Raw genomic sequence first — 115,343 nt, forward strand, 5'->3', positions numbered from 1 at the left:
CCCCACACCCGCCCCCTCCCCCCCACCACCCCCGGCCTCCCCGCCAACTGGTGATCCACGAGCGGCCGTACGACTGTCGCCCGCCCCGCAACCGCCTCTCCTCATCACCGCCGCGAAACTTGCATCCCCCTGCCATCACCACCACGAACCGCGCCTCCTCATCAAGGGGGCGCGGTTCTTCCACGCCTAGAACCGGACGAGGAGCCCGGACCGGCCAGTGACCGCACGAGCCGAACCAGCCAATGACCGCACCAGTCGGGCCGGCCAATGACCGCACCAGTCGGGCCGGCCAATGACCGCACGAGCCGGACCGGTCACTGACCGCACGAGCCGGACCGGTCACTGACCGCACGAGCCGGACCGGTCACTGACCGCACGAGCCGGACCGGTCACTGACCGCACGAGCCGGACCGGTCACTGACCGCACCAGTCGGGCCGCCACGTCTCCACCGAGTCGGGCCGGCCGCTCTCCGACGACTCCGACGACCGTGGCTCAGCGACGCGGGTACATCGGCGCGGCCGCCTCGGCGCCATCGCCTCGCTCATCGTGGCCCACCATGCCCTGGCCCGCGCCCACCTGACTGTCATCGACTGGACGTGCGTCGACCTGACCCGTAGGACCTGCGCAGCCGCCTCTGGAGACGACCGCGGAGGCGAGCAGCGTCCAGGAACCGGCGGTTCGCGCGTACACCTCGACGGTGCCCACGTCCTCGCGGACGGCCCCCTCCCGCGCTCCGGCCATGGCTCCCGGTGCCCCGACGGTCAGCGAGATGGTGATGGTCGTGTGCTCGCCGATCGGAAGAACGCCGTCCACCCGCAGCCCGGAGACGGTCACATCCGGCCCGAACACCTCGGCGCCGGCGGCCAGCACGATCTCGGCGTACGCGACGGCGGGCAACACGGACCCCCCGTCCGGCCGATCCCCCCACGGGAACATCGCAGGACCCACATCAACACTCCAGGCATGCCGATCCTCCCCGGGCAACTCAACATGCGGCCCCAGCAACGGATGCCGACCCGCCACCCCACCATCCGGACCCAACAGGGACCGACGCCCGACGTACGACTCCTCTAGCGGACGATGACCGGCCGAGCCGGATGGCACCTCCCTGACCCAGTGCCAGCGGTGCTCCCACGGTGGCATGGGCACGTCGGCGACCCGGCCAGGGACGGTGGGCGCGGGCAGAAGGCCGTGCACCGTCAGCGTCGCGAGCGCCTCGTGGAAGGTCACGGTGTCGTCGGTCTCGGGCGGCTCGCTCCCGTCCGCACCCCGTGGGGCCCGGCGCAGCAACGGCACCACCAACGCGCCCTCCACCGTCTCACCGATCGCCTGCGCGACCAGCGGGTGCGCGTTGACCTCGACGAACGCCGTGAACCCGTCATCGGCGGCGGCCGCGATCGCGTCCGCGAGCCGTACGGCCCGCCGGGTGTTGGCCGCCCAGTAGTCGCCGTCGAAGTCCGGGACCTGGCGCGGGTCGTTCAGCACCGTGGAGTAGAAGGGCACATCGGCCGCGCCGGTGCGAAGACCCGCCAGCTCCGCGCGCAGCGGGTCGAGGATCGGATCGACGGCCGGCGAGTGCCCGGCACCTTCCACCTGGACGAGCCGGGCCGGCAGTCCTTGCTCCTCGGCCCGGACGGCCACCCTGGCGAGTTGCTCCGCATCCCCGGCCAGCACGGTCTGCCGGGCGGACGACCGGACGGCCACGTGAACGTCGGCACAGCCGAGGGCGAACCCGAGCGCGGCCACGGCGTCGCAGCCCAGCACCAGCATCGCCCCGCCACCCGCCTCCGCGACACCGTCCAGCAGGCGCGACCTGCGCGTGATCACCTTGACCCCGTCGGCGAGAGACAGCGCCCCCGCCGTGACGGCAGCGGCGACCTCACCCATCGAATGGCCGACCACCGCGCCGGGCTCGGCACCGTACGACCTCAGCAGAGTCGCGAGCCCCATCTGGAGCCCGAAAAGCGTGGTCATCGTGCGGAAGACACCGGTCACCCGCTCGCCGCTCTCCAGCACCTCCGCCAGCGAAAACCCGGCCTCCGCCGCGACCAACCCATCGATCTCCTCGATGGCCCCCGCGAACACCGGTTCCTCGACCAGCAACCGCCGCCCCATCCCAGCCCGCTGCGCCCCATACCCAGAGAACACCCACACCGGCCCCCTACCCTGCCCGGCCGTCACACCAGCAACACGCGGCGCCCTCACACCGACACCACCAAAACGCGCCGTACTGACACCTGCGTCCGCAATGTGAGCTGGGGTCACGTCAGTACCCGCGATGTGAGCAGGGGCCCCGTTGACGTCGGCAATGCGCGGAGTGGTCACGCCGGCAATGCGCGGTGCTCGTAGTGCGCTGGCGAGCGACGCGCGGTCGCGGCCGACGACGGCGACCGCCGCGTGGCCCCGGCCAAAACGCCGGCTCAACGTGCGGGCGACGTCGGACAGCGGCGTGTCCGTGGTCTCCAGCCAGTGCGCGAGCCCGGCGGCGTACGGCCCGATCCGCCCGCCCTCGACGTCGGAGAGCAGAAACGTATGCACGACCGGCCCGCGAGCACGACCCGGCCCACCCGCGCCCTGAACCTCGGCAGGCGCCTCCCCCAGGACGAGGTGCACGCCCCCACCACCGCCCCCGAACCCGGAAACCCCGGCGACCGCCGGCCCTCCACTCTCCGGCCAAGGCACATCCTCATGCACGCCCGGCGCAGTGTGGGGTGGGTTCGGCGCAATGTGGTGTGCACCCGGCGCAGTGTGGTGTGCATCCAGCGGAATCCGCCTTTCGCTCAGCGCGAGAACCACCCTGATCAGCCCCGCGACCCCCGCCGCAGGCTCAAGCCGCCCCAGATTGAACTCAATCGAGCCGACGACTACGGGCCGGTCCTCACCGGAGTACACCGCCGTACCGTGGATGAGCGCCAGCACGCGATCGCCATCACGCCGCGCGTCGAACAATCGCTTGAGAACAAGCGCCCCGCAACCTTCAGCGCGCACCGTGCCTTCAGCGGACACCGTGCCATCGGCGGGCACCGTGCCATCGGCGGACACGTCCACCGCCTCGCACCGCCCATCGGCGACCGTCGTACCGCCTGGGTGCAACGTCCCAGTGGCCATCGGCGACAGCAGAACATTGACACCCCCGACCACCGCGAGGTCGCTCTCACCGTCCCGCAGGGACCGCACGGCCAGACGTGCCCCCTCCAGCGACGACAAACAGCCCGTATCCACGCCCACCGACGGACCACGCAGCCCAAGCACATAGGAAAGTCGCTCCGCGACAACACTCAGCGACGCCCCACTCGCCGCCTCGGGAGCGGAGACTCCGACGAAGACGCCGGTTCGGCTGCCGCGCAGGCTTGCCGGGGCTACTCCGGCGTGCTCCAGCGCCTCCCACGCGACCTCCAGCATCAGCCGTTGTCGTGGGTCCATGACGTCGGCCTCCTCCGGCGTGATGCCGAAGAACCGCGAGTCGAAGCCGGCGATGTCATCGAGGAATCCCCCAAGGCGGGCGACCTCGTCGAGCGAACCGTCATCGAACGCGTCCCAGCGACCGTCCGGAACCTCCCGGATGGCCGCCGGCACACCTTCAAGCAGAAACCGCCAATACTCCCCCGGCCCGGACACACCGCCAGGCAGACGGCAACCAACACCGACCACCGCAACCGGCTCGGAAGCCCCCGCGACCTGCCCGCCCACCACAACCGGCCCAACGGATCCCGCCACACCCAGCTCACCCACCACAGCCGGCCCGTCGGATCCCGTCACACCCAGCTCATCCACCACAGCCGGCCCGTCGGATCCCAGCACACCCTGCCTGCCCACAACGACCGACTCGGCAGAACCCCCTGGAAACAGCCGACTCACCGCAGTCGGCTCGGCAGCATCCCCCGAAACCTGCCCTGCCCGCCCGTGTCCGGCTCCCCCAAGCTCACTTGCCACCATGTGTGCCCCCCGTTACAAGCGGTGACGCCGGAACGAACACTGAAGCCGAAGATGACCGCGATCCCCCACGGAACGCCAGGTTTCGGGGCGACCCTATCGAACATACCTAACGTGCATCCATAGCCGACATGCATAACATGTATGTAAGAAGCACGATATTTTCCGGAAACCAACCGACCACCCAGCGAACGCCAGCAGAAGCCCAGGTCAGACCCACCCTCCCGATCCACCTACCGGGGCAAAACCACACGCCACCACCCAGCCCTGCGAGCCCGACCCTTCACAGCCACCACCGAAGGAGTCATGAAGGTGTTACGGACCGGCGCTATCACGGTCTCGAGGCGTGTCACTGCCGCGGGCATGGGTAACGCCATCAGGAGAACGATCGAGCCCACGTGACGACGTGGAGGTCCACCTCGGTGAGGCTTTGCTCGTTACCGCGTGCGGCCAGGACCTGAACCCACGAATATCGGTGGTAGCCGGTGCGAACGCAGAACTGAACTTTCTCGTTCAATGCCCTTTGACTGACACCACCATAGTAGGCGGTGGCGGCTTCGCATATGTCGCGAGATGGCGCCCCGGGCCCTACTAATGCCAGGTCGATGCCAGGCAATCCAGCCAATCGATCTGCACGCAGCCGAAGGTCTCCGCCACCACAAGAACTCGACACATTCCAGTTCCTCGCCGTGGAGTCAAGATCCGTGCAATAACCTTCCACGAGGGTGAACCTGCCCTGGTTGAGGATTTCCTCGTCCCCTTCCACCGGCGGTATCGCCGCCACACTGGCGGTGGGCTCCCCGCTTGCCGGCGTACCCGAGCCCGCGCCCCCCACCGTCGGCGTAGGGGTTTCACTCGGCGTGGGGGACGGTGACGGAGACGGCTCGGGAGTCGGCTCTACAGGAGGCGCTGATGCCGCCACAGTCGCTTGAGGAGTCGTCGACGACCCATTCCGGGTGATGACCAGCGCGGCGACAGCGCCCGTCAGCACCAGGACGAGGCCGAACAATACGACCATGGTGATGATCACCGTCTTGTGCACACGTGGGGGTGGCGGCGAGTGGACTCCCGTCGGCCGCGTCGACTGAGTCGGTTGCGCGGGCAGGTAGATGGTCTGCCGGGGTTCAACCGGTGAATCTTCGCGGGGACTCAGCGGCCTGCCGGGGAGTGGGAATTCTTCGTGTCCGTTGTCCCGGCCCTGCTTTTCCGGGTCGCGCTCCGACATTATGCCCTCGCCTTCCGGGTGACGGCGTTACACGTCACCTATGTGGACGTGTCCAAGCCCACGGCGGTTTACGGCCCATAGCAGTCCGACATCAATTCCGGAATCTCAAGTGGACTTGCCGCATTTGTCTACAAACCGGCGAATACCCACAACACGCCGAATCGCCCATAAATCAAGATAAATCGGCCCATAGACAACCGATAGATTGGATCACCGAGACGATCTCGGCCGCTGTGCTCTACTGGTCGTCCTTGACGTGTGCGGCGATGCGCAGGGAGAGCAGTTCGTCATCAAGGTGGCGAACGTGTTTGTTCGCCTCCCAGGGGCGGAGGTGAGCGCGGGCTTGGCGGATGGCGTGCGGGAGGCGTCCAGAGGTGTGGGTCCTGGTCAGACGGGCCGCGTCGCGGATCCTTGCTACGGCTGAGGGGATTTCGCGTTTGGCCGTGAGCGCGTTCGCGTAGTACAGCAGGGCTTGACCGCGTACCAGCGCGGGGGTGGTCGAACCGGCCAGTGTTCGCTCCGCGGATCTGATGGTGTCCTCGAAACGTCGCAACGTCAGCAGGCACTCTGCCGCGTGGTTCTGCATCCAGTCGGGCGTGCACCAGTACAGATAGACGGGATCAGCCTCGTCAGGCGGACGTTGGACCAGCTTGAGCGACTGGTCGAGCGCGCGCTCGCTGTCGATGAAGCGCCCATCGTGCGCCAGTACGCGGGCAAGGTTCATCATGTGCACGGACCGGGCGAGAACACTGCGACAGTGCCGGATCCATCCCTCCGCCGCGTAAGCGTGATCGAGCGCCAGCCCGACCTTGCCCTGGTCGATGGCCATCCAGCTCATGCAGGTGTGCAGGTAGATGATCAGAGCGGGCTCGCGGACCTCGTGAGCCGCTTCCAGGGCTTCCTCATATCGCCGACGCGCTCCCGCGTAGTCCATCAGGTCGTAGTGGAGGTAACCGGCGAGCTGGCTGAGCTGGGCGTAGGTGTGGGTGAGGCGGACTCGCAGGCTGGGGAGCAGAACCTCCTTGTCGAGCAGGCCGGTGACCAGGATGCGCTGGGAGTCCACGATGGGGAGCACGGTCTCGGGGCCGAACTCGTCGTCCAGGCGGCGGCAGTGAGCCGTCAGCTTCTCGACCACCTCGACCGTACCGGCGTCCACCCGGCCAGGAGTGCGCACCGCCGCGACCAGCCGATCCTTCTCCGGCGGGGACAGATGACGCAACAACACCACGGCCGGCGCGCCACCCAACGCCAGAGCGAGCTCGAACAGCAGATCGCGTCGCTTCACATCGGCCTCCTCGACTCCGAGGGCGCGCAGCAGCGCGGCGCACTCCGACGACGCCGAACCCGGGCCCAGCGCCGGGACCAAGGCTGAACCTGGGACCAGACCCGGGACCGAGACCGGAGACGTCATGCCGCGCGTGTACACCGCTTCCGCTTCCATGCTGGCACGCACCGGCTCCGGGCCTGGGACGTGGCGATGCTGGTGGGAGTCGAGGTGGCGGTGGTCCGCGCGGTCGATGAGGTCGCGGTCGCGCACGGTGTAGGAGGCGTACACCTCGTCGGTGACCAGCCGCCGGGCCGTGGTGCGATAGACGCGCGCGAGGATCGCCAGCGCTCTGGCGCCCGGACGCCGTTCCGAGCCCGGCCACGCCTCGAAGACGTACAGCCGGGCCTCGCGCAGCGCGGCCGTCCCGGCCGGGTCGAGGTCGTTGTACGCGGCGACGGCCTCGGCGCCGGTGAGGCCCCGAGCGTAGCGGTGCAGCTTCAGCGGCCCGACGTCGTGGTAGAGCGCGAAGATGTCGGCGATCTGGTCGAAACCAAGGCCCTGCGCGCGAAGGATCTCGCTGCGCCTCCGGCAGTCGAGGAGAACGCGGTAGCCGTCCACGGACATCTCGAGGTGCCTCCTTTCACGGCATCCCCTACATGCGAAGGTAATTCACTGGTCACGTATCGTACACGACCAATTACGGCGAGGTGGGGCTGGCGGGGAAGCCTGTGGACGCCTCCTCGGGGAGACCTGACGGCGCGCGCCGTGCCGTTCGGGCAGGTCAGTAAGGGGATGATCGGGTAGTCGCGTACGGCCCGCTCGGGGGTCCGCCATGGGTGGTGCGCCCGGCCAGAGTTCGGGGTTATGCAGAATTCCTCCGCTCCCTCGGCCGGCCTGGTCTGGAGCCGGGCCTTTCCCGGGAGACTCGACCAGGCGGCACACGCTCGTAGGTTCGTCCGGTTCCTCCTAGAGGACACCCCGTGTGCCGACGACGCCGAACTGATCGTCTCCGAGCTCGCCGGCAACGCCCTCCGCCATACCCGCAGCGGCACCGAGGGTGGGTCCTTCCTGGTCGAGGTCACTCTGGCGCGCCCGCCGGGTACGCCGGGGGTACGGGAACGCGGCGGGTACGTCGGCGTCCTGATCTCCGTCCACGACGACGGAGGTGGCGGCGTCCCCCGCCTCCTGGACCACGGCACGCCTCCGGGCGCCGAAAACGGCCGCGGCCTCGCGATCGTCACCGCCCTCGCCACCCGCGTCGGCTTCCAGGGCGCCCCCACCCTGGGCCACACAGTGTGGGTCTACGTCAGGACGACGAGCGCATAAGGCGCTGCCAGCCGGCTGGCGTATCCGAATGCCTAGTCAGGCGCTTCCCATACTGTCAGGTTCCAGCTTCTTCGGATTTTGGAGATCGATCGCCAGGCTAGTTGTGCATCGATGGTGAATGCGTGCCGGGCGCCTGCCAAATCGTCGAAGATTCGGCTGCCGCGGACGCGATCGACGGTCAGGTGGCTGGTGAATATCTCTTCCAACGTCGCACAGAAGTAGATGTAGGTGGCGAACTCCAGCGATGGCCCGTCGAGGGGGTGGTCCAGCAGCGACTTCAGCACCTGTCGTGTCGCGGGAACCCTGTCGCGACGGGCGAGCCCGTGCATCAGGTCCAGGACGTCCAGAGGCATGGTGTGGTCACGTGCCGACTCCACAATGGCACGCGCCTTGTTGCACAGCTCTTCCCGGATCACCGCGGCGCAGATCGGCTCCAGCTTCGCACCGTCCGACAGGCCGCGCCCTATGCTGATCACGCTTCGCGCGGCTCGGATGAGGTCACGCGACAAGCCACCGGACAGGCAGTGGCAGAACGCGATGTACGGCTCCGCCAGACCTACGACGCGACGGTTCAGTAACCGCAGGGATTCGTCGTAGACGAGGAGGCCGACCCGAATGATCTCGTCGAAGGAACTGTCGAACGCGTCGCGGAAGGGGAGTCCTCGACGTTCGAAGGCGTTCATCGCGTCGTCGGACACCGAGATCATGAAATAGGTGTTCGGGAGCCCGAAGATGCCCTTGATCTCGTTGAGGAAACGCTGTGCGTCCTCACCCGACCCGATCTTGTCCAGCTCGTCGACGCCGATGTAGACGCTGTGCGCCGGCCGGAGGAACACCGCCACGTCCCGGGCATAGGCGCGGAAGGCCGAGACGATCTCCGGATAGCTGAGCGGCTGCTCCGCCCGGGAGCGGTTGTAGGACACCTGGCCTTCCACCCAAGCAGGTGCTTTCACCCCGCCTGACCAGCCGGAAGTGAATGTCTGCAGGTACCGGATCTGTGCCAGGTGCCCGCGCGCACGCACGACCAGGCGGGCGGGCCGGCCGGCCCGCCGTGCGCTTCTGTGGCGGTAGGCCGCGATAAGCAAATGGGCCGTACCCGCGCCGACGGTCACGAGGGAGATCAGCTGGGCGGTCTTTTCAGATGAGGTGAAGAGTGCGTTAGCGACCTCTGCCGGGATCAGCGATGCGGCTGTTTCGTAGAATCGCTCAAGGATCGGCGTCAGAAGGTCCGCCAGAGTCGCCAGGGTCGACACGGCCTCCTCCGGCCACTCGACCACGGCCCACGCCACCAGCCAGTATGCGAGAACAATACGAGTAAGACGAAACGCGAAGCGTGGTCTGCCGACAGTGGCGAAGTAGCGCAACGAGCGATGACAGAAGGTCGCGAAAAGATGCAGGACAAAGTCGCGTGGGGCGTATTCCACCGGAGCGGACACCAGGCACCGCAGATCGGCCTGATCCGTCATCTCCGGGGGCTCCTGGCAGTATCGCCGGATGAGTGTGGACTTACCTGAGCCCCGTGGCCCCGCAAGGCCGATGCTGGCACTGGACAGGCGGTTCAGCAGGTCGTCGAGTTCGCGGGTGACGACCGTGGGCACGTGGTACACGCTGTCGAAGGCCTCGCTGAGTTCCGGATGCCCTGTCACGCTGAAGTCGTGGTCGAACCGGTCCTGCCGTCGTGCGTTGACGCGCTGACGCAACTGGGCCGTTAGTTCGTTCTCTTCCAGCGCCCTGACGAGGGCGCCGCGAGCCATCCACGCCGTTCCAGGGACAAAAGCCAGTGGTCGCACCAGCCTGTACACGCGGTCGAGAAGGACAGGCGCCACGGGTCTGGTGCTCACCCAGGAGCCGAGCAGAGCCAGCCCGCCAATGAACAGTGTGGGCACCTCGACGAGCCAGGGAATCGTCCAGCCAACGAGCAGGCTGAACAACAGCACGCTGACCCCGAGAACCGTCACCGTGTATCCGATTGCGGCCAGTCGCCCTTTGAGATGGCCCCTTGCGATGTCGAGGCCAATCAGGTCGACCCATTCGTCCAACCTGCGTCTGCCACCGTCACGTGCGAGCAGGTAGGCGTTGTACTCGTAGGGTACGGCGGCGAAGATCTCCTCGGCCTCCCGCATCATCTCTATTCTGATAGGCAGTGGCCGCACCCCGACATAGTCGAACCCGTCACGGATCTCCGGGTCCTTCAAAGCCTTGTTCAGCGCCCTCGTGTACAACTCGCGAAGGGCCAGGTCCTGGCAGAGAAGGTCGGCGGGGAAAACAGACTCATTCACCACATGAGCACGATAAGACGGTTCAGGCCGGGGGTGGGGATTGGAGGCCGGGGGTGGTTACGGCGTCGGTGAGGATTCGGCGGGCTTGGCGGACCACGGCCTCGTCTACGAAGCGGCCGTCGGAGAGGGCCACGGCGCCTACGCCGGCGGCGGCCACGATGTCGTTGGCGGCCGAGATCTCCTGTTCGGTGGGGCGGTAGGCGGCCTCGATGACCGGGAGCTGGGAGGGGTGGATGGCGGCGCGGCCGCGGAAGCCCATGTCCCGGCCGGCGCGGCAGGACTCGGCCAGGCCCTCCAGGTCGTGGAAGTCGGTGTAGACCGACTGGACGGGGGCGGGCAGGCCGGCGGCGCGGGCGGCCACCACGATGCGCGAGCGCGCCCAGGACAGGCCCGCCTCGTCGCTGACCCCGAGGTCGGCGCGCAGGTCGGCCTCGCCGATGCCGACGCTCGCCACCGACGGGTCGGCCGAGGCGATCTCGTAGGCCCGTTCGAGGCCGATGGCCGACTCGATCAGGGGGTGCAGGTCGATGCCCGGCACGGCCTGGGCGACCTCACGCACCTCTTCGGCCGACTCGACCTTCGGCAGGCGGATCCCGGCCGTGCCGGAGGTCAGGGTTCCGATCGCGTGCAGGTCGACCTGGCCCTGGGCCGTGCGCGCATCGTTGATCCTGACCTGGACGCGCGGCTGCGGCACCGAGAGGAGCCGGACGACCTCGGCCCGTGCCAGTGCCTTGTTCTCCGGTGCGACGGCGTCCTCCAGGTCGACGATCACCACGTCGGCGGGGCCGGCGAGCGCCTTGGCGACGAGCGCGGGACGGTCGGCGGGCGCGTAGAGCCAGGTCAGCAAGTCGTCATCTCCTTGAAGGGCTTCATTGGTATGGGCGCGTCCGGATCGCTGTTGGCGAGACCGGGCGGGGTGGCGGGAGGCATCAGATCGCTCCCTTGTCGCGTAGGGCGGTTATGTCCGAAGGGGAGAGGCCCAGGTCGGTGAGGATGGTGTCGGTGTCGGTGCCGTGGGGGCGGCCGGGCCAGGTGATTTCGCCGGGGGTGTCCGACAGGCGGAACATGACGTTCTGCATCCGGAGGGGCCCGAGGTCGGGGTCCTCGACGGTGGTGATGGCGTCCAGGGCGGTGAGCTGGGGGTCGGTCATCACGTCCCGGACGTCGTAGATCGGCGCCACCGCCGCCTGGGCCTCGTCGAACGCGGCGAGGACCTCCTCGCGAGTGCGCGCGCCTATCCAGGTGGCGACGGCCTCGTCCAGTTCGTCGGCGTGCTCGACGCGGCCCGCGCCGGTGGCGAACCATGGTTCGGTGATGTGGTCGGGCCTGCCGACCAGGCGCATGACGCGTTCGGCGATGTTCTGCGCCGAGGTCGAGACGGCCACCCACGTGCCGTCCGCGCACTGGTAGGTGTTGCGCGGCGCGTTGTTCACGGAGCGGTTGCCGGTGCGCGGCGGCACGATCCCGAGCCGGTCGTAAATCGTCGGTTGCGCCCCGAGGACGGTCAGGAGCGGTTCGATGATCGACATGTCGACCACCTGCCCGGCTCCGGTCGATTCACGCGCGCGGAGCGCGGCCATCACCGCGTACGCGGTCGCGAGGGCGCAGATGCCGTCGGCGAGGCCGAACGGGGGCAGGGTGGGCGGGCCGCCCGGTTCGCCGGTCATCGCGGCGAACCCGCTCATCGCCTCGGCCAGCGTGCCGAACCCGGGCCGTTTCGCGTACGGGCCGAACTGGCCGAAGCCGGTGACCCGGGCGAGGACGAGGCGGGGGTTGGCCTCGCGGAGCCGGTCGTAGGAGAGGTTCCAGCGCTCCAGCGTGCCTGGCCTGAAGTTCTCGATGATGACGTCGGTGTCCCGCGCGAGGGCGAGGAGCAGGTCCTGGCCCTCGGTGGCGGACAGGTCGAGGGTCATCGTCCGCTTGTTGCGGCCGAGCATCTTCCACCACAGGCCGCCGGGGCCGTGCCCGCGCGAGGGGTCCGGCCGGGTCGGGTGTTCCACCTTGACGACCTCGGCGCCGTAGTCGCCGAGCAGCATCGCCGCCATCGGGCCGGCGAACAGGGTCGCGAGGTCGAGTACCCGGATGCCCTCAAGGGCCTTCATCACGTTCCTCCATGCGTCGTTATGGCCGCTCTCACGCCGGTGGTCGTCGCAGGGCGGCGTCTATTTCGGGGCGGGTGGGCATGGAGGTGCTGGCGCCCTCGCGCTGGACCGACAGGGCCGCCGCCGTGGTGGCGAAGCGCAGGGCCTCGCCGATGGGGCGGCCTTCGGCACGGGCCACGGCGAGGGCGCCGACGAAGGTGTCCCCCGCCGCCGTGGTGTCGACGGCCTTGACCGGTACGGCGGGCACGCGCAGGCGCTCGCCCCGCCGGACGCCGGAGCGTCCGCCCGAGGGGGTGCCGGGTCGTCCGGGCGAGCGGGAGCCGTACAGGGCACCGCGTTCGCCGAGGGTGATCACCACCTCGGGGACGAGTTCCAGCAGGGCTTCCAAAGCCTCTTCCGGGTCGGCGAGGCCGGTGATCGCCGCGGCCTCGTGCTCGTTGGGGACGATCAGGTCGACGGCGTCGAGCAGCTCGCGGGGCAGATCCTGGACGGGCGCCGGGGTGAGGATCACCGGGACGCCGGCCGCGCGGGCGGCGGCCACGACGGCGTCCATGGGCAGTTCTAGCTGGAGCAGTAGGGCGTCGGAGCGGGAGATGACCGCCAGGTCCGCCTCGGAGACGCCCGTCACGGTGCCGTTGGCGCCGGGCACGACGATGATCGAGTTACCGCCCTGGTCGTCGACGACGATGTGGGCGATGCCCGAGGGGCCTGGCACGGTGCGGAGGCGGCTGACGTCGACGCCCGCCGACTCCAGTGCCTGGCGCATCACGGGCCCGAAGGCGTCGTCCCCGACGGCACCGATGAACGCCACCCCGGGAGCGCGTGGGGTCAATGTCCCGGGTCCTGCGGCGATCCCGGGCGCGGATGTCCCGGGTTGCGCGTCGGGCCCGGGTGTGGATGTCCCGGGGCGCGCGTCGGCCGCGGGGGTGGGTGGAGGTGGGGTGGAGGTGGCGCGGGCGGCGGCGGTGGCCTGGTTGGCGCCCTTGCCGCCGGGGATGGTGGCGAATGCCCGGCCGGTCACCGTCTCGCCGCGCTTGGGGGCCTTGGTCACGTACGCGACCAGGTCCATGTTGGCGCTGCCGAACACCGAGATCATCGTTGGTCCTTCCGCGTGCCCGTCACCCGGAGGACCCTGCGGGGATGAGCGCCAGGGTACGGCGGGTGAGCTCGTCGAAGCCGATGCCGTCGAAGCCGCGCAGGCTGCTGGCCAGCCGGTTCTTCATCGACCATCCGGAGGGTATCCCGGAAGCGCCGAGCAGCCCGCCAGCTATCGATCCGGCGGTCGCGCCCGCCGAGTCGGTGTCCCAGCCTCCGGCGACCGCACCGGCGATCGACGCGGTGAAGTCGCCCCGCGCATGGGTCAGGGCCGCCGCGACGAGGGCCGTGTTGTTGATCGTGTGGACCCAGTGGAGGTCGCCGTGGCGCGCGTACAGCCGGTCCACGACCCGCTCGAAGTCCGGCTCGGCGCGGGCGTCGGCGACGGCGTCTCGTACGGCCTGGGCCAGCCGTGACCCGGCGGGTACGACCGACAGGCCGGCGGTGATGACCTCGTCGACCGAGGAGGCCACCAGGGACCGCGCGCACATGGCGGCGACCATCATGGCGCCGTAGACGCCGTTGGCGGTGTGGCTGAGGCGGGCGTCGCGCCAGGCGTACGCGGCGGCCGTGCGGGCGTCGCCGGGGTTGACCCAGCCGTACACGTCGGCCCTGATGAGGGCGCCGATCCACTCCCGGAACGGGTTGCGCCACGTCGCCGTGCGCGGGGGTTCGATCCCGTCGAGCAGGTTGCGGTACGCCACCCGCTCGGCGGTGAAGACGCGGCCGGCGGGCAGCTCGTCCAGCCATATCGTGGCCACGTCGGCGGTGGTGAAGTCGCGGCCGAAGCGTTCGAGCAGGGACAGGGCGAGGAGCGGGAAGTTGAGGTCGTCGTCCTCGGGGACGCCGTCGATGTTCTCGGCCAGGGAGTTGACGGCGCTACGCCGGTTCCACGGCCAGCGGGCCGCCACCTCGTCCGGCAGGCCGGCGGCGGTGAACCAGCCTCGGATCGGCCAGTTGCCGGTGGCCTCCGCGATCTCCCTGATGCCCTCGCGGGGGATCTTCTCGACCGGCTTGCCGAGCACGCACCCGGCCGCCCGCCCGAGCCACGCGCCGAGCACCCGTTCGCGCAGGTCCTCCCACCCCCTGCCTGCTGTTCGCATGCTTCCCGGAGCGCTCGCCTGGATCGCGGGGAGGTCGGAGGGTTCGGGGAGCGGGGACGGGATGGCGGCCAGTTCGCCGAGCAGTTCGACCGCCAGTGCGCGCGTCTCCGGCGTGGCGGGCTCGGGCGAGGCCCCCGCGCGGGGCGGCGCGTCGTGGCCTCCTGCGGCGTGCCACCGTGCCGCTATGGAGACCACCTCGGCGGCCCGGCCGTCCTCGACGGCCTGACGCAACTCGTGACCGACCAGATCCTCCGCCTGCACCCAGGTCAGCCGCAACAGACGGTCACTCATGCCGGGTTGTCCGTGGGGGTGGGGTGGGTTAGGGAGGTGAAGGCGGATTCGTGGGTGCGGCGGGTGGTGAGGTCGGTGGCGTGGATGCGGCGGGTGAGGTCGGCGATGGTGACGCCGGGGGAGATGAGGTCCATTTTGCTGGCGTGGGCCACCGGGTCCAGCCATTCGGACGGGACGGCCTCGGCGCCCGCGAGGGCGCCGGCGATGGCGCCGCCCATGCTGGCGATGGAGTCGGCGTCGCGGCCGTAGTTCACTCCCCCGAGGACGGTGTCGCGGTAGCCGCCCCCGGCGATCAGCAGGAAGGCGAGCGCCAGCGGTAGTTCCTCGATGCTGTGCAGGCGGCTCGGCCGGCGGGCGCCGAGCCCCTGGTCGCGGTAGGTGTCGGCGACCGTGTCGAACGGGGCGACGGCCTCGCGCAGCGCGGCGAAGGACCCCTGCCAGTGGCCGAGGTCGCGGGCCCGTTCGCAGACGGCCTCGATGGCGGCACGCGTGCCGTCCCTGGCCAGGCGCAGGCAGGTCGCCACCACCGAGTCGGGGGTGGCGCCCGGGCGCATGGCTTCGGCGACGGCGGCGGCCAGCACCCCGGCCGCCTCCCGCCCGTAGCTGGACTGATGGGCGCCCGCCAGGTCGACGGCCTCGGCGTACGCGCCGTCGGGGTTGGCGGCGTTCACGATGCCGACCGGGGCCATGTACATCGCGGCGCCGCAGTTGACGATGTTGCCGACGCCCGCCTCGCGCGGGTCGACGTGGCCGTAGTGCAGGCGCAGGACCAGCCACTTCTCGGCGAGGAAGACGCGGTGCAGCGGCAGCGCCTCGGCCTCCAGCTCCGGGATCCAGCGCTTCTCGCCCATCATCTCGGGTACCAGGTGCTCGGCCGCCGCGTACGCGTCGAGGTGGCCGCCGACCTTCTCGTACACGCGGATGAGCGCGTGCGTCATGAGGGTGTCGTCGGTCACGTGGCCGTCGCCCTTGTGGTACGGCGCGATGGGGCGGGCGTTGCGCCAGTCCTCGAAGTACGGGGGGACGATGCCGGTCACGTACCCGCCGTAGCGGTCGTGGATCTGCTCGGGGGTCCAGCCTTCGGTGGCGCCGCCGAGCGCGTCGCCGACCGCCGCGCCCGCGACGCATCCGACGGCCTTGTCGGTGAGCGGGTCCTCGAAGTGCGTCATGTCAGTCCTTCGGCGATGTCGATGAGGTCGGTGCCGGCCAGGTCGGGGAGGGCGCAGCCGGGCAGGGTGCGGGCGGCGGACCGCCAGGGGGCGGGGAGCGCGGCGGCGCCGGTGAAGGCGCCGGTGAGCGCGCCGGTCAGGGCGGGGGCGGAGTCGGCGAGCGAGGGCAGGCACGCGGCGGCGGGCACGGCGGCGGTGAGCGCGCCGCCGGACACCTCGGCCAGGGCGAGCGCGACCGGCACCGTCTGGGCCGCGGCGACCCCGTAGCTGTACACGTGGTCGACCAGGGCGGCGTCCAGGCCGGGGACCGCCGAGAAGGGGTCGCCCGCGGCCCGGGCCACCGCGAGCGCGGTCCTGGCGGCGTGGCCGATCGCGGTGTCCCCGGGCAGTTCGGCGAGGGCCGCCTGGACGGCCGAGGCCATGGACCCGCCCGCGACGAGCTCGGCGACCGCGGCGGCCATGGCCATCGCCGCGAGGACGCCGTCCCCGGCGTTGGTGACCGTGGCGTCGGCGCGCGGGTCGGCCCCGATCGCGCCGAACGCGACGGCCCGCACGGCCGCGGCGTCGTCGAAGTGGTGCGGGTTGTCGTGCCCGCTGGCGGGGGGCCGTTTGCCGGCCGCCAGGTTGTCCAGCGCGGCGCGCACCGAAATGCGCACCCGCAGGTCGGTGCGCCCGGCGAGCCGGCCGAAGGCCTCGGCCCGGTCGTCCCGGATCGTCAGCGCGGTCCAGGCGAGCCATTCGGCGTCGTCGGATGGGCCGGTGGCCAGCGGTCCTGTGGGCTGGTTCAGGGTGAACGGCACGGGCAGGGTGGTGACCCGGTGCTCTTCGGCGAACCCGTCCAGTTCTCGTTCGAGCCGTCTGCTCCAGGGCGCGAGCAGCGCGGATCGGTGCCGCGCCGACGGCCAGCCCGCGGCGTCGCCGATGGCGAGGCCGACGAAGGCCCCGCGGATCCTGTCCCCCGATGACATCTCCCTCTCCTGTTCCCTCTTATCCCTCTATCCCGCGCATCGGACCCATGAACCCACGCATCAGACCCATGGACCCACGCATCAGGCCCGTGAACCCACGCATCAGGCCCGTGGACTTACGCGTCAGACCCGCGAACCCACGCATGGGACCCGTAAGCCCAGGCGTCGGACCCGTGAACGCCCCGCCGTCACGTCGTGGTCCCGGTGGCGGCCACCAGGTCGGTGGCGACGTCGAGGACGTGACGGCCCGCGACGGCGGGGAGGCAGCGGCCGGTGACCGGGCCGATCTCCCTGACCCACCGCTCCGGTACGGCGGCCTCGCCGTGCCCTGCCCCTGCGAGGGCACCGGCGATGGCCGCGGTCGTGTCGGCGTCCCTGCCGAGGTTGGCGGCCGACACCACCGACTCCTCCACCCGCCCGCCGCCCATCAGGTAGCCCGCGAAGGCCAGGGCGACCGCCTCGGGGGCGAGGTCCGTCCACGGGTAGTGGCGCACGACCACGGCCCGGTACAGCTCGTCGACCGAGTCCGCCGCCACGGCCGCCCGCAGGTTGCGTGCGGTCCAGGAGTCCACGGGGATCGCGGCGATGCCGGCCTCGGCGACCTCGCCGGGCGCGGCGCCGGTCATGGCCACGGCGACGGCGGCCGCGACGGCCTGCCCGCCGTACACCCCTTCGCCGCTGTTGCTCACCGCGCCGTCGACGGCCACCAGCCGGGCCGCCTCGCCGGGGTCGCCGGCGGCGAAGATCCCGTACGGCGCGGCGCGCATGGCCAGGCCGTCGGACCAGCCGTGCTGGTGCCACATCCCCGACAGCGGCGGCTCCAGGCCCCGGCGCAGGGCCTGGACGGCGCCGAGCTCGGAGAACCCGGCGCCGCGCATCGGGCCGTCGATGCGCGGGATGATCTGCTCGCGGTACGCGCGGGCGACGTCCGCCGAGGTCATGGCGGCGCCGTGGGCGCACAGCAGGGACGCGGCGAAGATGGTGTACTCGGTGTCGTCGGTGCCGCCCTGGCCGGGTTCGATCTCAGTGAGCCGTCCCCAGCGCCGGGCGATCTCCTCGGGGGCGAGGTTCTCGGCGGGCCGCCCGAGGGCGTCGCCGGCCGCCAGGCCGAGCAGGCACCCCCGGGCGCGGGTCAGCCTCACTTGCTGTACCGCTCCAGCACCTTGTCGCCCTCGCCGACGAGCGTCGCGGCCACCTGGTCCAGAGTGATCTTGTTCGCGAAGTACTGCTGCAGGGCGGGGGTGGCGACCTTGGTCTTCCACTCGTCGAACCCGTTCACCCGCAGGTAGGGCGCGACCACCAGGTTCTTGGCCGAGGCGGTCGCCACGTCCCAGCCGTTCTCCTTGGTCGTCATGGACGGGTCGCTGGCGGCCTTGGTGCTGGTCGGCAGCAGCCAGTCGCCCCTGGCGAGCTTGGCCTGGTTGGCGCTGCCGAGAAAGTAGGAGATGAACGCCGCCGACTGGTCGGGGTACTTGCTGTCGGCGGCCACCGACAGCGTCTGGGAGGTGGCGCCCTGGTCGGAGCTGGTGCCCTTCAGCGGCGGGATGGTGATCCACTCGAAGCCGGGCGGGGCCTGCTCCACGACCTGCTGGCGCAGGTAGACCCCGGCGGGCAGCAGGGCGTACTTGCCGGCGTAGAAGCCGGGGAGCGGGTCGGCGGTGCCCATGCCGAGCGCGGACGGGTCGGCGGACTTGTCCTTGTAGAGCTGGTCGTGGATCCGCTGGAGGACCTCGCGCTCCTCGGGGCCGACCTTGACCGTCGCCTTGGTGCCGTCGACGGTGAAGAACGTGCCGCCGAAGTTCAGGCCGAGGTTGAGCACCTTGTTGACGGGCGACTTCAGCGGCCACGCCGTCCCGAAGGCGCCGCCCTTGGTGAGCTTCTTGCTGATCTGGGCGAACTCGTCCCAGGTCCACGGGGTCTCGGGGGTCGGGATGCGCACCTTCGCCGCGTCGAGGAGCTTCTTGTTGCCGATGATGACCTGCGACTCCTGCAGGAACGGCACGCCGTACACGCCTTGGCCGCCCTTGCCGTCGCCGAAGGTGACGGTGTCCCAGGCGGGCTGCGGGATGTCGCTCTTCAGCTCAGCGGGCAGCTTCCCGGTGAGGTCCATGAGGTAGCCGCGCGACGCGAAGCCGGCCAGCGCCGGGGAGTCGTCGTGGATGACGTCCGGCGGGTCGCCCCCCTCGAACGAGGTGACGAGCTGGTCGTTGACGTTGTCCCAGCTCCCCTGCACGTATTCGACCTGGGTGCGGGGGTTGGCCTTGTTCCACTCGGCGACGATCTCCTTGTTGGCGGCGATGGACTCCTTCTGCCAGGCCAGGCTCAGGAACTTCAGGGTCACGGGCTCGGCCGGGGTGCCGCCGCCGGTGGCGCCGCCCGACGAGCAGCCGGCCGTCAGCACGGCGACCGCGGCCGCCGCCACCGCGAGTGCGGTTCTGGTACGCAAGTGGATCTCCTTACGGGTGCTACCGCCGTGGCGTCGCCTGGCTCGGCCCGCCGCGTCCGGTCGAAGGGGCATTGCGGGGGTCATCCCTTGACCGCGCCGGCCATGAGGCCCGACCTGAGCCGTCTCTGGATGATCGCGAAGAACACCAGGCTGGGGATCGTGGCGAGGAGCGCCGCCGCCGCCAGCGGTCCGAGGCGCACGACGCCCTCCGCGCCGGTGAACTTCACGAGGGTCAGCGGCAGGGTCGCCATTCCCGGGTCTTTCAGGACGACCAGCGCGAACAGGAACTCGTTCCACGAGGAGACGAAGGCGAACAGCAGGGTGGCGACGACGCCGGGCGCGAGCAGCGGCGCGACGACCTTCACCAGCGAGCGGATCCGGCCCGCGCCGTCCACCGCCGCCGCCTCCTCCAGCTCGCGCGGCACCGAGCGCACGTACCCCTGGAGCATCCACAGCGCGAACGGCAGCGTGAAGGTGACGTGGACGATGGTGAGGCCCGGCAGGGTGTTCACCAGGTCCAGCCGCCGCAGAACCATGAACAGCGGGATGATGATCAGGATGAACGGGAAGACCTGGCTGACCAGCACCCATCCGATCGCGAACCGGTTGACCAGCGAGCGGTGCCTGGCCATGGCGTACGCGGCGGGCAGGGCGAGCACGACGGTCAGCACCGCGCTCGCGACCGCGACCGCCAGGCTGCGCAGCGCGCTGCCGACGATGTCCTGCTCGCCGAACGCGTCGGCGAAGTTGGACAGGACGGGGTGGCGCGGGATCCACGTGGGGGTGAGGCCCGCCATCTCCTGGGAGGTCTTCAGCGCCGTGGACAGCAGCCACACCAGCGGGAATGCCAGGAACACCACGTAGCCCAGCAAAGCGAGGTACTGCAGCGGCCTGCGCATCAGCCCACCTCCCTCATCTGCCGCCACAGGTAGACGCCCAGCACGGCCAGCACGACGATCACGATGGCGACGCCGAGGGTGGCGGCGTACCCGAAGAAGCCGTAGCGGAAGGCCTCCTCGTAGGCGAAGAGCATCGGCAGGCGGGTCTGCCCGCCGGGGCCGCCCTGGGTCAGGACGTAGACCAGGCCGAACTGGTTGATGTTCCAGACGAAGTCCAGGGAGGTGATCGTCACGATGACCGGGCGGAGCTGCGGCAGCGTGATGTTCCAGAAGCGGCGCCAGGTCGAGGCGCCGTCCATGTGGCCGGCCTCGTACAGTTCCTTCGGCACGCCCTGGAGGCCGGCGAGCAGCACGACGGTGGTCTGCGGCATGCCCGTCCAGACGCCGACGACGATCACGGCGGGCAGCGCGACGGAGAAGTCGTTGAGCCAGTCGACGTCGTGGCTCAGCAGGCCGAGGTCGGTCAGGACGCTGTTGAGTATCCCGGCGTTCGGGTGGTAGACCAGCCGCCACATCAGGCCGATGACGACCGGCGGCATGGCCCACGGCACCAGGACCAGCACCCGGGCGAACGCGCGGAACCGCAGGTTCTCGTTGAGCAGCAGCGCCAGCCCGAGCGAGGCGGCGAACTGCAGGACGGTCACCGAGACCGCCCAGATCATGCCGATGCGGAACGACGCCCAGAAGTCCCCGTCGGTCAGCAGGTCGCCGAAGTTGGCCAGGCCCACGAACGAGGTCTCGGCGTTGCGGCCGGACCTGGCGTCGGTGAAGGCGAGGAAGACGCCGTACAGCAGCGGACCGACGCTGAAGACCAGGACCGGCACCAGCGCGGGCAGCATCAGGATGAGCGTCTCGCGCCCCTGGCGGCCGGTCCGAGGTGTGCGGCGGGCGGGGGGCGTCCGGGTCCGTTCGGCGGTGAGGGTCATGGGGTCTCCTCTCCGGTGGTTGAGGCGCGTACCACGAGCCGGGGTTCCACGGTGACCACGCGGGGCGCGCGGCGGCCGTTGTCCAGCCGGTCGAGCAGCAGCTCGGCGGCGGCGCGCCCGCGCTCGGCCGAGCCCATCGAGACGCTGGTCAGCGCGGGCCAGGCGATCGTGGCGAGGTCGGTGTCGTCCATGCCGGCGACCGCGACGTCCTGCGGCACCCGCCGGCCGGCCCGCCGCAGGACGTCGAGCGCCCCGAGCGCGATCAGGTCGTTGGCGCACAGCAGCGCGTCCAGGTCCGGCTCCCGTTCGAGCAGCCGGGCCACCGCGCGGGCGCCGTCGGTGCGGTAGAAGTCGCCGACCTCGACGAGGGAGGGGTCGTACGGCAGGCCGAGCGCGGGCAGCGCCTCGGCGTAGGCGGCCGAGCGTGCGGCGCCGGGGACGGTGTCCACCGGGCCGTTGACGAAGCCGATCCGCCGGCGGCCCAGGGCGTGCAGGTGGCCGACGGCCAGGCGCACGCCCTTTCGGGAGTCGGTGCGCACGTTGTCCACCGGGGTGCCCTCGGGCACCGAGCCGATGATCACGATCGGCGCGCGGGCCGCGGCGAACATGTTCAGGTGCTCGGCGGTCACCCGTAGCGGCACCATGATCAGCCCGTCGATGTACCGCTCCCCCAGGCCGCGCAGCACGTCGATCTCGTCGGCCTCGTCCACGTTGGTGGAGTGCAGGACGAGCCGGTAGCCGGCCGCCTTGAACAGCGGCTGGATCTCGCGGATCATCGCCAGGTACACCGGGTTGCCGATGTCGGCCATCGCGAAGCCGAGCTGGTTGCTGCGCCGCGACTTCAGCGACCTGGCGGCCGAGTTCGGGACGTAGCCGAGCTCGCGGGCGGCGCTCATCACGCGGCGCTCGGTGTCGGCCTTGGTGGGCAGGCCGTTGAGCACGCGGGACACCGAGGCGATGGACACTCCGGCGCGCTGGGCGATCGTCGTGATCGTCGGCCCGTCGCTCATGTGTCACCTCGGTACTCGGGGGCGTACGGTAAACGTTTACAGTTGGGGATGGCGGGTTTCTGTAAACGTTTACTGGATGAGGGAATGTAACACGCACGACACATCCAGCGTCAAGTCACGATGCGGTAAAACACCCCAAAAACGGGACCGGTCAGGGTCGTGTCGGGCGTTCCTGACGGGCGTGCTCGCGCCTGAGGTCGTCCGCGTCAGTGCGAGTGGGGGGCGACCAGCGGCGGGTGATCCCTGAGCCAGGCCAGGCGCTCGCGGCTCTCGTCGTCCATGGGCGTGTAGACGACCATGCGGGTCTCCGGCGGCGAGGAGAGCGCCATGCTCGTGGAGGTGACGCGTATCGGGCCCAGCGTCGAGGGCTGGAAGATCTTCATTCGCGTGCCGGGCCTGGCGACCTCGTGGTCGGCCCACATCTTCGCGAAGCTCGGGCTCGCCGCCGACAGCCTGCGGACGAAGTCCACCCAGGACGGCTCGCCGAGGTGGCGGACGAACGCGGCGCGCAGCGTGGCCACCATCAGGGGCTTCTCGATGTCCTGGTTCCGCACGGGATTGCAGCACTCCGGGCACGTGAAGCACTGCCAGATGGCGTTGCGCTCCGGCGGGGGCCCCGACACCAGGACCGAGAAGAGCGAGGCGTACGCGTCGTTCCACGCGAGCAGGTCGTACCGGCTGTTGTAGACGCAGGCGGGCAACGGGTCGAGGTTGTTCAGGATCGTGCGCACCTCGGGCTCCAGCGCGCCGCAGGACCCGTCCTGCGGCGCCTCGGGCACGTCGGCCAGCCGGTACAGGTGCTCGCGCTCGGCCGCGTCGAGCTTGAGCGTGCGCGCGATGGAGTTCAGCACCTGCACGCTCGCGTTGATCCGCCGGCCCTGCTCCAGCCAGGTGTACCAGGTGACGCCGACCCCCGCGAGCTGGGCCACCTCCTCCCGCCGCAACCCCGGCGTGCGGCGGCGAAGGCCCGGCGGCAGCCCCACCTGGGCGGGCGTCAGGCGCTCCCGGCGGCTACGGAGGAAGGCCGCGAGCTCGTCCCGTCTGGGCGCCGTCGTGGTCACCCGTCCATACTGACGGAGGCCGGGCGGCCGTGCCAGGTGGTGCTGGTACCAGGATCAGCAGGCTCTCGTTACCCGTATCCGATGGCCGCCACCCTTGGTGGCATGACCTCCGCAGCAACACTCTCCCCCGCCGGCCGGCGGGCCCGGCCGGACCGGCGGAGCCCTGGATGGGTGCTCGCCGTCATCCTCGCCGGCCAGTTCATGGCGATCCTGGACGTGTCGATCGTCAACGTCGCCGCCCCCACGATACGCACCGACCTCGGCACGTCAGGCTCGGGCCTGCAGCTGATCATCTCGGGTTACACGATCGCGTACGCCATGCTGCTCATCACCGGCGCCCGGCTGGGCGGGCTGTCCGGCCCGCGCCGGCTGTTCCTGCTCGGGCTGGCCCTGTTCACCGCCGCGTCGCTGGCCTGCGGGCTCGCCGGGTCGGAGGGCCTGCTCATCGCGTTCCGCCTGGTCCAGGGCGCCGGCGCCGCGCTCATGGTGCCCCAGGTGCTCAGCATCATCCAGCTCCAGTTCGAGGGCGTCTCCCGGGCCAAGGCGCTCGGCGCCTACTCGGCCGTCCTCGCGGGCGCGATCGTCGTGGGCCAGGTGCTCGGCGGCGTGCTGGTCTCCGCCGACCTGTTCGGCACCGGCTGGCGCCCGGTCTTCCTGGTCAACGTGCCCATCGGCCTGGCCCTGCTGGTCGTCGGCTCGCGGCTGCTGCCCGCCGACCACGTCCGCCGCGAGCAGGGGGTCGACCTGCCGGGACTGGTCATCCTGTCGGTGGCGGTGTCCCTGCTGGTGGTCCCGCTGGTCCTCGGGCACGAGCAGGGCTGGCCGGCGTGGGGCTGGTGGTCGATGGCGGCCAGCGTCGTGCTCATCGGCGCCTTCGTCCTCGTGGAGCGCCGCGCCCGCCACCCCCTGATCCCCGGACGCCTGCTGCGCGCCCCCGGCCTGGTCCCCGCCGCTCTCGCGATCTTCGGGGCGATGACCACCTGGGGCGGGTTCCTGTTCACCCTCGGCCTGTACCTGCAGGGCGGGCTCGGGGACGGGCCGCTGCGCGCCGGCCTGACCTTCGTCCCCGGCGCGGCGGGCTTCGCGATCGCCAGCCTGAACTGGCGGCGCCTGCCCGCGCGGCTGCACCGCAAGATGATCCTCGCCGGGTACGTCCTGGCGGCCCTCGGCTACCTCGGCATCTCGATCGCCCTCGGGAGCGGCGGTCGGGGCGAGCCGATGCTGGAGATCCTCCTCCTGCTGACCGGGCTCGGCCTCGGGGCGGCGTACAGCCCGCTGTTCACCGTCGCGCTCGCGGGCGTGGCCCCCGAGGACGCGCCGGACGCCAGCGGGCTGATGAGCATGACGCTCCAGCTCGGGCAGGTGGTCGGGGTGGCGACGTTCGGCTCTCTGTTCCTGAGCCTGCTGCCCTCGTCCGACGCGATCGGGGTCACCGACCTCGGGCTCGCGGCCCTCGCCCTGGCGGCGGGCGCGTGCACCCTGCCGCTGCTCCGCAAGGGCGGCCGGGGCTAGACCGTGCGGCGCCAGACGTCCATGGCGAGCACCGGGCGCATCCCGACGGACAGGTACAGATCCAGCGCGGGCGAGGTGTTGTTGGTGTCCACGTGCAGGTAGGTGCCGGCCCGGCCCCGGCGCTCGTCGGCGGCGAAGGCGTGTCTCAGCAGCAGGCGGCCGAGGCCCCGGCCCCGGTACTCCGGCAGGACCGACAGGATGCGGACGTAACCGCAGTTCTCGTCGTCGGCGAACATGTCGCTCCCGAGCAGCATCGCCGCCGGCCGCCCGTCCACCTCGGCGAGCAGGAGCTGCGACCAGTCGTGGGTGCTCGCGGACTCGAAGTCCTCCCTCCACTGGTCGTACTCCTTCGGGACGAACCCGAAGTGCTCGGCGAAGCCCACCTGGTGGATCCGGTGGGCGGCCCGCGTCAGCTCCTCCGACCCGGCCGCCTGGCGGACCTCGACTCCCGGCAGGGAGCCGGGGTCCACCCCGGCGTGGTCGGCCCTCAGCCGGTGGAAGCCGGTTGCGGCTTTGAAGCCGTGCTCCTCGGCCAGCGCGCGCTTGGCGTCGTCCTGCCGGTAGATCGTGATGTCGGCCCGGGCGTGCGGGTGACCGGCCTCCGTGGCCAGCTCCCGTGCGCGCCGCAGCACCGTGTCCCACAGCCAGGCGCTTACGGCGGCGTCCCGGGCGTACACGTCGACGTCGACGTTGTCGCTCGTGCCGTGGCGCTGGGCCAGACCCCAGCCCACCGGGCCCGCGTTTCCGCCTCCGTCGCCCCCATCCGCGGCCTCATCCCCCGCGTCCCCCGGTCTCGCGTACACCAGCCAGCCGTCCCTGGTGAGGTCGAACCCCGGCTCGGCGAGCCAGTCGGCCACGTCGGCCTCGGTCATGTCGGGGTGGCCGAGGACCTCGGCGTCGCAGGCGGACACCAGCCCGTAGATCGCCGGGACGTCCCCGGGGACCGGCCGCCGGACGTCGTAGGGGGTCCCGAGCGCGATGTCGTCGTTATTGTGGTTCGTGGTCACCCCTCCGTTCTAGCCGCTCGCACTTGCGGCCCGCTGAGCGGGGACTTGGATCGCGTGCCGCCCGGCGCGCGACGTCCACCATGGCGCACGGCCGATCGGGAGACATCGATGGAACTGCGGGAATTCTTCGAGCACCTGTCCGGGGCCCAGCGGGTGTACGGGGAGCCGTACGAGAAGGACGGTGTCACGATCATCCCGGCGGTCTCGGTCCGCGCCGGGGGCGGGTTCGGCAGGGGCGACGACAAGGGCGAGTACCCGAGCGGCGTCGGCGGGGGCGGCGGCGCCATCGCCCGCCCGGCGGGCGCGTACGTCATCAGGGACGGCGAGGTGACCTGGAAGCCCGCCCTCGACGTCGACCGCATCGTGCTCGGCGGGCAGATCCTGGTCGGCCTGGTCCTCATCGCCTACGCGCGGTCGCTGAAGCGCGGGTAGCCGCCGCCCCCCGCACAGGTATCGCCTATCGGGCGATGCGCGTCCGGCGGATGCCGCGCAAATGCCGCACGCGGGTGCGGCGGGCGAGCCGGTTCGGGCGCCCGGGGACGGCACTAAGGTAGGCCAACATGGCCCGCACCCGCCTCTACCGCAATGGCGTCCTGGAAGCCGAAGGGTTCCCGATCGCCGATGTCTCCGAGCACATCCAGGACCCGTCGGCGACCGTGTGGTTCGACCTGCTGGCCCCCTCCCCCGAGAAGCTCGCCGTCATCAGCGAGGAGCTCGGGCTGCACCCGCTGGCCATCGAGGACGTGCTCCACCCGCACCAGCGACCCAAGCTCGACGTCTACGAGAGCCACCTGTTCCTCACCGTGTACGCGGTGCGGATGGGCAAGGGCGCCGGGCCGCTCGACCTGACCGAGGTGTCGGTCTTCGTGACCAAGAACGCCCTGGTCACCGTCAGGACGGACGACACCTGCGACATCGACGCCGTGGTGGCCCGGTGGGACGCCAGCCCCGGGCTCGCCAAGCACGGTGTGTCGTTCCTGCTGCACTCCCTGCTCGACTACGTCGTGGACGGCCACTTCGACGTGGCGCAGACGCTGGACGACCAGGTGGAGGAGCTGGAGGACCAGCTCTTCACCGAGCACCCGGGCGACGGCAGGACCATGCAGCGGCAGATGTTCGACCTGCGGCGGACCACGGTGCGGTTCCGCCGGGTGGTGGTGCCGATGCGCGAGGTCGTGAACACCCTCATCCGCCGGGACCTGGGCGTGGTCGAGCAGGACATGGGGCCCTACTACCAGGACGTCTACGACCACGTGCTGCGGGTCTCCGAATGGACCGAGTCGCTGCGCGAGCTGGTGGGCAACGTCTACGAGACCCACCTGAACCTGCAGGGCTTCCGCATGAACGACATCATGAAGCAGGTGACGAGCTGGGCGGCCATCATCGCCGTGCCCACCTTGATCACCGGCTTCTACGGGCAGAACATCCCCTTCCCCGGCTTCTCCCAGTCGTTCGGCTTCTGGACCTCCAGCCTGCTGATCCTGGTGGCCTCGTCGATCCTCTACCTCGTGTTCCGCAAGAAGGACTGGATCTGACGCCACGGCCCGGGGCGGGCCGGCCCGTGCGGGTGCTCGATCTGGCCCGGCGGCCCGGGAAGGGCCGGCCCGTGACCCCGCGGCCTGTGACCCCGCGGCCCGTGACCCCGCGGCCCGGGACAGGTCAGCCCGTGCAGGTGCTGGAGCCGCCGAGGCTCACCATGGCCGCGTAGACGTCCTCGGGGCGCATGGGCGGCTCGGACAGCGGGCGGGCGCGGCCGGCGCGGAAGGCGTCGAGCATCAGGCCGAGATGGCGGCGCCAGGCCGTCGGGCAGACGGCGGCGGTGGCCTCGCTGATGCGGGAGTGGCCCCAGATGACCAGCGCGAGGTCCTCGGCCGTGATGTCGGGCCGCACCGCACCCGCTTTCTGCGCGCGCTCGACGATCTGGCGGCTCAGCTCGTTGATGCGTCCCTGGGTGTGCTCCATGCACGCCGCGTGGGGGAAGCGCATGGAGGCCAGGTCGTTGAACCCCCGGTCGTGCGCCTGCAGCTCGCAGAGTTGTTCCAGGTAGAAGGCGAACGCCTCCCACGGGTCGTCCATGGACAGGGCGTGTTCGGCCCGCTGGAGCCAGGTGCTCAGCTTGTCGACGAAGATCGCCTCGACGAGGTCCATGCGGGTGGGGAAGTTGCGGTACAGGGTGCCGATGGCGACGCCGGCCTGCCGGGCGATCTGCTCCAGCGGGGCGTCCAGCCCGTCGGACGCGAAGATCGTCCGGGCGGCGGCGACCAGGGCGTCACGGTTGCGTTGCGCGTCGCGGCGCAGGGGCCGCTGGCTTGTGGCGATCGTGGGCTCGTCGGACGGCATACGGCCAGTGTAACTAACTTGAGGGCCGCCTCGACTTCTGTGCTACGCTCGCGGATCGAGATGCCCCTCCAGCTCCTGGCGCGTGCTCCGCACCAGGTCAGAGCCATCTTGAATCTCATCTGGTGGCGATGGCCGGGCCCGCCTGATGGGCACCCTCCTGTTGTGCCCGGCCTTCGAAGGAGACCCCGTGAACGTCGCCCTGGGGGTGCTTCAGATCGTGCTCGCCCTCGCCTTCCTGATGGCCGGCCTCCTGAAGTCCACGCAGCCCAAGGAGAAGCTGGTCACCAACATGGCCTGGGCGGAGGACTTCTCCCCCGGCACCCTGAAGACCATCGGCGTGCTGGAGATCCTCGCCGCCCTCGGCCTGGTCCTGCCCGGCCTCACCGGCATCGCCACCGTGCTGACCCCGCTGGCCGCCACCGGACTGGCCATCGTGATGGTCGGCGCGATCGTCGTCCACGCCCGCCGCCACGAGACGCAGGGCGTCATCATCAATGTGGTACTCCTCCTCCTCTCCGCCCTCATAGCCTGGGCCCGCTTCGGCCCCTACCACTACTGACCCCTCTCCCTTCAAGCCGTTGAGAGCGTATTTCTCACGAAATGGGTGAGGGAAGACACCAGCTTTAATCGGCCCACCCGTTGAACAGTGTCGCGGAAACCGAGTCCTGCCCACCCCGTCGAACAGTGGCACGGAAACCGAGTCCTGCCCACCCAGCACTCGCAACCCACCACCGCCCAACCACCAGCGGCTCTACTCCCCTACCCTCCGTGACCTGCACAAATGGCGCCGACACGGCGAGACGAGGTACGGGCGAAACCGGCGCCATGTACGGTGACTGACCGGTAATCGCTTGCTGCGAACCCTTCAACCCGCTGAGGGTATATTTCTCACGGGAAATGGATGAGGGAAGACACCGGATTTAGTTAGCCCACCCGTTGAACAGTGTCGTGGGAACCGAGTTCTGCCCACCCAGCACTCGCAAACTCATAACCGGCTACCACTGGCGTGAACCGACCCCTAGGACTAAACGGCCCCCGGCCAGGGGAGGTCACCGGCTACTGACTGCCGCCTCCCGTTCCTTCTGGACCGACGTAACAGGTGCCGACGTAACAGGTGCCGAAGTTACAGGTGCCGAGGAGCCGGGCCTTCTTACTTACCGGCTTACTTACCGGCCCCTCGGGCTACCTACCGGCCACGGGGTTGTACAGATCGGCGCCGACGCGGTGGGAAGGGGTACGGCGAAGTCGGCGCTATATGCGGTGGTCGACCGACAAACGCGTGCTCAGGGCCGAACCAGGCCGCTAGGCCCAAGAAATCGCCCGAGCCGAAGGCGAGGTCCATTGTCAGACGCCGACATCGCTCACATCAGCGACCGCCGGCAGAGGACACCGCCGCCCACGGCTGTTGGGGTCAGCCGGGGTGGCCTCGGCCGTCTTGGATGGCGTTCCATTCCTCGTCGGACACCGGTGGGGTGCCGAGGGCCTGGGCCGCTTCGTCGAGGTCCGCACGTGACAGATGCCAGCAGTGCATCAGACCCTCGGCACGCCTTCGCTGACGCTCGCTCTCCACGATGACGGCAACGGCCGCGCGCACCCGTGCCACCGTCGTGCGGTTGACCCTGCACCGGTCCGGACCGTCCTTGTGGGCGCCGTTGACGCGGATCATCGATTCTCCTTGGTGATGCTCCACGCGGGGTCCGTCGCCGCGGCGCCGCTCACGGCCACGTCCGGGCCAGGAGGTTCGTCCACGGCCACCTCCGGGCTCGGAGGTTCGTCCACGGCCATCTCGCGAGGGGTACGTGACGTTTTCGGCTTCTTGGAGGACGTTCCTCTCGGGGCGGGGACGGGTTTCGCCGGGGGGACCTGGCGGAGTTCGGCGTAGCGGTCGGCGATACGGCGGGCCGCCGTCACCGGGTCGTCGACCGGGCTGAAGCTGTAGGTCCTCCGGCGGGTGGTCTCCGAGACGCCGCCCGACCACCAGAAGCAGGCGCCGTCCGTCCAGGCCACAAGGTCGAGCCATACGCTCACCAGCGCGAGACCACGGCCTTCGTGGACCTGGGTCGGGATCCCGTGATGTTCCAGCGTCCGGCTCAACCGGTGAGCGGCCCGCGCGGCAGGATGCCGGTACACCCGCTCATCGGCGACCATGACGGCCATCCCCGCGAACAAGAGGCAAGCTCATGGCTTGAACCGTAGGAAGATCTGTAAAAAATAGGCAAGAAAGTTTCTTGCAGTTGCTCCAACTCACTTTTTTCAGGTCACACACCGACATGGCAGGAAATGACCTTCAATTTGGGTGTCTAGCCGGATAAATGCAGGTCAGGCGGCCATCACATCGGCGGCCCGTCTCCTGGTCCCGCCCGTCGCGCTCCGCGAGCGTGAGACGCCTTGGATCGACACGTGGTGGGCGGAGAGGCGAGCGGGGAGCTGAACGGGGCGTCGAGGGCTCAGGCCAGGGGCCGACTCGCGGCCGAGCTGGCCACGTACTCCGATGGGGCGGCGAATGATAATTGTTGCTTTGGCGCAGGTCATGAGGATTTCTCATGGAATTTGTGACCGCTGAGTCCGCCATCCCATGGGCGGGCGAGGCGGGCGGAACGTGGAGTCCGTGACCCAGGCGTCAGGTGGCTCAGGATCGGGCAGGTCGGGCAGGGCCGGGCTGGTGGGGCACGGTGTGCGGAACCTTTCGGCTCAGGCAGCGGTAACCGACCCGTGGAAACCGCACACGAACCCGTGACCGCGCCCGGAACCGTGACCTCGACCGAACCCGCGACCGCGAGCCGTACCCGGTTGGTGCGTCCCCGCCGACCGCGGGGACGGTCGCTCGTCCTCCTGGCCCTTGTCGTCGGCGTCTGGGTCGCCTCCTCGGGCTGTTCGCCGGACCCTGGGTCCTCCGCGAACGCGCCAAGCGGCCGACCAACCGGGGCGCGGGCGAGCGGGGGCGAACCCGAGCAGGCGGGGTGTGCGGTCACGCGGGTCTCTGATCGGGCGGCCGGTCCGCCGCGCGAGGTGCTCCGGCAGGCGCCCGGTCAGGACCAGTGGTTCGGCCGGGACGACCTGTGGGTGTCGCTTCCCGTCGCCCAGTACGAGATCACGCCCGACGGGCGCGGCTACGGTCTGAAGATCGGCTGGTGGCGGCTGGCCGAGGGCCGGCTGAAGCTGAGCGCGACAAGGATCGGCGAAAGGGGGACGGCGGTCACCGAGGTGCCGTCCGGGTACGCGCCGACGGGGTTGCAGCCCACCGGAGTGACGTTCCCCAAGCCGGGCTGCTGGCGCGTCACCGGCACGCTCAACGACACCAAGGTCGGATTCGTGCTGCGGGTCCATTAGGCGGAGCGGAAAGAAGTGCTGCGGGTCTGTTAGGCGGAGCGGAAAGAACAGGGGCAAGGCCGGGCGAAAGTGGGTTGCGCTCCCGCCGCGGCGACGCGATGATCACACCGGCCGCGGGGGAATTCGCCTATGGCGTCAGGGGGATCGTGAAGGATGACGACCTGCCGGTCGAGGCCGGGCCGGACCGGGGGCCGCTGAGCGGGAGTCCCGTTCGCGTCATGGTCGCCGTCAGCACGGTCCTCGGCGCCGTGGGGCTGCTCGTGACGTTCTGGTTCCTCGATGTGGCCGGGTTCGACGTCCTGCGCGAGCGGGCGCCGGCGCTGGACGCCATGCTCCTCGAGGGGAACCGTTACAACGCCTACGACTTCGGCAAGGCGACCTCGGACATCGGGTACATAGTGCTCTCCTACGGTTCGCCCGACCTGGCGACGTTCGCGTTCTCCAGCCTGCTCGATCAGACGCCGTTCGCCTACCCGCCGAACGTCACGTTCGTGTCGTTCGTCCTGGTCGTGATCCTGATGCTGATCACCCTCGTGGAGGGGGCGGGGCACCGGCCGGGCATCGGCAGGCTGGTGTTCCTCACCCTGTCCGGCATCGGGGTCTCCGCCTCGCTGTGCACGTTCGCGACCGAGCTGGTGACCGCGTCCGGGGACGGGCCGGAGGGGCGGCACACCGGGTACCAGTTCGCCGTGTCGATCTTCTCCCTGGCGCTGGCCCTGACGCTGGCCGGCTGCCTGGCGCGCCTGCCGGGGGTGACCGAGCAGGTCCGGAGGGTCGCGGCCGAGGTGGCCGGCCGGTCAAGGAACTCCGTGCTCCCGTACGGCGTCCCCCGCATGCTCCCGAACGCGCCCGCCGCGACGGTCGCGGTCGTGGACTCGGCGCTGCTGGCGGCGGTCGTCCTGGCCGCGCTCGCGGGCACCACGACGCTGCGGGACGCCGTCAACGGGACCGGCGCGGTGGGCCGCTACCTCTCCTCGGTCACGGAGGAATCGGTGCGTATCAGGATCGGCCGCCCCGCCGTACTCGGGAACGTCACCTGGCAGGCGGACGTGGCCCTGTTCCTGGTCTTCCTGGTGATCCTCGCCGCCTCGCTCCTGTGGCTGCTCGGGACGCTGCCCGCGCGGTCGCCGGCCCTGCCGGTGCTGGCGGCCTGTCTGTGCTGCGCGACGGTGGCGGCGCTCGCGACCGCCTGCCTGCGGTACGGGTTGTTCGAGGTCTCCGGCGTCAACCCGTGGGGGCCGCTGTACACGCGCGTGGTCCCGCAGGCGATGCGGTCGGGCGTCCTGTACGGACTGGTGATCGGTCTGGTGGCCGCACTCCGGCACCGCCGGGCCCGGGCGTGATGCGTGATTCCCTGGGCGGGCCAGGGCACCGAACCGGGATATTGAACACCTCAACGCCAGACCGGGACACCAGACGCGGACGGTGCGGATGAACGGCCGGAGCAGCAACAGGAAGCCGCGCGACGCCCATGCCGTCACGCCGCCGGCCAAGGGCCGGCTGAGGGCGCTCGCGCGCAAGCCCGCCGCCTGGGTGGGCGCGATCGTGCTGGGCGCGCTCGCCGTGCAGCTCACCGACGCCTCGTCGGGCGTCATCGAGAGCTGGCTCCCGGTGGCCGACCTGGTGGACAAGCTGTCCTCGGGAGGCCCCGTGCGGGCCGTGGCCCTGGAAGGGGCGCCGGGCCCGAGCTGGTGGGTGCTGCCGCGCTCCGGCGTCGACCCGGCGGAGATCACGTTCAAGGGGCTCGGCGACTACTCGACGTTGAACAGGCTGGGCGCGGCCGACGTCAGCAGGACGTTCTCCTCGCTGATCCTCACGGGGAACCGGCACCGGCCGGTGAGCGTCGAGAACATCCTGATCTCGGTGAAGAGGTGCGCCGCCCCGCTCGACGGCGACCTGATGGAGCACGGGTACCAGGGAGGGGCCGAGGAGAAGATCTATCTGAGCGCCGACCTTGACGCGCGGAACCCCGTCCTGGTGGACAACTCGGGGAAGCCCTACTTCACCGGCCCGAAGGCGCGCAGGCTCGTCCTTGCGAAGGACGCCTCCCAGTCGTTGCTGCTGAACGTGACGACGACGCGGAGGTACTGCGAGTGGACCATCATCGTGGAGTACTTCGCCGACGGTGAGCCGCACCGCCTGGAGGTCATGAACCGCGGGGGCCGGCCGTTCCGCACGAGCGCGGTCCTTCCCAAGGGCCGCGCGTACACGGGGACCGTGCTGGTCACCGACCCGTCGCTGTCGGCGTACATGAAGACACCGCTGAAGCGGTACTGCGCGGACCCCCTGGCCGCGACCTCCGAGATCTGCTCGCGGCGCCCCCAGCTCAAATGACCGGGCCGCACCCGGGCGTCACCGGCCGGCGGGCGTCGCGGGTCAGCGCGTGTTCCGGCTCAGCCGGTGGGCGGGGTGAACGGGGAGCCGTGGCCGGGGATGATCAGGGCGGGGCGCAGCTCCAGCAGGCGGCGGCGCGAGGTCATGAGCTCGCTGAGGTCCTCGGCGAGCGGGTCCTCGTCCGGGCCGTCCGCGGTCCACCACAGGTGCGTCGCGGCCACCAGCCCGTCGCCGGTCTCGGCCAAAGTTGTGATGTCCTGCCAGGTATGCCCGGGGGTCCGCATCAGGCGCACCGACGGCGAGAGCGCGAACCCGTCGGCGTCGCGGTCCTCCCAGACGTCGTCGTGGTAGATCGCCCAGTGGTCGTGGAAACGCGCGTGGGAGAACAGCGCGGCGTTCAGGGTGTGGTCGGGGTGGTGGTGGGAGAACACCACGTCGGTCACGTCCTCGGGCGCGAGACCGAAGCCCTTGATGGGGTCCAGGATGAGCCGCCGGTCGGCCACCATGCCGGGGTCCACGACGGCGACCAGATCGCCGTCGAGCAGCAGCGTCACCGTGCCGGCCACCCGATCCCCGATGTACCCCTCGGCCAGGACATGGACGGTCGCGGTCACGGTGTGCCCCTTCTCAGCGGTGGCTCGCGGGCGGATGTGCCGTCCGTCCCTGAGCCGGGTGACGTTCTCGTTGTAGCACCTCAGGGGCCACGAGCCGAGATGCCATGCCGTCGGCGCCCCGGCGAGCGGCCGTTTGTGTCACCGGCCGGGGAGGGGGTTACGCCAGGACCGATTTCCGCCAGCGCGGCGCCGTGGCACGACGCGAGGATGGGTCCATGACGAACTTCGTGGCGACGGCCATCGACCCCGACACCCTTGCCCAGCTGCGTGTGCGCGACGACGCCGGGCTCACGCCCAGGGTGACCGTGTACGACGAGGGAGGCGAGCCGATGCGGTGCTGCCTGCGTTACAGCAATGCGGGCGAGCGGATGGCCCTGGTCTCGTACGCGCCGCTGCGCCGGTGGGCGGCGCGCACCGGCGCCGAGCCGGGCCCGTACGAGGAGCTCGGCCCGGTGTTCGTGCACGCCGAACCGTGTGGCGGGCCTGAGGGGACGGGGTTCCCTATCGGTATGGGCGGCGAGCGGCGCGTGTTCCGCGCGTACGACAAGAGCGGCGCCATCCTCGGCGGCCGGCTGGTGGACCGGCACGCGAGCAAGGACGCCGCCGCGTCTGAGGCGGTCCTGGCCGAGCAGTTCGCCGACCCGGCCGTGGCGATGGTGCACGTGCGTTGCGTGGAGTTCGGCTGCTTCCTGTTCGAGGTCCACCACGCCTGACCTCCAAGCCTGATCGCCCCGGGTCCCCCGTCTACGGAGGGCCCGGCGGCGTGATGGGATGTGCTGCGGGAGGTATGGACATGGACTACGTCAGGCTTGGTTCAACCGGTATGAGGGTGTCCCGGATCTGCCTTGGGATGATGAGCTACGGCGACCCGTCCAAGGGGCCGGACTGGGTGCTCGACGCGGAGGGCGGCGAGCCGCTCGTGCGCCGGGCCGCCGACGCGGGCATCACCTTCTTCGACACCGCCGACACCTACTCGGTCGGCGCCAGCGAGGAGGTCACCGGACGGCTGCTCCGTGAGATCTTCCCCCGCCGCGAGGACTACGTGCTCGCCACCAAGGTCTTCTTCCCCGTCGAACAGGCGACCAACGACAGGGGGCTGTCACGTAAGCACATCCACGCGGCCATCGACGCCTCGCTCACACGCCTGGGCACCGACTACGTGGACCTCTACCAGATCCACCGCTGGGACGACCACACGCCCATCGAGGAGACGATGCAGGCACTGAACGACGTCGTGCGTTCCGGCAAGGCGCGCTACCTCGGCGCCTCCTCCATGTTCGCGTGGCAGTTCGCCAAGGCCCAGCACGTCGCCGAGGTCAACGGCTGGACGAAGTTCGTGTCGATGCAGAACCACTACAACCTGCTCTACCGGGAGGAGGAGCGGGAGATGATCCCGCTCTGCCTGGACCAGGGTGTGGGGCTGATCCCGTGGAGCCCGCTGGCGCGCGGCCTGGTGGCCAGGGCCGGCTCGCCGGACCTGGCGACGACCCGAGGGGACGCGGACGGCCGCATCGAGGAGCTGTACGGCGGGCCGAGCGACGGCGCGGTCCTCGACCGGGTCGCCGAGGTCGCCACCGGGCGCGGCGTCTCCCCGGCCCAGGTGGGCCTGGCCTGGCTGCTCGCCCAGCCCGGCGTCACCGCCCCGATCATCGGCGCCACCAAGGACCTCCACGTGGACGACGCCGTCGCCGCCGAGGCCCTCACCCTGACCGACAAGGAACTCACCTCCCTCGCCGAGCCCTACCAGGACCGCCCCATAGCCCACTGACCCCGCCCCGTGAACGCGCCCCGGCCCGCCGTGCTCCGCGGCGGGCCGTTCCTTTTCCCGATCTCGCCGGTCAGGGCCCGTTCCTCCGATCGCGTCACCCCAGACCTTCACATGACTTAGAGTTGTCGAGTGTTTACCTTGCGCGATCGCGAGGTGGGTCCGCCCGCCGGCCGCCCTCGCTCGCTCACGGAGAGGACTTAGCCTGTGACCATGACCATCGAGTTCGATCAGCACCGGACCGGTCGTCCCTGGACGCGGGAGGACACCCGGGATCTGCCGGACGGATTCCGATACGAGATCGAGGATGGAAACCTCATCGTGATGAACTCCCCCTCCCCCGGGCACCAGTTCGTGGCGAACCGGCTGATGCGCGTCCTCGATGACGCGGCGGAGGTGGCCGGGCTCGATCTGGTGGCGGTGGGGCCGGTGGACGTGGCCGTTCCGGGGGCTCGTGGCGGGTATCGCAGCCCGGACGTCGCCGTGATCGCCGGCGAGCTCACGGAGGGCGGGTACGAACTGCTCCTCGGCGGTGACATCCTCCTGGCGGTCGAGATCACCGGGAAGGACGCCATCACACGGGACCTGATCACCAAATGCCGCGTGTACGCGGACATCGGCATTCCGTTCTACTGGGTCGTGCGCATCGACGAGCCGGAGCCGAAGGTCGTCATGTTCGAGCTCGACGGCCGCGAGTACACGGAGGCGCGGACGGTGGGAGCGGGAGAGTCGGCGACGGTCACCGAACCCTTTCCCGTCACCATCGAGCCCCTTGCCCTGACGCGCCGTCCCCGGGCGTAGATCGTCTCTGTCGCGGCCCGGTTCCGTAACGGTGCGGCGGGGGGTGGGGGAGGTCCGTAAGCTTGGGGGATGGGGCGGGCTAATGATGGGGCGGCGGCGGCGCTGGAGGAGTACGCGGACCTGTTCGCCATGAACGGGGGCGACGCCTTCCGGGTGCGGAGTTACCAGAAGGCGGCCAAGGCCATCGCGGGGCATCCCGAGGACATCTCGAAGGTCGACGTCCGGCGGGTGCCCGGGGTCGGCGAGGCCATCGCGAAGAAGATGGAGGAGTGGCTCCAGCGGGGCAGCTTCCGGCAGCTCGACGAGTTGCGCGTCGTGGTCCCCGACGGGGTGCGGCGGCTGACGCGCGTCGCGACGCTCGGCCCGAAGAAGGCGGTCTACCTGTACCGGGAGCTCGGCATCGACTCCCCCGAGGCGCTGGCCGAGGCGATCCACCAGGGCAGGCTCGCGGGGTTGCGCGGGTTCGGGGCCAAGACCGAGGAGAACCTGCTCAAGGGCATCGAGCAGCTCCAGCGGGCCGGCGAGCGGGTGCACATCGGCGTGGCCATGGACCTGGCCGAGCGTGTCATCGCCTCGCTCCCGGCCGAGCGCGCCGCCTACGCCGGGTCGCTGCGCCGGATGAAGGACGTGGTCGGCGACGTCGACATCCTGGCCGTCGGGCCGGAGTCGCTCATGGAGGTCTTCAAGAAGCAGCCGTACGTCGCCGAGGTGATCGCGAGCGGGCCGCTGAAGACGTCGGTCCGCACGGTACAGGGCCTGCAGGTCGACCTGCGGGTAGTGCCGGCCGCCTCATGGGGCGCGGCGATGCAGTACTTCACCGGCTCCAAGGAGCACAACGTGCTGCTGCGCGAGATGTGCGTGAAGCGCGGCTGGAAGCTGTCGGAGTACGGCCTGTTCGAAGGTGAGACGGTCATCGCCTCGGAGACCGAGGAGGAGATCTACGAGGCGCTCGGCATGCAGTGGGTGCCACCGCCGCTGCGCGAGGACGGCGGCGAGGTCCAGGCGGCCCTGCGCCGCCGGCTGCCCGAGCTGGTGACCCTCGCCGACCTCAAAGGCGACCTGCACACCCACACCGACCTGACCGACGGCATCGCCACCCTCGAGGACATGGTCGAGGCCGCCGCCCGGCGCGGGTACGCGTACTACGCGGTCACCGACCACGCGCCGAACCTGTTCATGCAGCGCATGACGCTGGAGAAGGCGCTGGAACAACGCGCCCGGCTCCGCCGGCTCCAAGACGAATATCCGGACATGCGGTTGCTGCACGGCACCGAGCTCAACATCGACCCGGACGGCGAGGTCGACTGGCCGGCGGAGGTCCTGGAGGGCTTCGACGTGTGCGTGGCCTCGGTGCACTCGCACTTCACCCAGTCGCGCGAGGAGATGACCCGCCGGTTCATCACCGCCTGCGAGAACCCCAACGTGCACATCATCGGCCACCCCACCACCCGGAAGATCGGCAAGCGCCCGCCCGTGGACGCCGACTGGGAGGCCGTCTTCGAGGCGGCGGCGCGCACCGGCACCGCCATGGAGATCGACGCCTACCCCGACCGCGCCGACCTGCCCGCCGACCTGGTGCGGCTCGCCCGCCACCACGGGGTGAAGTTCTCCATCGACAGCGACTCGCACGCCGTGCCGCACATGGACAACCTGCGGTTCGGCGTCGGCCTCGCCCAGCGGGCCTGGCTGACCACCGACGACGTGATCAACACCTGGCCGCTCGACCGCCTGCTGTCCTTCCTCGGCCGCGCCTGAGCGTCCGCCCCCGGCTGCGTGTTTGGATGTCCACTCTGTCGATCGACCGGATTAGGGCTCACATCATGACGAACATCGGCAACACTGACCTCTCGGTCTTCCCGTTGTGCCTGGGTGGCAACGTCTTCGGCTGGACGGCGGACCGGGACACCTCGTTCGCGGTCCTGGACGCCTACGCCGAGGGCGGCGGGAACTTCGTGGACACCGCGGACGCCTACTCGGCGTGGGTGCCCGGCAACGAGGGGGGCGAGTCCGAGACGATCATCGGCGAGTGGATGGCCGAGCGCGGCAACCGCGACTCCGTCGTGATCGCCACCAAGGTCGGCAGGCAGCCCGGCGCCATGGGGCTCTCCGCGCGCAACATCCGCGTGTCGGTGGAGGGGTCGCTGCGCCGGCTCGGCACCGACAGGATCGACCTGTACTACGCCCACGCCGACGACAAGGACACCCCGCTGGAGGAGACGCTCACCGCGTTCGACGAGCTGGTCCGCGAGGGCAAGGTGCGTCACATCGGCGCGTCGAACTACGGCGCCGACCGGCTCAAGGAGGCGCTGGACGTCTCCGCGCGGCTGGGCGTCGCCCGGTACGCCGTCCTGCAGCAGCCCTACAACCTGGTGGAACGCGAGGGGTACGAGGGGCGGCTCGAAGAAGTGGCCGCCCGCGAGGGCGTGTCCAGCCTGCCGTACTACGGCCTCGCCAGGGGGTTCCTGAGCGGGAAGTACCGCCCGGGGGTCACCGTCGACTCGGCGCGGGCCGGCGGCGCCGCCCCGTACCTGAAGACCGAGCGGGGCCGCCGGGTGCTGGAGGCCCTGGACAAGGTGGCCGCGGCCCACGACGCCGAGGTGGCGGCCGTGGCGCTGGCGTGGCTGCTCAGCCGGCCCACCGTCGCGGCCCCGATCGCCAGCGCCAGGGTCCCCGAGCAGGTCCCGGCCCTGCTGGCCGCCGCCGACCTGATCCTGTCGCCGGACGAGGTCGCCCTGCTGGACCAGGCCTCCGCCTGACCGTTCCGCCTGGGGGACCAGGCCTCCGTGGACCGGGCCTGACGCAGCCGGGCCCGCCGCGCGGTGGCGGCGGGCCCGGTCGCGGGACCGTGGAGGTGAGGGGGACCCGCGGCCGGGCGGCTGAGGGGATCGCCCCCGGATCGCACCGGAGCCCCCGAGACGGGGGCCCCGATGCTCACCGGGAGGGGGCTCCGGCCGTCAGTGGTAGACCGCCTTCTCCGCGCCGGCGCCGGTGAGGGAACGGACCTCGATCTCGGCGTACTTCTGCGCGTTGAACTCCTTGCTCAGCCTCGTGCCGATGTACCCGGCGAGGAAGCCGAGCGGGATCGAGACCAGGCCCGGGTTCTCCAGCGGGAACCAGTTGAACTTGGCGTCGGGGAACAGCGATGTCGCCGTGCCCGAGACGACCGGGGAGAAGATCACGAGGAGGACGGCGGAGGTGAGGCCGCCGTAGATCGCCGAGACCGCTCCCGCGGTGTTGAACCGCTTCCAGAACAGGCTGTACAGGATGGCGGGCAGGTTGCCCGACGCCGCCACCGCGAACGCCAGCGCCACCAGGAACGCCACGTTGAGGTCCTGCGCGAAGATCGCGAGGACGATCGCGACGGCGCCGATGGCGAACGCGGCGATCCGGGCGACCCTGATCTCCTGCGCGTCGGTCGCGGTGCCCCGCTTGAACACGTGGGCGTACAGGTCGTGGGCGAAGCTCGACGACGAGGCCAGCGTCAGGCCCGCGACGACCGCGAGGATCGTGGCGAACGCGACGGCGGCGATGACCGCGAGCAGGATCGTCCCGCCGGTGTCCCCGAAGATGAGCTGGCCCACCTTCTGGGCGAGCTGTGGTGCCGCGGTGTTGCCCGCCTTGTTCTGCTCGGCGATGGCCTTGCTGCCCACCAGGGCGGCGGCACCGAAGCCGAGGACCAGGGTGAGCAGGTAGAACACGCCGATGATGCCGATGCCCCAGATGACGGACTTGCGGGCGACCTTGGCGGTCGGCACGGTGTAGAAGCGGATCAGGATGTGCGGCAGGCCGGCCGTGCCGAGCACGAGGGCGAGGCCCAGGCTGACCAGGTCGAGCTTGCTCGCCAGGCCCTTGGCCTCCACGCCGTACTTGAGCCCGGGCTCCAGGAACGCCGCGCCCTTGCCGCTCTGCTGGGCGGCGGTGCCGAGCAGGCTGGAGAGGTTGAAGCCGAAGTGGGCGAGCACGAGGATCGTCACCAGGGCGGCACCGGTCATCAGCAGCACGGCCTTGACGATCTGCACCCAGGTCGTGCCCTTCATGCCGCCGACGACCACGTAGACGATCATCAGCAGGCCGACGACCACGATCGTGCCCGCCTTGCCGGCCGGCGAGGTGATGCCGAACAGCAGGCCCACCAGGGCGCCGGCGCCGACCATCTGGGCGAGCAGGTAGAAGATGCTGACCGTGATGGTCGACACGCCGGCGGCGGTGCGTACCGGGCGCGGGCTCATGCGGAAGGCCAGCACGTCGGCCATCGTGTACTTGCCGGAGTTGCGCATCAGCTCGGCGACGAGCAGCAGCGCGACCAGCCAGGCGACCAGGAAGCCGATCGAGTACAGGAAGCCGTCGTACCCCGAGAGCGCGATGATGCCCGCGATGCCGAGGAACGAGGCGGCCGACATGTAGTCGCCGCCGATGGCCATGCCGTTCTGGAGGCCGGTGAACGAGCGGCCGCCCGCGTAGAAGTCGGTGGCGTTCTTGGTGTGGCGGCTCGCCCAGAAGGTGATGCCGAGCGTGGCCGCCACGAAGATCACGAAGAGCGTGATCGACAGTGCGTGGTTATTCACTGATCGTCCCCTCGACCTCACCGCGAAGCTTGCCTGACAGCGGGTCGAGCTTCTTGTCCGCGTGCCGGGCGTACGCCCACGCGATCAGGAATGTCGACACGAACTGCAGAATGCCGAAGATCAACGCCACGTTGACGTTGCCGAAGACCTTGGTCCCCATGAAGCCACGCGCCCACCCCGAAAGCACCACGTACAGCAGGTACCAAAGGAGGAAGCCCACGGTCACCGGAAAGGCCCAGTTGCGGTAGCGCCGGCGCAGCTCCTGGAATTCGGCACTGGCCTGCACCTGTTCATATGTGGATGACTCATCATGCTGAGTGGCCACGAGACCTCCCACGTTGTGATCTGGATCACGCTTACCGTAGGAGAGGCGCGGGGGCGTCGCGGAGAGGCCGGGAGGTGATTGTCGCCAAGCCGTCCCGACCCGTCGCTCACGGGGCGGGGTCCTGCGCCCAAAGGCGGGTTCCGCGCGACGAACGGCGGGCCCTCACGGGCCGGACGGGCGGTGCGGGTCCCTGGACGCAGGTCGGACGGGCGGCTCCGCGCGGGTCTCTGGACGCGGGCCGGTCAGGTGGAGCGGGGACGCCAGTCGCCGCGGTCGAGGTCGAGCGCCTCGGGCGCGTGCAGGCGCACCATCGTGCGCGCCACCCCGCGCGGCACCCGGCCGGGCGTGAGCAGCGACACGAGGATCATGACCGCGAAGGAGATCGGGACCGTCCACGCGGCCGGCTGGGCGAGCAGCGCCCCGGTCCAGCCGGTGTAGGGGCCGCCGGTGATGACCGCGATGACGGCGCCGCCGGCCAGCCCGCCCCCGGCGAGCAGCCCCGCCACCGCGCCGGCCGTGCTCAGCCGCCGCCACCAGATGCCGAGCACGAGCAGCGGGCAGAACGACGAGGCGGCGACCGCGAAGGCCAGGCCGACGACGTCGGCCACCGCGAGCGACCGGGCCACCGTGGCCAGCACGAGCGGCACCGTGACGGCCAGCAGCGTGGCGGCGCGGAACGACGGCACGCCGCCGCGCAGGATGTCCTGCCCGATGACGCCGGCGACCGACACCGCGAGCCCGGAGGAGGTGGACAGGAACGCGGCGAACGCCCCGGCGGTGACCAGCGCGCCGAGCAGGTCCCCCGCCGCCCCGCCGATCAGGCGGCCCGGCAGCGTCAGCACGACCGCGTCCGTGCGGCCGGTCATGAGCAGCTCGGGGGTGTAGAGCCGGCCCAGCGCCCCGTACACGGCCGGGAGCAGGTAGAACGCGCCGAGCAGGGTGAGCACGACGAGTGTCGTGCGACGCGCGGCCCGCCCGTCGGGGTTGGTGTAGAACCGGACCAGGACGTGCGGCAGGCCCATCGTGCCGAGGAAGGTGGCCAGGATCAGCGAGTACGTGGCGTAGAGCGGGTGCTCGCGGCTGTGCAGGGGCAGCGCCCACTGGTGGTCGGTGAGGACGGGCAGGTTCTCCACGTGCGGCACCGGCGTCCCGGCCGGGAAGGTGACCGTCGTGTCGTGGGCGATGGCGTGCGGGCCGGGCCGGAGCGTGACCCGTTGCCCGCTCATCCTCCTGCCGTCCAGGCGGCCGGTCACCGTCACCGCGACTGGCCGTTCGACGTTCACGGTCACGTCGGCGCTGACCGCGACGCTGACCGCGTCGGTGAAGACCGGCGGCGCGTCGCGCCCGAGCGCCGGCTTGCCGTGCGCGTACCAGGCGAACAGCAGGAACACCACGGGCAGGGCCAGCGCCGTCAGCTTCAGCCAGTACTGGAAGGCCTGGACGAAGGTGATCGAGCGCATCCCGCCGGACAGCACGTTGACCGCGACGACGACGGCCACCAGCAGGCCGCCCACCCACGGCGGCGCCCCGGTGATCGTGCGGAACACCAGGCCGGCGCTCTGGAACTGCGGCATCAGGTACAGCCAGCCGATCAGGACGACCAGCACGCTGGCCAGCCGGCGGACGGTCATCGACTCCAGGCGGGCCTCGGCGAAGTCGGGCAGCGTGTACGCGCCCGACCGGCGCAGCGGCGCCGAGACCAGGACGAGCAGCACCAGGTAGCCACCGGTCCAGCCGACCGGCAGCCACAACATGTCGGCCCCGTAGGCGAGGATCAGCCCGGCGATCCCGAGGAAGGACGCGGCCGAGAGGTACTCCCCGCCGATGGCCGAGGCGTTCCACAGGGGCGAGACCGTGCGCGAGGCGACGTAGAAGTCCGACGTCGTGCGGGACAGCCGCAGCCCGAACGCCCCGATGAGGATCGCGGCCACCACGACGACGATCACCGCCGTGAGCCCGAGCGCGGCACTCACCCCGCCGCCACGCCCTCGCGGCCCGGCGGGCGGGCGGCGCCCTCGGCCTGCGAGACCCTTGGCGCGCGGGACTGCCGGGCACCGAGCGCTCGGGCCATAGGCGTGCCGGGCGGGTTCACTGGCGTTCCACCAGGTCGGCGAAGTGACGCTCATTGCGCTCCGCCTGCCGCACGTACAGCCAGGCGCCCACGACGAACGCCGGGTAGATCAGCCCGGCGAGCACCACCCAGGGCAGCGGCAGCCCGAGGAGCCGCACCTCCCGCAGGTCCGGGACGAGCAGGAACAGCAGCGGCAGGCCGCCGATCACGCACCCGAGCACCGTGCAGACGAACAGGGCCAGCCGGAACTGGGTGCGGACCAGGGACCGCATGTAGACCTCACCGAGGCCCGTCTGCTCGTCGATCTCCATGGTGACCGGGTAGCGGGGCCTGCGGGCGGCCGTGGTACGCGGGCTGGTGACGACCTCACGCTTGGGCCGCTCCGGCGTCTTCGGCGTCACGAGTCGCGGCCCTTCCTGGCCCGGCGCACCAGCAGGTCGCGCAGCTCGCGGGTGTGCCTGCGGCTGACCGGGATCTCGGTGTCGCCGATCCGCACCGTGCAGCGGCCGGAGTCGATGTGCAGCTCGTCGATGTGCTTGACCGCCACCAGGTGGCTGCGGTGCACGCGGATGAACCCGGCGGCGGCCCAGCGCTCCTCCAGGGCGGCGAGCGGGATGCGCACCAGGTGGCTGCCGGTCGCGGTGTGCAGGCGGGCGTAGTCGCCCTGGGCCTCCACGTAGCGGACGTCGGAGCTGGCGACGAAGCGGGTGACCCCCGCGAGCTCCACCGGGATCGTCTCGGCGTCCGGCGCCGGGCGGGCGGGGTCTTCCAGGGCGCCGGGAGCGTCGGGGACGCCCGCGCAGACCCGGCGGATGGCCTCGGCGAGCCGTTCAGGCCGCACCGGTTTCAGCAGGTAGTCCTCGGCCTTGATCTCGAAGGCGTCGACCGCGTGCTCCTCGTAGGCGGTGACGAACACGACGCGGGGCGGCCGGGCGAACTGGGCCAGGAGCCGGCCGAGCACGACGCCGTCGAGGCCGCGCATCCGGATGTCGAGGAACACCGCCTCGACGGGCCTGCCCTCGGCCATGGCGCGGTCGAGCAGCTTCAGCGCCGACGCGCCGTCGCGGGCCGTGGCGACCTCGCCGATGCGCGGGTCGGCCCGGAGCAGGTACGCCAGGTCCTCCAGCGCAGGCTGCTCGTCGTCCACCGCCAGCACCCGCAGGCCGGTCACATCACGTCCATTCACCGATCGCACTCTCGAATCCACTAGAGAGTGATGAATCAGACTGTGGAAGTCAACGGCTCAGGTCAGCGGGGGCATAACAGTCTGGCGACGCCTCACCACCGCCCTCTTCGTCACCGGCCGACGGCGGTCAGGCGGAGACGCCCTGGCGGTACTTGGGGAGGCGCACGCTGATCTTGGCGCCGGCCCCCTGGGCCGTCTCGACGACCAGCCCGTACTCGTCGCCGTAGACGTGGCGGAGCCGCTCGTCCACGTTGGCCAGGCCGACCCCGCCCGCGCCCGAGCGCTCGTCGGGGTCGCCGGACAGGATCCGCCGCAGCCGCTCGGGGTCCATGCCGACGCCGTCGTCCTCGACGCTGATCAGGCACTCCGCCCCGGCGTCCTCGGCGATGATCGTGATGCGGCCGACCCCGTCCTTGCTCTCCAGGCCGTGCCGCACGGCGTTCTCCACCAGCGGCTGCAGGCACAGGAACGGCACGGCGACCGGCAGCACCTCCGGCGCGATGCGCAGCGTCACCCGGAGCTGGTCGCCGAACCGGGCGCGTTCCAGGGTGAGGTAGCGGTCGATGGAGCGCAGCTCCTCGGCCAGCGTGGTGAACTCGCCGTGCCGGCGGAAGGAGTAGCGGGTGAAGTCGGCGAAGTCCAGCAGCAGCTCACGGGCCCGCTCGGGGTCGGTGCGGACGAACGAGGCGATCGTGGTGAGCGAGTTGTAGATGAAGTGCGGGGAGATCTGCGCGCGCAGGGCCCGCACCTCCGCCTCCATGAGCAGGGTGCGCGAGCGGTCGAGCTCGGCCAGTTCGAGCTGGGAGTCGACCCAGGTGGCGACCTCCTGGGTCGCGCGGACCAGGCCCGCCGACGCGTGGTCTCCGTAGGCGGCCAGGGAGCCGACGACCCGCTCGTCGGTCGTGAGCGGCACCACCACCGCGTACCTGACCGGGCATTCGGGCAGCTCACAGGAGACAGCGTCGGGGCCGAGCACCTGGATGCGGCCGTCGCGCAGGGTCGCGGCGGCGTGGGCGAAGGCGTTCCCCGCGTGGTGGTCGCCCGCGCCGTCGTAGACGAGCAGCTCCTCGCCGCTGGTGATCGCGATGGCGGGCGAGCCGAGCAGCTCGCGCAGGTAGCGGGAGGCCTTCAGGGCCCCGGCGGCCGTCAGCCCGGCCCGCAGCGGCGGCGCGGCCAGGGACGCGGTGTGCAGGGTCTCGAACGTGGCCCGCTCCGCCGGGCTGGTGCCCAGCTCACGCCGCCCGCGCAGCACGCGCCACAGCACCACCGCCGGAACCCCGGCGAGCACAAGAAGCACGGTCACGGCCAGCAGCGGTTCCACGCCGCCGGAGCCTACCCGACCGTCCCGCCCCCAGCATCCGCCGATGATCGCCGACCGGCCCACCCGCCGCGCGAACGGCTCAGTCCACCTGCCCACCCGCCGCGCGGACGCCCCACCTGACCGCTCACCACCCAGCCCTGCCTCCCCCGGTCCACCCCGCCGTCCCGCACGAGCAAGGCCGATCACGGCCTGCGTGCGAGGTAGGCCCACACTCTGTGCCCGGTCGCCGGGGCGCCCTGGAAGCCGGTCCGTTCCGCCAAGGCGGTCACGATGGCCAGCCCACGCCCGCCTTCCGCGCACGGGACGTCCGCCTCGCCATGACCGCCGAACCGCGGGGCACCGGCCCCACCGAGGTCGGAGACGGTGACCAGGACCCTCGCGGCCGCCACGGGGCCGCCGAGCGGCTCACGGCGGGGCGAGGTGAGGATGATCTCCACAGCGAAGTGACCGCCCGGGGATCCGCTGCGAGTGTGGCGGACGGCGTTGCCCGCCAGTTCGCCGACGACCAGTTCGGCGTCGTCGGCGAACGGCGTGCCGCCGAGCAGGAGGCGGGTGAAGCGCCTGGCCTCCGCGGCCTGGTCGAGCGCGCCGGGAAAGGCGCGCCGCCAGATGAGGACCTCCGGGCCGGGTCGTACGGCCTCGTCGACCGGCACGGCGCGTGAGGAGCGGCCCGCACGCGGCGGGCCGGGCGAGATGATGAAATCGGCGGCCACGCGCGGCGCCTCGTCGCTGGGGTCGGTTCTGATGGACACGAGCCACAACGATCGACGAGCGAACGCACCTTACCGATCCCACCTTCCACCGTGGCGATCTTTCAACCGGAAACCCCGGTGACGTGCGCGAACATAGGTGCCTGGCTGATCACCACCCGTCGGGCACCTTGCTCGATGCCCCAGCTTTCGTCATTCTCGGTAGTCAGGAAACCACTTTGCGTATAAGTTCTGTGATCTGGGAACCTGTTCGAGCCGGGGAGGCATACGGCCATGTCGGGCGAGGGACTCCACATCCTGCTGGAATGCCGGCGACGCGGTGAGGCGCTGCGCGCCATGGGTTACACGTTCGACGAGGTGGCCGACATGTTCTCCGTCTGCCACGACGTCAGCCCGCTACGTCTGTACCGCTACGCCTACGGGCTCACCGCCGCCGAGGCCGCCGCGCGGTACAACGACCTCGACCCGGCGGGCACCGCCGCGCTGCGCGAGTCACGGCTGTACGAGTTCGAGCACTGGCCGCAGCGCGGCATGCGCCCGATCGCCCGCACCATCGCCCTGTTCGCACACGTCTACCGGACCACCGCCCGCCGCCTGGTCGGCGACCAGGTCTACGCCTCCTACAGCGTGCGCGACCGCGACCTCATCGACCGCACCGACCACCGCTCGTCCCATGCCACCCAGCGGTCCTCTGGCGTCCCGGCCGCCTTGCCGGGACATGCCACCATGGGTCAGGAAGTGGAAGCGGCACGCCCGGCGGCCCCGGTTCCCGGCTTCAAGGATTGCGCCGCGCTGCTGCGTGCCCTCACAGCCGAGGAGGCCGATGTGAAGCGCCGCGATCTGCTCTTCGAACTGGCCCTGGCGCTCGGCGGCGCCCCCGCCCTGGTGCTGCTGCGCCACCTGTCCCCACCCGAGAAGGACCGCCTGGCCACCGCGATCCGCTCCTCCACCCGGGTGGACGTCGCCACCGTGGAGCTGATCGAGAAACTCACCGCCCGCTGCCGCCGCCTGGACGACGAGTTCGGCCCGGCCAAGGTCCTGCCTGTCGTGGAGGGCCAGCGCAACCTCGTCGCCGACCTGCTGCACCGCGAGTCCCTGCTACCCGCCCTACGCGACCGGCTCATCCGCGCCTACGCCGAACTCAGCCAGCTCGCCGGCTGGCTCCACCACGACCTCCTCGACCACCCCGGAGCCCGCCGCCGCTACCAAGAGGGCCTCGCCGCAGCCCACCAGATCCGCGACCCCACTCTCATCGCCTATCTCCACACGTGTCTGGCCAACATGTCACGATTCCAGGGCCGCATCGGCGAGGCTCTCGACCACATCTACGCCGCGCAAGGATGGGCACGGCAGAGCCCGAGCACCCTGCTCCGATCGGTACACGCCGTGGACCTCGCACGGATCCTCGCCGCGGACGGCAGCGCCCGCGACAGCGAACACGCGCTGGTCCAGTCGCGCCACCTGGCCGAACGGCCGAGAACCGAAGCCGATCCCTCTTACCTCTACTGGTGGACGGCTGCGGGCGTCGAGAGGCACACGGCGGGCTGCATGGTCGCCTGGGGACGACCGGACGACGCCATCCGCACGGCCGAACGAGCCCTGTCAGCGGGAATGCGCAAACCCGCACGCGGCAGAACCCTCCTGGAGTATGCCGAGGCCCTCATCGACAAGCGAGAGATAGCCGCCGCAACCGACAAGATCCGCGAGGCGGTCCACATCACCGTGAGTCACAGCTCCGGACGCCTAGCCGACACCGTCCGCCAGACCCGCGCCCGCCTCCAGCCCTGGGCGGGCAACAAACACGTCCGCACCCTGGACGAGGAACTCCACTCCCTGGGGATCACCACCAGCCGGCCGGTCTAGCGCGACGCCGACATCCGGGAAACGCCCGTCCTCCTACGGCGGATGACGCACGCTTTCGGGTTCCCGGAGTCAGTTGATGGTGGCGGACCACCGGCCGCGCCGAAGGCGGATCGCGCCGTCAGGGGCGATTCGGACGTGTGCGCCGTACAGCGGCAGGTTGCCATGCTCCAGCCAGTGGTCGCGGGCCTCGTCGAGCAGGTTCCACAGACGGCGCGGGCCGCCCTGGTGCACGACCGCGATCTCCCGGCCGATCTGCTCGGCCCGCGCCCATGAGCCGTCTTCGTGGACCATGAGAGCGATCCGGGTGTCGCCGGTCTCGTGGTAGCCGTGCTCGATGCCGGGGGCCATGACCTCCAGCATGGAACGCAGCTCCCACGCGTTCTCCTCGATGTCGATGACGGGGAACCGGCCGTTCGAGACCTGCTCGCCGTCCGCCGTGCGCGCGGTCTCCATCAGCCCGGCCAGGCCCGGCGGATACTCGGCGCCGGTCCTGGTCTTCATGAACATCGCCCAGTCCCGTTCGATCTGGCCGACCGCGCCGCCGTCGTCGGTCTTCACAGCGGCCACGATGAGCGAGGTGTTGGTGATGGTCGTCACCAGACGGCCGCCGGGGTTGAGCGCGGCCAACCAGGATGCGGGGATGGGTCGTACCGCCACCATCGCCACGATCCGGTCGAACGTCCATGGAATATCTCCGATGGCGTTGATCGTCGCGATGCGTGGGTCGTAGTCGAGTTCGGCCAGTCGCGCCGCGGCCAGGGACGTCACGTAGTCGTCCACGTCGATGCTGGTCACCCGCTCATCACCGAACCGGTGACACAGCAGGGCGGCGCCGTATCCCGAGCCGGTACCGACATCGAGAATGGCCTGCTTGTCCCCGATACGGGCATGCCGGTACATCTGCAGAACCAAGCCCGGCAGCGTGGAGGAAGAGGTGGGCAGCCCGGTCGGCTCATCATGCGCCGTGGCCTGGTCAGCATGGAGGCTGCCGATCTTGGTGACGAGTGTGCGGTTCTGATAGGCGGAGTCCAGCCAGGCCTTCTCGTCGGCCGGACCGTACCGCAGTTTCCAGTGGTCGTCCGCCCACTGCCACCAAGCGGGGACGAACCGGTGGCGGGGGGTGACGCAGACCGCGTCGCGCCACCGCGATCCCGCGTGAGTGATGCGGTCGGCGAGCTCATGCGCACGAGATGGCCAGTCCATTTCAGCAGTGTCCTCTGTATCGGGCGCCGCCCGTCATCGCGGCACTTCGGCGACTTGAACCCGCCGCACGGGCAGGATGAGGGCGTCGCCCTCACAGAGGGTCTCAGCCGGCGCGCAGTCGTCTCCATCCGACCCCGGGTTGCAGTCTGTCGCGCCGCGGCGGGGTACCTGCCCTAGGAGGTCCTGCCAGATCTGCCCGGCGAGGATCTCCGCGAGCGGTGTGATCTTGACGTTGCCCGCCGGTCGCAGGAACCGGGACATGACGCACATCCACACGTTCCCATTGGAGGAGACAGCGGCGCGGCCGTTCCCACACTGTCCGCACAACTCCTTGACACCCATTTCGATGGCAGCGGCGCCTCGACCCACACCGCGCATCCGGTCGATAGGGCCGAGGCGGTTCACACCGAGGGCCTTCATCTGCGTGTGCGCCTGCTCGGCACGCTGCCCCTCCTGAAGCTTCACGATGGCGACCTTGAGGGGGATGCCGCGCTGAAGGGCTTCTTGGATGCCGGCGAGGGTCCGAGCGTGGGAGCCGCGGCGCTGCGTGATTTGGTCGTGCTCGTCGGGGTCGTCGGAGTAGTACGACGTGGCCAGCGTGATGTTGGGGTCGCCGAGCAGGTCCCAGAGCCGATCGGGCAGGTGGTAGAGGTTGGAGAACACCTGTGTCTTCAAACCCTGCGCGAGGGCGTGTCGCACCAGCCGCTCGAAGTCGGGATGCTTGGTCGGCTCGCCGCCGATGAATTGCACGGTTTCGACCCCGGCGGCGGGAACGGAGCCGAGCAGGTTCTCCCAGTCGCTGGTAGTCATGGTCCCGTGTCCGGCTCTGGGACCTGAATCGGCGTAGCAGTGGCCGCACTGGAGCTGGCAGCGGCCGGTGATCTCCAGCTCCAGGAAGTGAACCGGAGCGGGCTGCACAGGATGGGGGGCCCGCAGCACCTGGTGGTTCGCCTCCGGCAGGACGAGCCCGTCCTCGTGGTCGGGGCGGAGCGACGATTGCTGCTCCAGGAAAGGGCTAGCGATCAGCTCATGCACGGAGACCTCCAGATCAGATCACCAATCGTGTCGATAACACGACCGTCCGTGCATCATGTTGAGCGGCTTCCGAGGCGCTGCCTGGAGAATTGATTTGGACAGTCACTAAGGACAAATCAATAAATCCTGCTTTGTAGCTATCTGCGTAATTCAACAGCCATCACGTCGGCTATTTCCGCGTCGGGGAAGGGTTGCATGGTCCCCACGACGCTCCATCCCAGATGTTCATACATGGCGTGAGCAGGTGCGGCAGGTAGCGACAGGAGGATGGCCCACTTCTCAGGCCGACCGGCCAGTAGCTCGTCCAGGAGTCGCCTGCCGTAACCGTGGCCTCGATACTCTCGGCGGAGGTTGAGCTCGACAACCGCGAATTTGTCGACATTGACGAGTTCCTCGGAAGGCCCCGGTCCTCCTCCCCACCAGCGGCCTGCCGGGACACGAAACCCGAAGGCGAATCCGGCCAGAGTGCCGCCGGACCTAGCTACCACCAGGTCGAACCCTTCATTTTCCATCTGCTTGCGGCTTCGATCGAGGAACCGGTCGCGTTGGTAGAGCGGGCCGGAATTGTACGGCGGCTCTGCGCGGATGTCCAGGTAGACATCGACATACTCGTCGTCGAGTTCCTCGGTCGCGTGATGGCCGTCGTGATGGGCGTAGGTGATACTCATCAGGTCCTCCCGGCTCCCGGCAACGCGAACAGCTTGCGGTATTCGATCACAGTGGGCCGGGTCGACTCCATTGCGGGAACCGCCGTGGCGATGGCTGCGGCATTGTGCAGCATGAAACTGTTGATGTGATCGGGCGGCATCCGGTCGAGCACGGTCCGGGCATGTGTCAGGCCCGAGTCGATATGCCCGCGTTGCACCTCGGAATAGGCGCAGTGCAGCTCGACCTGCGTGCGCTGCCTGCTCGTCTCGGAAGGGTAAGCGTCCATCGCCTGCCGCTGGGCGGCGTCGACATCGGAATGCCCTGTGAGCGTGTACACCAGCGACCGCGAGTACAGGACACGGGTTTCAGGCCATCCCTCTACCAACAGCCTGTCAGATGTGATCCTTTCGGGGAGCCGCTGGAAGATGCGCGCTTGCTCATCGAGGTCAGCGTAGGCGTCGGCCGCATGCCCCATGAGCGCATACACATGAGCGCGGGCGCCCAGAGCCGAGCCGGTTGCGACGCACGCACGGCCTTGAGTGAGGTCCAATGCGCGGGTGGTTCGGGACAGTACCAGCGGGAGCGGACGTCGCTCGTGGAGTGCTTGAACCGCTTCTCGGGCGTACATCAGCGCGAGCAAGTCGTGATCGCCGGTTTGTTCAGCGGCACGCTGTGCCGATCCCCACCAATGGTGCGACTCGCGGGAATGCCCCGCGCAGCCGAGTGCATAAGCCATCAGCATCGTCACCTGCGCGTTGACACGAAGCCACCGACTGATCTCGGCCGACGGCACCGACGTCATGCTGTGCTGGATGGCGAGTATGTCGACGGAGAGATCACGTATTACGTCGGAGATGGCTGGTGAGAACACCGCATGCGCGTACTCCCATGCCGTCTCCTCCCACTCCGCGATCCCGGGGCGGCCCACGGCACGGTCGACAACTGACCGGAGGTGTTCCAGTTCTTCGATGGGCGGTAAGGCAGCCGAAGCGCCGACAGTGGCGATGCCGCCGAGAAGCCGGCGACGCAGACGATCCATACCGTCAGAATCCCACTGGAACGCGGTGTCTGCGCTCGCGGGGATTTCGCCCCCTATGCTCGCGGCATAAAGGGCCACCAGGAAGCCATCCGCCCGCAGGACCTCGTCAAGCCGCCCTACGACATCGCGGGTCGCTTTGCGTTCACCTCGCTCCATCTTGGACAGCGCGGAGGTACTCGTCAGCACCATGGGCGCGAGCGTCGGCAAGGCCAGTCCACGGTGCATCCGCCAATGCCGCAGTGCGGCACCGAGCAAATGCCCTGGAGAGAGGGAGGCGTCCACGGGATCGGGCTCGCGGGACACAGCACCTCCTGCGTTTCTCGCATTCGGATAGGCGGCGTTGTCCAAATGGAAGGCCTTGGAATCGCACCGTGATCGAGTTCAGCATGACACATGACTCCACACTCCGCGTCGGGATGATGACGCATCGTCACTCATATGAAGGAGCTGCCGAGATACGGCGCTCTAGGCCGGTCGGCGATGCGAGCGATCGTGAGTCTGATGGGCACTGGTCGCGCGGGTGGCAGCCGGTTCAGGAGCGTGGAGCCGCGCCGGGTGACAGAGGACGCCTGCCCCTTCGGGCAATCGACGGCTTTCGGGTTGGCGAGGCCTCTGCGCGCGCGACGGAAGTCGGGCGGAGCCCAGAAAAACAGTCCGAGCGAAGCGAGGCCCATTTCCCCGGGCGGTGAGCGGCATGAAAGCCGCACGGGACATTACGGGGTGGCTTCGAATTTCCGCCGGTGAAGGGCATGAAAGCCGCACGGGACGCTGTGGGGTGGCTTCGAGGGCCTCGCGGATCCTTTCGGCGTGGGAAGCGGCCTCGCGTCGCGTTCGGGCAGGCGCCGGCTTTCGGGTTGGGGAGGCCTCTGCGCGCTACGGAGGTCGGGCGGAGCCCCAGAAAAACAGCCCGAGCGGAGCGAGGCCCATTTCCCCGGGCGGTGAGGGACGTGAAAGCCCCGTGTGGGACGTTATGGGGTGGCTTTGAGGGTCTTGCGGATTTTGTCGGCGTAGGAGGTGGCTTCGGGGTCGTTGTCGTACTTGAGGCGGGGCCAGAAGAAGCCGCGCAAGCCGTCCTTGCGGTTGCGTGGGACGACGTGGGTGTGCAGGTGGGGGACGCTCTGGCTGATGCGGTTGTTCATCGCCACGAAGCTGCCCGCCGCCCCGAGCCCATCCTCCATCGCGCGTGACACCGCCTGGACCCGCGCGAAGTACGGCCCGAGCGCATCGGCGGGCAGGTCGGCGAGGGTCTCGGCGTGCTCCCTCGGGATGACGAGCACGTGGCCCTTGAAGACCGGGCGGGCGTCCAGGAAGGCCACGGCGACGTCGTCGGCGAGCACGATATGGGCGGGGAGCTCTCCGGCGGCGATGCGGCAGAACAGGCAGTCCCCGCCGGTCTTCGGGGCGCCGGTGGGCGGGGTCACCAGCCGACCTTGGCGGTGCCGGAGAGGAGGGAGCGGGCGATGACCATGCGCTGGACGTCGTTGGTGCCCTCGCCGATCGCCATGAGCGGGGCGTCCCGGTAGAGGCGCTCGACCACGTACTCCTGGGAGTACCCGTACCCGCCGTGGATGCGCATGGACTCCATCGTCGCGCGCAGCGCCACCTCGGAGGCGAAGTACTTGGCCATCGCCGCCTCGGAGGTGACCGCGCCCGCCTCCGACCGGGAGGCCGCCCAGTACGTGAGCAGCCGCGCGGCCTGGATGTCGGTGGCCATGTCGGCGAGCTTGAGCTGGATGGCCTGGAACTCGGCGATGGGCTGCCCGAAGGCGTGCCGCTCCTTGGAGTAGCCGAGGGCGGCCTCGTAGGCGCACTGGGACACCCCGACCGCGCGGGCGGCGATGTTGACCCGGCCGAGTTCCAGCGCCGACAGGACCTGCTGCATGCCGCGCCCCTCGGCCGCCCCGAGCAGGCTGGAGGCGGGCACCCGGACGCCGTCGAAGACGACCTCGCAGGTCTCGGTGCCCTTGTACCCGAGCTTGGGCAGGTCGCGGCTGACGGTGAAGCCCCGGTCGGCGTCAACGAGCAGCACCGACATGCCCTTGTGCGCGGGCTCGGCGGCGGAGGTCTTGACCAGCACCGGCAGCGGGTCGGCGTGCCGGGCGTTGGTGATCCACGTCTTGGTGCCGTGGATCACGTACTCGTCGCCCTCACGCACTGCGCGGGTCTGGATGCCCTGCAGGTCGGTGCCGGCGCCGGGTTCGGTGAGCGCGATGCCCGTGCGGCGGGCGCCGGTGGCCAGGTCGGGCAGGTACGCCGCCCGCTGCTCGTCGGTGCCGTACTTGGCGATCATCCAGGAGGCGAGGGAGTGGGAGCCGAGCACGCCGGCCACGCCCATCCAGCCCCGGGCGATCTCCTCGAAGACCAGGGCGAACGACACCCGGTCCAGGTCGAGGCCGCCGTACTCCTCGGGGATGGTGACGCCGAAGAGGCCGAGCCGCCTGAAGCCCTCGATGATCTCCTCGGGGTGGCGTCCCTCGCGCTCCCATTCGGAGGCGACCGGGACGATCTCCTGGTCGACGAACGCGCGGAGGGTACGCCGGAACAGGTCCTGGTCCTCGTTCAGCTCGAAATCCATGCGGGCGTCCGATCTATTCGCTCTGGAGGGGGCCGGTCTTGGCGACGGGGAAGTGGCCCTTGTCGTGCGGGGCGTCCCGTTTGTAGACCATGACGGACCTGCGCCACGACATGACCTCGTCGCCGTCCTGGTTGAGCCCGCGCGTGCGGCAGGTGACGATCCCCGCGTACGGCCGCGACCGGGACTCGCGGCGCTCCAGCACGATCGACTCGGCGTACAGGGTGTCGCCGACGAACACCGGGTGGGTGAGCCTGATCTCCTCCCAGCCGAGGTTCATCATCGCGTTCTGGCTGACGTCCATGACCGAGATGCCGAGCACGATGGCGACCGACAGGCCGGAGTTGACGATGATCCGGCCCACCGGCGCCGTGGCGGCGAAGTGGGCGTTGAAGTGGTTCTGGTTGGTGTTCATCGTCAGCAGGGTGAACCAGGTGTTGTCCGTCTCGCTGATCGTCCGCCCGAGCGGGTGCTGGTACACGTCGCCGACGGTGAAGTCCTCGTAGTAACGCCCGATGCGGGCCTCGTGCACGGTCACGCCGTCACCCCTCTCACGCTCGGAACATTCCAGCATGGTCCCCCGCCGGGGGCCACGCCCACCCGGGGTCGGTCGTGCCCGGGAAAAAAGTACCTGAGCGCGGGCGTCGGCCGGTGGCCCGGGCCTCCGGCGGTCTCTCATCACCTGGTTCGGGCCGGGTCGGTTCGACCACTCGTGTGCCGGAAATGATGTGCTATGACGTAATCGACGAGTGGAGCGGGCGGCGCGGGCCGACCACCCGCCGCGCCCCGGAAGCGAAGGACCGCCTTGACCCAGACCAGCGCCCACGTCCCCGATGACGGCCACGCCGGCCCCCTGTCGGCGTACAGCCTCAAGGAGCTCCAGGAGCGGCACAGCGTCAAGTGGCGGGAGTACCCGCCGGACGTGCTGCCGATGTGGGTCGCCGAGATGGACACCCCGCTCGCCGAGCCGATCGCCGCGGCGCTGGTCGAGGCCGTCGTCCGGGGCGACACCGGGTACGCCGTCGCGGGAGGGCTGCCCGAGGCCTACGCCGGGTTCGCCGAGCGGCGGTTCGGCCGGCGGCCCGACCCGGCGGGGATGCGGCTGGTGCCCGACGTGATGGGCGGCATCGTCGAGGTCCTGCGGCTGGTGACCGGCCCGGGCGACCGGGTGGTGGTCAACACCCCCGCCTACCCGCCGTACTTCTACTGGCTGCCCCGCATCGGCCGCGAGCCGGTCCACAGCCCGCTCGCGCTCACCCCCGACGGCTACCGGCTCGACCTCGATGCCCTGGAGCGGGACTTCGCCGCCGGGGCCGCCGCGTACCTGCTGTGCAACCCGCACAACCCGACGGGCCTGGTGTTCGGGGAGGACGAGCTGCTGGCCGTCGCCGAGCTGGCCGGCCGGTACGGGGTGCGGGTCGTGGCGGACGAGATCCACGCCCCGCTGGTGTTCGACGGCGCGCGGCACGTGCCGTTCGAGTCGCTGGACGCCCCTGCGGCGGCCCGCTCGATCACGCTCGCCTCGGCGTCCAAGGCGTGGAACCTCGCCGGGCTGAAAGCGGCGCTGGCGGTGCCGGGCGCCGAGGCGCACGGCGACCTCGCCGGGCTGTCGATGGAGATCAGCGAGAGCGCCGGGCTGTTCGGGGTGATCGCCTCGCAGGTGGCGTTCACCGCCGGGGAGCCCTGGCTGGCCGATCTGATGGCGGGGCTCACCGCCAACCGCGCGCTGCTGGGCGACCTGCTGGCCGAGCACCTGCCCGTGGTCGGCTACCAGCCGCCCCAGGCGACGTACCTGGCGTGGCTGGACTTCCGCGTCCTCGGGATCGGGGACGACCCCGCCGGGTGGTTCCTGCGGCGCGGCGGGGTGGCGCTGTTCCCCGGCCCGAGGTTCGGGCCGACCGGGTGCGGGTTCGCGCGGTTCAACTTCGCCACCGGCGCCGACCGGGTGACCCAGGCCGTGCGCCAGATGGCCGCGTCGCTCACCGGCCGGCCGCGCGCGAGCGGCGCGGGGGCCCTGGACGCACTCTGAGAGCCCCCGGCGCGACGACCCTGGGTCCCCCCGCGGCGATCCTGGACGGGCTCCGCGCAGCGACCCTGGACGCGCTCTGAGCGCTCCCGGCGGGGCGGTCAGGTGTCGATGAAGCCCGGGGGGACCATGACCCGCAGGCCGTTGGGGACCGAGCGGATCGTCAGCGGGGTGGTGAGGTGGACCTCGCCGTCCACGTCGGCGGCCATCGGGGGCTCGGTCTCCAGCAGCATCTCGCTGCCGGTCACGAACGGGCCGCCCGCCAGGCTGCGCCAGCGCCCGCTCGTGGCCCGCACCAGGGTCTCGCCGAGCAGCCGCAGCCGCTTGCCCGAGCCGAGCTGGTAGGCCACCAGGCGGCGGTTGTCGATGCTGATGTCGCGCGCGATCTGCCACCCGCCGTGGTAGCGGCCGTTGGCGATGTTGAGCTGGTGGGTCAGCAGTTCGTGGCGCCGCCCGTCGACCGTGATGAACGCGCGGAACGGGGTGTGCTTGGGCAGGATCGTCAGCGCGGTCAGCGGGTAGGCGGCCCGGCCGAGCGCCCGCTTGAGCCACGGCCGCACGGTGCCGGCCACCTCGACCGACACCCCGAAGCTGGCCAGGTTGGCGAACGGGCGGTCGCCGGCCATGCCGAGGTCGATGTCGGCGACCTTGCCCCGGCTGAACACCTTGACCGCGAGCGCCAGGTCGAGCGGGAGGCCGAGGCTGCGGGCGAAGTTGTTGGTGGTGCCGAGCGGCAGCACGCCGAGGGCCACGTCGCGGTGGGCCACGTGCTTGACGGCCTCGCTCAGGGTGCCGTCGCCGCCGCCGACCACCAGCAGGTCCGGCTGGAGCTCCAGCGCCTCCTTGATGATCTCGGGCAGGCGGGAGGGGTCCATGACGGCGTAGGTCCGGATGGGGCGGAAGCCGCCGGCCTGGAGCAGGCGGAGGGCCTCGAAGTAGCGGTGGCGGCCCCGCCGGGACCGGGTGTTGACCACCAGGACCACTCTGCGCAGATCGCGGATCGCCTTGGTGTGTTCCGCCTTGCTCCGCAGCTCGCTCACCGATCACCCGTCCAGTAGATGGTCCGGATCACATGCTATGCAGTGCCGGTACGCGAGCGGGACCGATACCGCCTGGCCGTAGGCGGTACGGGTACGCGAGCGGGACGGGTATCGCCTGGCCGCGGGCGGCGCGGGAACGCGAGCGGGACGGGTACGGCCTGGCCGCCACCCGTCCCGCTCTGTCAGCTACCGCCGGTCAGTTCCGGCCGTTCTGGACTGATGTCACTTCTTCGGCGGGGTCACCTGGACGATCACGCCCAGGTTGCCCGGAAGGGGTGCCAGCAGCTTGATCTGCACGCCGAGCTGCTTGCCCTCGTCACCGGGGTTGCCGGAGCCGAGGGTGAAGCCGTTCAGCGTCTCGCCGTACAGGTCGGTCGCGGGCGAGCCGTCGGGGTTGACGATCCTGGACGAGTACTGCTGGTTGCCCTTGGAGGGGACGACCACCGAGGCGTCGCGGAACCGGTAGTAGAGCCCGTCCTCGCGGTTCTCGAAGCCCGGGTACCAGGTCTTGGCGTCGGTGAAGGTCTTCACCCCGGCCTGGCCCCCGAACTGGGTGCAGTACTGCGTGAAGGGCGCGCCCTCGATGCACTCCTTGAACGAGCGCGTCTTGTCGAACCCGAACGCCACGTTGGACGCCTGCGGGCGGGAGGGGATGTTCTTCAGCACGCTCGGGTCCACCGCGGCCGCCTCGCCGGTGCGGCGCAGCGGGTCGAAGTGGGAGTCCACGAGCAGGAGCTGGCCCTTGGAACCGGGCGAGGGGAGCGACCAGATGTTGGACGCCGCGTTGTTGTAGCCGAGCGAGGCGTCGCGCAGCCAGACGAGCAGGCCGGGAGCGTTGTAGGGGACCTTCTCCACCTTCCAGGCGCCGTCGTGGCTCCAGGTGGTGTCGTAGGTGTAGCTCAGGCCCTTGTCGAAGCCGTCCAGGTTGCGCCATTCGGACAGGTAGTACTGGGCGCTCTTCAGCGACCCGCCGAAGGTGACGAACCCGGCGCCGCGCGTGTCGGTGAACGTGCCGGTCCCGGGGGTCCAGCCCGCCGCGCCCGACTCGACGTCGTCGCTCCACACGGTGGTGCCGCCGCTGGTGACCGAGAAGTCGTCGGCGAACCAGCCACGCTCCTCGGCGGCGGCGTCGGTGGCGTACCGCAGGCGCAGCTTGATGTTCTGGCCGGCGAACGGGGCGAGGTCGGCGTAGAAGTGCTGCCAGCCGCCGGAGTCGCCGGTCAGGCCGTACTTCTTGTTGCCGTAGTCCTGCATCCGCTTGTTCGGGTCGAGGTAGTCGTCCCCGGTGGAGACGAGCGCGCCGTCCTCACCGTAGATCTTCTGCTCGGTCCAGGTGGTGCCGCCGTCGGTCGAGACCTCGATGAAGCCGTAGTCCCAGTCCTCTTCGATGGTGTAGTCGTTCCACAGCCAGAACTTGCTGTCGGCGCCGGCCGGGACCGCGATGTCGCGGGTCAGCTTGACGTCGGCCCAGTCCTGGTCGTTGCTCGACCACCACACGTTGGCACCGCTGTGCGGGGTGGTGAGGGTGACGTCCTTGTCGGGCAGGTTCACCCGGACGCCGTCCTCGGTCAGCTTGGGCGTCCGCGAGGCCTGGCCCAGGGTCAGCAGCTTGGTGCCGTCACCGGGGTTGACCACCTTCGGGTTCGCCCAGCCGAGCACCCACTTGTCCCACAGGCCCATGTGGATCGGCATCGACTGGAAGATCGGCCCGGAGTGCGAGCCGGTGGACATGAGGTCCCAGAACTCCACGTCGCTGTCCCCGGCGCCGGTGGCGTCGTACAGGTCGGGCAGGCCGAGGTCGTGGCCGTACTCGTGGGCGAACACGCCGACGCCCGAGTTCTCCGGCTGCACGATGTAGTTCGAGATCTTCACGCTGGTACCGGGGACGGTGTAGCCGCCCGCGATCGCGCTGGAGTGCGCCCAGATGGCGAAGGTGCCCTGGGCGCCGCCGCCGCCGGACTTGTCCTCGCCCGCGTGGACGAGCACCAGGTGGTCCACGACGCCGTCGGGCTCGTTGTAGTTGCCGTCGCCGTCGGCGTCGCCGGTGTCCTCGAGGTCGTAGTCGGCCCAGGGGAAGTTCGGGTTGCTCTGCGCCAGGGTGTTCACGGCGTCGATGCCGAGCTGGCCCGCGCCGCGCGGGTTGTCGGGGTGGCCTGAGGTGTCCTGCACGGCGGCGTGGCAGGCGCCCGCCCCGTACCAGGCCTCGGAGTGCGGCACCTTGATCCAGCCGATCGCCTCACCGGAGACGGTGTAGGCGCCCTTGGACATCTCCTCGTACATGTTCTTCATGGTGTAGCCGGCGATGTCGATGCCCGGCTTGCCGTCGCGAGGGTCCTTCAGGTCCGTGCGGACCCGCTTGGTGATGCCCTTGCTGCTGTAGAGCATGTCGTTGTAGAAGGCGTTGTTGAAGTCCGCCACCCACATGGAGTTGTTGTCCTTGCCGCCGCCGGCGGCCAGGGCGGGGTTCGCGATCTTGTTGTGCAGCGGCCCGTTGATCTTGGTGCCGGGCGGCTCGGTGATGCAGTCGTCCGCGTCGTCGATGCTCTTCGGGTGGCTGAACCCGGAGAAGTCGTCGTTGGCGGTGTCGTTGAACTCGACCAGCAGCGTGAGCAGCTTGGCCTTCTGGGTGGTCTTGGCCTTCTTGTACAGGAACTCGAAGGGGTTCTTGCCGGTGCGGACGGCGGTGCGCTCGTGCTTGGCCAGCTCACGGGCCGCGACCGGGTTGCCCTCGGCGAACTTGTGGTCGATCTCCTCCGCGGTGGGCGTGGAGCCGCGCCTCTTGGCCGCCCCGGTGTCCACCTTCTCCCCGGACTTCGGCGTGGATTCGCTCTGAACCCTCGGGGGTGCGTAGTTGATGTAGTAATCACTCGCCTGGGGCTGGTACCTGGCCACCGAGGTGTCCCCCGATGCCGCGGTACCTGTGACCGCGAGGCCCGCCGCCGCCAGCCCCACCACTGGCAGCATCGCGGCGAGACGCCTGACTCTGCGTGACAACAGGGATTCCTCCTCCGCCCGGGTTGTCCGGGCTCCACCCGGGGTCTCCGGGCGACGTCCAAGGCACGCCGGGATGAACGCGCCAGCCGTGGAGTTCTGGTGCGCACACCATGGAACGCCCCAGAATCGGCAAAGCGGACGTTAGAGGATGGAGTAAAGCAAAAGTAAAGCCGACCAAGGATGTTGCGAAATTGTCATCCTTGGAAGTCCGGCGAGCACGGCGATCCGGGCCTTGACGATCATCGTGGCTGGTCCGGCGGGAAGATCGGCGCCTGGACCGTTTCGGCAGCTTGCCCGTGGATTCAGCAAGTCGGCAACTTGCTGGACAGAACGTACAGTCGCATGCGTGACCGCCGTTGCTGACCTCGCCGCCGCCCTCCCGGCCGGACGGGTGCTGACCGATCCGGACGTGGCCGCCTCCTACGCCCGCGACCAGACCTTCCTCCAGCCGGGGACGCCCCTCTGCGTCGTCACCGCACGTAGCCGCGACGACGTGATCACCACGATGCGCTGGGCCACCGAGCACCGCGTGCCGGTGGTCCCTCGTGGGGCGGGCACCGGCCTGGCGGGCGGCGCGACGGCGGTCGAGGGCTGCGTCATGCTCTCGCTGGCGCGGATGACCGAGATCCGCGAGCTGTCCCCCGCCGACGAGATCGCCGTCGCCGAGCCCGGGGTGATCACCGCCGACCTGGACCGCGCCGCCAGGGCGCACGGCCTGATGTACGCCCCCGACCCCTCGTCGTACGAGATCTCCACGATCGGCGGGAACCTGGCCACCAACGCGGGCGGCCTGCGTTGCGTGAAGTACGGGGTCACCCGCGACTCCGTGCTCGGCCTGGAGGTCGTGCTGGCCGACGGGCGGACACTCAACACCGGCGGCCGCACGATGAAGGGCGTGACCGGGTACGACCTGACCGGGCTCTTCGTCGGCTCCGAGGGCACCCTCGGCGTGATCACCTCGGCCACCCTGCGGCTGCGCCGGGCACCCGACCTGCCGCCGGTCACCATCGCCGCGGAGTTCCCGTCGCTGCGCGCGGCCGGGGACGCGGTGGCCGCGATCGTCGCCGCCGGATGCCGTCCCTCCCTGCTGGAGCTGATGGACCGCAACACGCTGAAGGCGATCGACGACTGGAAGAACATCGGCCTGGAACCCGGGGTGCAGGCCATGCTCATCGCGCAGTCGGAGGAGGACCGGCCGGGCGGCGCCGCGCAGATGGCGCGGCTGTGCGAGGCGAACGGCGCGGGCTTCGTCGCGGTGTCCTCCTCCCCCGAGGAGGCCGAGGAGCTGATCGGCGTGCGCCGGCTGGCCTACAACGCCAAGGAACGGCTGGGCGCGTGCCTGGTGGAGGACGTCTGCGTCCCCCGCTCGGTGCTGCCGGAGATGATCTCGATCATCGAGGAGGCCGCGGCCCGGCACGACACCCTGATCTGCACGGTCGCGCACGCGGGGGACGGCAACCTGCACCCGGTCTTCATCTTCGACCGGGCGCTGCCCGAGCCGCCGCCGCAGGTGTGGGCGGCGGCCGACGAGGTCTTCCGCGCCGCGCTGCGCCTCGGCGGGACGCTGACCGGCGAGCACGGGGTGGGCCTGCTCAAGCGGCGCTGGCTCGGCCTGGAGAGCGGACCGGTGGTCACCGAGGTACAGCAGGGGATCAAGGCGGTCTTCGACCCGCTCGGCATCCTCAATCCCGGCAAGGCCATCTGATCCCCGGGTCAGGCGAGGCGATCGGAGTCTCCCCGGTCCCACCATTCGCCCTGGTAGCGTTCTTGACCATAAGTAGTGATAAGTGGGTTATCGGGGGTCAGGGTGGCACAGGCGCTCACTGACGAGGATCCGCGCCGGCTCGGCGCGTTCGAGATCCTCGCACGCCTGGGCGACGGCGGCCAGGGCGTCGTCTACCTGGGCCGGACCACCACCGGCGAGCAGGTGGCGATCAAGCTCCTGCACGCCCGGCTGTCCGGCGACCCCGAGGCGCGCGCCCGGTTCCTGGGGGAGGTGTCGGTCGCGCAGCGGGTCGCGCGCTTCTGCACCGCCTCGGTGCTGCACGCCGACCTGGCCGGCAACGTCCCCTACATCGTCAGCGAGTACGTCCCCGGGCCGTCGCTGCGCCAGCTCGTCGAGCGGGAGGGCCCCCGCCGGGGCGCCGCGCTGGACCGCCTCGCGATCAGCACCGCGACCGCGCTGACCGCGATCCACGCCGCGGGCATCCTGCACCGCGACCTCAAGCCCGCCAACGTGCTCATGGGCCCCGAGGGGCCGGTCGTCATCGACTTCGGCATCGCGCGGGCACTGGACACCCCGGGCGCCACCCTCACGGGCGACACCCTCGGCACCCCTTCCTACCTGGCCCCCGAGCAGCTCAGGGGCGCTCCGGTGACCTCTGCGGTGGACGTGTTCGCCTGGGGCGTCACGATGGTCTTCGCCGCCACGGGCCGGCCGGCCTTCGGCTCGGACTCCATCCCCGCGGTGATCAACCGCATCCTCAACGAGGAACCCGACCTGAGCGCGCTGGACGGGTCGCTGGGCGAGGTCGTCGCCGCCTGCCTGTCGAAGGACCCGGCCCGGCGCCCCTCCGCCGAGGACGTGGTGGCCCACCTGATGGGCCGGCCCGGCGGCCGTGTCCCTGGCGCCGCGTTCGGCGCGGGTGTGGCCGGGGGCGGTCCCGGGATCGGGCCTGGGCCCGGCGACGGCCCTGGCTCTGGCTCTGGCTCTGGCTCTGGCTCTGGCCAGGGGAACGGCCCTGGTTCTGGCCAGGGGAACGGCTCTGGGAGCGGGAACCGGCCCGGCGGCAGGCCGCGCGGGCGGCGCAAGGCGCTCCGGGAGCGGACGGTCGCGATATCGGTCGTGGCCGCGGTCACCGCCGCCCTGCTGACCGCGGGCACCGTCGTCCTGGCCCAGGCGATGAACCCGGCCGGCACCCCGTCCGGTCAGGCCGCGAACGCCCGGCAGCCGGGGAGCAGCACCCCGCCGTCGGTGGACGCCACGGCCGGCACCGTGACGCCGCCGCGGCACCGGACCCCGCGGGCCACGCGCCCGGGGACGGGCACGCTGCGCCAGTCCCCCGCGCGGCGGACCACCTCCACGCGCCCGGCGCGTACCCCGACGCCCACCCCGACCCCGAAGCCCACGCCCAAGGCGACGCCCACCCCGACGCCCTCGGCGCCCGCCAAGCCGACCCCCACGCCCAGCCCGACCAAGAAGCCCACGCCAAAGCCCACCCCGACGCCCAAGGTCAACCCGAACACGGCGGCCAGGCTGTGCGGCGCGGGGTACAAGGCGCTGGACTCCCACGCGCTCGGCGGCGCCACCGTCTACCTGCTGTACAACGCCTCCGCCGCCAAGAACTGCGTGGTCACCCTGTCGAAGTACGTGGTCCCGCAGAAGATCAGGATGACGGCGGTGCTGCAGGTCAAGGGCGGCGCGACCGCGAACGATGGCGGGAACTACACCGAGTACGCGGGGCCGCTCCGGCTCACCGCCAAGAAGGTGTGCGTGATCTGGGGCGGCGGGTACGGCACGGCCGCGTGGAAGAGCGGCTGGTCCCACTGCGGGTAGGACCGGGCCACCGTGGGTACGCGCGGCTCGATGTACTACGTTCTGGGCCACGGCAAATGGCATCCCGGGAGTGAAGCGTGATCGACAGCCGGCTCGACAGCGCGGGCGCCGACTTCCAGGCGCGGCGGGCCGCGATGCTCGCCAAGCTCGGTGAGCTCGGCGCCGAGCAGGCCAAGGCGGTGGCGGGCGGCGGCCCGAAGTACGTGGAGCGCCACCACCGGCGCGGCAAGCTGCTCGCCCGCGAGCGTGTCGAGCTGCTGGTCGACCCCGACTCGCCGTTCCTGGAGCTGTCGCCGCTGGCCGCCTGGGGCACCGACTTCCCCGTCGGCGCCAGCGTGATCACCGGGATCGGGGTGGTCGAGGGCGTCCAGTGCGTGATCATCGCCAGCGACCCGACGGTGCGGGGCGGCTCATCGAACCCGTGGACGCTCCGCAAGACGCTGCGCGCGAGCGACATCGCGCTGGAGAACCGGCTGCCGCTGATCAACCTGGTCGAGTCGGGGGGCGCGGACCTGCCGACGCAGAAGGAGATCTTCATCCCCGGCGGCCGGATATTTCGTGACCTGAGCCGGTTGTCGGCCGCCGGTGTCCCGACCATCGCCATCGTGTTCGGCAACTCGACCGCCGGCGGCGCCTACGTGCCCGGCATGAGCGACCACGTGGTCATGGTCAGGGAACGTGCCAAGGTCTTCCTCGGCGGGCCGCCCCTGGTGAAGATGGCCACCGGCGAGGAGTCCGACGACGAGTCGCTCGGCGGCGCGGAGATGCACGCCCGCACCTCCGGGCTCGCCGACCACCTCGCCGAGGACGAACACGACGCGCTCAGGATCGGCCGCCGCATCGTCAGGCGGCTCAATTCGCCCGCGAACAACGGGCCCCCGCAGGAGCCGCGTCCCCCGCTGTACGACGAGGAGGAGCTGCTCGGGATCGTGCCCGAGGACCTCAAGGTGCCGTTCGACCCGCGCGAGGTGATCGCCCGCGTCGTCGACGGCAGCGAGTTCGACGAGTTCAAGCCGCTGTACGGCCCGAGCCTGGTCACCGGGTGGGCCACCCTCCACGGGCACCCGATCGGGATCCTGGCCAACGCGCGCGGGGTGCTGTTCAGCGAGGAGGCGCAGAAGGCGGCGCAGTTCATCCAGCTCGCCGGCCGGGCCGGCACGCCCCTGGTCTTCCTGCAGAACACCACCGGCTACATGGTCGGCAAGGACTACGAGCAGGGCGGCATCATCAAGCACGGCGCCATGATGATCAACGCGGTGTCCAACTCCACCGTGCCGCACCTCACCGTCGTCATGGGCGCCTCCTACGGCGCGGGGAACTACGGCATGTGCGGGCGGGCGTACGACCCGCGCTTCCTGTTCTCCTGGCCGAGCGCCAAGTCGGCGGTCATGGGCCCCGCGCAGCTCGCCGGGGTGCTGTCGATCGTCGGGCGCGCCTCCGCCGAGGCGCGCGGGCAGGTGTACGACGAGGAGGCCGACGCCGCCATGCGGCAGCTCGTGGAGGCGCAGATCGAGTCCGAGTCGCTGCCGTTCTTCCTGTCGGGGCGGCTGTACGACGACGGGGTGATCGACCCGCGCGACACCCGGACCGTCCTCGGCCTCTGCCTGTCCGCCATCGGAGAGGTCCCCGCCCCCGCCCCCGCCGGTTTCGGCGTCTTCCGGATGTGAGCGCATGATCAGACGACTCCTGGTGGCCAACCGCGCGGAGGTCGCCCGCAGGGTCTTCCGCACCTGCCGCGACCTCGGCATCGAGACCGTCGCGGTCTTCTCCGACGCCGACGCGGCCTCGCCGCACGTCGCCGAGGCCGACCACGCGGTACGGCTGCCCGGGGTACGGCCCGCCGACACCTACCTGCGCGCCGACGCGGTCGTCGCGGCGGCGCTGGCGTCGGGCGCGGACGCGGTCCACCCCGGTTACGGGTTCCTCTCGGAGAACGCCGCGTTCGCGCGGGCCGTGCTCGCGGCCGGGCTGACCTGGGTCGGCCCGAACCCCGAGGCGATCGCCGCGATGGGCTCCAAGATCGAGGCCAAGCTCCTGATGGCCGAGGCCGGCGTGCCCGTCCTGACCTCGACGATCCCGGCCGCCTCGCCCCCCGGAGACGGCCCCGCGTCCGGCCCTTCCTCCCCCGAGGACGGCTCCGCGTCCCCATCAGGCCCCGCGTCCCCCGGAGACGGTCCCCCGGACGGGACGGTGTTCCCGGTGCTGGTGAAGGCGTCGGCGGGCGGCGGGGGGCGCGGCATGCGCGTCGTCCGCGACCCCGCCGAGCTGGACGAGGCGGTCGCGTCGGCTCGCCGTGAGGCGCTCTCGGCGTTCGGCGACGGCACCGTCTTCGTCGAACCGCTGCTGGAGGACGCCCGGCACATCGAGGTGCAGATCCTCGCCGACACGCACGGCACCGTCTGGACGCTCGGCGAGCGCGAGTGCTCGATCCAGCGGCGCCACCAGAAGGTCGTGGAGGAGACCCCCTCACCCGGCGTCTCCCCCGGCACGCGCGAGATCCTGTTCGAGGCCGCCGTCCGCGCCGCGAAGGCGATCGGCTACGTCGGCGCCGGGACGGTGGAGTTCCTCGTCAAGGACGGCACGGTCGCGTTCCTGGAGATGAACACCCGCCTCCAGGTGGAGCACCCGGTGACCGAGTGCGTGTACGGCCTCGACCTGGTCCGCCTGCAGATCGAGATCGCCGAGGGCGCCGCGCTGCCCGCCGAGCCGCCGGAGCCCGAAGGGCACGCCATCGAGGTCCGCCTCTACGCCGAGGACCCGGCCCACGACTGGCGCCCGCAGAACGGGACGCTGCGCCTGTTCGACGTGCCCGGCGTGGACGCCCGCTTCGCGGTGCCGCCCGGGGGGCGGGGGCTGCGGCTGGACTCCGGGGTCGAGACCGGCTCGGAGATCGGCGTCCACTACGACCCGATGCTGGCCAAGGTCATCGCCTGGGGCCCCGGGCGGGCGGCGGTGGCGCGGCGGCTCGCGGCGGCGCTGGCCCGCACCCGCGTCCACGGCCTGGTGACCAACCGCGACCTGCTCGTGGGGGTGCTCCGCCACGAGGCGTTCCTCGCCGGGGACACCCACACCGGCTTCCTCGCCCAGCACGGCGTCACCGCCTTCCTCCCCCCGGGCGACACGGTGCCGCCGCTGTCCGCGCTGGCGGCGGCCCTGGCGCTGGCCGCCGCGAACCGGGCGGCGGCGACGGCGCTGGGCGGGCTGCCGAGCGGCTGGCGCAACGTGCCCTCCCAGCCGCAGCGCACCGCGTTCGACGGCCCCGGCGGCCGGATCGAAGTCGCCTACCGGCTCACCCGCGACGGCCTGCGGGCCGAGGGGCCGGAGTTCGGCGGCGTGACGCTCGTCGCCGCCACCCCCGAGGAGGTGGCCCTGGAGGCGGACGGCGTCCTCACCCGCTTCGCCGTGGCCAGCTACCCCGGCGTGGTCCACGTCGACTCGCCCCTCGGCTCGGTCAGGCTCGTCCCCCTGCCCCGGCTGCCCGAGCCGGTGGTGCTGATCGCGCCGGGCTCCCTGCTCGCCCCCATGCCGGGTACCGTTCTGCGCGTCGAGGTCACACCTGGGTCGCCGGTCGCGGCGGGCCAGCCGATCCTCACCCTGGAGGCGATGAAGATGGAGCATCAGATCTCCGCCCCGGCCCCGGGCGTGGTCACCGCGCTCAACGTGGCGCCCGGCCGCCAAGTGGAGGCGGGCAGCGTCCTCGCGGTCATCGAGGAGGCGTGATGGGTTCCCCGCCCGTCACCACCGGGGAGACCCCGATGAGCACCTTGGCCGCCACCGGGGAGGCCCCGATGAGCACCCTGGCCGCCACCGGGGAGGCCCCGATGGGCACCGTGACCGCCGTCACCGAGGAGGCGTGATGAGCACTCTGGTCCACCGCGAGACGCGAGGCGGGATCGCCACGATCACGCTGGACTCGCCGCGCAACCGCAACGCGCTGTCGGTCCGCCTCCTCGGCGACCTGGAGCGCGCGCTCGGCGACGCCATCGGCGACCCGGCCGCCCGCGTCATCGTGCTCACCGGCACCGGCCCGGTGTTCTGCTCCGGCGCCGACCTGAAGGAGCAGGCGCCCCCGCCGCCGGGCGTGGAGGCGGCGCACGGCGCACCGGTGACCGCCTCGTTCCCCGACGTCATGAGCCTGGTGTGGGGAAGCCCCAAGCCGGTGATCTGCCGCCTCAACGGCACCGCACGCGCGGGCGGGCTCGGGCTGGTGGCCGCCTGCGACTTCGCCATCGCCCCCGAGTCGGCGACGTTCGCGTTCAGCGAGGTGCGGCTGGGCGTGGTGCCCGCCATGATCTCGGTGACCGTGCTGCGGCGCGTGGACCCGCGTGCCGCCGCCGAGTACTTCCTGACCGGCGAGGTGTTCGGCGCCGCCCGCGCCGCGGAGATCGGCCTGCTGACCCGGGCCGTCCCGGACGAGGAGCTGGACGCCGCGGTCGCGCACTACGCCGGCATGCTGCTGCGCGGCGGCCCGGAGTCGCTGGCCATCACCAAGGAACTGGTCCGCACGGTGCCGGGCCTGCCCCTGGAGGAGGGGATGCGGCGGATGGCGGAGCTGTCGGCGGCGCGCTTCACCTCGCCCGAGGGCCAGGAGGGCATCCGCGCCTTCATGGAGAAACGCCCGGCCGCCTGGATCCCGGAACCGGGCCCGGACTCGGACTCGTGACCACCCCGGACGCCCCCGTCCACGCGGGGACGGGGCCCGCCGACCTCGGGACGGCGACCGCCGCACGCGGGGCCGCGGCCCCTCTGCGTGTCGCCAACTGCAGCGGGTTCTACGGGGACCGGCTGTCGGCGGCCAGGGAGATGGTCGAGGGCGGGCCGATCGACGTGCTCACCGGCGACTGGCTGGCCGAGCTGACCATGCTCATCCTCGCGGGGAACCGGCTCAAGGGCCGCCCCGGGTACGCGCGCACGTTCCTCACCCAGGTCGAGCAGGTGCTCGGCACGTGCCTCGACCGGGGCATCAAGATCGTGTCGAACGCCGGGGGGCTCGACCCGGCCGGGTGCGCGCGTGCGGTGTCCAAGCTGGCGGGACGGCTCGGCCTGAGCGCGCGGGTGGCGCACGTGACCGGCGACGACCTGGCCGGGCGCGACCTCGGGGACCTGGTCAACCTGGACACCGGCGAGCGCCTGGACGCCGCCCCGCTGACCGCCAACGCCTACCTCGGCGGCCGGCCCATCGCCGTCGCCCTGGAGAGCGGCGCCGACGTGGTGGTCACCGGCAGGGTGACCGACGCCGCGCTGGTCACCGGGCCGGGGATGTGGCGGTACGGCTGGCGCCCCGGCGATCTCGACGCCCTGGCCGGGTCGGTCGTGGCCGGGCACGTCATCGAGTGCGGCTGCCAGGCGACCGGCGGCAACTACGCGTTCTTCACCGAGGTGCCGGACCTGGCGCACTGCGGGTTCCCGATCGCCGAGCTGCACGCGGACGGGACCTGCGTGATCACCAAGCACCCCGGGACGGGCGGCGAGGTGTCGGTCGGCACGGTGACCGCGCAACTGCTGTACGAGATCGGCTCGCCGCGCTACCTGGGACCCGACGCCACCGCGCGCTTCGACACGATCCGGCTGACACAGGAGGGCCCCGACCGGGTCAGGGTGTCGGGCGTGCGCGGCGAGGCGCCGCCGGACACGCTCAAGGTCGCCGTCAACCACCTGGGCGGTTACCGCAACACCATGACGCTGGTGCTGACGGGCCTGGACATCGAGGCCAAGGCCCGCCTCGCCGAGGAGTCCGTATTCGCGCGCGTCCCGAGGGAGGCGTTCGACCAGGTCCACGTGGAGCTGACCCCCCTAGGCGCGCCGGAGGGGTCGCTGGCGCTGCTGCGCATCACCGTCATGGACGCCGACCGGAACCGGGCCGGGCGCGCCTTCTCCTCCGCCGTGGTCGAGACCGGGCTGGCCGGCTACCCGGGCTTCTACGGCCTCACTCCCCCGGGCGACGCGTCCGCGTACGGCGTCTACTGGCCGGCCGCCGTCCCGAGGCGCGCCGTCCAGGCCGAGGTGTGGTCGGGCGACGACCTCGTCTGGCGCGAACCCCCCGCCCTTCCCGTGGACCGCCCCGCCACCGCCGTCCCCCTGGGCGGCCCGGACCACGGACCCTCCGGTGAGGCGGGCGTGGATCGGGGGGTGGTCGCGCCGCTCGGCTCGGTCGCCGGGGCGCGGTCCGGCGACAAGGGCGGGAACGCCAACCTCGGCGTCTGGGTCCGCACGGCCGAGGAGTACGCCTGGCTGGAGGCGTTCCTCACCGTGGAACGGCTCCAGGCACTGCTGCCCGCCACCGCCGCCCTGCGGGTCGACCGCCACCGCCTGCCCAACCTGCTCGCGCTGAACTTCGTCGTCCACGGGCTACTCGGCCGGGGCGTGGCCGCCAGCCCGCGCCTGGACGCCCAGGCCAAGTCCCTCGGCGAGGAACTGCGCGCCTGCCTGGTCCCGATCCCGCTCTGACCCTCCGCTCCGGTAGGCGCCGGGGGGCCGGCCGTAGGCGCGTTTGAAGGCGTGGGCGAACGCGTACTCCGAGGTGTAGCCGACCCGGCCCGCCACCGCGTTCGCGGGCGCATCGGTGTCGCGCAGGAGCCGGGCGGCGACGGTCATCCGCCACCAGGTGAGGTACGCCAGGGGCGGCCGGCCGGCCAGGGTGGTGAAGCGCCGGGCGAAGGCCGCGCGGGACAGCCCGGCGTGCCGGGCCAGGTCCTGCACGCTCCACCGCCGTCCGGGGTCACCATGGATGGCCCGCAGAGCGGCCGCGACGGCGGGGTCGTGCAGCGCCGCCGCCCAGCCGGTCGCGGCGCCGTCCCGCGACCTTTCGCCGAACCAGGCGCGCAGGATGTGCAGCAGGAGCACGTCCAGCAGGGCGGGCACCATGGCGTCGGTCCCCGGCCGTGGCCTTTCCAGCTCGCCGCCCAGCAGGTCCACCGCCGCGCGCAACTCGGAGTGGTGGCCGACCCTGGCCGGCAGGTGGACGACGTCCGGCAGCTCCTCCATGAGCGGGTGCGCGCGGGAGTGGTCCAGCAGGTACGCCCCGCAGAGCATGACCGTGACCGGCCCGCCGCCCGCGCCCCGCGCCTCGTCCGCACCGGACGGTAATTCGGCGCCGGGCAGGGGAACGGCCGGGGTGCCGGTCAGCGGGGTGGCCGGGTCGCCGGCCAGCGCGTGCGCGGCGCCCCGGGGCAGGAACACCACGTCGCCGGGCCCGAGCGCGACCGGGCCGCCGGCCTCGGGGACGAACCAGACCCTCCCCTGGAGCACGACGTGGAATCCCGCTCCGTCGCCCGCGGCGAACCTGCGGCCGAACGGTCCCCTGCGGTCCATGCGCGAGGAGTGCGGCCGGCCCGCGCGCATGGTGGTGATCACGTCGGACATCACATCCATGCCCGTAGACGATAAAGCAATCGGCGGAGCTTCTGACGCATTGGGCGTCTCGTCAAGCCTCCCTAAGGTGAAGGAGAGCCGGTGGTCCGCCCAGGACCGGTATCCGACCGGCGGTTCAGGAGGAGACCCCCGATGAAGATCGCCATCTACGGCGCGAGCGGTTACCAGGGCAGGCTCGTGCTCGCCGAGGCCACGCGACGCGGCCTGGAGGTCGTGCTGGTGGGCCGCGACGCGGGACGGCTGCGCCGGGCCGCCGCCGTGACCGGCCTGACGGGCGCGGACGTGCGGCCGGCCGCCGTCGGCGACCACCAGGCCCTGGTCGCCGCCTTCCGCGCGGCCGACGCCGTCGTCAACTGCGCGGGCCCGTTCACCCCGACGGGCGCGGCGGTGGTCAGGGCCGCGATCGGCGCGGGCCGCCCCTACGTCGACACGTCGGGCGAGCAGCTCTACCTCAAGCGGATCTTCGACGACTTCGGGGCGGAGGCGGCGGCCGCCGGGGTGACCGTGGTCCCGGCCGCCACCGACGGTTGCGTCCCGCTCGACCTGGTCGCCGCCCTGCTCGCCGGCCGCCTCGGACCGCTGGAGTCGATCACCAGCGTCCACCTCATCGCCGGAGGCGGGACCCCGTCGCGCGGGTCGCTCCGATCGCTGATCGGGTCGGCGGACGCCGTCGGGACGGGCGGCCTTCAGTACGTGGACGGCGGCTGGCGGGCGGGCGGCGCCGCGCGGTCCGCGTCGATCACCGTGACTCCGGGCTCGGCGGCGGTCCCGCTGGCCGGGTTCCCCCTGCCGGAGGTGGTGACCATCCCGAGGCACGTCAAGGTGCGGCGGGTCACCGGGCTGGTCGAGGCCGCCCTGGTCGCCCGGCTGGCCGTCCCCATGGACCCGGCCGTCGTCGCCGGGCTCCCCGAGGGCCCCGCCGAGGACGATCGCCGCGCCCAGCGGTTCACGTACGTGGCCGACGCCGTCGCGGTCGACGGCCGCGAGGGCCGGGCCGTGGTCGAGGGCCACGACACCTACGGCACCACGGCGGTGATCGCCGTGGAGAGCGCCCGCCGTCTCGCCGCCGCCCCGGCCGAGCCGGGGGTGCGCGCCCCCGCGCAGGCCTTCGACCCGGCGGGCTTCCTCGCCTTCCTCGCCCCCTACGGAATCCGCTGGACGGCCGGCTGAGCGAGGCCCGAGGATTGCCCGTACACCCGCCACCGACCCTCCGCCAACACCCCTTCAGGATGCTCTACAATTGCGCGCAATTGCGGCCATTTCGGGCGCTCCCGGGGGAGGGAACACTCATGCGTCTGCGGTTTCTCGGCTCTACTTCGGAGGCGGGCGCCTGCCCTTCGCTGTACGAGACCGACCGGGGGACGATCGTCGTACAGGGGCTCACGCTGACCGATCCGGCGGCCCGCGCGGATCTGCGCCACGTGCTCGACGGCGAGTCGGCGGTGGAGGTGCCGCGCGAGCTCCTGGTGCGGATCGCGCGCGAAGTGCTCGGCGGCGGCGACCCGGAGGCGCGCGTCACTGATCACCAATAGGGAGATCCCTATGGCATGATCGCCTCGGCCGGTCTACCCTCGTGCGAGTCCGACGCCGATGTGAGGACGACGCCGACCGGAGGTGAGCGTGAGCGGCTTTCAGCAGGCGCGCATCGACCTTGGCGCGCAGCTCAAACACCTGCGAGAAGCCGCCCAGCTGTCCGGCAAGGACCTCGCGGCCCGGCTGAGCTGGCAGGCCTCCAAGGTGTCCCGCATCGAGAACGCCCGGCAGAGCGCCACCGAGGACGACGTCGTGGTCTGGGCCCAGGCCGTCGAGGCCGATCCCGACATCGTCGACGACCTGATCGCCCAGGCCGTGTCGCTGATGGAGCGGCAGGACTCCTGGCGGCAACGGCACCGCAGCGGCCTCGCCGCGCTCCAGGAGGACGTCCGCGACCTGGAATCGCGCACCCGCCTGTTCCGGGTGTTCGAGCCTGGCGTGGTGATCGGCCTGCTGCAGACCGCCGAGTACGCCCGCAACATCTTCTCCAAGGTGCGCCGGCTCTACGGCGCCGCCGACGACATCGACGCGGCCATCCGGGTCCGCATGCGCAGGCAGGAGATCCTCTACGACTCCGCACGGCGGTTCCGCTTCCTCATGCCCGAGGCGGTGCTGCGCTACCGGCTGGCGCCCGACGACGTGATGCGCGGGCAGCTCGACCGGCTGCTCGCCGTCACCACGCTGCCCAACGTCGAGTTCGGCGTCATCCCCTTCTCGGCGCAGCTCCCGTCCGCCCTGCTCAACGGCTTCTGGATCTACAACGAGGCCATGGTGGGCGTGTCGACCAGGACCAAGGACCTGGTGCTGCGCGAGCCGGAGGACGTCGCCTTCTACGAGAGCGCTTTCGAGGATCTGTGCGAGGTCGCGGCCTTCCGGGAGGAGGCGCGCGAGGTGATCGTCGGGGTGCTGGTGGAGTTCGCCCAACAATCCACGCCGTAACGCCACAATTGCTTGCCCGTAACGGCAAGATCATGCAATCCTTACCTCCCGTGGTGATGTGGAGGTGGCATGCATGCTGGACACCATGTCCTGCCTCGAGCAGTTCGCCTCGGCCACCCGCACGCACATCGACCTCTCGGTGCGCGTCCTGCGTGGCGGCCCAGGGGCCGTCCGGGTGCGCAATCGCTTCAGTGAGACGCTGATCGAGGACGTCACCCTCAGCCCGCAGGGCGCCTTCCTCACCTCGTGGGGCTACCGGCTCGGCACCGTCGACGACATCGAGAGCGCGGCCGCCCGCCTCGCCTACCTCCTGGCCGCGCTGCCCGCCTGAGCCGCCCGTCTGACATGCTCAGTGGTCTACCGCCTGCGCCCGCTTGACGTGCTCAGCGGTCTACCGCCCGAGCCGCCCGCTTGACGTTTTCAGCGGGGCCGCAGGCTCGCCGCCATCCGCTCCAGGTTCACGACGAACCGGCGCACGTCCGCCTCGGAGTGCTGGACCGACACCGTCCACTGCTCGCACTTGCCCCACGGCGGCAGGAACACCCCGCCGTTGTGCTGGTAGAGCCAGTGCGCGTTGCCCCACTGGTCGGGGTAGGCGGCGAAGTCGCGGTAGTCCAGCAGCGGCCGGTCGTGGAAGACGACCGCGCCCTTGGCCCCGTACGACCGGACATATCCGGGCAGGTCATGGCGGCGCAGCACGTCCTCGGCGCCCTCGGTCATGACACGCCGGAGCCGGTCGAAGTGCCGGTAGGCGTCGTCGGTGAGGACGCTCGTCAGCACGGCGCGGGCGGCGGCCATCGTGAGCGGGTTGCCGTTGAACGTACCGACCTGCTCGTAGGTCCCGTCGGCGATCAGGTTCATCAGCGCGGGGACCCCGCCGATCGCCCCGCACGGCACCCCGCCGCCGAGCGCCTTGGCCAGGCACAGCAGGTCCGGCCGCACGCCCGACCACTGCGCCGCGCCGCCGGGCGCCACCGCGAACCCGGTCTTGACCTCGTCGAACGTCAGGTAGGCGCCGTGGCGGTGCAGCAGGCTCCGCAGGCCGTCGAGGTAGCCGTCGGGCGGCGGGATGAGCCCGACGTTCATCATGATCGGCTCGATGATCATGCCGGCGATCTCGCCGGGGTTCTCCACGAGCAGCCGCTCGACCGCCGCGAGGTCGCCGAAGGGCGCCACCAGCGTGAGCTGGGCGAGGGCGGGCGGTACGGCGCGCCCGGAGGGCACCGAGTGGGGGTGGCCCGCCGGCCCGGCCTCGGCCAGGTCCGGGTACACCGACACCTGGACGCTGTCGTGGTGGCCGTGGTAGCTGCCCTCGATCTTGATGATCTTCATGCGGCCGGTGGCGGCCCGCATGAGGTGCACCGCGTCCATCGTCGCCTCGGTGCCGGAGTTCCCGAACCGCCACAGCGGCAGCCCGAACCTGCGGGCCAGCTCGCGGGCCACCACGACGACGTCCTCGGTGGGCTGGGCGAAGTGCGTGCCCTTGCGCACCCGGTCGGAGACGGCCTCGACGATCGCGGGGTGGGCGTGGCCGACCAGGCCGACGCCGAAGCCGCCGTGCAGGTCGACGTAGGAGGTGCCGTCCACGTCCACCACGCGGGAGCCGGCGCCGTGCGAGATCCAGACCGCGCCGGGCGGCGCGTCCTGCCAGTTGGAGGCGACCCCGCCGGGCAGCACGTCGGCGCACTCCGCGCGGACGCGCCGTGACTCGGCCGTGCGTCCCAGGAAGACCGACTCCTCGGTGGCGATCAGGCTGTCGAGCAGGACGAGGTCGCGGTCGGCCATCGCATCGCTGGCCACTGACATTTCATGTCCTTTCGGCCGGCGTCAACCGGCCAGTGAGATAGGCGGCCGCGACCGAGGAGATCCACTGGTAGGTGACCTCCTCCTGGGGCGCGAACGGCCCCGGCACGTAGCCGCGCGAGGCGACGCCACGCTGCACGCCCTCGCAGGCGCCCCAGTCCTGGCGGTTGGTCAGGTCCCAGAAGTCGACCGCGTAGGAGGGGTCGGCCCCGGCGGCCTCGGGCGGGAACAGCCACTGGCAGGTGACCTTCGTGTGCCCGGCGGACACGGGGTCGAGCAGGTGCGTCATCACGTAGTCGGGGTGCAGGCTGAGCAGCAGGTTCGGGAACAGGTGCAGGTACTCGACCGTGCGCAGGCGCGGGCCTGTGACGCCGCGCAGGAAGGCGCCGCCCGACTCGCCCGTCATCGACATCGTCACCGCGCCGTCCACCAGGGTCATGCTGCCGCCCGCCCACAGCCCGTCCGGCGTGTGGTTGTCGCCGCTGTCCGGCGGGGACACCCGGCACAGTTCGGGGTGGATCGCCGGGCAGTGGTAGCACTCGTGGTAGTTCTCGATGGCGAGCTTCCAGTTGGCCGCCAGGTCGTAGTCATGCGAGGCGGCCACCTCCAGCCGGCCCATCTCGTACGGCGCGATGATCTCTTCGAGGCCGGCGAGGTAGGTGGCCAGCGGCGGGGCGTCGCCGGAGGCGTTGACGAAGACGAACCCGTGCCACTCCTCGACCCGCGCCGGGACCAGTCCGAGCCGGTCGAGCGCGTAGCCGTCGCCGTGCTCGGCGGGGACGCGGTCGAGACGGCCCTTCAGGTCGTACACCCAGTTGTGGTACGGGCAGGCGATGTAACGGCCGGTCGCGCTGGAGCCGCACGGCAGCAGCTCGTGGCCCCGGTGCCGGCACACGTTGTAGAAGCCGCGCAGCGTGCCGTCCTCGTCGCGTACCAGCAGGACGCTGTCGTCGCCGGCGGCGACGGCCCTGCGGGAGCGCGGGGCCAGGTCGGCGGACCGGCCTGCGCACACCCATCCCCGGGCGAAGACGGCGCGCCGCTCGAAGGCCAGCACGTCATCGTCGAGGTAGGCGCCCGCGGGGAGCATCGTGCCGGGCGGCTCCATGCAGGCCCGCACCTGCGCCAGGTCGAGCGGCGCGGTCTCCGCGGGGGCGGCGCCGGTGCCCGGGGCGGGGGTCATGGCGGCCCTGGAACGGGTCACGCCGGCATTCAGGTCGGTCATCGCCGCCACCTCCGGTCTCGCAGGATTCGCTTGGAGCACAGATACCCGGCGATGCCGGTGACCCCGCCGCCGCCGTGCGTGGCCGACGAGCACTGGTAGAGGCCCTTCACCGGCGTGGTGAAGCCGGCGTACCCGGGGGCGGGCCTCATGTGGAAGAGCTGGTCGGGCGAGAGCTCGCCGTGGAAGATGTTGCCGCCGACCAGCCCGTACTCCTGCTCCATCTGGTGCGGGCCGATGACCTGGCGGTGGATGACCGACGCCTTGAAGCCGGGGGCGAGCCGGTCGTACCCCTCGATGACCCGGTCGGCGTAGGCGTCCAGCTCGGCGGTGTGCGGCTCGGCGGCCCAGGTGTGCGGGACCCACTGGGTGAACATCGACATGATGTGCGTGCCCTCCGGGCACAGGGTGGGGTCCAGCGTCGAGGGGATCACGCTGTCGGAGAAGGGGGCGAGGGCGGCGCGGCCCTCGCGGGCGTCCTGGAAGGCGCGCTCGATGTACTCCAGGGAGTGGCAAAGCTCGACCGACCCGCTCAGCTCGCGCGCCGACAGGTCCGGGCGGGAGGAGAACCTCGGGAGCCCGGACAACGCCACGTTGATCTTGACGACGCCGCTGCGGGACCGCCAGCGTTCGATGTCGGCGACGAAGTCCGCCGGCAGCTCCGACCGGTCGATCTGGTCCAGGAACGTGATCTTCGGGTGGGTGGCGGCGACGACGATGGGGGCGGTGAACTCCCGGCCGTCCCTCAGCGCCACCCCGCGCGCCCGGCCGCCGGCGACCAGGATGCGCTCGACGGGGGCATCGGTGATCACGTGCGCCCCCGCCGCCTCGGCCGAGGCGCGGATCGCCGCCGAGACGGCGCCCATGCCGCCGATCGGGTACCCCCAGCCGCCCATCTTGCCGTCGCCGACGTCGCCGATCGTGTGGTGCATCATCACGTACGCCGTGCCGGGCTCGGCGGGGCCGGCCCAGGTGCCGATGACGCCGTTGATGGCCATCGTCCCCTTGACCTCGGGCGACTCGAACCACTGGTCGAGCAGGTCCTCGACCGACATGGTGAACAGCCGCACCGCGTCGGCGGTGCCGCGCGTGGACAGGCCGCGCATGCCCCAGGCCAGCCGGAGCTGCTCGATCAGGTCGCGGGGGCGCGTCGAGCCGACGTTGGGCGGCGTCTTGAGCAGCAGCGGGGCCAGCACGTCGCCGATGCCGCGCAGCCAGGCGTCGTACTTGGGCATGTTCTCGGCGTCTTTGCGGGAGAACGCCGACAGTTCCGCGCCGTCGTGGGCCTCCTCGCCGGTGAGCAGCAGTGAGCGGCCGTCGGGGAAGGGCATGAAGTCCGGGCCCATCGGGACGACGCGGTACCCGTGGCGCTCAAGTTCGAGCCCGTTCACGATGGTCGGCGGCATGAGGCTCATGACGTACGACAGCGCGGTGACCTTGAAGTCGGGTCCCCAGGGGGTCTCGGTGGTGGCCGCGCCGCCGGTGACGGCGCGGGCCTCGACGACGAGCGGCGACAGGCCGGCCCGCGCGAGGTAGGCGGCGGAGACGAGCCCGTTGTGGCCGCCGCCGACGATGATGGCGTCGTAGGTCTTCCGCGGGTCCGTGCCCGGACCGGCGCTCTGAGCGTTCTGCGATCCCTCGTACCGGTCCACTCGCCGGAACCTTTCCCACCGCGTCCAGCCGGACGCCTTCCGTTCGCCCGTAACGACCCGGAAAACTTGGCCTGAGAGCCTTGTGGCCGCAGACCCTCCTCACCAGACTAACTGGTTAACCAGTCAGTCTGGCAAGAGGTGACCTGACGTAAGAAAAGAGCCCCCCATGCCCCCTCACCCTCGCGAGCCCCTGGATCGCCGCCGGTTCCTCCTGCTCAGCGGCCTCGCGGGCCTCACCGCTGCGTGCGGCGCCGACCGGTCCAGAAGACCCTCGGCCGCCACCTCGGTCCCGCTCAGCCGCCCTGGCGCGCCGGCGCGGCTGCCCCTGCACGCCGACGTCCCCCCGGTGGCGGACGGGCGCTCGCCCGAGAAGGGTGGCAAGCTGAAACTGCTCAACTACGCCGAGTACATCTCGCCCGACGTGTGCAAGCGGTTCGGCAAGGCGCACGGCGTCGAGGTCGAGGTCACGACGTTCACCACGATGGACGAGATGATCGCCAAGCTGCGGACCGCCGGAGAGTCCTTCGACGTCTGCTTCCCCACGCCGGACGTCATCTCCAAGATCACCGTGGGCAAGCTGCTCCAGCCGCTCAACGCCGGCTACCTGCCGAACCTGTCCAACGTGTGGCCGCAGCTGCGGAACCCGTTCTACGACCAGGGCGCGCAGTACACCGTGCCGTACAACGCCTACACCACCGGCGTCGGGTACCGCGCCGACCGGGTCTCCTCCGTGCCCGCCAACGGCTACGACCTGCTGTGGGACCCCGCGTACAAGGGCAAGGCGTACGTGCTGGACGACGCGCGCGAAGGGCTGGCGATGGCGATGCTCCGCAAGGGGATCACCGACGTCAACACCGAGGACCCCGCCAAGATCAGGCAGGCGGGCGGGTGGCTGGCCGAGCTGATCGCCCTGACCAACGTCAAGGTCGGCATCAGCGCCTACCAGCTCGTCGCCGAGGGCCAGGCGACCGTCCACCACTGCTGGTCGGGGGACATGGTGAACGCCCAGTCCTACCTGCCCAAAGGCGTCAAGGCCGACGTCCTCGGCTACTGGTACCCCGCGGGGGGCGCGGGTCTCGTCGGCACCGACACGATCGCCATCCCGCGTACGGCGGCCAAGCCCGTGCTGGCCCACATGTTCCTCGACCACCTGCTCGACCCGGCCGTGGCCCAGGAGAACTTCTCCTTCACCGGCTACCAGCCCGCGCTGTCGGCGATCACACCGGAGAAGATGGTCGGCGACGGCTTCGTCACCGAGCAGCTCAGGTCCACGATCGTCACCCCCGAGGTGTACGCCCGCGGCCTCCAGCTCCTCGCGATCAGCCCGCCCGCCGAGGCGATCTGGAACGACGCCTGGTCCGCCTTCAAGGCCGGCCGATGACCCCTCCCCCCGGAGCGGAACCCCCGCCGGCCACCCGCCCCGGACCCCCGGCCCGGTCCTGGAAGCGCCGGGCGGGGAGACGCGGGCCCCGGCTGTGGCCCGCGCTGGCGGCGCCCGGGACGCTGTGGATCCTCGCGCTGTTCGCGGTGCCGTTCTACGCGGTCGCCGCCGTGGCCTTCGGGTACACCGACCCGATCTTCAACTCCCCCGTGCCCGAATGGGACCCGCGCTACTGGGACCTCACCGCGTTCGGCGAGATCGTCCGGCGCAGCCTCTACGGCGACCTCCAGCCGGTGTTCCTGCGCACCCTGCTGTACGTCGGCGCGGCGCTGGCCGTCTGCGTCCTGCTCGGCTACCCCGTGGCGTACTACCTGGCCAGGCACGCCGGGCGGCGGCGCGGCCTGCTGCTCGCGCTGGTGCTCGCGCCCTGGTGGATCAACTACATCACCCGCATGCTGGCGTGGCTGAACCTGCTGCAGGACGACGGGTACGTCAACGACCTGCTGCTGTTCACCCACATCGTCAGCGAGCCCGTGCGGTGGCTGTCGGGCAACCCGTACACGGTCGTGCTGGCCCTGATCTACGGGTACATCCCGTTCTTCATCGTGCCGCTGTACTCGACGCTCGACCGGGTCGACGAACGCCTGCTGGAAGCCGCGCGCGACCTCGGCTGCTCGGGGCGGCGGGCCTTCTGGCACGTCACGCTGCCGCTGTCCCGGCACGGCCTCATGACCGCCTCGGCGGTCACCGCGCTTCCGATGTTCGGCGACTACTACACCAACACCTTGGTCTCCGGCTCGCCGACCACCACGATGGTGGGCAACCAGATCGAGTTCTACCTCCTGGGCGGCACCCGCAAGGAACTCGGCGCCTCCCTGGTCCTGCTCCTCTCCGCCCTCCTCATGGCCCTGATGGCCTACTACCTCATCGCCTCCCGCCGAGCCGAAACCGACCTGACATGACCCCCCATGCGCCGCGTGCGGCGAGGAGGCGGCGTTCGGGGCGGCGGCGGCCGGTGGTGCTGGCGGCGATCACCTGGGCGTACGTCATCTGGTCGCTGGTGCCGGTGCTGGTCGCCATCCAGTTCTCGTTCAACGCGGGCAAGTCACGCAGTTCGTGGCAGGGCTTCTCGCTGCGCTGGTACGCCGGGGACCCGAACTCGGTGGCCGCCGACCCGAGCCTGCGGCTGGCGCTCGTCAACAGCCTGGTCCTCGCCGCGCTGACCACCCTGGTCGCCACCCCCCTCGGCGTCGCCCTGGCGCTCGGGCTGTCCAGATGGCGAGGCCGTACGAGCCGGGTCTCCAACGGGCTGATGCTCCTGCCGCTCGCCACCCCCGAGATCGTCATGGGCAGCGCCCTCTACCTGGTCTTCACCAACCTGTACCTCTTCATCCCCCTCGGCAGACCGGCCCAGCTCCTTGGCCACGTGACCTTCTCGATCTCCTACGTGGTGGTCATCGTCCGGTCCCGGCTGGCGTCCATCGGCGAGGAGTACGAGACGGCCGCCCGCGACCTCGGAGCCGACCGGCTGACGGCCCTGCGCCTGGTCGTGCTTCCCCTGCTCCTCCCCGCGATCTTCGCGAGCGCCATGATCGTGGTCGCCTCCTCGATGGACGACTTCGTGATCTCCTCGTTCCTCTCCCCCGACGCCTCCTCGGTGACCGTCCCCATCAAGCTGTACAGCGCCGTCCGCAACTCCCCCTCCCCCGCCCTCAACGCCCTCGCCACCCTGCTCCTCGCCGGTTCGGCCCTGGCCCTCTTCCTGGCCTGGCTCGTCCTGCGCCGCCGGGGCGCCTCCGACGCGCTCAAGGAAATGGCCACCATGTGATCACCGCACTGGATGAGGACGGTCCTACTCGGCCGGCGGCCGTCTCATCCAGTCCGGCACGTCCGCGCCGGTGATCTCGCGCAACCGCTCGGTGACCTGCTCCGGGCCCGCCGCGTACGCGCTCCGCAGGAGGTCGGTGATCGCCCCGGCGATGCCCTGGGCGTGGCCGGGCAACTCCTGCGCGAGCTGAAGGGCCGCCGCAAGCAGGCCGGTCGCCGCACCGAACCGGCCCTCACGCACCAGCACGCGCCCGAGGATCGCCAGGCTCCGGACGTATTCGGGCAGATGGGCGTCACGATCACGCTCGGCCAGGTCCGCGTACAGCTCGACGCCCCGCTCGGCCACCGCGACCGCCTCGCCCTCCCGCCCCGCCCCGGCCAGCCGGTTCGCGTGGTTGTTCAGCGAGGTCGCGAAGCCGGGCAGGTGGGCGTCGGGATCGGACTCGGCCAGCTCCTCGTACAGGCCGACGGCCCGCTCGGACATCGCGACCGCCTCGGCGTCCCGCCCTTCCTCGGCCACCCGCAGGGCGTGGTTGGTCAGCGCCATCGCCAGCCCGGACAGGTGGGCGCCCCGGTCGGACTCGGCCAGTTCCTCGTACGAGGCCACGGCCTGCCGCGACACCGCGAGCGCCTCGTCCCGCCGCCCGGCCCCCGCCAGCAGGGCGGCGTGGTTGTTCAGCGACACCGCCAGGTCGGGCAGGTGGGCGCCGCGATCGGTCTCGGCCAGATCGTGGCGCAGAGCCACCGCCCGCCGCGACACCGCGACCGCCTCGTCCCACCGCTCGACCTCCGCCAGCCACGCGGCCTGATTGTTCAGCGCCTTCGCGAGGCCGGGGAGGTGGGCGTCACGGTTCCGCCCGGCCAGTTCCTCGTACAACGCCAGGGTCTCCCGCGACACCGCGACCGCCTCCGGCCCCCACCCCGCCTCCGCCAGCCGCTTCCCGTGGTTGTTCAGCGCCATCGCCAGTCCGGGCAGGTGGGCGTCACGGTTGAGGCCGGCAAGTTCGCGGTGCGCGCCCACCGCCCGCCGCGACACCGCGACCGCCTCGGCCCGCCGGTCCGCCCCCGCCAGCAGGGCGGCGTGGTTGTTCAGCGCCATCGCGAGGCCCGGCAGGTACGCGGCGCGGTCGGCCCCGGCCAGCTCCTCGTACAGGTCGAGGGCCTGCCGCGACACCGGGACCGCCTCGGCCCGCCGCCCCAGCTCGGCCAGCAGGGCGGCGTGGTTGTGCAACGCCATCGCCAGGTCCGGCAGGCGCCCGGTGCGGTCCGGCCCGGTCATTTCCTCGTACGATTCCAGGGCCCGCCGCGACACCGGGGCCGCCTCGGCCTGCCGTCCCACCGCCGCCAGCCGGTTCGCGTGGGTGTTCAGCGAGGCCGCCAAGCCCGGCAGGTACGTGGCGCGGTCGGCGTCGGCCAGCTCCTCGTACAGGTCCAGGGCCTCCTTGGACATCGTGACCGCCTCGGCCCGGCGTCCCATCGTCGCCAGCCCCAGGGCGTGGTTGTGCAGGGACATCGCGAGTTCGGGCAGGTACGCGGCACGGTCGTGCCGGACCAGCTCCGCCCAGATGCGCAGGGCCCGCTCGTTGGAGGCGAGGGCCTGGGTGTGCAGGCCTGCGTAGGACTGCCGCAGCGCGAGGTCGTCGTGGACGCGGCCGTGGCGGGCGAGGTCGCCGGTGGCGGCGAGGCGGTGGGCGGCCAGGCGGGTGGCCAGGGCGGCGATGCCGATGTCGAGGTCGATGTGGCGGTGGGCGGGGAGCTCGGCCTCGATGGCCTCCAGGAGCGCGGGGTCGATGGTGTCCAGGCCGGCCAGGGTCGTCAGGGCGGTGCCGCCCGCGGTCAGCGCGAGGCGGGGGTGGGCGCGTAACAGCGGGTACAGCTCGTACTCGGCGACATGCGGCCAGCGCGCGGCGACCTCGACCAGCACGCCGAGCGCCCCGCGCGCCCACCCCGGGACACCGCCACCGGGATCGGCCTCACCGTACGGGCCGGTGACGGGCGAGCCGGTGACGGGCGAACCGGTGACGGACGAACCGGTGACGGACGAACCGGTGACGGACGAACCGGTGACGGACGAACCGGTGACGGACGAACCGGTGACGGACGAACCGGTGGCGGACGAGCCGGTGGGTTCGGTCGCGGGGGTGAGCAGGCGGGAGGGTGCTCGGTGGGCCCAGGGGTCGGCGGGGTGGTCGTGGGGATGGCCGGGGGTGGTGAGCGCGATGAAGTCCTCGCCCAGCCGGTCGGGATACAACGGCTGCAACATCCGCGCCTCCCCGCCCGGAGGTCCCGGCACTCCTGGCGCACCCGGCGTTTCCGGCAAGCCCGAAGTGAACGACGTGCCCGACGAGCTCGGGGTGTCCGGGCCAGAGGGGTCCGCGCCGGAGGAGTTCGCGCCGGAGCGGTCCGGGTCGGAGGGGTCCGCGCCGGAGGCGTTCGCGTCGGAAGGGTCCGGGCCGGGTGGGTAGTACAGGGCGTGGTCCTTGAGGATCTGGCCGACGTCCAGGTGGGACTCCACACCGGCCCTGAGCAGGACGGCCCTGCCGTCGGCATGGGTCAGCGGCCCGGTCAGAGTGGCGGCGTACACCGCCTGACCCATCGCCTCGGGAGAAGTGGCCACCGGGTTGTCCCGGGTCGGGGCGTGCATGGCCTCCCAGTGGTCACGCTCGCGGGCCAGCAGGAACGCCGACACCTCCACCGGATCGACCGGCGCGCCGGCGCCACCCGGCCGGGCCAGCACCGCGGCCAGCGCCGCCATGTGCACGGTCAGTACCAGCCCGTACGCCGCGTGCCGCTCCAGCCCGCCCGGCACCCCGGCGTCACCCGGCACACCCAGCGCCTCGGCGAACCGGTCGCGGGCCGAGGCGAACAACCCGGCGCGCGTCACGCCCGGGTCCCCCTCCAGCGGGCCCAGTTCCTGACGGGTGGCGGCCACGTCCAGCTCGCGGCCGATCCGGCCCGCCACGCTCTGCCACCACGTGCCCGCCGGACGCGACAGCAGCAGCACCCGCACCGGGACGCCGGCCCCGATCGCCGTGTCGGCCAGCAGTGTCAGCAGGTCGGCGGTGTCCCACCGCTCGGCGTAGTCCACCACGACCAGCACCCCGGCCGCCCCGTCCGGCTCAGGCACCCGCAGCACCGGGGGCACCGAACGGTCACGCCGATGGTGCGCCGCCAGCACCACCCACCCCTGCCGCGCCCACGCCCCGGCGAGATGCCCCGCCAACCGGGTCTTGCCCTGGCCACCGGCACCGTGCACCAGACGCACCGCCACCCCGGACGAGCTTGGATCGTCACGCCACGCCCGCAGCCGGTCCACCTCGGCGCCGCGGCCGGTGAACCCCACCACCTCGTGGGCCGCGCGCAACACCAGGCTGGGCTGCCGGCGCAGCCGCTCCGGAGACGGCACCGCCGGCGCCGGCGGCCAGACGGAGATCCGGTACGGGGCCCGGCCCTCGTACACCACCATGTCCCCGCCGGCCTGGAACACCCGCCCGAACCCCGACGCCGACGCGGTCTGCGCCACCCACATCACCACCCCGCCCGCATGCCGCACCTGACGCTGAATCCTCCCAGGAGGGGCCTTGCGAAATCATTGCTCGTGGACGTATATTCGTAGACGAGTAAGGAAATGGGAGGACGTCAGTGGCTAAGCGGAGGAGGGTCGGGAACCTGCTGGGGCTCGCCGTGCTGTCGGCGGTGGTCTTCGAGCCGATGCATCCCTACGAGATGGCCTCGGTGCTGCGCGAACGCGGCAAAGAGCAGGACATGGACATCAAGTGGGGCTCGCTCTACACGGTCGTGCGGAACCTGGAGAAACACGGCCTGATCGAGGCCACCGGGAACACCCGGCAGGGAGGCCGCCCCGAGCGGACGGTCTACCGCATCACCGACGCCGGCCGTGCGGAGATGGAGGACTGGGTGCGCGAGCTGCTCTCCACCCCCGATCGGGAACATCCGAGGTTCGCGGCCGGACTGTCGGTGTGGGGCGTCCTCCCCCCGGACGAGATCACGACCCTGCTCCGGCGGCGGCTGGACCTGCTGGAGGCGAGCGGCGCCGAGCAGCGGGAGTCCCTGGAGCGGTACGGCCGCGAGATCCCCCGGCTGTTCCTCGTGGAGGTCGAGTACGACCTGGCGATCCGCGAGGCGGAGGCGACCTGGATCCGTGCCCTGGTCGAAGAACTGACGTCCGGTTCGTTCCCGGGCCTCAAGGAATGGCGGGACTGGCACCGGACAGGCCGGCTACCGGCGGGGATAGCCGCACTGGCCGAAAGGGGCGGCAAGGAAGGCTGACCCGGGACGTCCTCGCCGCGCGTAAACCGTCGCCGGTGAAGTCCTGAAGTACGGAAAGCGGCCCCGGCGGGGGTGCGGGAACACCCGCCGCCGGGGCCTGACCCTCGAACCGAACCCGCGGAACGGAACCCGGCCACGAGGTGGCAACCGCAAGGATAGCCGGGCTCCTGTTCACGGGCCGGTTCGGACGCTCACATCCGAGACCGGAGAGATCATGAAGAACACGAGAGACGGAAGCCGCAAGAGCGCGAACGGCCTGGAGCGGTCGCAGGCGCCGATGATGGAGGGCCGGATGGCCCGCTGGTACGCCCGGCAGCGCGCCTCCGCCAGCCAGATGGAGGCGACGCGGGCGTCCGCCGCGCGGCTCACCGACGGCCTGCCGGCCGGCGCCGCCGTACTCGAGGTCGCGCCCGGCCCCGGGTACCACGCCATCGAGATGGCACGGCCCGGCCGCGTCCGGGTCACCGGGCTGGACATCAGCCGCACGTTCGTGGAACTCGCGAGCGAGAACGCCCGGCAGGCGGGGGTGGAGGTCTCCTTCACGCTCGGCGAGGCCGCCCACCTGCCGTTCGAGTCCGGCTCCTTCGACCTGGTCGTCTGCCAGGCGGCGTTCAAGAACTTCGGGCGGCCGCGCGAGGCGCTGAACGAGATGCACCGGGTCCTGCGTGACGGCGGGACGGCGGTGATCGACGACATGAGCGGCGAGGCGTCAGACGCCGCCATCGACCGGGAGGTCCGGGGCATGGGGCTCAGCCGGCTGAACTCCGTGATGACCAAGCTCCCGCTCATCTGGCTCCGGCGCCGCGCCTTCACCCCGGCCCAGTTCGAGCTCCTGGTCGCCGGGACCGCCTTCGGTACCTGCGAGATCACCACCGACGGCATCGGCCTGGAGGCCCGCATGACGAAGCGGCCCTCCTGACCGTCCCCTCACCCTCCGACGCGCTCCCCGCGTTGGGGGGTGAGGCTTTCGGCGCAGTCCACGACGGTGGTGGCGGCGGGGCGGGGGTGCCAGTCCAGCAGGCGCTGCGCCTTCTCTGAGGTGTAGACGTGCTTGTGGTCCAGGCTGGGGGTCACCGAGCGGATCGCGGGGTCGAAGAGCGAGATGGCGCGGAGCAGGAAACTCGGCAGCCGTCGCGTGGGGACCTTGCTCGCCGCCGTTCCGAGCTTCGAGCGCAGGACCTCCGCGATCTCGGCCATCCACATGAACTCGGTGACGCCGATGAACCGCTGCCCGGCCGCCTCGGGTGAGGTCATCGCACGGATGTGCAGGTCGGCGAGGTCCCGGACGTCCACGACGGTGAATCCCAGCCGGGGGACGCCGGGGATGCTCCCCTTCATGAGGCGGTCCACCACCTGCGCCGAACCCAGGTTGTCGGGCGTCAGCACCGGGCCGAGCACCGCCCCCGGCAGGACCGTCGCCAGCGTGGTCGGCCCCTGGTGTTCCTCCATGAACCGCCAGGCCGCCCGCTCGGAGATCGTCTTGGACTTCCGGTAAGCGTTGAGCCTCCTGTCCTCGGTGTCGGTCCAGACGGTCTCGTCGTTGACGCTGTCCGGCCCGGCCAGGGGCGGGCTGGCGGCGGCGGTGGAGGACGTCAGCACCACCCGCTTGACCCCGGCCCGGGTGGCGGCGCGCAGGACCCGCAACGCGCCGTCGCGCGCGGGGACGATCAGCGTGTCCGGGTCCTTGGGGTCGTCCACGCCGAGCGGCGAGGCGACGTGCAGCACGTAGTCGCATCCGGCGACCGCCGCGTCCCATCCGTCGTCCGACGTCAGGTCGGCGGCGACGACGGTCAGCCGGTCGCCGGGGTCGACGGCGCCGGACACGGCCGCCCGTACAGCCGGCTCCTTCGAAAGGCTTCGCACGGTGGTGCGCACCGTGAAGCCGCGCCGCAGGAGTTCCACGACGCACCAGCCGCCGACGTATCCGGTGCCACCGGTGACCAGCACGGTCTCAGCCATGTCGATCTCCCCTTTCGGTCCCTGTCATTTCATTAGCCGATCGGCTAATGAAATGACAACACGCGGCGTCGTGGCTGTCAACCGGTCGGCTACCATCGCCCTCATGGCGTCCACACGAGCCGAGCAGGCCGAGAAGACCAGGCGCACGCTGCTCGACACCGCCCAGCGGCTGTTCGCCGAACACGGGTACGACGCGACGTCGCTGCAGATGATCGCGGACGCGATGGACGTGACGAAGGCCAACGTCTACTACTACTTCCACACCAAGGCGGAGATCCTCGAAGCGATCACCGACCTGGCCATCGGCGGGCTCGCCACGATCCTGGACACGGCGGAGACGATCCCCGACCGGCGGGCGCGGCTGGAGTTCGTGGTCGACGGCTTCGTCGACCTGGTCGTCGCCAAACACGCCATCACGCCGATGAACCAGACCGATCCCGGCATGCGACGGCACGACCGGGTCAGAGGTCCCATCGACGCGCTGACCGAACGGGGGATGCGCGTGCTGTTCGGCGACCGGCCGACCCTGGACGAGCAGGCGGCGTACTACCTGGTCAGCGACCTGGGGCAACTGATCAGGCGCTTTCCTGGCACCCCCGTCGACGACCTCCGCGCCACCCTGAAACGACTCTGCCTCCGCCTCGTACAGGACTGAGTCCTCCGCCCTGGTCCCCGGCGCGCCGTGGCCTTCAGAGCAGGACCACGCAGCCTCGGTGGCGGAGGGCGGTCAGGGTCTCGGGGTGGTGGTGCAGCTTGTTCCAGCGGAGGTCGAGCTTTTCGAGGCGGGGCAGATCGGCGATCGTGGGAGGAAGCTCGCGGAGCCGGTTGTTCCTGAGGTCCAGGTGCGTCAGCGCGGCCAGGTTCCCGAGCTCGTCCGGCAGCCGGGCGAGAAGGTTGTCCCTCAGGTCGAGAAGGCGCAGCTCGCGCAGGTTCCCCAGCGTGGCGGGCAGTTCGGTGATGCGGTTGCCGCGCAGGTGCAGCTCGCGCAGGTTCAGCAGCCGCCCGAACGACGCGGGCACACCGGCCAGGCGGTTGCCGTACAGCCGCAGCTCCACCAGGGCCGCCAGGTCGCCGAGGCTGTCCGGCAGTTCGGTCAGCCGGTTGTCGGTGAGGTTCAGGTACTCCAGCCGGCGCAGCCGCCCGAGCGAGGACGGCACGGAGGTGAACCCGTTGTCGCTCAGGTAGAGGTAGTCGGTGAGGTTCGGCAGGTCGCCGAGCGCCTCGGGGATCGCGCGCAGGGAGTTGTGGCCGAGGTCGAGCATGCGCAGCTCACGCAGGGCGCCGACGTCCTCGGGGATCTCGGTGATCGCGTTCTCGGCGAGGTTGAGCGACCGCAGGCCGGTCAGCCGCCACAGCGCGTCCGGTACCGAGGTGAGCGCGTTGCCGCCGGCCGACAGGTGCCGGAGGCCCGACAGCCGGTCCAGGCCGGCCGGCAGCTCGGCGACCCGGTTGCCGTACAGGAACAGGCTGGACAGTCCGGTCAGTTCGAGCAGGGCGGGTGGCAGGACGCTGATGGCGTTGCCGTCCAGATGCAGCTCCCTCAGCGCGCCGAGCCGCCCGATCTCCTCCGGCAGGGCGGTGAGCCGGTTGGCGTCGAGCCGCAGCTCGGCCAGCAGGGGCAGGTCGCCGATCGCGGCGGGCAGCTCGGTGAGCCGGTTCCAGGCGAGGTCGGCCCGGCGCAGGCCCGCCAGGTCGCCGAGGTCGCCCGGCAGCGCCTCCAGCCCGAGCCCGGCGGCCAGCAGTTCCACCACCACGCCGTCCCGGCGGGTCAGGGTCGCGGATTCCAGTGTGCGCACCGTCGGACCGTACCCCGTCCCGCCTTCAGGGACGGAGCCGGTTTCGCGAACCCGGTTGGGACCGTACCCCGGTCCCTCACGTTCAGGGGCCGGGACGGCGGAGGGGTACGCGGTCGAGGTCAGGATGGACGGTCGTGGTCGGGATGGACGGTCGTGGTCGGGATGGGCGGCAGGGGTCAGGAGGGGCTTTCGGCGGGGAAGAAGTCGGCGCCCTGGACGTACTCCATCGCCTTGACGAACTCGGGGTCCGCCATGCGCCGCTCCAGCTCCGCCGGGGTCACGTCCTCGACGCGGGTGTGGATCCACCACAGATTGCCCAGCGGGTCGCGTACCCGGCCGACGCGGTCGCCGAAGGCCAGATGCGTCACGTCGGTGACCGAGGTGCCGCCGGCCGCGACGGCCCGGCGGTGCGCGGCGTCGGCGTCCTCGACGTAGAGCCGGAGGAAACCCGGGGTCGGCGGCCAGCCGGGCCGCGCGTCGAACATCATCACCACCGAGTCGCCGATCCGGACCTCGGCATGCCCGATCCGCCCGTCCTCCCCGGCGAGGACGGCGATCTCTTCGGCGCCGAACGCCTCCTTCACGAACTCGATGAGCCGGATCGTGTCACGCGAGATGATCCACGGCGTCACGGTGTAGTAGCCCTCGGGAACCGGCTTGACGGCCATATCAGTACTCCTTGCTCACGGTGCCAGGACGTTCCCCCCACGCTAGGCGCCATTGAGGACAGTTTCCGGCCTCAACTCGAAAACTCCCCTGTGCCGACCGGGGGCGATGGACGCTCATGACACGGTCCCGGCCAGGGACTCGTAGGCCCTGAGGTCGATGTTCGTGGCGAACCTGTCGGTGATCCTCAGCATCGCCCTCAGCAGGAGACGCCGTTTGAACATCCAGTTCCGCATCCTGATCCGGCCCCACGTCGGGGGCGCGAGGAAGGCTCCGGCGGTGGCCCGGCGGGCGACCCCGGCGTAGCGGCGGAACGCGTCCTCGTACCTCCCGAACGCCACCCGATGGTCGCCGCCGGCCATCGCCAGCTCACCGGCCAGCACGTAGGCGCCCACGACGGCCAGACCGCTGCCGAAACCGGACAGGGTGTTCCCGTAGGCGGCGTCGCCGAGCAGCGCCACGCGGCCCTTGGTGAACCGATCCATCTCGACCTTGCTGAGGGAGTCGAGGTAGAACTCGTCCGCGTCCGGCAGCCTGGCGATGAGGCCGGGGACCTTCCAGCCCGCGCCCTGGTAGGCGCCGGCCAGGATCCGCTTCTGCTCAGCGGTGTCCTCGCGGTCGTAGTCGAGCCGCTCGGAGGCGAAGACGAAGAACGCGGAGGCCTTGGGGCCGCCGACGGCCACCAGGCGGCCCGGCTCGTTGTACATCACGCTCCTCTCGGCGCCGCCGAGCCGCGCCAGCGCGTAGTAGTGGCCGAGGTGGCGCACGTAGTCGGACTCGGGGCCGAACGCCAGCCGCCGCACGTTGGAGTGGATGCCGTCGGCGCCCACGACGAGGTCGAAGGTGCGCGGCGCGGCGCGCTCGAAGGTGACGTGCACCCCACCGCTCGTCTCGGTGAGCGAGGTCACGGAGTCGCCGAAGAGGTACTCGCAGCTCCCCGAGGTCGTCTCGTACAGCAGCGCGGCCAGGTCGCCCCGGAGGATCTCGACGTCGCCGCCGGTGAACGAGCCCGGCATGACGGCCAGCCGCCTGCCGTTCCCGTCGATGATGTCCTGGTCGGCCCCGCCGGTCTGGAGGCGGCGGACCTCCTCCAGGATGCCCATGCGCCGCAGGACGGTGAGGTGCGTGGCACCCCTGAAGTCGACGGCCTGTCCGCCGGGGCGCGTCCCGGGAGCCTTCTCCACGACGGTGACGGTGCAGCCGTAACGGGCCAGCCAGTACGCGAGCGCCGGACCGGCGATGCTCGCACCCGAGATGAGGACGGTGGTGTTCTTCATGCCCCCCAGCGTCCCGACAGGCGCTGACAACCCACCTACCACCGCCTGACACCCACCCCACCCACTGTCAGCACCCAGTAGGACACCCTCCCGACCACCCGACCCGGACGGCGGCACGACCGAGAGATTCCCGCCGCACCGTACGCGCGAGGCGGCACCCATCCAGATCTTCAAACCGGTCGGATGGCTCGCGACCGGTCCAGACGGCGACACGACCGAAAGATTCCGCTCCACCATACGCGCGAGGCGACACCCGTCCCGATCTTCCAGGCCGTCTCCGTGCGCCCTTCACTGTCAGCGGGCGTCGAGGGTCTTCATGGCCTCGGGGCGGGTCAGCGCGGCGCCGCGGGCGTAGGTCGCCGCGAAGGATCCAGGGCCGAGAAGGGCGCGCGCGGCCGAGGCGGTCCTGGTGACGTCGGCGTCACCCGTGACGGCCGTGCCGCGCAGGGCCACGGCCGTGCCCAGCAGCAGCGCCGCCCGTTCGGGCCTTCCGTCCAGCAGGGCCGCATCCGCCTGCCCGTCGGCGGCGCCGGCGAGATCCGTCCCCAGCGGCGGCGACCTGCGTGCGACGGCCAGCGCCTCGCGGTGGCGCAGCCGGGCCTCGGCGAGGTCTCCCTCGGCCTCGGCCAGCCTGGCCAGCGCGGTGAGCACGGAGACCCGCGACCAGTCCGCGCCGAATCCTCCCCCGTCCGAGGCGTCGAGCGCCAGGGCGAAGCGGCGGCGCGCCTCGAGATGGTCGCCTTCGTGCCGGGCGATCTCGCCCAGCCCAAGATGGATCGCGGCGGGCGCGCCGTTCCGGCCCGCTTGGCGGGCGACCTCCTCGGCCCGCCGGAACCCGTCGGCCGCCGCGGGGAGATCACCCTCGCGCACCAGGCCCTCGGAACGGCGGCCGAGCACGTCCACGATCTCCTCCAGGGCGCCGAGTTCTTCGAGCATGCCCAGCGCCTCCCGCCACAGACCGCGGGCGCGCGCCCATTCACCGCGCCGGCTCGCGATCAGGGCCAGCCAGTCGAGCGCCTGGGCGGTCCCCCAGCGCTCGCCCAGGGACCGGAAGCGGGACAGCACGTCCGCCAGCTCGCGCTCGGCCTCGGCCGGGCGCCCGTCGAGCAACGCCAGCAGACCCTCCCCCAGCCGGGCCAGCGCCACGAACCAGGGGTCCGACCCGAGCAGCCAGGAGGCTCCCACCCGAAGCGATTCCCCGGAACCGGAACCGAGGCCGGGGACGAGGGTGGTCGGCAGCATCGGGCCGGCGACCATGCCCCACAGGGCCGCGGTGAAAGGATGCCGCAGAGGCCGGTCCCATGCACGCACGATCGCCTCGGCGTGCCGCCAGTGCTCCCGAGCCGCCCGGGGCACGGCATGCGCCACGCACATGACGTACTCCTCCTCCAACCCCGCAGGCGGCACGACCAGCCCCTCAACGGACCGGACCTCCCTGTCACCAGGCTGGACGGCCCCACTCTCGGTGGGCCCACCGGTCACGACCTCGCTAGGGCGACCAGCCACGACCTCGGTCGGGCAACCGGCAACGCTCTCGGTGAAATGCCCGTCCACAACCTCGGTCGAACGACCGGCCACGGCCTCGGTCGGATGACGGGCCACGCTCTCGGTTGGGCGACCGGCCACGCTCTCTGTGGGACGACCGGGCACGACCTCAGTTGAGCGACCGACCACCGCCTCGGTTGAGCGACCGGCAACGATCTCGGATGGATGACGGGCCACGGCCTCGGTCGAACGACCGGCCACGGCCTCAGTGGAATGCCCGGTCACAGCCTCGGTTGGGTGGCCGTCTGGCCCGTCCGGACGCTTGGCGGGGCCGGTCATGGTGCCGAGGAGTTCGGTGGCGGCCTGGCCGGCGTGGCTTCGGCGCCCGCTGAGCCACCAGTACGCCGCCAGCGCGGCCACCAGCCGCAGCGCCGTCTCCTGGTCGTGCCGGACGGACCAGCGCAGCGCCGCGATCAGGTTGTCGTGGTCGGCGGACAGGCGGGCGAGCCATTCGAGCTGTTCGGCCCGGCGCAGATGGGGGTCCGCGCGCTGGGCCATGAGCAGGAAGTGGCGCGCGTGGGCGGCGCGCAGACGGTCCCGGCCGCCCGCCTCGTCCAGTTTCCCGGCGCAGAACAGCCGGATCGTCTCCAGCATCCGGTATCTGTCGCCGCTCCGCTCGACCAGCGACTTGTCCACCAGGTCGGCCAGTATCCCCGCAGCGTCCGCCAGCTCGCAGACCGCCTCGACCGCCTCCAGGGTCGCGCCTCCCGTGAACACGGCGAAATGCCCGGCCAGCTCGCGTTCGTCCGGAGTGAGCAGGTCCCAGCTCCACTCCACCACCGCGCGCAACGTGCGGTGCCGGGCGGCGGCGGTGCGGTCGCCGCGCGAGAGCAGCCCGAACCTGCCGTGCTCGGCCAGACGTGCGGCGATCTCCTCGACGGTGAACGACCGCAGGCGCGCCGCCGCCAGCTCGATGGCCAGGGGCAGCCCGTCGAGCGCCACGCAGATCCGGACGACGGCCTCGGCGTTGTCCCCCCGCACCTCGAACCCCGGCCGCACAGCCGCCGCCCGGTCAGCGAACAGCCGCACAGCGGGATAACCCAAGATCTCGGACCCCCGCGGACCCGGTGTGGACACGACGAAGGATCGCGAAGGGAGCACGGGAGCCGGGACGTTTCGCGGTATGTCGGGCGAAGGTTCGGTAGGCGAGAACTCAGGGCGACCCAGCGGAGAAACGGAGCGCGGGACCGATGCCGGGTCGCTGAGCGGGGACGCAGGCAGACCCAGCGGCGGGACGGAAGACGGGGTCGACGGCGGATCGGTGAGCGTGGACGCGGGCAGATGTAGCGGTGGGACGGGGAGGGGGGTCAGGGGGATGAGGGTTTCACCGGTTATGCCGAGGGGTTCGCGGCTGGTGGCCAGGATCGTGAGCCGGGGGCACTCCTGCAGCAGCCGGCGGGCCAGCGTGGCCGTGCCAGCGATCACGTGTTCGCAGTTGTCGAGGACGAGGAGCAGGTCTTGGCGGGCGAGCGCCGCGATCAGGCGTGCGGTGGGGTCGGGCGGGACGATCGCCTGAAACCCGGTCTCCCGCATCCCGAGCGCACCGAGCACCGTCTCGGGCACCTGATGGTCGGCATCGAGCGCGGACAGATCAGCAAAGCACACTCCTCCACCTCCACCCCCGCTCCCGCCTTCACTCCCCCTCCCGACTCCCCCCCCACTCCCGCTCCTGCCTTCGCGCCCGCTCCCGCTTTCGCGCACGCTCCCGCCTTCACCTCCACTCCCGATCTCGCTCCCAGCTTCGCGCCCGCCCCGACTCCCGCCTCCACTCCCGACTGCGCGTACGCTCCCGTCTTCGCGCCCGCCCCGGCTCCCGCTCCCAGCTTCACCCCCGCCCCGACTCCCGCCTCCACCCCCATTTCCGCTCCTGCCTTCGCGCCCGCTCCCACCTTCGCGTCCGCCCCGGCTCCCCCTCCCACCTTCGCGCCCGCCCCGACTCCCGCCTCCACTCCCGACTGCGCGTACGCTCCCGCTCCCGCCTTCACCCCCGCTCCCACCCTCGTGTCCGCCCCCACTCCCGACTGAGCGTCCGCCCGTGTGCCCGCGCCCGGCCGCCTCCACGGCCAGGCGGGTCTTTCCCGTTCCGCCGGGGCCGGTGATCGTGATCAGCCGGGCGTCGCTCAGCGTGGCGATGCGGTCCAGTTCGTCCTCGCGCCCCACGAAGGTGGTGAGCTGGGCCGCGAGGCCCTGGCGCGGCAGGGGCGGCGGCGCCTCCGCGCGCAGGATGGCCAGGTGTACGGCGGCCAGTTCGGGTGAGGGTCCGGTGCCGAGGTCGTCGGCGAGCAGCCGCCGGGTCTCGTGGAACACCTCCAGCGCTTCGGCCGGGCGGCCCTCGGCGGCGAGCGCGCGCATGAGCTGCCCGCTCAGCCGTTCACGCAGGGGGTGCGCCGTCGCCAGGCGCCGCAGCTCGGCCACCGAGGGACCCTGCGGAAGTGCGAGCTCGGCCTCGAAGAGGTCCTCGGCCACCGACAGTCTGAGTTCCTCCAGCCGAGCCACCTGGGCCCGCCCGAACGGCAGGTCGGCCAGGGCGGGGCCACGCCAGAGCGCGAGCGCTTCCCGCAGCGGGCCGGCGGCGGAGGCGTGCCGACCGGCCGAGAGCATCCGGCGCCCCTCCTGGGCGAGCCGCCCGAAGCAGTGGGCGTCGACGTCGTCGGGGTCGGCGGCGAGGCGGTAGCCGGAGCCGTGGAACTCGATCAGCCCGGCGGGCAGGGCACCGCGGAGCCGTGACACCTGGGCTTGCACGGCGTTGGCGGCACCGCCGGGCGGGTCGTCGCCGTACTGGCCGTCGATCAGGCGCTCGACCGGGACCACCCTGCCGGGGGTCAGCAGCAGCATCACCAGCAGGGCGCGCGGCCGTGGCCCGCCGACCGGAAGCAGATCACCGGCGGGCGACCGCACTTCCAGAGGGCCGAGGATGCCGAACCGCATGCCCCCGATTCTAGCCCCCCCCCCCCCCCCCCCCCCCCCCCCCCCACACCCCCCCCCCGCACGGTCCCCCGCCTTACCCGCCGAGGACTGAACCGCATGTCCCCGCCCCACCCCCCGAGAACACCGAACGAGGTGGACCCCGCCGTACCCGCTGAAGCCACCGAACCACACGGCTCCGCCCTGCCCGACGAGGGCCCCGGGCCCGTGGGTGCCGGTCTTTGTCCCACGTGCCCGGACGAAGTCGTGTCGCTGGGTGGCTCGGGGCGAGGTGGTGGCGGTCGGGGGGTGAGGTCAGGTGATGACGGCGCGTACGCCGCGGCGGACCAGGGAGCGGGAGATGATCAGGCGCTGGATCTCGCTGGTGCCCTCCCAGATGCGGTCGACGCGCAGCTCTCGCAGGAAGCGTTCGGCCACGTTGGTGCGCATGTAGCCGCGCCCGCCGAAGGTCTGCACGGCCCGGTCGGCGCACCGGTACGCCGCCTCGCTGGCGAACAGCTTGGCCAGCGACGCCTTGGCGTGCACGATCTTCCGGTCCGCGCCGGAGTCGGCGAGCTGCGCCACCTCGTAGACCAGCAGCCGGGCCGCCGCCGCGTCGGCGGCGGAGTCGGCGAGGGGGAACGACACGCCCTGGTGGTCGATGAGGAGGGCGCCGCCCTGCTCGCGGCCCGCCGCCCAGCGGACCGCCTCCTCCAGCAGCCGGCCCATCGCGGCCACGCAGTGCGCGGCGATACCGAGCCGTTCCTCCGTGAACCAGCCCTGCTGGAGCGTGTCGGCGGCGCCGAGGCCGCCGAGCACGGCGTCCGGGCCGACCCGCACCCCGGCCAGGCGCAGCGTCGGGTGGCCGTGCGGGAAGGTGTGGGTGAACGGGGGCTCGTCGATGAACGACAGCCCTTCGGTGCCGGCGTCGACGATGAACAGCGTCGGCCCGTGCCCCTCGCAGATCGCCACCACGATGTGCGCGGCGGCCACGTCCCCGCTGGTCACGAACCACTTCTCGCCGTCGAGCACCCAGCCGCCCGCGCCGTCGGGCCTGGCGGTCGCGCGGATGCCGGAGGGGTCGGAGCCGGCGTGCTCCTCGGTCACCGCGTACGACACCCACCCCTCGCCGCGCAGGGCGGGCCGCAGGTAGCGGTCGATCTGCTCCGGGGTCCCGGCTGTCATCACGTTGTAGGCGTCGGGGACCCACCACCACAGGCCGTTGGTGTTGCGGCCGAGCTGCTCATGCGCGACGACGTAGTCGGTGGTGGACCAGCCCTGGCCGCCGTGCTCGGGAGCGTGCCGGCCGCCGTGCAGGCGCGCGGCGACGGCGGCCTTGATGATGCCGTCGACGGTCTCGTCCGGCAGCCGGCCGCCGGCGCGTTCGGCGGCCTCCTCGTGCGGGACGAGCTCCTCGTCGACGAACCGCCGTGCCCGTTCCTGGAGCTCGGCCTGCTGCGGCGTGAGGCGTACCAGCGACGTCATGTCACCACCCGGATCACCTATGCTGACTGGTCACCCAGTCAACTCATCCTGGCCCGCCGATGTCAATAGCCCGCTCCCCGCGATCGGCCGGACGGAGCCTCGCTCACGCCTGGGCCGGCGCCCCGCCGAGGGAGCTGAGCAGCGCGGGCAACCGGCCGGTCGCCATGGCCATGACGATGGGATCCTGGTACTCGCGCCAGTGCGCGACCTTGCCCTCGCGCACCCTGAGCACCCCGATGAACGGCGCCCACGTCTCCTGGTCCGTGCCGGGGATCGTGCCGCCGAGCTCGTACTCGACCACGATCACCTCGGGGTCGGCCGACTCGTGGATCCGCACGTCGCGCCGCGTCAGCGCCGGCAGCGAGACGCCTTCCCCCTGGACGAAGGACATGAACGCCTCGCGGCCCTCCCAGCAGCGGGGACGGCCGGGGGCGGCGAAGGGCGTCTCGATCACGACGTCCTCGGCGTAGAGGGCGGGGTCCATCGCCCCGGCGGCGAACATGTGCCGCTCGAAGACCTCTCGCGCGGTGGGGGTCGCGGCCATGGTGACTCCTTCTCGTCGTGGACGCCCCGGGACCGCGTCACGTCACGTCACGACGCGCAAGAGGGGGCGGCCTGGATCGTGGACATCCGATAAGGTGAGTGGTGACTCAGGATCGAACATAATGAGTGGCCACTCATCTTGTCAATCGAAGGAGCCGCCCATGCCCCCGACCGAGCCCCCCGCACTGCGGGCCGACGCCCGGCGCAACCGGGCGCGCATCCTCCGAGCGGCCGCGGAGGTCTTCGCCGAACACGGCGCCGCCGCCTCGACCGAGGAGGTCGCCATCCGGGCCGGGGTGGCCGCCGGCACGGTGTTCCGGCACTTCCCCACCAAGAAGGACCTGCTCCAGGCCATCATCAAGGACCTGCTGGAGAGCCTCACCGCCGAGGTGGACACCCTGGCCGCGGAGGGCGACCCGGCCACGGCGCTGTTCACGTTCTTCGGGCGGATGGTCGAGCAGGCGGTGGAGAAGAAGACCGTCGCCGACCTCCTCGCCGCCGACACCGGGGTGGACATCCAGGTCGCCGGGCCGGTCCAGTCACTCCAGACGGCCATCGAGACGCTGCTCACCGGCGCGCAGCGGGCCGGGGCCGTGCGTGACGACGTCCGCCTGGACGAGGTGATGGCCCTGCTCACCGGCGCCTGCCAGGGCGCCCTGCACGCAGGCTGGCCCCCGGACCTGCAAAAACGCACCCTGACCATCATCTTCAACGGCCTGCGCCCCTGACCCACCTGGACGCCGCAATGGGGGTCCCGGCGCGTCACCGGCCATCATCTTTCGCGGCCTGCGCCCTCGACCGTCCGAGACGGGCAGCCGGGAGGGGTCCTGGTGGGTCAGGGGCCGGGGAAGGCGGAGCGGGGGAGGCCGACCTCGCGGGAGGCGGCGATGCGGGCGTGCTCCAGGAGGCGCTTGCGTGACAGCACCGACGGATGCAGGGTGTAGCGGATGATCAGGCCGTCGAGCATGCCGTCGAGGCGCTCGGCGGCGCCCGCCGGGTCCTCGCAGACGAACTCGCCCGACTCGACGCCGGCCCTGACGACCTGCTCGACCGAGCCGATCCACGCCGTCTCCAGCTCCAGCAGGATGTCCTGGACGACCTTCTCCCGCAGACCGGCCGCGAAGGCGTCGATCCACAGCAGCCAGCTCTGGTCGGTGCGCGAGCGCGGGATGTAGAACCGCAGGACCCTGTCGAGGCGCTCGACGGCGGTTCCTGAGCCCCTGACCAGCTCTTTCAGCCGGGCGACCTCGGTGTCGATGGTCGTGCGGAGCATCGCCGTGATCAGTTCGTCCTTGGTGGCGAAGTGATAGTGGATCAGCCCGCCGCTCACGTTCGTCGCCTTGGCGATGTCGGCGACGCGGGTGCTGGAGATGCCCCGTTCGAGCACCACCCGGCGCGCCGCCTCAAGCAGCTCCGCCCGGCGCTGATCGGCCTGGTCGGCCCGGCTCCCGCGTGTCCCCTCGGCTGTACCCTCCGTACTGCGCACGGCCAGATCCTACCCGAGCTCCCCGCCACCCGCTTTCACTTACTGGTGGTTCAGTCAGACCGATTCCCCTCCCCTGCGGCACCAGGGCGCGCGGGGAGAGGATCCACGGCTACGGGCTTGACGTTTGACTGGCCAGCCAGTCAGTCTATGAAGGTGTGAAGCTGACGCGCCTGCTCGCGCCCGGGTCCGTCGCCGTCGTCGGGCCCTCCACCCGGCCCGGCTCGTACGGCAACCTCGCCGTGGCCAACCTGGTCGCCGCGGGGTTCCCCGGACCGGTCTTCGGCGTGCATCCGACCGCCACCGAGGTCCACGGCGTGCCCTGCGTCCCGGCGATCGCGGACCTGCCTGTCGTACCGGACGCCGTCGTGATCGCGACCCCCGCCGCCACCGTGCCCGGACTGATCACCGAGGCCGGGGAGCACGGCTGCGGCGGGGCCGTGGTGTTCGCGGCCGGGTTCGCCGAAGTGCCCGGCTCCTCGGCCGGGCGGCGGCTGGAGGACGAGCTGATCGCCGCCGCGGCGGCGTACGACATGCCGGTGTGCGGGCCGAACGGGAACGGGATCGTCGCGGTCGCGGGCCGGGCGCCCCTGTGGGGGGACGCCTACACGCCGCGCCGCGCGGGGCCGATCGCCCTGGTCTCCCAGAGCGGGAACGTCGCCGTCAACGCGCTGCTCAGCACGCGTGCCCTCCGGCTGCACACTGTCGTGTCCTGCGGCAACCAGTCCGTGGTCGGCACCTCCGGGTACCTCGCCGCGCTCGCCGAGATGGGCGGGGTCCGGTCGGTCGCGCTGTACGTGGAGGACGAGGGCGACGGCGCGAGCCTCGCCACCGCCCTGGCCACCTGCGCCGACGCCGGCATCGGGGTGGCCGTGCTCAAGGCCGGTACGAGCCTGCTCGGCGCCTCGGCCGCCGCGGCGCATACCGGCGCGGTCGCCGGTGACGCGCGAGTGCTCAGGGCCCTGGTCGAGGAGGCCGGCGGCGCCTGGGCCACCAACCCCCACGAACTCCTCGAACTATCCAAAACCCTCGCCCACGGCACCCGCCGCACCCCCGGCTCCCGTTCCCCCCATGCCCACCGGAACCCCTCCCCCCACGACGACAGGGAGGGCACGGCACGCGGACGTAAGGACGAAGCCCTGCTTGAGGGTGTGGATATCCCCGGGGGTGCTGATGTGCCGGAAGGTGTGGGAATGGCGGGAGGCGTGGGCGTATTGGCGGGTGAGGGGGTGTTGGTCGTGACATGTTCGGGGGGTGACGCGGCCGTGGGTGCCGACGAGGCCGCGCGGCTGGGTGTGCCGTTACCGCCGCTCGCCGCGTCCACGCGGACCGCGCTCGCCGGCGTCCTGCCGCCGACGGCGACCCCCGGCAACCCGCTCGACTACACGGCGGTCATCTTCGGGGACCGGCGGCGTACCGCCGACCTGATCAGGATCGGCGCGGCCGACGAGGCGATCGGGCCGGTGCTCGTGTACTACGACCGGCCGGCGCTGATGAGCGACGACGCGGCGGTGGAATGGGACGGCGCGCTGGAGGGGGTGATCGAGGCCGCCGCCGGGCTGGAAGGGCGGGTGATCGTCGCCTCGACCCTGCCGGAACTGATGCCCGAGGAGACCGCCGAGCGGCTGGTCGACCATGGCGTCATCCCAGTGGCCGGCCTCACCGAAGGCATCCTCTGCGCCAGAGCGCTCCTCACCCCCCTCGGGAACGGGGATCGGCTACGCGAGATCGCCACTGCGGCTCAGCTCTCACTGTCCATGACCCCCGGTAGAGCCGCCCGCACCGCCCTGACGGCCTCCGGAACAGGGGTCCCCGCCACGAGCACCTCAGGCCGGACGATTCCCGGTGAAGTACCGGGTGAAGATCCCGGTGAACTCCCGGGTGAGCTTCTTGGCGAGGGTTCGGGGATGGCTCCCGGTGAGGTTCCGGGGCGCGGTCCGGGTAATGGTCGGGGGCAGGAGGGGTGGCTGGCTGAGCATGAGGGGAAGGCGTTGCTGAGGGGGCATGGCGTGTCCGTGCCCAGGGGGGTCGTGGTGCGTACCGCCGAGGAGGCCGTTCGCGCGGCGGGTGCGCTCGGCACGGCCGTCGCGCTCAAGCTCACCGGCGCTCACCTGCGGCACAAGACCGACGTCGGAGCCCTGCTCCTCGACGTGCGCGGCGCGGAGGCGGTACGGGCCGGGGCCGGGGCGCTCCTCGCCTCGGCGGCGGGGCCGGGTACGGCGCTCCTCGCCTCGGCGGGGCCGGGTACGGCGATCCCCGCCTCGGCGGGGCCGGGTATGGCGATCCCCGCCTCTGCGGGGCCGGGTATGGCGATCCCCGCCTCTCCGGCGGGGCCGGGGACGGCGATCCTCGTCGAGGAGATGGTCCCGGCGGGGGTGGAACTGCTGGTCGCGGTCCGCCGGGACGGCGTCGTGCCCGTTCTGGTGCTGGCCATGGGCGGGACGTGGGTGGAGGTCCTGGACGACGCCGTCCTGATCCCGCTCCCGGCCGGACCCCAGCAGGTAGCCGAGGCCGTCCTGCGACTACGGGGCGCGCCGACGCTGACCGGCGCGCGCGGGCGGCCTCCCGTGGACCTGGCCGCGCTCGGCCGACTCGCCTCCCGGGTGGGTGAGCTGGCCCTGTCGGACAACCTCGACCTGGTGGAACTGAATCCGGTGATCGCCGGCCCGGACCACGTGACCGCCGCCGACGCGATCATCAGGAGACGTCCCCGCTGACCCCCAGGACCACGAAGACGCCATTGGGCTCCCCGCTGAACGCGACCGCCGCGCCCGACCACGTGACCGCCGCCGGAGCCGTCATCAGAAGACATCCTGGCTGACCCCGAGGATCACGAACACGCCACCCAGGTTCCCGCTGAACGCGATCGCCGGCCTCGAACGCGTGACCGTCGCCGATGCGGTCATCAGGAGATGTTCCCGCTGACCGTCAAGGGCTTGAACACGTCATCGGGCTCCCCGCCGAGCGCGATCACGTGAGCGCCGCCGACGTCGTCGTCAGGAGGCATCCCCCCTGGCCGCCCAGGGCCGCGGGCTCCCCCGCCGAAGGCGAGGGCAGCTCGCTGAGCTCTCAGCACCGAGATGGTTCCGGGGTGGGTGCAGGGTGGGGGGAGCGGGATGGGGCTACTCGCCCAGGGCGCCCTGGAGGTCCATGACGTGGTCCTGGGTTTGCTGGAGGAGCGGGCGGAGCGCCTCGGCCACGTCGGGGAGGCCGAGTTCCATGGCCTGCTGGACCCGGTCGCGGTACCGCTGGAGCTGGGCCTCCTCGAGGTCCAAGTCGAGCCGCAGCGCGGCGGCGCCGTCCGGCACGCTCGGGATCTCGGGCACCGAGACCGACGGGATCCCGCCGAGGAAGGCGATCTGCCCGGCGAGCGTCGTCGCGTGGTCCAGTTCCTGGTGCAGGTGGACCTTCAGCTCCTCAATGATGCTCTGGTACTCGGCCCCCTTGATCGTCGCGGTGTGCTGGGCGTACTGGACGATCGAGCGGTACTCGCTCTCCAGGTCCTCGTTGAGAAGGGCGATGAAACTGTGCTGGTCCACGCTTGGTCATCCTTTCCTCAGCCGTAGAGGTCACCCTCCTACCCCCTATCGCGGCGACAATGCGAGACCGCCTCCCTCACTCCCCGTAGCCGCGAACCCGATCCCCGTCGCGCCCTGACCTGGCAATCGTTGTGCTCGGCTTGGCGGGCGGGGTTCGTCGTGGTCAGCCCAGTTTGTACAGGGACTGGTCGGTGGTGGCGCCGTATTCTGCGGGGTCTACGACGGTCCCGTGGGACTGGACCCAGGTGGTGATCTCGTTGTTGCCGCGTGCGGGGCCGCCCATCCCTCCGCCGAGGATGATGTACTTCAGCTTGCCGCTGGTGACGTACTCCTGGAGCTTCGCCACGGTCATGGCGTTGTCGCTCCCGGTGAAGCCGCCCATCGCGATGACCGGCTCGCCGCCGGTGGCCAAGATGATCGACGAGGCGCTCTGCGCGCTGGCGACCGCGACCAGCCAGGTGGCACCGCCCCGGTTCTTCCGCAGGTAGGAGATCATCGCGGCGCTCACGTTCCCGCCCCGGCCACCGCCGAAGCCGCCGCGCGCCTGAGCCCCCACGCCACCCGGCCCGTCCGCGCCGGAAGTACCCCCGTTCGTCCCGAGGGCACCATTCGCCCCGGGGCTGCCGCCGTCCGCCCCGGGGGCACCGGCGACCGACCCGGGGGCACCGCCGTTCGTCCCGGGGGTGCCGTTCGTCCCGGGGGTGCCGTTCGTCGTGCCCGGTGGGTTGCCCAGGGGGTCGCCTTGGCCGCCGGGGAACCGGCCGCGCGCGCCCCCGGGGCCGCCCATACCCCCGGGGCCGCCGATACCCCCGGGGCCGCCCATGCCGCCGGGGCCGCCGAAGCCGCCGCTCCCCTCCGGGCCGGCCGTGGGGTTGGTGCCGTTCACGGCCGAGGACAGCGGGGTGAGCGCGTACGCGGCCGGGCCGGCGAGACCGCCTACCAGGCCGAGCACCAGCGCGCCCGCCGCCAACCGTACCCGGCCCCGGGCGCCGAGGCGCGCCACGAGCAGTCCGATCGCGGCGATGGCGCACAGCCCGGCGACGGCGAAGGCGAGCCAGGGCGCCCAGTCCGGGGTGCGGCGCAGCAGGGCGAACGCCCAGGCGCCGGTGACCGCGACGCCGGCCGGCAGTGCCCACGCCCATGTCCGGGACCGCTGGTACGCCTGCCACATCAGCACGCCGCCGAGCCCGGTCAGGGCCGCGAGCGCGGGCGCCAGCGCGGTGGAGTAGTACGGGTGGAACGTCCCGGCGGAGAAGCTGAACACGGCGTAGTGCACGACGAGCCATCCGCCCCACAGCAACAGCGCGGCCCGCACCCCCGAGCGGCGCCCGGCCAACGGAGCATCACCTTCCAGCGGGACGTGATCGTCCTGACCGGGGCCGGAGTCGATCACCGCCCGGCTGCCATGACCGGCCTCACCAGGACCGGAGCCGAACCCCGCCTGGCTGCCGTGACCGTCCTGACCGGGGCCAAAACCGATCCCCACCCGGCTGCCGTCCTCACCAGGGTCGGAGTCGATCCTCGCCGGGTGGCCACCCGAAGTGGCCGTCGCGAGGGTGCGGCCGTGTCGGTGGGTCGTCAGTAGGAGACCGCAGGTCAGGGCGAGGGTGGCGAAGGGGATCAGCCAGGAGATCTGGCCGGCCATCACGTCGTTGAACAGCCGCCCCGCGCCCGACGCCCCGCCGAACCCGCCCCCACCACCGAACCCGCCGTTGCCCGCGCCGCCACCGAAGACGCGGCCCAGGCCGTTGTAGCCGATGACCAGGTCCCAGACGGTGTTGTCGGTACTGCCGCCGATGTACGGCCGGTCGGCGGCGGGCCACAGGTCGACGGCGACCATCCACCAGGCACTCGACACCAGCAGGACGGCGCCGGCCGCCAGCAGGTGCCCGAGGCGCCGCAGGAGCCCGCCGGGGGCGGCGTACAGGTAGACCAGCGCGAACGCGGGAACCACGAGGTATGCCTGGAGCATCTTGGTGGTGAAGGCCATGCCGACGAGCAGGCCGCAGATCGCCAGAGTGCGCATCCGCCCGGTCCTGATCGCCTCGGCGCACAACCAGGCGGCGGCGACCAGGAGCAGCACGAGGATCGTGTCGGGGTTGTTGTCCCGGTTGATCGCCACGGTGATCGGTGTCAGCGTCATCACCATGGCCGCGACCAGCCCGGCCGCGTGACCCTGCGCTCTTCTGAGGGCCGGGCGCGCGAGGGACTGGGCTCCCCCGAGGGCACCGCGCACGGGAGGTTGGTTTCCACCGAAGGCTCGGCGTACGGCCGAGTGGACCAGGGCCACCGAGGCGACGCCCGCCACGGCCTGTGGGAGGAGCATGCTCCAGGTGCCGAAGCCGAAGATCCGTGCCGACAGTCCCATGACCCAGAGCGCGAACGGCGGCTTGTCGACGGTGATGTACGACGCGGAGTCGACCGCGCCGAAGAAGAACGCCTTCCAGCTCCGGGTGCCCGACAGGATGGCGGCGGAGTAGTAGTCGTTGGCGTAGCCGTTGCGGCCGAGGGCCCAGGTGTACAGGAGCGCCGCGAGCGCGAGCGTGCCGATCAGAGCGGGCCGCGCCCAGCGCGGATCGTCCGGCCCACCGAGCAGTGCCCGGGACAGGCGCCCCCGCGCGACGGGGCCGCGGTGCCCCGCGACGGCGACCGGGTTCTCGATGACGGTCATCGGCCGTTCTCCTTCGGGCGTTCCGGGTCGGGGGCGGTCATCGGGTGGGCTCCGTTTGGGGGTTCGGGTGGGTGTTGGTTGGCTTTTGGCGGTTGGGGCGGAAGACCCAGGTGCGGAGGAGCATGAAGCGGGCCAGGGTGGCGAGTGCGTTGGCGGCGACGACGCCGGCGAGTTCGATGGCTCTCGGGGCGGTCGTGGGCAGCAGGGCCAGGGTTCCGGTGGTCAGGGCGAGGCCGATGAGGAAGGCGACCAGGCCCTCGGCCTGGTGGCGGAGGGCGCCGGCGGAACCGGTCACCCCGAAGGTGTACCGCCGGTTGGCGGCGGTGTTGGCGACCGCGGTGACCAGCAGTGCGATCGCGTTGGCGGCCACGGCCGCCATGAGGCCGCGCAGCACCCAGAACAGCGCGAGATAGGCGAGGGTACTGACGACCCCGACGACCACGAAGCTCGGGAGCTGGCGGCGCATGCCCGACGGGAGCCGGGCGGCGGCCACCCGTTCGGGGACCGGGATGCGCGCGGCGCCCGACAGCGTCCTGCGTGCCACTCGTGCCATTCCTCTCAGGTCGTCCAGCGCGGTCCTGAGCACGTCGACCCGGCTGTCGGGGTCGTCCACCCAGTCGACGGGGATCTCGTGGATGCGCAGGCCGTGGCGTTCGGCGAGCAGCAGCAGCTCGGTGTCGAAGAACCACTCCTCGTCCTCGACGGCGGGCAGCAGCGCCTGGGCGATCTCGGTGCGCACCGCTTTGAAGCCGCACTGCGCGTCGGAGAACCGGGCGCCCATGGTGGAGCGCAACAGCAGGTTGTAGGCGCGGGAGATGAGCTCCCGCTTGGGGCCGCGCTCGACCCGGGACGCCCGGGCCAGCCGGGTGCCGATCGCCAGGTCGCTGTGGCCGGACAGCAGGGGCGCGACCAGCGGCAGGAAGGCGGTCAGGTCGGTGGACAGGTCGACGTCCATGTAGCTGACCACGTCGGCGTCGCTGCGCGCCCAGACCTGGCGCAGCGCCCGCCCCCGGCCCTTCTCGTCGAGGTGGACGGCACGGACGTGCGGCAGCCGCCCGGCGAGGCCGGTGGCGATGTCCCAGGTGGCGTCGGTGCTGGCGTTGTCGGCGATCGTGACGCGGAAGCCGTAGGGGAAGGTGCGGGTCAGGTGGTCGTGGAGGCGCTGGACGCTCTGCGCGAGGACCCGCTGCTCGTTGTGGACCGGGACGACGACCTCGACGAGGCGGGTCCTGGCGGCCGGGGACACCGAGGCCCAGGCGGGGGTCTGCGTGAGGGAGGTCATGCGCGATGACCGGGGTTCGGCTGGCTCATGGCTCAACCGTCGCGGCGGCGGATTGAACCACCCTTAGGTGATGATTAACCCTGTCTGAGAATGCGCCCGGCCGGGCAGTTTGAGGGTGGCGACGGTTCCGCCGCCGGGGGCGGCGGTCAGTGCGATCTCGCCGTCCGCGTCCCGGACGGCCTGGGCCACGATGGCGAGGCCGAGGCCGGAGCCGGGCATGCTCCTGGCCGTGGAGGAACGCCAGAAGCGGTCGAACACGTGCGGAAGCTCGTCCTCGGGGATGCCGGGGCCGTGGTCGCGCACGGTCAGCTCCCCCTCCGCCAGCCGCACGGCGACCGTGCCCCCGGATGGGCTGAACTTCACGGCGTTGTCCAGCAGGTTGACGACGGCGCGTTCGAGCGCCCCCTCGCGGCCGTGGACGTACCAGTCGGTCAGCTCGGCGTCGATGCGCACGTCATGGGCGCGCAGCCGGGCGCGGGCGACGGCGGCCTCCACGACCTCGTGGAACGGCAGGTCCGGCGACGGTTCCTCGCCCTCGGAGACGCGCGACAGTTCCAGCAGGTCGCCGACCAGGACCGACAGCTCGGCCATCTGGGCCTTCACGCTGGCCAGCAGGCGGTGCCTGGCCTGCGGGTCGAGGTCGCGGCCGGTGTTCTCGCTGTGCAGCAGCAGGTCGATGTTGGTGCGCAGGCTGGTCAGCGGGGTGCGCAGCTCGTGCCCGGCGTCGGCGATGAGCTGCGCCTGGCGTTCGCGGGAGCTGGCCAGGGCGGCCGTCATCGCGTTGAAGGACGTGCTCAGCCTGGCGATCTCGTCCTCGCCGTCCACGGGGATCCGGATGCGCAGGTCCTCGGTCCGCGCGATGTGCTCGACCGCGCCGGTGAGGCGGGCGACGGGACGCAGCGCGGTGCGGGAGACGAGCCGGCCGGCGGTGGCGGCGCCGATGACGCCGAGCGCGGCGACGGCGGCCAGGAGCAGCGCGAGGCCGCGCAGGGTGCGTTCGACGCCGGTCAGCGACCGCGAGACGCTGACGGCCATGCCGGGGCCGACGTTGGTGGTGAGCACGCGGACGGTGTCGCCGCTGTCGGTGACGCCGTCACGCAGGACGCGCCCGCCGCGCGTCCCCGTCGTCTTCAGGTCCGCCGGGGCCACCACGACCGCGTCCCATCCCTGCGCGCAGCGGGTGCCGTCGGCCAGGACGATCTGCTGGAGGCGCAGGAACGGCCCGGGGTTCTCCCCGCCGGTCGGACTCTGGGAGCAGTCGCGCTGGATCATCTCGACGATGCGGTGGTTCACCGGGGGCTGCTCCAGCGACTCGTTGAGCTGCCGCTGAAGTTCGTCGCGGACCAGGAACCAGCAGGCCGCCGCGCAGACGGCGATGGCCACGGCGACGGCGGTGGCGACCAGGACGGTGAGCCGCGACCCCATCGACCGGCGCCCCCGGCGCATCAGGACGGTGTCCGCAGCACGTAGCCCACGCCGCGCACGGTGTGGATCAGCCGGGGCGCGCCGCCGGCCTCGGTCTTGCGGCGCAGGTACATGATGTACACGTCGAGCGAGTTGGACGACGGCTCGAAGTCGAAGCCCCACACGTCGCTGAGGATCTGCTCGCGGGTGAGCACCTGGCGGGGGTGGGCGAGGAACAGCTCCAGCAGCAGGTATTCGGTGCGGGTCAACTCCAGCGGGCGGCCGTCCCGGGTGACCTCGCGGGTGGTGGTGTCCATGCGCAGGCCCCCGTAGGCGAGGGCGCCGTCGGGTTCCGCGTCCGGCATCTGCCGGGCGCCGCGCCGCAGCAGGGCGCGGACCCTGGCGAACAGCTCGTCCAGCTCGAACGGCTTGACCAGGTAGTCGTCGGCGCCCGCGTCCAGGCCGGACACGCGGTCGCCGACGGCGTCGCGTGCGGTGAGCATGAGCACGGGCACGTGGTTCCCCGCGGCACGCAGGCGCCGGCAGGCGGTCAGGCCGTCGACGCGCGGCATCATGACGTCGAGCAGCACCAGGTCGTACGGCTCGCGCGCGAGGGTGTCCAGCGCGCCGGCACCGTCCTCGGCGAGGCCGATCTCGTAGCCCTCGAACTCCAGGCTGCTCTGCAGGGCCTCGCGGAGCGCGGGTTCGTCGTCGACCACGAGGAGGCGGGCCGCGTCCTTGTCTCCTGATGTGCTCACCGGCCCACGGTAACCGGACTGTCTGAGAACCCGGTTAACCGCCGTCCGCCCTTCCTGAGAACCTCGTTAACCAGGCCCATCCACCTCACGGGAGGGGCCGAGGGTCCAGAGGCGCGGTGGTCACGAGGGCCGGTGGTACGAGAGCCGGTGATCACGAGGGCCGGTCGTCAGGGGGGCCGGAGGTCAGGAGGTTCTGCCCAGGACGGCCATGGCCGCGTTGTGGCCGGGGATGCCGCTCACGCCGCCGCCGCGCCGCGCGCCCGCCCCGCAGAGCAGGATCCGCTGGTGCTCGGTCTCCACGCCCCACCGGCCGATCTCGGACGGATCCTCGGCGTACGGCCAGGTCAGGTCCTGGTGGAAGATGTGCCCGCCGGGGAGACCGGCCTCGTTCTCCAGGTCCACGGGCGTCTTGGCCTCCAGGCACAGGGAGCCGTCGGGGGCCCGCAGGAGGCAGTCCTCGATGGGCTCGGCCAGCACGCTGTTGACGGACGCGAGCGTGGCCGCCAGCGCCTCACTCCTCGCCTTATCCGGATTTTTCCGGAAAAGGCGGGCTGGCATGTGCAGGCCGAAGAGGGTCATCGTCTGCGCCCCCGCCGCGCGGAGCCCGGGCCCGAGGATCGAGGGGTCGGTCAGGGAGTGGCAGTACACCTCGGCCGGCGGCAGCTCGGGGATCAGCCCGGCGGCGGCCTGCGCGTACGCCACCGCGAGTTGCTCCCGGCCCTCGTTGATGTGGAAGGTCCCGCTGAACGCCTCCACCGGTCCCGCCGACGCGTCCTTCAGGCGCGGCAGCCGCGCGAGCACCATGTTCACCTTGAGCTGGGCCCCCTCGGGCGGCTCCTGCGCCCGTCCGAGGAGCCGGGCCATGATCGAGGGAGGGGTGTTGACCAGCACGTGCCCGCCGGTGACGGTGTGCTCGGCGCCCTCGGCGTCGCGGAACACGACCTCACCTCCCGGGTCGGCCGACAGCACCTCCATCCCGGTGTGGATCTCGGCCCCGCCCTTCCCGGCCGCGCGGGCGAGCGCGCCGCTGACCGCGCCCATGCCGCCGACCGGCACGTTCCAGTCCCCCGTCCCGTCGCCGACGACGTGGTAGAGGAAGCAGCGGTTGGCGAGCAGGTCCTTGCCGGGGTCGGCGAAGGTGCCGATCAGCGCGTCCGTCAGCACCACGCCCCGCACGGTGTCGTCGGCGAAGCGCTCGTCGACCACCTCGCCGATCGGCCGCTCGAACAGGTCGCGCCACGTCTCGCCGTCGGCCACCACCTCGTCGCGCACCTCCGCGCGGCCGCGCAGGGGCTCCAGCAGCGTGGGAGCGATCCGCCGGGCCAGGCGGGCCGTCATCCCGTAGAACCGCTGCCAGGCGGCGAGGTCACCGGGCCCGCCGGTCACCTGGGCGAAGGAGGCGGCGGTCCTGGCCGCGTCGGCGTTGTCGACGAGCAGCCCGGTGGCCCCGACGGGGGTGTAGGAGGCGTAGCGGCGGCGGCGCAGGTCCAGCTCCAGCCCGAGGTCGGAGACGACCTTGCCCGGCAGGAGGCTGACCAGGTAGGAGTAGCGGGAGACACGGGCGTCGACTCCGGGGAACGCCTGGGCGGAGACGGCGAGCCCGCCCACGTACGGCTGCCGTTCCAGCACCAGCACGCGGCGCCCCGCGCGGGCCAGGTAGGCGGCGGCGACCAGGCCGTTGTGCCCGGCGCCCGCGATGACGGCGTCGTAATGAGAAGAACGAGAACCCGGCATGACCAAGTCTCCTAACCCGGACAGTACGGTGAGACGGCACGTCAGGGGAACAATCCCCCTGGAGCGTACAGACGGAGAGGACCGAGAGCGAGCATGCAGATGAAGGGCCCCGGCGAGGCGATCATCCAGCCGTCCCAGGAAGTCACCGAGGCCCTGGCCTGCGGGAAGCCCGTGGTGGCACTCGAGACCACGATCATCTCGCACGGGCTGCCGCAGCCGCGCAACCTCCAGGTCGCGATCGAGCTCGAAGGGCTCGTCCGGGAGGCCGGCGCCGTGCCGGCGACCATCGCCGTCCTCGACGGGGTGGCCAGGGTCGGCCTGGACAAGGGCATGCTGGAACGGGTCGCCACCGAGCCGGGACTGCGCAAACTGGGCTTCCGCGACCTGCCCGCCGCCGCCGCGCTCGCGGCGAGCGGCGCCACGACCGTCTCGGCCACGGCGTTCCTCGCCGCGCGCGCCGGGATCCGGGTGTTCGCCACGGGCGGCCTCGGCGGCGTCCACCGCGGCTGGACCGACGACCAGGACGAGTCCGCCGACCTGGACATGCTGTCCAGGACCAGGATCACCGTGGTCTGCGCGGGCGTGAAGTCGATCCTGGACGTGCCCGCGACCCTGCAGCGGCTGGAGACGCGCGGCGTGAGCGTGGCCGGCTACCGCACCGGCACCTTCCCCGGCTTCTACCTGCACAGTTCCGGCCTGCCCGTCGACTGGCGGCTGGAGTCCCCCGAGCAGGCCGCCGCCGTCATGCGGGCGCAGGACGGCCTGGGCGGCCCGGAGACGGCGCTGATCGTGGCCAACCCGGTCCCGGTGGCCGAGCAGCTCGACCCCGGCCTGCACGACCGCGTGCTCGCCGAGGCGCTGGACGCCGCCGGCCGCGAGGGCGTCACCGGCCAGGCCATCACCCCGTTCCTGCTCGGATACCTCGTCGAGGGCACCGGGGGCGCCTCTCTGGAGGCCAACCTGGCCGCCGTGCGCGGCAACACCCGCCTGGCCGGGCGCATCGCGGCCGCATGGGCCGCGCCGGCGCTGGAGGGCTGAGTTGGGCGGCCTGCTGGTCGTCGGCGACGCCGTCACCGACGTGGTGGCGCTGCACGCGGTGCCGGTCGCGACCGGCACCGACACCGCCGCCGACATCGTCGTACGGCCGGGCGGCTCGGGGGCCAACACCGCGTCCTGGGCCGCCCACCTGGGCGCGGACACGCGCATCCTGACCCGCGTCGGGTACGACACCGGACCGTGGCACATCGCCGAGCTGCGCGGCGCGGGGGTGCGCCCGCACATCCGGGTGGACCCGGCGCACCCGACCGCCGTCGTGATCGCGATGGTCGACGGGAGCGGCGAGCGCTCGATGCTGACCAACCGGGGCGCGGGCGGGCGCATCGGCCCTGACGACTGGGACGAGTCGCTCCTGGACGGGGTGAGCCACCTGCACGTCTCGGGGTACACGCTGTTCGCCGAGCCCGGCCTGGAACTGGTCCGCCTGGCCGTGCGCGCCGCGCTCGCCCGGGATGTGCGCGTCAGCGTGGACCCGGCGTCCACCGGTTTCCTGCGCGAGTTCGGGCCCGAGCGGTTCCTGCGCGAGACGGCGGCGGCGTCGGTCGTCATCCCCAACCGGGACGAGGCGCTGCTGCTCACCGGGGAGCGCGACGTGAGCGCGGCCGCGGCGGCGCTCAGCGCACACTACGGGACGGCCGCGGTGAAGCTCGGCGCCGCCGGCGCGCTCCTCGCCGTGGGCGGCCGGATCGTGTGCCGGGCGCCCGCCGCCGACGCGCGCGCGGTCGACTCGACGGGCGCGGGGGACGCCTTCGCCGCCGGATTTCTCAGCGCGCTGATCGCGGGCCTGTCGCCGGCATCGTCGCTGGATGCGGGCTGTTCGGCGGGCGCCGCGGCGGTCACGCGGCTCGGCGGGCGGCCGGGGTCGGCAAGGGGTGTCCACTCGGTTACCGGACCCGCGAACGACGAGCCGCTATGTTCTCCCTAGATGGCGCTAATTGATAGCCTCCGGCGTAAGCTGCACCATTAGCAACATGCGTCACACTCGGGAGGATGCGGTCAGCCGATGGACGCCGATTCAATGATCTGTCTGAGCGATATGGTCCCCGCTCTGCGCTGGAGCCGTCCTCAGCAGATCGCCGAAGTGCTCGCCGACCCCCGGCTCCCCGGAGGCTGGTGGGCGTCGGTCGCCCTCAGTCGCGCTCTCGGCACAACCGGTGTCGAGTGGCTGTGCGACCGTCTCTCCCGGCTGGCCGTCAGCCGCTGGGACCACCTGGCGCTCATGGACGTGCTCCCGGCCCTCCAGGTGCACGTGGTGGACCCCGGGCTGCCCAGCCTGCCCGAGCCGGCGCGCTCGGCGATCAGCGGGATGGGCGGCTGGCAGCATCTCGGCCGGCTCTCCCCCGCCGACCTGCGGCTCCCGACCGTCCCCGCGTCCGCCGAAGTGATCATCACGGCCGTCTTCCGTGAGATCCTCGGCCGGCTCCCCGCGGTCTCCCCCCAGGTCCCCCCGCCCCTGCCCGCGCAGCAACCCGCCGCCTCGCAGGTCACCGCCACGCCTCCCGTGCCGCGGACCGGGCAGCCGACCGGCCCGCACCCCGCGCAGCCCACCGGCCCGCACCCCGCTCAGCCGACGGGCCCGCACCGTGCGATGCCCACCGGACCGCACCGCGCCCAGCCGACCGGGCCCTTCCACGCCCAGCCCGCCGGCGTGGGCATCCCCCCGATGAACGGCGCGCCGCCCGCGCCTGAGCCGTACCGCGAGACGCCGCCGCCCGCCGTCCCCGCGACCCCGCCCCCGCCGCCGGTCTCCGACAACCCGCTCGTCAGGCTCGTCGACGCGGTGTTCCGCGAGTGGACGCCGCTGGAGCGGGCCGTCGCCATCGAGCGCCTGTTCGCCGAGGAGCCCATCAGCCTGCGCACCCTGGCCCACGAGCTGCACGTCGACCGTGACGTCCTGTCGCAGGCGCAGCGCGCGGCCGAGGAACGGGTGCTCCGGTGGCTGAAGTCCCCCGAGTCCACCGCGGTGACCGGCCACCTGTTCCGGCTCACCGAGTGGCTCGGCGTCGCGGCCACCGAGGACCAGCTGATCGGCGCCGACCCCGCGCACCCCATCCAGGTGCCCTCGCTCGGCACGCCGCTGTGGCGCGTGCTGGTGGCGCTCATGCCCGACCGCCGCCTCCAGGACGGCTGGCTGGTCGTCGGCGACCTCACCCGGCTGCGCGAGCGCACGGCGCAACTGCTGGGCGACAAGACCTCGGGCGAGGACGCCGCGGAACTGCTGGCGCAGGTCGGCATCCGCGCCCACTCGGCCCAGTCGTGGATCGACGC

92 protein-coding genes (1 of these 92 running past the window's edge) are annotated in these 115,343 nt (G+C 71.6%); 37 read left to right on the forward strand and 55 right to left on the reverse strand.

Annotated elements, in window-relative coordinates; genetic code table 11:
* Window positions 1-493 precede the first annotated feature (493 nt).
* The gene (locus tag NYZ98_RS13110) at window positions 494-3,778 is read right to left on the reverse strand and encodes a type I polyketide synthase (RefSeq protein WP_262843002.1); all 3,285 of its coding nucleotides are present in this window, start codon (window positions 3,776-3,778) and stop codon (window positions 494-496) included.
* Window positions 3,779-5,397: 1,619 nt separating this feature from the next.
* The gene (locus NYZ98_RS13115) at window positions 5,398-7,050 is read right to left on the reverse strand and encodes a hypothetical protein (RefSeq protein ID WP_262843004.1); all 1,653 of its coding nucleotides are present in this window, start codon (window positions 7,048-7,050) and stop codon (window positions 5,398-5,400) included.
* Window positions 7,051-7,290: 240 nt separating this feature from the next.
* On the opposite strand from NYZ98_RS13115, the gene NYZ98_RS13120 reads away from it, so the two are divergent.
* Window positions 7,291-7,752: an ATP-binding protein gene (locus NYZ98_RS13120; protein WP_262843006.1), complete on the forward strand. Its 462-nt coding sequence runs from the start codon at window positions 7,291-7,293 to the stop codon at window positions 7,750-7,752.
* A 32-nt stretch (window positions 7,753-7,784) separates the two neighbouring features.
* Here the strand turns inward: NYZ98_RS13120 and NYZ98_RS13125 are convergent, their stop codons facing one another.
* The 13 genes from NYZ98_RS13125 to NYZ98_RS13185 all read right to left on the reverse strand — a co-directional run bounded on the left by NYZ98_RS13125 (window position 7,785) and on the right by NYZ98_RS13185 (window position 23,101).
* A complete protein-coding gene (locus tag NYZ98_RS13125) occupies window positions 7,785-10,034 on the reverse strand; it encodes a hypothetical protein (protein ID WP_262843008.1) in 2,250 nt (749 codons plus the stop codon).
* Window positions 10,035-10,053: 19 nt separating this feature from the next.
* Window positions 10,054-10,878 carry an HpcH/HpaI aldolase/citrate lyase family protein gene (locus tag NYZ98_RS13130; protein WP_262843010.1) on the reverse strand — a complete coding sequence of 275 codons (825 nt, stop codon included), beginning with the start codon at window positions 10,876-10,878 and terminating at the stop codon, window positions 10,054-10,056.
* A gap of 82 nt (window positions 10,879-10,960) precedes the next feature.
* The gene (locus tag NYZ98_RS13135) at window positions 10,961-12,133 is read right to left on the reverse strand and encodes a CaiB/BaiF CoA transferase family protein (protein WP_262843011.1); all 1,173 of its coding nucleotides are present in this window, start codon (window positions 12,131-12,133) and stop codon (window positions 10,961-10,963) included.
* Between the two features lie 31 nt (window positions 12,134-12,164).
* A complete protein-coding gene (locus NYZ98_RS13140) occupies window positions 12,165-13,229 on the reverse strand; it encodes a ribokinase (RefSeq protein ID WP_262843012.1) in 1,065 nt (354 codons plus the stop codon).
* Window positions 13,230-13,251: 22 nt separating this feature from the next.
* The gene (locus tag NYZ98_RS13145) at window positions 13,252-14,622 is read right to left on the reverse strand and encodes an ADP-ribosylglycohydrolase family protein (RefSeq protein ID WP_262843013.1); all 1,371 of its coding nucleotides are present in this window, start codon (window positions 14,620-14,622) and stop codon (window positions 13,252-13,254) included.
* On the reverse strand, window positions 14,619-15,791 hold the full coding sequence (locus tag NYZ98_RS13150) for an ADP-ribosylglycohydrolase family protein (RefSeq protein ID WP_262843014.1): 1,173 nt from the start codon (window positions 15,789-15,791) through the stop codon (window positions 14,619-14,621). Before NYZ98_RS13150 ends, NYZ98_RS13145 begins: the two co-directional genes overlap by 4 nt.
* Window positions 15,788-16,759, reverse strand: a complete 972-nt coding sequence (locus NYZ98_RS13155) for an ADP-ribosylglycohydrolase family protein (protein ID WP_262843015.1) — start codon at window positions 16,757-16,759, stop codon at window positions 15,788-15,790. The genes NYZ98_RS13150 and NYZ98_RS13155 overlap by 4 nt, the downstream gene beginning before the upstream one ends.
* A gap of 188 nt (window positions 16,760-16,947) precedes the next feature.
* Entirely contained in the window at window positions 16,948-17,901 is a 954-nt protein-coding gene (locus NYZ98_RS13160; protein WP_262843016.1) for an ADP-ribosylglycohydrolase family protein, read from the reverse strand.
* Window positions 17,898-19,205: an ABC transporter substrate-binding protein gene (locus NYZ98_RS13165; protein WP_262843017.1), complete on the reverse strand. Its 1,308-nt coding sequence runs from the start codon at window positions 19,203-19,205 to the stop codon at window positions 17,898-17,900. The genes NYZ98_RS13160 and NYZ98_RS13165 overlap by 4 nt, the downstream gene beginning before the upstream one ends.
* 80 nt (window positions 19,206-19,285) lie before the next feature.
* Window positions 19,286-20,104 (reverse strand): carbohydrate ABC transporter permease, encoded by an 819-nt coding sequence (locus tag NYZ98_RS13170; protein WP_262843018.1) that lies wholly within the window; start codon window positions 20,102-20,104, stop codon window positions 19,286-19,288.
* Window positions 20,104-21,030 carry a carbohydrate ABC transporter permease gene (locus tag NYZ98_RS13175; RefSeq protein ID WP_262843019.1) on the reverse strand — a complete coding sequence of 309 codons (927 nt, stop codon included), beginning with the start codon at window positions 21,028-21,030 and terminating at the stop codon, window positions 20,104-20,106. The genes NYZ98_RS13170 and NYZ98_RS13175 overlap by 1 nt, the downstream gene beginning before the upstream one ends.
* A complete protein-coding gene (locus NYZ98_RS13180; protein ID WP_262843020.1) occupies window positions 21,027-22,040 on the reverse strand; it encodes a LacI family DNA-binding transcriptional regulator in 1,014 nt (337 codons plus the stop codon). The genes NYZ98_RS13175 and NYZ98_RS13180 overlap by 4 nt, the downstream gene beginning before the upstream one ends.
* A gap of 206 nt (window positions 22,041-22,246) precedes the next feature.
* Window positions 22,247-23,101, reverse strand: coding sequence for a helix-turn-helix transcriptional regulator (locus tag NYZ98_RS13185; protein ID WP_262843021.1), 855 nt, complete (start codon window positions 23,099-23,101; stop codon window positions 22,247-22,249).
* 102 nt (window positions 23,102-23,203) lie between these two features.
* On the opposite strand from NYZ98_RS13185, the gene NYZ98_RS13190 reads away from it, so the two are divergent.
* Window positions 23,204-24,613, forward strand: coding sequence for an MFS transporter (locus NYZ98_RS13190; protein WP_262843022.1), 1,410 nt, complete (start codon window positions 23,204-23,206; stop codon window positions 24,611-24,613).
* Here NYZ98_RS13190 and NYZ98_RS13195 read toward each other — a convergent pair.
* On the reverse strand, window positions 24,610-25,620 hold the full coding sequence (locus tag NYZ98_RS13195) for a GNAT family N-acetyltransferase (RefSeq protein ID WP_262843023.1): 1,011 nt from the start codon (window positions 25,618-25,620) through the stop codon (window positions 24,610-24,612). The two genes, NYZ98_RS13190 and NYZ98_RS13195, sit on opposite strands and share 4 nt — an antisense overlap.
* Before the next feature lie 108 nt (window positions 25,621-25,728).
* Here NYZ98_RS13195 and NYZ98_RS13200 point away from each other — a divergent pair, with 108 nt between their 5' ends.
* Window positions 25,729-26,052 carry a spore germination protein GerW family protein gene (locus tag NYZ98_RS13200; protein WP_262843024.1) on the forward strand — a complete coding sequence of 108 codons (324 nt, stop codon included), beginning with the start codon at window positions 25,729-25,731 and terminating at the stop codon, window positions 26,050-26,052.
* A gap of 128 nt (window positions 26,053-26,180) precedes the next feature.
* Window positions 26,181-27,155 (forward strand): magnesium transporter CorA family protein, encoded by a 975-nt coding sequence (locus NYZ98_RS13205; RefSeq protein ID WP_262843025.1) that lies wholly within the window; start codon window positions 26,181-26,183, stop codon window positions 27,153-27,155.
* Window positions 27,156-27,279: 124 nt separating this feature from the next.
* Here the strand turns inward: NYZ98_RS13205 and NYZ98_RS13210 are convergent, their stop codons facing one another.
* The gene (locus tag NYZ98_RS13210; protein ID WP_262843026.1) at window positions 27,280-27,960 is read right to left on the reverse strand and encodes a TetR/AcrR family transcriptional regulator; all 681 of its coding nucleotides are present in this window, start codon (window positions 27,958-27,960) and stop codon (window positions 27,280-27,282) included.
* Window positions 27,961-28,147: 187 nt separating this feature from the next.
* Between NYZ98_RS13210 and NYZ98_RS13215 the strand changes: the two genes are divergently transcribed.
* The gene (locus NYZ98_RS13215; RefSeq protein ID WP_262843027.1) at window positions 28,148-28,519 is read left to right on the forward strand and encodes a DoxX family protein; all 372 of its coding nucleotides are present in this window, start codon (window positions 28,148-28,150) and stop codon (window positions 28,517-28,519) included.
* Window positions 28,520-29,371: 852 nt separating this feature from the next.
* Here the strand turns inward: NYZ98_RS13215 and NYZ98_RS13220 are convergent.
* Window positions 29,372-29,626 (reverse strand): hypothetical protein, encoded by a 255-nt coding sequence (locus NYZ98_RS13220; RefSeq protein WP_262843028.1) that lies wholly within the window; start codon window positions 29,624-29,626, stop codon window positions 29,372-29,374.
* Entirely contained in the window at window positions 29,623-30,108 is a 486-nt protein-coding gene (locus NYZ98_RS13225; protein ID WP_262843029.1) for a hypothetical protein, read from the reverse strand. Before NYZ98_RS13225 ends, NYZ98_RS13220 begins: the two co-directional genes overlap by 4 nt.
* 861 nt (window positions 30,109-30,969) lie before the next feature.
* Here NYZ98_RS13225 and NYZ98_RS13230 point away from each other — a divergent pair.
* The 3 genes from NYZ98_RS13230 (at window position 30,970) to NYZ98_RS13240 (ending at window position 33,624) form a co-directional block, all read left to right on the forward strand.
* Window positions 30,970-31,290, forward strand: coding sequence for a hypothetical protein (locus NYZ98_RS13230; RefSeq protein WP_262843030.1), 321 nt, complete (start codon window positions 30,970-30,972; stop codon window positions 31,288-31,290).
* Between the two features lie 146 nt (window positions 31,291-31,436).
* The gene (locus tag NYZ98_RS13235; RefSeq protein WP_262843031.1) at window positions 31,437-32,633 is read left to right on the forward strand and encodes a hypothetical protein; all 1,197 of its coding nucleotides are present in this window, start codon (window positions 31,437-31,439) and stop codon (window positions 32,631-32,633) included.
* A gap of 88 nt (window positions 32,634-32,721) precedes the next feature.
* Window positions 32,722-33,624: a hypothetical protein gene (locus NYZ98_RS13240; RefSeq protein WP_262843032.1), complete on the forward strand. Its 903-nt coding sequence runs from the start codon at window positions 32,722-32,724 to the stop codon at window positions 33,622-33,624.
* 59 nt (window positions 33,625-33,683) lie between these two features.
* Here NYZ98_RS13240 and NYZ98_RS13245 read toward each other — a convergent pair whose 3' ends face one another.
* Window positions 33,684-34,238, reverse strand: a complete 555-nt coding sequence (locus tag NYZ98_RS13245; RefSeq protein WP_262843033.1) for an MBL fold metallo-hydrolase — start codon at window positions 34,236-34,238, stop codon at window positions 33,684-33,686.
* 215 nt (window positions 34,239-34,453) lie between these two features.
* Between NYZ98_RS13245 and NYZ98_RS13250 the strand changes: the two genes are divergently transcribed.
* The 5 genes from NYZ98_RS13250 (at window position 34,454) to NYZ98_RS13270 (ending at window position 39,560) form a co-directional block, all read left to right on the forward strand.
* Entirely contained in the window at window positions 34,454-34,951 is a 498-nt protein-coding gene (locus NYZ98_RS13250) for a DUF1203 domain-containing protein (RefSeq protein WP_262843034.1), read from the forward strand.
* An 80-nt stretch (window positions 34,952-35,031) separates the two neighbouring features.
* Window positions 35,032-36,006 (forward strand): aldo/keto reductase, encoded by a 975-nt coding sequence (locus NYZ98_RS13255; protein ID WP_262843035.1) that lies wholly within the window; start codon window positions 35,032-35,034, stop codon window positions 36,004-36,006.
* A gap of 210 nt (window positions 36,007-36,216) precedes the next feature.
* On the forward strand, window positions 36,217-36,804 hold the full coding sequence (locus NYZ98_RS13260) for a Uma2 family endonuclease (protein WP_262843036.1): 588 nt from the start codon (window positions 36,217-36,219) through the stop codon (window positions 36,802-36,804).
* 69 nt (window positions 36,805-36,873) lie between these two features.
* Window positions 36,874-38,559, forward strand: a complete 1,686-nt coding sequence (gene polX / locus NYZ98_RS13265) for a DNA polymerase/3'-5' exonuclease PolX (RefSeq protein ID WP_262843037.1) — start codon at window positions 36,874-36,876, stop codon at window positions 38,557-38,559.
* Between the two features lie 65 nt (window positions 38,560-38,624).
* A complete protein-coding gene (locus tag NYZ98_RS13270) occupies window positions 38,625-39,560 on the forward strand; it encodes an aldo/keto reductase (protein WP_262843038.1) in 936 nt (311 codons plus the stop codon).
* Between the two features lie 198 nt (window positions 39,561-39,758).
* Here the strand turns inward: NYZ98_RS13270 and NYZ98_RS13275 are convergent, their stop codons facing one another.
* The 7 genes from NYZ98_RS13275 to NYZ98_RS13305 form a co-directional block, all read right to left on the reverse strand.
* Window positions 39,759-41,369 (reverse strand): solute symporter family protein, encoded by a 1,611-nt coding sequence (locus tag NYZ98_RS13275; protein ID WP_262843039.1) that lies wholly within the window; start codon window positions 41,367-41,369, stop codon window positions 39,759-39,761.
* Complete coding sequence (locus tag NYZ98_RS13280) at window positions 41,362-41,694, reverse strand: DUF485 domain-containing protein (protein ID WP_262843040.1); 333 nt, start codon at window positions 41,692-41,694, stop codon at window positions 41,362-41,364. The genes NYZ98_RS13275 and NYZ98_RS13280 overlap by 8 nt, the downstream gene beginning before the upstream one ends.
* Window positions 41,695-41,936: 242 nt before the next feature.
* Complete coding sequence (locus tag NYZ98_RS13285) at window positions 41,937-43,667, reverse strand: sodium/solute symporter (protein ID WP_262843041.1); 1,731 nt, start codon at window positions 43,665-43,667, stop codon at window positions 41,937-41,939.
* A gap of 115 nt (window positions 43,668-43,782) precedes the next feature.
* Window positions 43,783-44,166, reverse strand: a complete 384-nt coding sequence (locus NYZ98_RS13290) for a hypothetical protein (RefSeq protein WP_262843042.1) — start codon at window positions 44,164-44,166, stop codon at window positions 43,783-43,785.
* Entirely contained in the window at window positions 44,163-44,936 is a 774-nt protein-coding gene (locus tag NYZ98_RS13295) for a LytR/AlgR family response regulator transcription factor (RefSeq protein WP_262843119.1), read from the reverse strand. The genes NYZ98_RS13290 and NYZ98_RS13295 overlap by 4 nt, the downstream gene beginning before the upstream one ends.
* A 142-nt stretch (window positions 44,937-45,078) precedes the next feature.
* Window positions 45,079-46,272 (reverse strand): sensor histidine kinase, encoded by a 1,194-nt coding sequence (locus NYZ98_RS13300; RefSeq protein WP_262843043.1) that lies wholly within the window; start codon window positions 46,270-46,272, stop codon window positions 45,079-45,081.
* Between the two features lie 182 nt (window positions 46,273-46,454).
* Window positions 46,455-47,024: an ATP-binding protein gene (locus tag NYZ98_RS13305; RefSeq protein WP_262843044.1), complete on the reverse strand. Its 570-nt coding sequence runs from the start codon at window positions 47,022-47,024 to the stop codon at window positions 46,455-46,457.
* Window positions 47,025-47,255: 231 nt separating this feature from the next.
* Between NYZ98_RS13305 and NYZ98_RS13310 the strand changes: the two genes are divergently transcribed.
* On the forward strand, window positions 47,256-48,845 hold the full coding sequence (locus NYZ98_RS13310; RefSeq protein WP_262843045.1) for a hypothetical protein: 1,590 nt from the start codon (window positions 47,256-47,258) through the stop codon (window positions 48,843-48,845).
* A gap of 69 nt (window positions 48,846-48,914) precedes the next feature.
* Here NYZ98_RS13310 and NYZ98_RS13315 read toward each other — a convergent pair whose 3' ends face one another.
* From NYZ98_RS13315 to NYZ98_RS13345, 7 genes are all read right to left on the reverse strand, one after another.
* Window positions 48,915-50,048 carry a methyltransferase domain-containing protein gene (locus NYZ98_RS13315; protein WP_262843046.1) on the reverse strand — a complete coding sequence of 378 codons (1,134 nt, stop codon included), beginning with the start codon at window positions 50,046-50,048 and terminating at the stop codon, window positions 48,915-48,917.
* Window positions 50,049-50,081: 33 nt separating this feature from the next.
* A complete protein-coding gene (locus NYZ98_RS13320; RefSeq protein WP_262843047.1) occupies window positions 50,082-51,083 on the reverse strand; it encodes a radical SAM protein in 1,002 nt (333 codons plus the stop codon).
* Window positions 51,084-51,220: 137 nt separating this feature from the next.
* Window positions 51,221-51,751: a GNAT family N-acetyltransferase gene (locus NYZ98_RS13325; protein WP_262843048.1), complete on the reverse strand. Its 531-nt coding sequence runs from the start codon at window positions 51,749-51,751 to the stop codon at window positions 51,221-51,223.
* Window positions 51,751-53,073, reverse strand: a complete 1,323-nt coding sequence (locus NYZ98_RS13330; RefSeq protein ID WP_262843049.1) for a helix-turn-helix domain-containing protein — start codon at window positions 53,071-53,073, stop codon at window positions 51,751-51,753. Before NYZ98_RS13330 ends, NYZ98_RS13325 begins: the two co-directional genes overlap by 1 nt.
* Before the next feature lie 665 nt (window positions 53,074-53,738).
* Window positions 53,739-54,191: an HIT family protein gene (locus NYZ98_RS13335; protein ID WP_262843050.1), complete on the reverse strand. Its 453-nt coding sequence runs from the start codon at window positions 54,189-54,191 to the stop codon at window positions 53,739-53,741.
* Entirely contained in the window at window positions 54,188-55,345 is a 1,158-nt protein-coding gene (locus tag NYZ98_RS13340) for an acyl-CoA dehydrogenase family protein (protein WP_262843051.1), read from the reverse strand. The genes NYZ98_RS13335 and NYZ98_RS13340 overlap by 4 nt, the downstream gene beginning before the upstream one ends.
* Window positions 55,346-55,358: 13 nt before the next feature.
* The gene (locus NYZ98_RS13345; RefSeq protein WP_262843052.1) at window positions 55,359-55,880 is read right to left on the reverse strand and encodes a MaoC family dehydratase; all 522 of its coding nucleotides are present in this window, start codon (window positions 55,878-55,880) and stop codon (window positions 55,359-55,361) included.
* 267 nt (window positions 55,881-56,147) lie between these two features.
* Between NYZ98_RS13345 and NYZ98_RS13350 the strand changes: the two genes are divergently transcribed.
* Window positions 56,148-57,371: a MalY/PatB family protein gene (locus NYZ98_RS13350; protein ID WP_262843053.1), complete on the forward strand. Its 1,224-nt coding sequence runs from the start codon at window positions 56,148-56,150 to the stop codon at window positions 57,369-57,371.
* Window positions 57,372-57,469: 98 nt separating this feature from the next.
* On the opposite strand, the gene NYZ98_RS13355 is transcribed toward NYZ98_RS13350, so the two are convergent.
* Both NYZ98_RS13355 and NYZ98_RS13360 read right to left on the reverse strand, forming a co-directional pair.
* Window positions 57,470-58,408, reverse strand: a complete 939-nt coding sequence (locus NYZ98_RS13355; protein WP_262843054.1) for a diacylglycerol/lipid kinase family protein — start codon at window positions 58,406-58,408, stop codon at window positions 57,470-57,472.
* A 222-nt stretch (window positions 58,409-58,630) separates the two neighbouring features.
* On the reverse strand, window positions 58,631-61,402 hold the full coding sequence (locus NYZ98_RS13360) for an immune inhibitor A (RefSeq protein ID WP_262843055.1): 2,772 nt from the start codon (window positions 61,400-61,402) through the stop codon (window positions 58,631-58,633).
* Window positions 61,403-61,748: 346 nt separating this feature from the next.
* Between NYZ98_RS13360 and NYZ98_RS13365 the strand changes: the two genes are divergently transcribed.
* The 7 genes from NYZ98_RS13365 (at window position 61,749) to NYZ98_RS13395 (ending at window position 71,405) form a co-directional block, all read left to right on the forward strand.
* Complete coding sequence (locus NYZ98_RS13365; RefSeq protein WP_262843056.1) at window positions 61,749-63,107, forward strand: FAD-binding oxidoreductase; 1,359 nt, start codon at window positions 61,749-61,751, stop codon at window positions 63,105-63,107.
* A 102-nt stretch (window positions 63,108-63,209) separates the two neighbouring features.
* The gene (locus NYZ98_RS13370) at window positions 63,210-64,958 is read left to right on the forward strand and encodes a serine/threonine-protein kinase (RefSeq protein ID WP_262843057.1); all 1,749 of its coding nucleotides are present in this window, start codon (window positions 63,210-63,212) and stop codon (window positions 64,956-64,958) included.
* A 134-nt stretch (window positions 64,959-65,092) separates the two neighbouring features.
* Window positions 65,093-66,625 carry an acyl-CoA carboxylase subunit beta gene (locus NYZ98_RS13375; protein WP_262843120.1) on the forward strand — a complete coding sequence of 511 codons (1,533 nt, stop codon included), beginning with the start codon at window positions 65,093-65,095 and terminating at the stop codon, window positions 66,623-66,625.
* 4 nt (window positions 66,626-66,629) lie between these two features.
* Window positions 66,630-68,678: an acetyl/propionyl/methylcrotonyl-CoA carboxylase subunit alpha gene (locus tag NYZ98_RS13380; RefSeq protein WP_262843058.1), complete on the forward strand. Its 2,049-nt coding sequence runs from the start codon at window positions 66,630-66,632 to the stop codon at window positions 68,676-68,678.
* Entirely contained in the window at window positions 68,678-68,815 is a 138-nt protein-coding gene (locus NYZ98_RS13385) for a hypothetical protein (protein ID WP_262843059.1), read from the forward strand. The genes NYZ98_RS13380 and NYZ98_RS13385 overlap by 1 nt, the downstream gene beginning before the upstream one ends.
* Window positions 68,815-69,621 carry an enoyl-CoA hydratase-related protein gene (locus NYZ98_RS13390; RefSeq protein ID WP_262843060.1) on the forward strand — a complete coding sequence of 269 codons (807 nt, stop codon included), beginning with the start codon at window positions 68,815-68,817 and terminating at the stop codon, window positions 69,619-69,621. The genes NYZ98_RS13385 and NYZ98_RS13390 overlap by 1 nt, the downstream gene beginning before the upstream one ends.
* A gap of 140 nt (window positions 69,622-69,761) precedes the next feature.
* The gene (locus tag NYZ98_RS13395; protein WP_380706344.1) at window positions 69,762-71,405 is read left to right on the forward strand and encodes an acyclic terpene utilization AtuA family protein; all 1,644 of its coding nucleotides are present in this window, start codon (window positions 69,762-69,764) and stop codon (window positions 71,403-71,405) included.
* On the opposite strand, the gene NYZ98_RS13400 is transcribed toward NYZ98_RS13395, so the two are convergent.
* Complete coding sequence (locus tag NYZ98_RS13400) at window positions 71,307-72,329, reverse strand: AraC family transcriptional regulator (protein WP_262843061.1); 1,023 nt, start codon at window positions 72,327-72,329, stop codon at window positions 71,307-71,309. The genes NYZ98_RS13395 and NYZ98_RS13400 overlap by 99 nt on opposite strands.
* 132 nt (window positions 72,330-72,461) lie before the next feature.
* Here NYZ98_RS13400 and NYZ98_RS13405 point away from each other — a divergent pair, with 132 nt between their 5' ends.
* From NYZ98_RS13405 to NYZ98_RS13420, 4 genes are all read left to right on the forward strand, one after another.
* A complete protein-coding gene (locus NYZ98_RS13405; protein WP_262843062.1) occupies window positions 72,462-73,499 on the forward strand; it encodes a saccharopine dehydrogenase family protein in 1,038 nt (345 codons plus the stop codon).
* 119 nt (window positions 73,500-73,618) lie between these two features.
* Window positions 73,619-73,861, forward strand: a complete 243-nt coding sequence (locus NYZ98_RS13410) for a hypothetical protein (protein ID WP_262843063.1) — start codon at window positions 73,619-73,621, stop codon at window positions 73,859-73,861.
* A gap of 88 nt (window positions 73,862-73,949) precedes the next feature.
* Window positions 73,950-74,801: a helix-turn-helix domain-containing protein gene (locus NYZ98_RS13415; protein ID WP_262843064.1), complete on the forward strand. Its 852-nt coding sequence runs from the start codon at window positions 73,950-73,952 to the stop codon at window positions 74,799-74,801.
* 73 nt (window positions 74,802-74,874) lie between these two features.
* A complete protein-coding gene (locus NYZ98_RS13420) occupies window positions 74,875-75,132 on the forward strand; it encodes a hypothetical protein (protein ID WP_262843065.1) in 258 nt (85 codons plus the stop codon).
* Window positions 75,133-75,221: 89 nt separating this feature from the next.
* Here NYZ98_RS13420 and NYZ98_RS13425 read toward each other — a convergent pair whose 3' ends face one another.
* From NYZ98_RS13425 to NYZ98_RS13435, 3 genes are read right to left on the reverse strand one after another with little or no spacing between them, the layout of a single operon-like run.
* Complete coding sequence (locus NYZ98_RS13425) at window positions 75,222-76,607, reverse strand: aspartate aminotransferase family protein (protein ID WP_262843066.1); 1,386 nt, start codon at window positions 76,605-76,607, stop codon at window positions 75,222-75,224.
* Window position 76,608: 1 nt separating this feature from the next.
* Window positions 76,609-77,826, reverse strand: coding sequence for an aromatic ring-hydroxylating oxygenase subunit alpha (locus tag NYZ98_RS13430; protein ID WP_262843067.1), 1,218 nt, complete (start codon window positions 77,824-77,826; stop codon window positions 76,609-76,611).
* A complete protein-coding gene (locus NYZ98_RS13435; protein WP_262843068.1) occupies window positions 77,823-79,475 on the reverse strand; it encodes a phytoene desaturase family protein in 1,653 nt (550 codons plus the stop codon). Before NYZ98_RS13435 ends, NYZ98_RS13430 begins: the two co-directional genes overlap by 4 nt.
* 166 nt (window positions 79,476-79,641) lie before the next feature.
* Here NYZ98_RS13435 and NYZ98_RS13440 point away from each other — a divergent pair, with 166 nt between their 5' ends.
* Genes NYZ98_RS13440 through NYZ98_RS13450 form a run of 3 tightly spaced genes read left to right on the forward strand, consistent with a single transcriptional unit; the run spans window position 79,642 to window position 82,684 of the window.
* Window positions 79,642-80,856, forward strand: coding sequence for a spermidine/putrescine ABC transporter substrate-binding protein (locus tag NYZ98_RS13440; RefSeq protein ID WP_262843069.1), 1,215 nt, complete (start codon window positions 79,642-79,644; stop codon window positions 80,854-80,856).
* Window positions 80,853-81,818, forward strand: coding sequence for an ABC transporter permease (locus tag NYZ98_RS13445; RefSeq protein WP_262843070.1), 966 nt, complete (start codon window positions 80,853-80,855; stop codon window positions 81,816-81,818). The genes NYZ98_RS13440 and NYZ98_RS13445 overlap by 4 nt, the downstream gene beginning before the upstream one ends.
* A complete protein-coding gene (locus NYZ98_RS13450; protein WP_262843071.1) occupies window positions 81,815-82,684 on the forward strand; it encodes an ABC transporter permease in 870 nt (289 codons plus the stop codon). Before NYZ98_RS13445 ends, NYZ98_RS13450 begins: the two co-directional genes overlap by 4 nt.
* Window positions 82,685-82,708: 24 nt before the next feature.
* On the opposite strand, the gene NYZ98_RS41360 is transcribed toward NYZ98_RS13450, so the two are convergent.
* Window positions 82,709-86,236 carry a tetratricopeptide repeat protein gene (locus NYZ98_RS41360; RefSeq protein ID WP_316249564.1) on the reverse strand — a complete coding sequence of 1,176 codons (3,528 nt, stop codon included), beginning with the start codon at window positions 86,234-86,236 and terminating at the stop codon, window positions 82,709-82,711.
* Window positions 86,237-86,325: 89 nt separating this feature from the next.
* On the opposite strand from NYZ98_RS41360, the gene NYZ98_RS13470 reads away from it, so the two are divergent.
* Together NYZ98_RS13470 and NYZ98_RS13475 are read left to right on the forward strand one after the other, a co-directional pair.
* On the forward strand, window positions 86,326-86,973 hold the full coding sequence (locus NYZ98_RS13470) for a PadR family transcriptional regulator (RefSeq protein ID WP_262843072.1): 648 nt from the start codon (window positions 86,326-86,328) through the stop codon (window positions 86,971-86,973).
* Window positions 86,974-87,187: 214 nt separating this feature from the next.
* A complete protein-coding gene (locus tag NYZ98_RS13475; protein WP_262843073.1) occupies window positions 87,188-87,892 on the forward strand; it encodes a class I SAM-dependent methyltransferase in 705 nt (234 codons plus the stop codon).
* 8 nt (window positions 87,893-87,900) lie between these two features.
* Here NYZ98_RS13475 and NYZ98_RS13480 read toward each other — a convergent pair whose 3' ends face one another.
* Window positions 87,901-88,932: an NAD-dependent epimerase/dehydratase family protein gene (locus tag NYZ98_RS13480; RefSeq protein WP_262843074.1), complete on the reverse strand. Its 1,032-nt coding sequence runs from the start codon at window positions 88,930-88,932 to the stop codon at window positions 87,901-87,903.
* A gap of 103 nt (window positions 88,933-89,035) precedes the next feature.
* On the opposite strand from NYZ98_RS13480, the gene NYZ98_RS13485 reads away from it, so the two are divergent.
* Window positions 89,036-89,587 carry a TetR/AcrR family transcriptional regulator gene (locus NYZ98_RS13485; RefSeq protein ID WP_262843075.1) on the forward strand — a complete coding sequence of 184 codons (552 nt, stop codon included), beginning with the start codon at window positions 89,036-89,038 and terminating at the stop codon, window positions 89,585-89,587.
* A gap of 34 nt (window positions 89,588-89,621) precedes the next feature.
* On the opposite strand, the gene NYZ98_RS13490 is transcribed toward NYZ98_RS13485, so the two are convergent.
* The 6 genes from NYZ98_RS13490 to NYZ98_RS13515 all read right to left on the reverse strand — a co-directional run bounded on the left by NYZ98_RS13490 (window position 89,622) and on the right by NYZ98_RS13515 (window position 99,149).
* A complete protein-coding gene (locus NYZ98_RS13490) occupies window positions 89,622-90,728 on the reverse strand; it encodes a leucine-rich repeat domain-containing protein (RefSeq protein WP_262843076.1) in 1,107 nt (368 codons plus the stop codon).
* Between the two features lie 176 nt (window positions 90,729-90,904).
* A complete protein-coding gene (locus NYZ98_RS13495; RefSeq protein ID WP_262843077.1) occupies window positions 90,905-91,396 on the reverse strand; it encodes a VOC family protein in 492 nt (163 codons plus the stop codon).
* Window positions 91,397-91,510: 114 nt separating this feature from the next.
* The gene (locus NYZ98_RS13500; RefSeq protein ID WP_262843078.1) at window positions 91,511-92,671 is read right to left on the reverse strand and encodes an FAD-dependent monooxygenase; all 1,161 of its coding nucleotides are present in this window, start codon (window positions 92,669-92,671) and stop codon (window positions 91,511-91,513) included.
* 294 nt (window positions 92,672-92,965) lie between these two features.
* Window positions 92,966-97,144 (reverse strand): BTAD domain-containing putative transcriptional regulator, encoded by a 4,179-nt coding sequence (locus tag NYZ98_RS13505; RefSeq protein WP_262843079.1) that lies wholly within the window; start codon window positions 97,142-97,144, stop codon window positions 92,966-92,968.
* Between the two features lie 291 nt (window positions 97,145-97,435).
* Window positions 97,436-98,605: an acyl-CoA dehydrogenase family protein gene (locus tag NYZ98_RS13510; RefSeq protein ID WP_262843080.1), complete on the reverse strand. Its 1,170-nt coding sequence runs from the start codon at window positions 98,603-98,605 to the stop codon at window positions 97,436-97,438.
* A gap of 103 nt (window positions 98,606-98,708) precedes the next feature.
* On the reverse strand, window positions 98,709-99,149 hold the full coding sequence (locus NYZ98_RS13515; protein ID WP_262843081.1) for a nuclear transport factor 2 family protein: 441 nt from the start codon (window positions 99,147-99,149) through the stop codon (window positions 98,709-98,711).
* Between the two features lie 160 nt (window positions 99,150-99,309).
* Between NYZ98_RS13515 and NYZ98_RS13520 the strand changes: the two genes are divergently transcribed.
* The gene (locus NYZ98_RS13520) at window positions 99,310-99,876 is read left to right on the forward strand and encodes a TetR/AcrR family transcriptional regulator (RefSeq protein ID WP_262843082.1); all 567 of its coding nucleotides are present in this window, start codon (window positions 99,310-99,312) and stop codon (window positions 99,874-99,876) included.
* 107 nt (window positions 99,877-99,983) lie between these two features.
* Here the strand turns inward: NYZ98_RS13520 and NYZ98_RS13525 are convergent, their stop codons facing one another.
* Window positions 99,984-100,634, reverse strand: coding sequence for a TetR/AcrR family transcriptional regulator (locus tag NYZ98_RS13525; protein ID WP_262843083.1), 651 nt, complete (start codon window positions 100,632-100,634; stop codon window positions 99,984-99,986).
* 155 nt (window positions 100,635-100,789) lie between these two features.
* Between NYZ98_RS13525 and NYZ98_RS13530 the strand changes: the two genes are divergently transcribed.
* The gene (locus tag NYZ98_RS13530; protein ID WP_262843084.1) at window positions 100,790-103,348 is read left to right on the forward strand and encodes an acetate--CoA ligase family protein; all 2,559 of its coding nucleotides are present in this window, start codon (window positions 100,790-100,792) and stop codon (window positions 103,346-103,348) included.
* Between the two features lie 405 nt (window positions 103,349-103,753).
* Here NYZ98_RS13530 and NYZ98_RS13535 read toward each other — a convergent pair whose 3' ends face one another.
* The 6 genes from NYZ98_RS13535 to NYZ98_RS13560 form a co-directional block, all read right to left on the reverse strand.
* Window positions 103,754-104,170, reverse strand: a complete 417-nt coding sequence (locus NYZ98_RS13535; protein WP_262843085.1) for a ferritin-like domain-containing protein — start codon at window positions 104,168-104,170, stop codon at window positions 103,754-103,756.
* 163 nt (window positions 104,171-104,333) lie between these two features.
* Window positions 104,334-106,841: an ArnT family glycosyltransferase gene (locus NYZ98_RS13540; RefSeq protein ID WP_262843086.1), complete on the reverse strand. Its 2,508-nt coding sequence runs from the start codon at window positions 106,839-106,841 to the stop codon at window positions 104,334-104,336.
* Window positions 106,842-106,878: 37 nt separating this feature from the next.
* Window positions 106,879-108,123 (reverse strand): bifunctional glycosyltransferase family 2/GtrA family protein, encoded by a 1,245-nt coding sequence (locus NYZ98_RS13545; RefSeq protein WP_262843087.1) that lies wholly within the window; start codon window positions 108,121-108,123, stop codon window positions 106,879-106,881.
* Window positions 108,124-108,186: 63 nt separating this feature from the next.
* Window positions 108,187-109,548: a sensor histidine kinase gene (locus tag NYZ98_RS13550; RefSeq protein WP_262843088.1), complete on the reverse strand. Its 1,362-nt coding sequence runs from the start codon at window positions 109,546-109,548 to the stop codon at window positions 108,187-108,189.
* 20 nt (window positions 109,549-109,568) lie between these two features.
* A complete protein-coding gene (locus NYZ98_RS13555; protein ID WP_262843089.1) occupies window positions 109,569-110,285 on the reverse strand; it encodes a response regulator transcription factor in 717 nt (238 codons plus the stop codon).
* Window positions 110,286-110,468: 183 nt separating this feature from the next.
* Window positions 110,469-112,019 carry a phytoene desaturase family protein gene (locus tag NYZ98_RS13560; RefSeq protein ID WP_262843090.1) on the reverse strand — a complete coding sequence of 517 codons (1,551 nt, stop codon included), beginning with the start codon at window positions 112,017-112,019 and terminating at the stop codon, window positions 110,469-110,471.
* 93 nt (window positions 112,020-112,112) lie between these two features.
* Between NYZ98_RS13560 and NYZ98_RS13565 the strand changes: the two genes are divergently transcribed.
* The 3 genes from NYZ98_RS13565 to NYZ98_RS13575 form a co-directional block, all read left to right on the forward strand.
* The gene (locus NYZ98_RS13565) at window positions 112,113-113,057 is read left to right on the forward strand and encodes a pseudouridine-5'-phosphate glycosidase (protein ID WP_262843091.1); all 945 of its coding nucleotides are present in this window, start codon (window positions 112,113-112,115) and stop codon (window positions 113,055-113,057) included.
* 1 nt (window position 113,058) lies between these two features.
* Window positions 113,059-114,000, forward strand: a complete 942-nt coding sequence (locus NYZ98_RS13570) for a carbohydrate kinase family protein (RefSeq protein ID WP_262843092.1) — start codon at window positions 113,059-113,061, stop codon at window positions 113,998-114,000.
* A 78-nt stretch (window positions 114,001-114,078) separates the two neighbouring features.
* On the forward strand, window positions 114,079-115,343 hold the 5' portion of the coding sequence (locus tag NYZ98_RS13575; RefSeq protein ID WP_262843093.1) for a hypothetical protein. The gene runs 529 nt beyond the window's last position; 1,265 of the gene's 1,794 nt are visible here — the first part of the coding sequence; it begins with the start codon at window positions 114,079-114,081; the stop codon falls past the right edge of the window.

Origin of the sequence: Sphaerisporangium corydalis, assembly GCF_025506355.1 — a bacterium.
GTDB classification, from domain to species: Bacteria; Actinomycetota; Actinomycetes; order Streptosporangiales; family Streptosporangiaceae; genus Sphaerisporangium; species Sphaerisporangium corydalis.

What these genes read in the sequence shown, in the direction of transcription:
- NYZ98_RS13115 (WP_262843004.1), bottom strand. Translation starts at nt 7,050, where the DNA reads ATGTCCGTGGACGGCTACCGCGTTCTCCTCGACTGCCGGAGGCGCAGC.
- NYZ98_RS13120 (WP_262843006.1), top strand. Translation starts at nt 7,291, where the DNA reads ATGCAGAATTCCTCCGCTCCCTCGGCCGGCCTGGTCTGGAGCCGGGCC.
- NYZ98_RS13135 (WP_262843011.1), bottom strand. Translation starts at nt 12,133, where the DNA reads ATGAAGGCCCTTGAGGGCATCCGGGTACTCGACCTCGCGACCCTGTTC.
- NYZ98_RS13140 (WP_262843012.1), bottom strand. Translation starts at nt 13,229, where the DNA reads ATGATCTCGGTGTTCGGCAGCGCCAACATGGACCTGGTCGCGTACGTG.
- NYZ98_RS13145 (WP_262843013.1), bottom strand. Translation starts at nt 14,622, where the DNA reads ATGAGTGACCGTCTGTTGCGGCTGACCTGGGTGCAGGCGGAGGATCTG.
- NYZ98_RS13150 (WP_262843014.1), bottom strand. Translation starts at nt 15,791, where the DNA reads ATGACGCACTTCGAGGACCCGCTCACCGACAAGGCCGTCGGATGCGTC.
- NYZ98_RS13155 (WP_262843015.1), bottom strand. Translation starts at nt 16,759, where the DNA reads ATGTCATCGGGGGACAGGATCCGCGGGGCCTTCGTCGGCCTCGCCATC.
- NYZ98_RS13170 (WP_262843018.1), bottom strand. Translation starts at nt 20,104, where the DNA reads ATGCGCAGGCCGCTGCAGTACCTCGCTTTGCTGGGCTACGTGGTGTTC.
- NYZ98_RS13175 (WP_262843019.1), bottom strand. Translation starts at nt 21,030, where the DNA reads ATGACCCTCACCGCCGAACGGACCCGGACGCCCCCCGCCCGCCGCACA.
- NYZ98_RS13180 (WP_262843020.1), bottom strand. Translation starts at nt 22,040, where the DNA reads ATGAGCGACGGGCCGACGATCACGACGATCGCCCAGCGCGCCGGAGTG.
- NYZ98_RS13190 (WP_262843022.1), top strand. Translation starts at nt 23,204, where the DNA reads ATGACCTCCGCAGCAACACTCTCCCCCGCCGGCCGGCGGGCCCGGCCG.
- NYZ98_RS13200 (WP_262843024.1), top strand. Translation starts at nt 25,729, where the DNA reads ATGGAACTGCGGGAATTCTTCGAGCACCTGTCCGGGGCCCAGCGGGTG.
- NYZ98_RS13205 (WP_262843025.1), top strand. Translation starts at nt 26,181, where the DNA reads ATGGCCCGCACCCGCCTCTACCGCAATGGCGTCCTGGAAGCCGAAGGG.
- NYZ98_RS13210 (WP_262843026.1), bottom strand. Translation starts at nt 27,960, where the DNA reads ATGCCGTCCGACGAGCCCACGATCGCCACAAGCCAGCGGCCCCTGCGC.
- NYZ98_RS13220 (WP_262843028.1), bottom strand. Translation starts at nt 29,626, where the DNA reads ATGATCCGCGTCAACGGCGCCCACAAGGACGGTCCGGACCGGTGCAGG.
- NYZ98_RS13225 (WP_262843029.1), bottom strand. Translation starts at nt 30,108, where the DNA reads ATGGTCGCCGATGAGCGGGTGTACCGGCATCCTGCCGCGCGGGCCGCT.
- NYZ98_RS13240 (WP_262843032.1), top strand. Translation starts at nt 32,722, where the DNA reads ATGAACGGCCGGAGCAGCAACAGGAAGCCGCGCGACGCCCATGCCGTC.
- NYZ98_RS13250 (WP_262843034.1), top strand. Translation starts at nt 34,454, where the DNA reads ATGACGAACTTCGTGGCGACGGCCATCGACCCCGACACCCTTGCCCAG.
- NYZ98_RS13255 (WP_262843035.1), top strand. Translation starts at nt 35,032, where the DNA reads ATGGACTACGTCAGGCTTGGTTCAACCGGTATGAGGGTGTCCCGGATC.
- NYZ98_RS13260 (WP_262843036.1), top strand. Translation starts at nt 36,217, where the DNA reads ATGACCATCGAGTTCGATCAGCACCGGACCGGTCGTCCCTGGACGCGG.
- polX (WP_262843037.1), top strand. Translation starts at nt 36,874, where the DNA reads ATGGGGCGGGCTAATGATGGGGCGGCGGCGGCGCTGGAGGAGTACGCG.
- NYZ98_RS13270 (WP_262843038.1), top strand. Translation starts at nt 38,625, where the DNA reads ATGACGAACATCGGCAACACTGACCTCTCGGTCTTCCCGTTGTGCCTG.
- NYZ98_RS13310 (WP_262843045.1), top strand. Translation starts at nt 47,256, where the DNA reads ATGTCGGGCGAGGGACTCCACATCCTGCTGGAATGCCGGCGACGCGGT.
- NYZ98_RS13315 (WP_262843046.1), bottom strand. Translation starts at nt 50,048, where the DNA reads ATGGACTGGCCATCTCGTGCGCATGAGCTCGCCGACCGCATCACTCAC.
- NYZ98_RS13325 (WP_262843048.1), bottom strand. Translation starts at nt 51,751, where the DNA reads ATGAGTATCACCTACGCCCATCACGACGGCCATCACGCGACCGAGGAA.
- NYZ98_RS13340 (WP_262843051.1), bottom strand. Translation starts at nt 55,345, where the DNA reads ATGGATTTCGAGCTGAACGAGGACCAGGACCTGTTCCGGCGTACCCTC.
- NYZ98_RS13375 (WP_262843120.1), top strand. Translation starts at nt 65,093, where the DNA reads ATGCTCGCCAAGCTCGGTGAGCTCGGCGCCGAGCAGGCCAAGGCGGTG.
- NYZ98_RS13380 (WP_262843058.1), top strand. Translation starts at nt 66,630, where the DNA reads ATGATCAGACGACTCCTGGTGGCCAACCGCGCGGAGGTCGCCCGCAGG.
- NYZ98_RS13385 (WP_262843059.1), top strand. Translation starts at nt 68,678, where the DNA reads ATGGGTTCCCCGCCCGTCACCACCGGGGAGACCCCGATGAGCACCTTG.
- NYZ98_RS13390 (WP_262843060.1), top strand. Translation starts at nt 68,815, where the DNA reads ATGAGCACTCTGGTCCACCGCGAGACGCGAGGCGGGATCGCCACGATC.
- NYZ98_RS13395 (WP_380706344.1), top strand. Translation starts at nt 69,762, where the DNA reads ATGGTCGAGGGCGGGCCGATCGACGTGCTCACCGGCGACTGGCTGGCC.
- NYZ98_RS13400 (WP_262843061.1), bottom strand. Translation starts at nt 72,329, where the DNA reads ATGGATGTGATGTCCGACGTGATCACCACCATGCGCGCGGGCCGGCCG.
- NYZ98_RS13405 (WP_262843062.1), top strand. Translation starts at nt 72,462, where the DNA reads ATGAAGATCGCCATCTACGGCGCGAGCGGTTACCAGGGCAGGCTCGTG.
- NYZ98_RS13410 (WP_262843063.1), top strand. Translation starts at nt 73,619, where the DNA reads ATGCGTCTGCGGTTTCTCGGCTCTACTTCGGAGGCGGGCGCCTGCCCT.
- NYZ98_RS13420 (WP_262843065.1), top strand. Translation starts at nt 74,875, where the DNA reads ATGCTGGACACCATGTCCTGCCTCGAGCAGTTCGCCTCGGCCACCCGC.
- NYZ98_RS13425 (WP_262843066.1), bottom strand. Translation starts at nt 76,607, where the DNA reads ATGTCAGTGGCCAGCGATGCGATGGCCGACCGCGACCTCGTCCTGCTC.
- NYZ98_RS13430 (WP_262843067.1), bottom strand. Translation starts at nt 77,826, where the DNA reads ATGACCGACCTGAATGCCGGCGTGACCCGTTCCAGGGCCGCCATGACC.
- NYZ98_RS13440 (WP_262843069.1), top strand. Translation starts at nt 79,642, where the DNA reads ATGCCCCCTCACCCTCGCGAGCCCCTGGATCGCCGCCGGTTCCTCCTG.
- NYZ98_RS13445 (WP_262843070.1), top strand. Translation starts at nt 80,853, where the DNA reads ATGACCCCTCCCCCCGGAGCGGAACCCCCGCCGGCCACCCGCCCCGGA.
- NYZ98_RS13450 (WP_262843071.1), top strand. Translation starts at nt 81,815, where the DNA reads ATGACCCCCCATGCGCCGCGTGCGGCGAGGAGGCGGCGTTCGGGGCGG.
- NYZ98_RS13475 (WP_262843073.1), top strand. Translation starts at nt 87,188, where the DNA reads ATGAAGAACACGAGAGACGGAAGCCGCAAGAGCGCGAACGGCCTGGAG.
- NYZ98_RS13480 (WP_262843074.1), bottom strand. Translation starts at nt 88,932, where the DNA reads ATGGCTGAGACCGTGCTGGTCACCGGTGGCACCGGATACGTCGGCGGC.
- NYZ98_RS13485 (WP_262843075.1), top strand. Translation starts at nt 89,036, where the DNA reads ATGGCGTCCACACGAGCCGAGCAGGCCGAGAAGACCAGGCGCACGCTG.
- NYZ98_RS13495 (WP_262843077.1), bottom strand. Translation starts at nt 91,396, where the DNA reads ATGGCCGTCAAGCCGGTTCCCGAGGGCTACTACACCGTGACGCCGTGG.
- NYZ98_RS13500 (WP_262843078.1), bottom strand. Translation starts at nt 92,671, where the DNA reads ATGAAGAACACCACCGTCCTCATCTCGGGTGCGAGCATCGCCGGTCCG.
- NYZ98_RS13505 (WP_262843079.1), bottom strand. Translation starts at nt 97,144, where the DNA reads ATGCGGTTCGGCATCCTCGGCCCTCTGGAAGTGCGGTCGCCCGCCGGT.
- NYZ98_RS13510 (WP_262843080.1), bottom strand. Translation starts at nt 98,605, where the DNA reads ATGACGTCGCTGGTACGCCTCACGCCGCAGCAGGCCGAGCTCCAGGAA.
- NYZ98_RS13515 (WP_262843081.1), bottom strand. Translation starts at nt 99,149, where the DNA reads ATGGCCGCGACCCCCACCGCGCGAGAGGTCTTCGAGCGGCACATGTTC.
- NYZ98_RS13520 (WP_262843082.1), top strand. Translation starts at nt 99,310, where the DNA reads ATGCCCCCGACCGAGCCCCCCGCACTGCGGGCCGACGCCCGGCGCAAC.
- NYZ98_RS13540 (WP_262843086.1), bottom strand. Translation starts at nt 106,841, where the DNA reads ATGACCGTCATCGAGAACCCGGTCGCCGTCGCGGGGCACCGCGGCCCC.
- NYZ98_RS13545 (WP_262843087.1), bottom strand. Translation starts at nt 108,123, where the DNA reads ATGACCTCCCTCACGCAGACCCCCGCCTGGGCCTCGGTGTCCCCGGCC.
- NYZ98_RS13550 (WP_262843088.1), bottom strand. Translation starts at nt 109,548, where the DNA reads ATGGGGTCGCGGCTCACCGTCCTGGTCGCCACCGCCGTCGCCGTGGCC.
- NYZ98_RS13560 (WP_262843090.1), bottom strand. Translation starts at nt 112,019, where the DNA reads ATGCCGGGTTCTCGTTCTTCTCATTACGACGCCGTCATCGCGGGCGCC.
- NYZ98_RS13565 (WP_262843091.1), top strand. Translation starts at nt 112,113, where the DNA reads ATGCAGATGAAGGGCCCCGGCGAGGCGATCATCCAGCCGTCCCAGGAA.